Source organism: Citrobacter sp. Cpo221 (assembly GCF_030332345.1).
Taxonomy (GTDB): domain Bacteria; phylum Pseudomonadota; class Gammaproteobacteria; order Enterobacterales; family Enterobacteriaceae; genus Citrobacter; species Citrobacter portucalensis.
In genome coordinates, this window is sequence record NZ_JAOWIA010000057.1 from 1 (window position 1) to 85,011 (window position 85,011).

At 53.1% G+C, this 85,011-nt stretch carries 77 protein-coding genes and 5 tRNA genes; 61 read left to right on the top strand and 21 right to left on the bottom strand.

Features of this window, described 5'->3' with window-relative positions:
• Nucleotides 1-125: 125 nt before the first annotated feature.
• A tRNA-Trp gene (locus OGY72_RS15640) sits at nt 126-201 on the top strand.
• A gap of 100 nt (nt 202-301) precedes the next feature.
• Here the strand turns inward: OGY72_RS15640 and hdfR are convergent.
• Nucleotides 302-1,147 carry an HTH-type transcriptional regulator HdfR gene (gene hdfR, locus OGY72_RS15645; protein ID WP_008787063.1) on the bottom strand — a complete coding sequence of 282 codons (846 nt, stop codon included), beginning with the start codon at nt 1,145-1,147 and terminating at the stop codon, nt 302-304.
• Nucleotides 1,148-1,253: 106 nt separating this feature from the next.
• Between hdfR and maoP the strand changes: the two genes are divergently transcribed.
• The gene (gene maoP / locus OGY72_RS15650; RefSeq protein WP_003018025.1) at nt 1,254-1,592 is read left to right on the top strand and encodes a macrodomain Ori organization protein MaoP; all 339 of its coding nucleotides are present in this window, start codon (nt 1,254-1,256) and stop codon (nt 1,590-1,592) included.
• A gap of 24 nt (nt 1,593-1,616) precedes the next feature.
• Here the strand turns inward: maoP and OGY72_RS15655 are convergent, their stop codons facing one another.
• On the bottom strand, nt 1,617-3,137 hold the full coding sequence (locus OGY72_RS15655; RefSeq protein WP_191226610.1) for a YifB family Mg chelatase-like AAA ATPase: 1,521 nt from the start codon (nt 3,135-3,137) through the stop codon (nt 1,617-1,619).
• A 352-nt stretch (nt 3,138-3,489) separates the two neighbouring features.
• On the opposite strand from OGY72_RS15655, the gene ilvL reads away from it, so the two are divergent.
• The 6 genes from ilvL to ilvA all read left to right on the top strand — a co-directional run bounded on the left by ilvL (nt 3,490) and on the right by ilvA (nt 10,140).
• A complete protein-coding gene (gene ilvL / locus OGY72_RS15660) occupies nt 3,490-3,588 on the top strand; it encodes an ilv operon leader peptide (RefSeq protein ID WP_001311244.1) in 99 nt (32 codons plus the stop codon).
• 139 nt (nt 3,589-3,727) lie between these two features.
• Complete coding sequence (gene ilvG / locus OGY72_RS15665; RefSeq protein WP_200920956.1) at nt 3,728-5,374, top strand: acetolactate synthase 2 catalytic subunit; 1,647 nt, start codon at nt 3,728-3,730, stop codon at nt 5,372-5,374.
• A complete protein-coding gene (gene ilvM, locus OGY72_RS15670; RefSeq protein ID WP_003018017.1) occupies nt 5,371-5,634 on the top strand; it encodes an acetolactate synthase 2 small subunit in 264 nt (87 codons plus the stop codon). The genes ilvG and ilvM overlap by 4 nt, the downstream gene beginning before the upstream one ends.
• A gap of 17 nt (nt 5,635-5,651) precedes the next feature.
• A complete protein-coding gene (locus tag OGY72_RS15675; RefSeq protein ID WP_003829030.1) occupies nt 5,652-6,581 on the top strand; it encodes a branched-chain amino acid transaminase in 930 nt (309 codons plus the stop codon).
• 158 nt (nt 6,582-6,739) lie between these two features.
• Nucleotides 6,740-8,590: a dihydroxy-acid dehydratase gene (ilvD, locus tag OGY72_RS15680; RefSeq protein ID WP_103284534.1), complete on the top strand. Its 1,851-nt coding sequence runs from the start codon at nt 6,740-6,742 to the stop codon at nt 8,588-8,590.
• Between the two features lie 5 nt (nt 8,591-8,595).
• Nucleotides 8,596-10,140, top strand: a complete 1,545-nt coding sequence (gene ilvA / locus OGY72_RS15685; RefSeq protein WP_003018007.1) for a threonine ammonia-lyase, biosynthetic — start codon at nt 8,596-8,598, stop codon at nt 10,138-10,140.
• A 63-nt stretch (nt 10,141-10,203) separates the two neighbouring features.
• On the opposite strand, the gene fabV is transcribed toward ilvA, so the two are convergent.
• Complete coding sequence (gene fabV / locus OGY72_RS15690; protein WP_126319714.1) at nt 10,204-11,397, bottom strand: enoyl-ACP reductase FabV; 1,194 nt, start codon at nt 11,395-11,397, stop codon at nt 10,204-10,206.
• Nucleotides 11,398-11,569: 172 nt separating this feature from the next.
• Nucleotides 11,570-12,472, bottom strand: coding sequence for an HTH-type transcriptional activator IlvY (ilvY, locus tag OGY72_RS15695; protein WP_003829023.1), 903 nt, complete (start codon nt 12,470-12,472; stop codon nt 11,570-11,572).
• A 164-nt stretch (nt 12,473-12,636) separates the two neighbouring features.
• Here ilvY and ilvC point away from each other — a divergent pair, with 164 nt between their 5' ends.
• On the top strand, nt 12,637-14,112 hold the full coding sequence (gene ilvC, locus OGY72_RS15700) for a ketol-acid reductoisomerase (protein ID WP_003829020.1): 1,476 nt from the start codon (nt 12,637-12,639) through the stop codon (nt 14,110-14,112).
• A 100-nt stretch (nt 14,113-14,212) separates the two neighbouring features.
• Here the strand turns inward: ilvC and ppiC are convergent, their stop codons facing one another.
• Entirely contained in the window at nt 14,213-14,494 is a 282-nt protein-coding gene (gene ppiC, locus OGY72_RS15705) for a peptidylprolyl isomerase PpiC (protein WP_003017999.1), read from the bottom strand.
• An 84-nt stretch (nt 14,495-14,578) separates the two neighbouring features.
• Between ppiC and rep the strand changes: the two genes are divergently transcribed.
• Nucleotides 14,579-16,600, top strand: a complete 2,022-nt coding sequence (rep, locus tag OGY72_RS15710) for a DNA helicase Rep (protein WP_003829018.1) — start codon at nt 14,579-14,581, stop codon at nt 16,598-16,600.
• Between the two features lie 49 nt (nt 16,601-16,649).
• On the opposite strand, the gene gppA is transcribed toward rep, so the two are convergent.
• Both gppA and rhlB read right to left on the bottom strand, forming a co-directional pair.
• Nucleotides 16,650-18,131, bottom strand: a complete 1,482-nt coding sequence (gene gppA, locus OGY72_RS15715; protein WP_003829016.1) for a guanosine-5'-triphosphate,3'-diphosphate diphosphatase — start codon at nt 18,129-18,131, stop codon at nt 16,650-16,652.
• A gap of 136 nt (nt 18,132-18,267) precedes the next feature.
• Nucleotides 18,268-19,536, bottom strand: a complete 1,269-nt coding sequence (gene rhlB / locus OGY72_RS15720; RefSeq protein WP_003829013.1) for an ATP-dependent RNA helicase RhlB — start codon at nt 19,534-19,536, stop codon at nt 18,268-18,270.
• 143 nt (nt 19,537-19,679) lie between these two features.
• Here rhlB and trxA point away from each other — a divergent pair, with 143 nt between their 5' ends.
• From trxA to OGY72_RS15810, 18 genes are all read left to right on the top strand, one after another.
• Nucleotides 19,680-20,009, top strand: coding sequence for a thioredoxin TrxA (trxA, locus tag OGY72_RS15725; protein ID WP_001280776.1), 330 nt, complete (start codon nt 19,680-19,682; stop codon nt 20,007-20,009).
• 130 nt (nt 20,010-20,139) lie between these two features.
• Entirely contained in the window at nt 20,140-20,259 is a 120-nt protein-coding gene (locus OGY72_RS15730; protein WP_049259789.1) for a rho operon leader peptide, read from the top strand.
• A gap of 87 nt (nt 20,260-20,346) precedes the next feature.
• Nucleotides 20,347-21,606 (top strand): transcription termination factor Rho, encoded by a 1,260-nt coding sequence (gene rho / locus OGY72_RS15735; protein ID WP_002437993.1) that lies wholly within the window; start codon nt 20,347-20,349, stop codon nt 21,604-21,606.
• A 238-nt stretch (nt 21,607-21,844) separates the two neighbouring features.
• Nucleotides 21,845-22,948 (top strand): UDP-N-acetylglucosamine--undecaprenyl-phosphate N-acetylglucosaminephosphotransferase, encoded by a 1,104-nt coding sequence (wecA, locus tag OGY72_RS15740; protein WP_003829006.1) that lies wholly within the window; start codon nt 21,845-21,847, stop codon nt 22,946-22,948.
• Nucleotides 22,949-22,960: 12 nt separating this feature from the next.
• Nucleotides 22,961-24,007 carry an ECA polysaccharide chain length modulation protein gene (gene wzzE / locus OGY72_RS15745; protein WP_003829003.1) on the top strand — a complete coding sequence of 349 codons (1,047 nt, stop codon included), beginning with the start codon at nt 22,961-22,963 and terminating at the stop codon, nt 24,005-24,007.
• A 55-nt stretch (nt 24,008-24,062) separates the two neighbouring features.
• Nucleotides 24,063-25,193 carry a non-hydrolyzing UDP-N-acetylglucosamine 2-epimerase gene (gene wecB, locus OGY72_RS15750; protein WP_149282140.1) on the top strand — a complete coding sequence of 377 codons (1,131 nt, stop codon included), beginning with the start codon at nt 24,063-24,065 and terminating at the stop codon, nt 25,191-25,193.
• Nucleotides 25,190-26,452, top strand: a complete 1,263-nt coding sequence (gene wecC, locus OGY72_RS15755) for a UDP-N-acetyl-D-mannosamine dehydrogenase (protein WP_286548250.1) — start codon at nt 25,190-25,192, stop codon at nt 26,450-26,452. The genes wecB and wecC overlap by 4 nt, the downstream gene beginning before the upstream one ends.
• Nucleotides 26,449-27,126, top strand: coding sequence for a dTDP-4-amino-4,6-dideoxy-D-galactose acyltransferase (gene rffC, locus OGY72_RS15760; RefSeq protein ID WP_148362633.1), 678 nt, complete (start codon nt 26,449-26,451; stop codon nt 27,124-27,126). Before wecC ends, rffC begins: the two co-directional genes overlap by 4 nt.
• A gap of 4 nt (nt 27,127-27,130) precedes the next feature.
• Nucleotides 27,131-28,261, top strand: a complete 1,131-nt coding sequence (gene rffA, locus OGY72_RS15765) for a dTDP-4-amino-4,6-dideoxygalactose transaminase (RefSeq protein ID WP_126319698.1) — start codon at nt 27,131-27,133, stop codon at nt 28,259-28,261.
• Between the two features lies 1 nt (nt 28,262).
• A complete protein-coding gene (gene wzxE, locus OGY72_RS15770) occupies nt 28,263-29,513 on the top strand; it encodes a lipid III flippase WzxE (RefSeq protein WP_286548256.1) in 1,251 nt (416 codons plus the stop codon).
• A complete protein-coding gene (locus OGY72_RS15775) occupies nt 29,510-30,589 on the top strand; it encodes a TDP-N-acetylfucosamine:lipid II N-acetylfucosaminyltransferase (protein WP_286548258.1) in 1,080 nt (359 codons plus the stop codon). Before wzxE ends, OGY72_RS15775 begins: the two co-directional genes overlap by 4 nt.
• Nucleotides 30,586-31,941: an ECA oligosaccharide polymerase gene (gene wzyE, locus OGY72_RS15780; RefSeq protein ID WP_286548260.1), complete on the top strand. Its 1,356-nt coding sequence runs from the start codon at nt 30,586-30,588 to the stop codon at nt 31,939-31,941. Before OGY72_RS15775 ends, wzyE begins: the two co-directional genes overlap by 4 nt.
• Nucleotides 31,941-32,681, top strand: coding sequence for a lipopolysaccharide N-acetylmannosaminouronosyltransferase (wecG, locus tag OGY72_RS15785; RefSeq protein WP_003828982.1), 741 nt, complete (start codon nt 31,941-31,943; stop codon nt 32,679-32,681). The genes wzyE and wecG overlap by 1 nt, the downstream gene beginning before the upstream one ends.
• Before the next feature lie 278 nt (nt 32,682-32,959).
• Nucleotides 32,960-34,345, top strand: coding sequence for a bifunctional threonine/serine APC transporter ThrP (gene thrP / locus OGY72_RS15790; protein ID WP_003828980.1), 1,386 nt, complete (start codon nt 32,960-32,962; stop codon nt 34,343-34,345).
• A gap of 102 nt (nt 34,346-34,447) precedes the next feature.
• Nucleotides 34,448-34,524, top strand: a tRNA-Arg gene (locus OGY72_RS15795).
• Nucleotides 34,525-34,580: 56 nt separating this feature from the next.
• Nucleotides 34,581-34,656, top strand: a tRNA-His gene (locus tag OGY72_RS15800).
• Between the two features lie 20 nt (nt 34,657-34,676).
• A tRNA-Leu gene (locus OGY72_RS15805) sits at nt 34,677-34,762 on the top strand.
• Between the two features lie 41 nt (nt 34,763-34,803).
• Nucleotides 34,804-34,880, top strand: a tRNA-Pro gene (locus OGY72_RS15810).
• A gap of 454 nt (nt 34,881-35,334) precedes the next feature.
• On the opposite strand, the gene hemY is transcribed toward OGY72_RS15810, so the two are convergent.
• The 4 genes from hemY to hemC are packed head-to-tail and all read right to left on the bottom strand — an operon-like array spanning nt 35,335 to nt 39,412.
• Complete coding sequence (hemY, locus tag OGY72_RS15815) at nt 35,335-36,534, bottom strand: protoheme IX biogenesis protein HemY (protein ID WP_191236361.1); 1,200 nt, start codon at nt 36,532-36,534, stop codon at nt 35,335-35,337.
• 2 nt (nt 36,535-36,536) lie between these two features.
• The gene (hemX, locus tag OGY72_RS15820; RefSeq protein WP_286548263.1) at nt 36,537-37,712 is read right to left on the bottom strand and encodes a uroporphyrinogen-III C-methyltransferase; all 1,176 of its coding nucleotides are present in this window, start codon (nt 37,710-37,712) and stop codon (nt 36,537-36,539) included.
• Nucleotides 37,713-37,733: 21 nt separating this feature from the next.
• Nucleotides 37,734-38,474: a uroporphyrinogen-III synthase gene (hemD, locus tag OGY72_RS15825; protein ID WP_003828974.1), complete on the bottom strand. Its 741-nt coding sequence runs from the start codon at nt 38,472-38,474 to the stop codon at nt 37,734-37,736.
• Complete coding sequence (gene hemC, locus OGY72_RS15830; protein WP_063941785.1) at nt 38,471-39,412, bottom strand: hydroxymethylbilane synthase; 942 nt, start codon at nt 39,410-39,412, stop codon at nt 38,471-38,473. The genes hemD and hemC overlap by 4 nt, the downstream gene beginning before the upstream one ends.
• Before the next feature lie 394 nt (nt 39,413-39,806).
• Between hemC and cyaA the strand changes: the two genes are divergently transcribed.
• Nucleotides 39,807-42,353, top strand: coding sequence for a class I adenylate cyclase (gene cyaA / locus OGY72_RS15835; RefSeq protein WP_032934207.1), 2,547 nt, complete (start codon nt 39,807-39,809; stop codon nt 42,351-42,353).
• A gap of 75 nt (nt 42,354-42,428) precedes the next feature.
• Here cyaA and cyaY read toward each other — a convergent pair whose 3' ends face one another.
• Nucleotides 42,429-42,749 (bottom strand): iron donor protein CyaY, encoded by a 321-nt coding sequence (cyaY, locus tag OGY72_RS15840; RefSeq protein WP_003828967.1) that lies wholly within the window; start codon nt 42,747-42,749, stop codon nt 42,429-42,431.
• A 138-nt stretch (nt 42,750-42,887) separates the two neighbouring features.
• Between cyaY and lptM the strand changes: the two genes are divergently transcribed.
• The 8 genes from lptM to corA all read left to right on the top strand — a co-directional run bounded on the left by lptM (nt 42,888) and on the right by corA (nt 49,943).
• Complete coding sequence (gene lptM / locus OGY72_RS15845; protein ID WP_003017937.1) at nt 42,888-43,091, top strand: LPS translocon maturation chaperone LptM; 204 nt, start codon at nt 42,888-42,890, stop codon at nt 43,089-43,091.
• A 49-nt stretch (nt 43,092-43,140) separates the two neighbouring features.
• Complete coding sequence (dapF, locus tag OGY72_RS15850; RefSeq protein WP_003017933.1) at nt 43,141-43,965, top strand: diaminopimelate epimerase; 825 nt, start codon at nt 43,141-43,143, stop codon at nt 43,963-43,965.
• Nucleotides 43,962-44,669, top strand: coding sequence for a DUF484 domain-containing protein (locus tag OGY72_RS15855; protein WP_063941786.1), 708 nt, complete (start codon nt 43,962-43,964; stop codon nt 44,667-44,669). The genes dapF and OGY72_RS15855 overlap by 4 nt, the downstream gene beginning before the upstream one ends.
• Complete coding sequence (xerC, locus tag OGY72_RS15860; protein WP_103015294.1) at nt 44,666-45,568, top strand: tyrosine recombinase XerC; 903 nt, start codon at nt 44,666-44,668, stop codon at nt 45,566-45,568. The genes OGY72_RS15855 and xerC overlap by 4 nt, the downstream gene beginning before the upstream one ends.
• Nucleotides 45,568-46,284, top strand: a complete 717-nt coding sequence (gene yigB / locus OGY72_RS15865) for a 5-amino-6-(5-phospho-D-ribitylamino)uracil phosphatase YigB (RefSeq protein WP_286548269.1) — start codon at nt 45,568-45,570, stop codon at nt 46,282-46,284. The genes xerC and yigB overlap by 1 nt, the downstream gene beginning before the upstream one ends.
• An 87-nt stretch (nt 46,285-46,371) precedes the next feature.
• Entirely contained in the window at nt 46,372-48,534 is a 2,163-nt protein-coding gene (uvrD, locus tag OGY72_RS15870) for a DNA helicase II (RefSeq protein ID WP_003828957.1), read from the top strand.
• A 247-nt stretch (nt 48,535-48,781) separates the two neighbouring features.
• Nucleotides 48,782-48,838 (top strand): YsgD/CorL family protein, encoded by a 57-nt coding sequence (gene ysgD, locus OGY72_RS15875; RefSeq protein WP_212723238.1) that lies wholly within the window; start codon nt 48,782-48,784, stop codon nt 48,836-48,838.
• A gap of 154 nt (nt 48,839-48,992) precedes the next feature.
• Nucleotides 48,993-49,943 carry a magnesium/cobalt transporter CorA gene (corA, locus tag OGY72_RS15880; protein WP_003017920.1) on the top strand — a complete coding sequence of 317 codons (951 nt, stop codon included), beginning with the start codon at nt 48,993-48,995 and terminating at the stop codon, nt 49,941-49,943.
• A gap of 73 nt (nt 49,944-50,016) precedes the next feature.
• Here corA and rarD read toward each other — a convergent pair whose 3' ends face one another.
• Complete coding sequence (gene rarD, locus OGY72_RS15885) at nt 50,017-50,910, bottom strand: EamA family transporter RarD (RefSeq protein WP_003828953.1); 894 nt, start codon at nt 50,908-50,910, stop codon at nt 50,017-50,019.
• Between the two features lie 51 nt (nt 50,911-50,961).
• Nucleotides 50,962-51,429, bottom strand: a complete 468-nt coding sequence (gene yigI / locus OGY72_RS15890; RefSeq protein WP_003828949.1) for an acyl-CoA thioesterase YigI — start codon at nt 51,427-51,429, stop codon at nt 50,962-50,964.
• A gap of 165 nt (nt 51,430-51,594) precedes the next feature.
• Here yigI and pldA point away from each other — a divergent pair, with 165 nt between their 5' ends.
• The 3 genes from pldA to rhtC all read left to right on the top strand — a co-directional run bounded on the left by pldA (nt 51,595) and on the right by rhtC (nt 55,066).
• Nucleotides 51,595-52,464, top strand: coding sequence for a phospholipase A (gene pldA / locus OGY72_RS15895; protein WP_003828947.1), 870 nt, complete (start codon nt 51,595-51,597; stop codon nt 52,462-52,464).
• An 88-nt stretch (nt 52,465-52,552) separates the two neighbouring features.
• The gene (recQ, locus tag OGY72_RS15900) at nt 52,553-54,382 is read left to right on the top strand and encodes an ATP-dependent DNA helicase RecQ (RefSeq protein WP_148362629.1); all 1,830 of its coding nucleotides are present in this window, start codon (nt 52,553-52,555) and stop codon (nt 54,380-54,382) included.
• 63 nt (nt 54,383-54,445) lie between these two features.
• Nucleotides 54,446-55,066, top strand: coding sequence for a threonine export protein RhtC (rhtC, locus tag OGY72_RS15905; protein WP_003828942.1), 621 nt, complete (start codon nt 54,446-54,448; stop codon nt 55,064-55,066).
• 38 nt (nt 55,067-55,104) lie between these two features.
• Here rhtC and OGY72_RS15910 read toward each other — a convergent pair whose 3' ends face one another.
• Together OGY72_RS15910 and rhtB are read right to left on the bottom strand one after the other, a co-directional pair.
• On the bottom strand, nt 55,105-55,989 hold the full coding sequence (locus OGY72_RS15910) for an Rpn family recombination-promoting nuclease/putative transposase (protein ID WP_148362628.1): 885 nt from the start codon (nt 55,987-55,989) through the stop codon (nt 55,105-55,107).
• A 162-nt stretch (nt 55,990-56,151) separates the two neighbouring features.
• Nucleotides 56,152-56,772, bottom strand: a complete 621-nt coding sequence (rhtB, locus tag OGY72_RS15915) for a homoserine/homoserine lactone efflux protein (RefSeq protein WP_003828938.1) — start codon at nt 56,770-56,772, stop codon at nt 56,152-56,154.
• A gap of 110 nt (nt 56,773-56,882) precedes the next feature.
• Here rhtB and pldB point away from each other — a divergent pair, with 110 nt between their 5' ends.
• From pldB to OGY72_RS15930, 3 genes are all read left to right on the top strand, one after another.
• Nucleotides 56,883-57,899: a lysophospholipase L2 gene (gene pldB, locus OGY72_RS15920; RefSeq protein ID WP_003017911.1), complete on the top strand. Its 1,017-nt coding sequence runs from the start codon at nt 56,883-56,885 to the stop codon at nt 57,897-57,899.
• A gap of 15 nt (nt 57,900-57,914) precedes the next feature.
• Nucleotides 57,915-58,715 (top strand): sugar/pyridoxal phosphate phosphatase YigL, encoded by an 801-nt coding sequence (gene yigL, locus OGY72_RS15925; RefSeq protein WP_008787091.1) that lies wholly within the window; start codon nt 57,915-57,917, stop codon nt 58,713-58,715.
• 79 nt (nt 58,716-58,794) lie between these two features.
• Complete coding sequence (locus tag OGY72_RS15930; RefSeq protein ID WP_003828930.1) at nt 58,795-59,694, top strand: carboxylate/amino acid/amine transporter; 900 nt, start codon at nt 58,795-58,797, stop codon at nt 59,692-59,694.
• Here the strand turns inward: OGY72_RS15930 and metR are convergent.
• Complete coding sequence (gene metR, locus OGY72_RS15935; RefSeq protein ID WP_003017908.1) at nt 59,582-60,535, bottom strand: HTH-type transcriptional regulator MetR; 954 nt, start codon at nt 60,533-60,535, stop codon at nt 59,582-59,584. The two genes, OGY72_RS15930 and metR, sit on opposite strands and share 113 nt — an antisense overlap.
• A gap of 248 nt (nt 60,536-60,783) precedes the next feature.
• Between metR and metE the strand changes: the two genes are divergently transcribed.
• Nucleotides 60,784-63,045 carry a 5-methyltetrahydropteroyltriglutamate--homocysteine S-methyltransferase gene (metE, locus tag OGY72_RS15940; protein ID WP_286548274.1) on the top strand — a complete coding sequence of 754 codons (2,262 nt, stop codon included), beginning with the start codon at nt 60,784-60,786 and terminating at the stop codon, nt 63,043-63,045.
• 96 nt (nt 63,046-63,141) lie between these two features.
• On the opposite strand, the gene OGY72_RS15945 is transcribed toward metE, so the two are convergent.
• Complete coding sequence (locus OGY72_RS15945; RefSeq protein WP_003828924.1) at nt 63,142-63,948, bottom strand: dienelactone hydrolase family protein; 807 nt, start codon at nt 63,946-63,948, stop codon at nt 63,142-63,144.
• 265 nt (nt 63,949-64,213) lie between these two features.
• On the opposite strand from OGY72_RS15945, the gene udp reads away from it, so the two are divergent.
• From udp to tatD, 9 genes are all read left to right on the top strand, one after another.
• Nucleotides 64,214-64,975: a uridine phosphorylase gene (gene udp / locus OGY72_RS15950; protein ID WP_003828923.1), complete on the top strand. Its 762-nt coding sequence runs from the start codon at nt 64,214-64,216 to the stop codon at nt 64,973-64,975.
• Between the two features lie 140 nt (nt 64,976-65,115).
• Entirely contained in the window at nt 65,116-66,546 is a 1,431-nt protein-coding gene (rmuC, locus tag OGY72_RS15955; protein WP_122973913.1) for a DNA recombination protein RmuC, read from the top strand.
• 94 nt (nt 66,547-66,640) lie between these two features.
• Complete coding sequence (gene ubiE / locus OGY72_RS15960) at nt 66,641-67,396, top strand: bifunctional demethylmenaquinone methyltransferase/2-methoxy-6-polyprenyl-1,4-benzoquinol methylase UbiE (RefSeq protein ID WP_003017897.1); 756 nt, start codon at nt 66,641-66,643, stop codon at nt 67,394-67,396.
• 13 nt (nt 67,397-67,409) lie between these two features.
• Nucleotides 67,410-68,015 (top strand): ubiquinone biosynthesis protein UbiJ, encoded by a 606-nt coding sequence (gene ubiJ, locus OGY72_RS15965; protein WP_003828918.1) that lies wholly within the window; start codon nt 67,410-67,412, stop codon nt 68,013-68,015.
• The gene (gene ubiB, locus OGY72_RS15970) at nt 68,012-69,652 is read left to right on the top strand and encodes a ubiquinone biosynthesis regulatory protein kinase UbiB (protein WP_003828916.1); all 1,641 of its coding nucleotides are present in this window, start codon (nt 68,012-68,014) and stop codon (nt 69,650-69,652) included. The genes ubiJ and ubiB overlap by 4 nt, the downstream gene beginning before the upstream one ends.
• Before the next feature lie 78 nt (nt 69,653-69,730).
• On the top strand, nt 69,731-69,985 hold the full coding sequence (tatA, locus tag OGY72_RS15975; RefSeq protein WP_003017888.1) for a Sec-independent protein translocase subunit TatA: 255 nt from the start codon (nt 69,731-69,733) through the stop codon (nt 69,983-69,985).
• A 3-nt stretch (nt 69,986-69,988) separates the two neighbouring features.
• On the top strand, nt 69,989-70,537 hold the full coding sequence (tatB, locus tag OGY72_RS15980) for a Sec-independent protein translocase protein TatB (protein ID WP_126319677.1): 549 nt from the start codon (nt 69,989-69,991) through the stop codon (nt 70,535-70,537).
• A 2-nt stretch (nt 70,538-70,539) separates the two neighbouring features.
• The gene (gene tatC, locus OGY72_RS15985; protein ID WP_003828911.1) at nt 70,540-71,331 is read left to right on the top strand and encodes a Sec-independent protein translocase subunit TatC; all 792 of its coding nucleotides are present in this window, start codon (nt 70,540-70,542) and stop codon (nt 71,329-71,331) included.
• A gap of 41 nt (nt 71,332-71,372) precedes the next feature.
• A complete protein-coding gene (gene tatD, locus OGY72_RS15990) occupies nt 71,373-72,155 on the top strand; it encodes a 3'-5' ssDNA/RNA exonuclease TatD (RefSeq protein WP_003841237.1) in 783 nt (260 codons plus the stop codon).
• Between the two features lie 5 nt (nt 72,156-72,160).
• Here the strand turns inward: tatD and rfaH are convergent, their stop codons facing one another.
• On the bottom strand, nt 72,161-72,649 hold the full coding sequence (gene rfaH, locus OGY72_RS15995) for a transcription/translation regulatory transformer protein RfaH (RefSeq protein WP_003017881.1): 489 nt from the start codon (nt 72,647-72,649) through the stop codon (nt 72,161-72,163).
• 204 nt (nt 72,650-72,853) lie between these two features.
• On the opposite strand from rfaH, the gene ubiD reads away from it, so the two are divergent.
• The 4 genes from ubiD (at nt 72,854) to OGY72_RS16015 (ending at nt 77,221) form a co-directional block, all read left to right on the top strand.
• Nucleotides 72,854-74,347 carry a 4-hydroxy-3-polyprenylbenzoate decarboxylase gene (ubiD, locus tag OGY72_RS16000; protein WP_003828905.1) on the top strand — a complete coding sequence of 498 codons (1,494 nt, stop codon included), beginning with the start codon at nt 72,854-72,856 and terminating at the stop codon, nt 74,345-74,347.
• Between the two features lie 40 nt (nt 74,348-74,387).
• On the top strand, nt 74,388-75,089 hold the full coding sequence (fre, locus tag OGY72_RS16005; protein WP_003828903.1) for an NAD(P)H-flavin reductase: 702 nt from the start codon (nt 74,388-74,390) through the stop codon (nt 75,087-75,089).
• Nucleotides 75,090-75,317: 228 nt separating this feature from the next.
• A complete protein-coding gene (locus OGY72_RS16010; RefSeq protein WP_149282090.1) occupies nt 75,318-76,244 on the top strand; it encodes an ROK family protein in 927 nt (308 codons plus the stop codon).
• A complete protein-coding gene (locus OGY72_RS16015) occupies nt 76,241-77,221 on the top strand; it encodes a LacI family DNA-binding transcriptional regulator (protein WP_191221983.1) in 981 nt (326 codons plus the stop codon). Before OGY72_RS16010 ends, OGY72_RS16015 begins: the two co-directional genes overlap by 4 nt.
• Before the next feature lie 155 nt (nt 77,222-77,376).
• On the opposite strand, the gene fadA is transcribed toward OGY72_RS16015, so the two are convergent.
• Complete coding sequence (fadA, locus tag OGY72_RS16020) at nt 77,377-78,540, bottom strand: acetyl-CoA C-acyltransferase FadA (RefSeq protein ID WP_286548281.1); 1,164 nt, start codon at nt 78,538-78,540, stop codon at nt 77,377-77,379.
• 9 nt (nt 78,541-78,549) lie between these two features.
• Nucleotides 78,550-80,739: a fatty acid oxidation complex subunit alpha FadB gene (gene fadB, locus OGY72_RS16025; RefSeq protein WP_126319667.1), complete on the bottom strand. Its 2,190-nt coding sequence runs from the start codon at nt 80,737-80,739 to the stop codon at nt 78,550-78,552.
• A 188-nt stretch (nt 80,740-80,927) separates the two neighbouring features.
• Here fadB and pepQ point away from each other — a divergent pair, with 188 nt between their 5' ends.
• Genes pepQ through hemG form a run of 4 tightly spaced genes read left to right on the top strand, consistent with a single transcriptional unit; the run spans nt 80,928 to nt 84,920 of the window.
• Entirely contained in the window at nt 80,928-82,259 is a 1,332-nt protein-coding gene (pepQ, locus tag OGY72_RS16030) for a Xaa-Pro dipeptidase (protein ID WP_032950648.1), read from the top strand.
• Entirely contained in the window at nt 82,259-82,873 is a 615-nt protein-coding gene (locus OGY72_RS16035) for an IMPACT family protein (RefSeq protein ID WP_003828888.1), read from the top strand. Before pepQ ends, OGY72_RS16035 begins: the two co-directional genes overlap by 1 nt.
• A gap of 38 nt (nt 82,874-82,911) precedes the next feature.
• Nucleotides 82,912-84,363: a Trk system potassium transporter TrkH gene (gene trkH, locus OGY72_RS16040; protein ID WP_003017848.1), complete on the top strand. Its 1,452-nt coding sequence runs from the start codon at nt 82,912-82,914 to the stop codon at nt 84,361-84,363.
• 11 nt (nt 84,364-84,374) lie between these two features.
• Nucleotides 84,375-84,920, top strand: a complete 546-nt coding sequence (gene hemG, locus OGY72_RS16045) for a menaquinone-dependent protoporphyrinogen IX dehydrogenase (protein WP_003828882.1) — start codon at nt 84,375-84,377, stop codon at nt 84,918-84,920.
• Nucleotides 84,921-85,011: the final 91 nt, after the last annotated feature.

The following is an 85,011-nucleotide window of genomic DNA, read 5'->3' on the forward strand; positions in this document are numbered from 1 at the left end:
CGGTAGTTCAGTTGGTTAGAATACCTGCCTGTCACGCAGGGGGTCGCGGGTTCGAGTCCCGTCCGTTCCGCCACTTATTAGAAAATTAAGCCTGCTACTAAGCAGGCTTAATGATAAGAAGATTTAGGGGCGTAGCTCAGTTGGTAGAGCACCGGTCTCCAAAACCGGGTGTCGCGAGTTCGAGTCTCTCCGCCCCTGCCAGAAACAATCCTTAGCATTATTGCTAAGGATTTTTTTTTACCTGTAATTTGAGTTTTTCCTTCTTTCTATTTTACTCCCGGCATCCTTGCCAGCGTTTTCCTTAATCTTCCAGAATATTCGTTCTCAGCAGATCGCAAATCAGTGCATGTTTATCGCTATTTTGCAGCCAAACTGCATATAACGGGCGTGAAAGCGTTGTACTGTCGGTAACCGTATGGAGATCGCTTTTACCTTTAGCCCAGCTGACCGGTAGCCAGCTAAAACCTTTGAGGACTGAAAGTTGCTGCCTGGCTAATTCTGCCGAACTGGTGGTAAGTACCGGCACTTCATCTCCCGCAATCAATCCAGCCTCGTGTTGCTGAAAGTCAGGTCCCCATTCCAGACGCAGATAATTCAGTTCATCTTTGGTTTGTGAAGGAGAACTGCAATAGAGCGCCAGCGTGAAATATCCCAACAGTTGGCTGCTAAATTCGTCCATTTTGGGCGTTTCGGTAGTAATCAATAGATCAAGCTGTCGTTCATGAAGCTGTTTTACTAACGACTGTCGCTGCGCGATCCTCGCTTCAAATTGCAGGCTGGATTGTGGCTCCTGGGATTGGTACAAACGCCCCAGCCAGCCATTAAGCATGCATTCCCAGAGGGATGCGCTGGCACCAATAGAAAACTCGTTATGCCGCGAGGTATTCGCAACCTCCTTACGTGCTGCTTGCCACGTATTCATCAGCGTTTCAGCGTAAGGTAATAATTTTTCACCTGCAGCGGTTAAACGGATATTGTTTCTGTGTCGGGTGAACAGGTTTACACCCAATTGATTTTCCAGTTGTCTGATCCGAAAACTAACCGCTGATTGGGTCAGATAGAGCGCTTCAGCAGCCCTGCCAAAGTGGCGTGTCCGGCTAACTTCCAGGAAAGTTTTTAACAATTCCGTATCCACAACTCGCTCCATAAAATTATTTGTCGTTATGATTTAAATCTTTTGTTTGACGCTCTGTCAAGCGTAACTAATACTCCGCGCCATAAATAGCTCGGCCAAAGAATTAGGAGCGTGCAGGATGGCGGAAAGCTTTACGACGACTAATCGATATTTCGATAATAAATATTATCCCCGCGGATTCTCCCGTCATGGTGATTTCACCATTAAAGAAGCACAACTGCTTGAGCGTCACGGTTATGCTTTCAACGAGCTGGATCTGGGCAAGCGTGAGCCGGTAACGGAAGAAGAAAAACTGTTTGTTGCGGTATGCCGTGGTGAGCGCGAACCGGTTACCGAAGCTGAACGTGTGTGGTCCAAATACATGACGCGCATTAAGCGTCCAAAACGCTTCCACACGCTGTCTGGCGGGAAACCTCAGGTGGAAGGTGCGGAAGACTACACCGAATCTGATGATTAATAAAAAAGGGCGAAAGCCCTTTTTTTATGCCAGTAGTTTCTGCAAATGAATGAGTAATCTGTCTATCGCCCGATACCCAACAGCCTCCTGTAAGTGCTGGCGAGAGATATGGTCAGATTGTTCTATATCCGCGATCGTTCGAGCGACCTTTATCAGGCGTAACCAGGCGCGGATGGATAATCCGAGATGCGCGAGCGTTTCTTCAAGCCACTGCGCATCGTCGCTACGCAATGGACAGTATTTATGGATATCCTGACTGTCCAGGTGCGCATTTAACTTATTCTGCCGCCGATACTGACGCTCTCGTGCTGCCATAATGCGTTGCTTCACCGTTGCGCTATCTTCCCCTTTTACCTGGCTCTGGCTGAGTATGCCGGGCGGCGGTAAGGGGATTTCGAGGGAGAGATCGAAGCGGTCAAGAAATGGACCTGATAATCGATTGAGGTAGCGTAGCGTCTGCTCTGGGGTACAGCGGTTATGGTTCCCCTGATAATGTCCTGTTGGGCTGGGATTCATGGCAGCAATAAGCTGAAAACGCGCGGGGTAAGTTATTTTTGCCCGAGTACGGGATAAATGAATCTGCCCGGACTCAATGGGCTCTCGCAGTGCATCCAGCGTGCGCCGCTCAAACTCGGGAAGCTCATCCAGAAACAGTATGCCGTTATGCGCCAGAGATATCTCGCCTGGCGCAGGAATAGAGCCGCCACCGACCATGGCAGTTAATGAAGCACTGTGATGCGGCGAACGAAAAGGGCGTTGTTTCCACTGTTTTTGTAGCGTGTCGGAATTGACCAGACTTAGAATCGCGGCGCTTTCCAGTGCTTCATCATTGCTCAGTGGCGGAAGCAATCCTCTCAGGCGACTGGCCAGCATGGTCTTACCCGTTCCCGGCGGCCCGATGAGTAAGAGGTTATGACCGCCAGCTGCGGTAAGTTCCAGTCCGCGTTTACCTTGTTCCTGGCCGATAACATCGCTCAGATCATCTGCTAATGCGCAGGGGGTAAAATCTGCCGATGATGGTCTGTCTAAATCATGCTTACCTTCGAGAAATGCGCATACAGCCTGTAGATGATCGGCAATAAGGCACCCTTCACCGTGTATCAGTCCCACTTCAGCTGCATTCTCTTTTGCGACAATAATTCTCCTGCCTGCGCGAATAGCTTCAGTTGCACTTGATATCGCACCGGGAACGCCGCGTAACGCGCCTGTAAGCGCTAATTCGCCTACCAGCTCATATGTATCGAGGTTATGGGTTGTAAGCTGCTCAGACGCAGCCAGAAGCGCAACTGCGATAGGTAAATCATATCGTCCCCCTTCTTTCGGGAGATCGGCCGGAGCGAGGTTTATGGTTATCTTCTTCGCCGGGAATTCATAACCGCTATTAATAATCGCACTGCGAACTCGATCGCGAGCCTCTTTTACCGTTGTTTCGGGTAATCCCACCATGGTTAAACCAGGCAAACCATTACTGATATGTACTTCGATGGTAATGGCTGGCGCATTCACGCCCAGCGCAGCGCGTGTGTGAACAATCGATAGTGACATAAGCCCTCCTGATGAAAGCATTATGTCGCAATACATCGCGGCAAGATTTCACATAATTACGGTTTTTAGAGGCTTATTCCCGTGTTTTTATGTAGCTCAATACTGCTTGCATAAAGCCTGGAATAGCGCTCGCAAACGCTTTTGAATAACGTTTTTAGTAGGGAACGGGTTGCCGAGAATCACCTGAAAAGTGAAATATTTTCACTTTTGATTTTTTGTATAAAAAACAATGATATTTATCTAAACCGTTAACGGCGTCAGAAAAACGAATAAAAAAATATCTTGTGTCATTTGCAAATTCTATGGTAACTCTTTAGGTATTCCTTCGAACAAGATGCAAGAAAATACAAAAATGACAGCCCTTCTACGAGTGATTAGCCTGGTCGTGATTAGCGTGGTGGTGATTATTATCCCACCGTGCGGGGCTGCACTTGGACGAGGAAAGGCTTAGAAAACAAGCCTTAACGAACTAAGACCCCCGCACCGAAAGGTCCGGGGGTTTTTTTTGACCTTAAAAACATACATGAGGAGCAGAAAGTGAACGGTAGCATAAAATTCTGTTTCTCAAGATTTACGGCGGGGATGTAACTATGAATGGGGCACAGTGGGTGGTACATGCGTTGCGTGCACAAGGGGTTCAAACCGTCTTTGGTTATCCTGGTGGCGCAATTATGCCGGTTTACGATGCGTTGTATGACGGCGGCGTAGAACACCTGTTGTGCCGACACGAGCAGGGTGCGGCAATGGCGGCAATTGGCTATGCCCGTGCGACCGGTAAAACCGGTGTGTGTATCGCCACTTCAGGTCCTGGCGCTACCAACCTGATCACCGGACTCGCCGATGCGCTGTTAGATTCTGTTCCTGTGGTGGCGATCACCGGTCAGGTGGCCTCACCTTTCATCGGAACGGATGCGTTCCAGGAAGTGGACGTTCTCGGTATGTCTTTGTCCTGCACCAAACACAGTTTCCTGGTGCAGTCACTGGAAGAGCTGCCGCGCATTATGGCAGAGGCTTTCGCTGTGGCGAACTCCGGTCGTCCGGGTCCGGTTCTGGTTGATATCCCGAAAGACATCCAGCTGGCCAGCGGTACGCTGGAGCCGTATTTTACGACCGTCGAAAACGTAGAGGTTTTCCCGCACGCGGATGTTGAGCAGGCACGTAAAATGCTGGCGCAGGCGCAAAAACCGATCCTGTACGTCGGTGGCGGCGTTGGTATGGCGCAGGCGGTCCCGGCCCTGCGTGAATTTATCGCGGTAACCCAAATGCCGGTCGCCTGCACGTTGAAGGGGCTGGGCGCAGTAGAAGCTGACTACCCATATTATTTGGGTATGTTGGGAATGCATGGCACTAAAGCGGCAAATTTTGCGGTGCAAGAATGTGATTTACTGATTGCAGTGGGCGCGCGTTTTGATGATCGGGTGACCGGCAAGCTGAATACCTTCGCACCGAATGCCAGCGTGATCCACATAGATATCGACCCGGCGGAAATGAACAAGCTGCGCCAGGCGCACGTCGCCCTGCAGGGTGATTTAAATTCTCTGCTGCCGGCATTGCAGCAATCTCTGAAGATTGACGCATGGCGTCAGCATAGCGCTGAACTGCGCACAGAGCATACCTGGCGCTATGATCATCCCGGTGAGGCTATCTACGCGCCACTGTTGTTGAAGCAGTTGTCCGATCGCAAACCCGCGGACAGCGTAGTGACAACGGATGTTGGTCAGCATCAGATGTGGTCGGCGCAGCATATGACCTACACCCGCCCGGAAAATTTCATCACCTCGAGCGGCCTGGGTACGATGGGCTTTGGCCTGCCAGCAGCGGTTGGCGCGCAGGTTGCTCGCCCGAACGATACGGTAATCTGTATCTCCGGTGACGGTTCCTTCATGATGAATGTACAGGAACTGGGCACCGTAAAACGCAAGCAGTTGCCGCTGAAAATAGTCTTACTCGACAACCAGCGGTTAGGCATGGTGCGACAATGGCAGCAGCTGTTTTTCCAGGAACGTTATAGCGAAACCACCCTTACCGATAACCCCGATTTCCTCATGTTGGCCAGCGCCTTCGGCATACCAGGTCAACACATCACCCGTAAAGACCAGGTTGAAGCGGCACTCGACACCATGCTGAACAGCGAGGGGCCATACCTGCTTCATGTCTCAATCGACGAACTTGAGAATGTCTGGCCTCTGGTACCGCCAGGTGCCAGTAACTCAGAAATGCTGGAGAAATTATCATGATGCAACATCAGGTCGCCGTTGAGGCTCGTTTCAATCCGGAAACGTTAGAACGTGTTTTACGCGTGGTACGCCATCGTGGTTTTCAGGTGTGCTCCATGAATATGGAAGCCGCCAGCGATGCGCAAAATATAAATATCGAATTGACCGTTGCCAGCCCCCGGTCGGTCGACTTACTGTTTAGTCAGTTAAGTAAACTGGTAGACGTTGCACATGTTGCTATCTGCCAGAGCACAACCACATCACAACAAATCCGCGCCTGAGCGCAAAAGGAAGAAAAATGACGACGAAAAAAGCTGATTACATTTGGTCTAATGGCGAGATGATTCGTTGGGAAGACGCGAAGGTTCACGTGATGTCCCACGCGCTGCACTACGGTACTTCAGTATTCGAAGGCATCCGTTGCTACGATTCTCACAAAGGGCCGGTGGTGTTCCGTCATCGCGAACATATGCAGCGTTTGCGTGATTCAGCCAAGATCTATCGTTTTCCGGTTTCTCAGAGCGTTGATGAGCTGATGGAAGCTTGCCGCGAGGTGATTCGTAAAAACAATCTGACCAGCGCCTATATTCGTCCGCTGGTGTTTGTTGGCGACGTGGGGATGGGCGTTAACCCGCCAGCGGGATACACCACTGACGTGATCATCGCCGCGTTCCCGTGGGGTGCTTACCTTGGTGCAGAAGCGCTGGAGCAGGGGATCGACGCGATGGTTTCTTCCTGGAACCGCGTTGCGCCGAACACCATCCCTACTGCTGCTAAAGCGGGCGGTAACTATCTGTCTTCGCTGCTGGTGGGTAGCGAAGCGCGTCGTCATGGCTATCAGGAAGGCATTGCGCTGGATGTGAATGGTTACATCTCCGAAGGTGCGGGCGAAAACCTGTTTGAAGTAAAAGACGGCATTCTGTTTACCCCGCCGTTTACCTCTTCTGCACTGCCGGGTATTACCCGTGACGCGATCATTAAGCTGGCGAAAGATCTCGATATCGAAGTGCGTGAGCAGGTGTTGTCCCGTGAATCACTGTACCTGGCCGACGAAGTGTTCATGTCCGGTACCGCGGCCGAAATCACCCCAGTACGCAGTGTCGATGGTATCCAGGTTGGCGAAGGCCGCTGCGGTCCGGTCACCAAACGCATCCAGCAGGCCTTCTTTGGCCTCTTCACCGGTGAAACGGAAGATAAATACGGCTGGTTGGATTCAGTAAACCAATAACAAAATTAATATTTCCCCAAAATAATTCACGTTGCAGGAAGACGGCAACGCAGCAAGTCCCAGGAGCTTACTGTAGTAAGTGACTGGGGTGAGCGAGGCGGTCAACGCACCTGCGGCGTGAAGTATGAAGGGGAAAGACAGACGGGAGTTAATCAAGCATGCCTAAGTATCGTTCTGCTACCACCACCCACGGCCGCAATATGGCGGGTGCCCGCGCATTGTGGCGCGCTACCGGGATGACCGATGATGACTTCGGCAAACCGATTATCGCTGTGGTGAACTCCTTTACCCAGTTTGTGCCGGGTCACGTCCACCTGCGCGATCTCGGTAAGCTGGTTGCCGAACAAATCGAAGCCTCAGGCGGCGTGGCGAAAGAGTTCAACACCATTGCTGTGGATGATGGTATCGCCATGGGGCACGGTGGCATGCTGTATTCACTGCCGTCGCGTGAGCTGATCGCTGACTCCGTTGAGTACATGGTTAACGCCCACTGCGCCGATGCGATGGTCTGCATCTCCAACTGCGACAAAATCACCCCCGGGATGTTAATGGCCTCTTTGCGCCTGAATATTCCGGTGATCTTTGTTTCCGGTGGTCCGATGGAAGCCGGGAAAACCAAGCTCTCTGACCAAATCATCAAATTGGATCTGGTTGATGCGATGATTCAGGGCGCGGACCCGAAAGTTTCCGACTCACAAAGCGAGCAGGTTGAACGTTCCGCTTGCCCAACCTGCGGCTCCTGTTCCGGGATGTTCACCGCTAACTCCATGAACTGCCTGACCGAAGCGCTGGGATTGTCACAGCCGGGTAACGGTTCACTGCTGGCAACTCACGCCGACCGTAAAGAACTGTTCCTCAACGCAGGTAAACGCATCGTCGAGCTGACCAAACGCTATTACGAGCAGGATGATGCCTCCGCCCTGCCGCGCAACATTGCCAGCAAAGCGGCGTTTGAGAACGCCATGACGCTGGATATCGCCATGGGCGGCTCCACCAATACCGTTCTGCACCTGTTGGCGGCCGCGCAGGAAGCGGAAATCGACTTCACCATGAGTGATATCGACAAGCTGTCCCGCAAAGTCCCGCAGCTGTGTAAAGTGGCGCCGAGCACGCAGAAATACCATATGGAAGACGTGCACCGCGCAGGCGGTGTGTTGGGTATTTTAGGCGAACTGGATCGTGCCGAACTGCTGAACCGCGACGTGAAAAACGTGCTGGGTCTGACTCTGCCGCAAACGCTCGATCGTTATGACGTGATGTTGACCAAAGACGACGCGGTGAAAAAAATGTTCCGTGCTGGCCCGGCCGGCATTCGTACTACCCAGGCATTCTCACAGGATTGTCGTTGGGATACGCTGGATGACGACCGCGCTGAAGGCTGCATCCGCTCGCTGGAACATGCTTACAGCAAAGACGGCGGTCTGGCAGTCCTGTACGGTAACTTCGCGGAAAACGGCTGTATCGTAAAAACCGCAGGCGTGGATGACAGTATCCTGAAATTCACCGGCCCGGCAAAAGTGTACGAAAGCCAGGACGATGCGGTTGAAGCAATCCTCGGCGGTAAAGTGGTGGCTGGTGATGTGGTTGTCATTCGCTACGAAGGGCCGAAAGGCGGGCCAGGCATGCAGGAAATGCTCTACCCAACCACTTTCCTGAAATCGATGGGCCTCGGCAAGGCTTGCGCGCTGATTACCGATGGTCGTTTCTCCGGCGGTACTTCGGGGCTTTCCATTGGTCACGTTTCTCCGGAAGCGGCCAGCGGCGGTAATATCGCGATTATCGAAGATGGTGACATGATTGCCATCGATATCCCGAATCGTGGCATTCAACTGCAATTGAGTGATGCGGAAATCGCTGCACGCCGTGAAGCGCAGGAAGCTCGCGGTGACAAAGCCTGGACGCCAAAAGATCGTCAGCGTCAGGTCTCCTTCGCACTGCGCGCCTACGCCAGCCTGGCAACCAGCGCCGACAAAGGTGCGGTGCGCGATAAGTCGAAGCTCGGGGGATAATGACCATGGCGGATTCACAACCTCTATCCGGCGCTCCTGAGGGTGCCGAGTATCTCAGAGCGGTACTGCGTGCGCCGGTATACGAAGCGGCACAGGTAACGCCGCTACAGAAAATGGAAAAACTCTCTTCGCGCCTCGACAACGTCATTCTGGTGAAGCGCGAAGACCGTCAACCCGTTCACAGCTTCAAGCTGCGCGGAGCCTATGCCATGATGGCGGGCCTGACCGAAGAGCAAAAAGCGCATGGCGTCATTACCGCATCGGCTGGTAATCATGCTCAGGGTGTCGCGTTCTCTTCTGCGCGATTAGGCGTGAAGGCGCTGATTGTCATGCCAACGGCTACCGCCGATATCAAAGTCGATGCCGTTCGCGGCTTCGGCGGAGAAGTGCTGCTGCACGGCGCGAATTTTGATGAAGCTAAAGCTAAAGCGATTGAATTGTCGCAGCAGCAAGGTTTTACCTGGGTTCCACCGTTCGATCATCCGATGGTGATTGCCGGGCAGGGCACGCTGGCGCTGGAGCTGCTCCAGCAGGACGCGCATCTCGATCGCGTATTCGTGCCAGTTGGTGGTGGCGGATTAGCGGCAGGTGTTGCGGTGCTGATTAAACAGCTGATGCCGCAAATCAAAGTAATTGCCGTGGAAGCGGAAGATTCGGCCTGCCTGAAAGCGGCGCTGGATGCCGGTCATCCGGTGGATCTGCCGCGTGTGGGTCTCTTTGCCGAAGGCGTGGCGGTGAAACGTATCGGCGATGAAACCTTCCGTCTGTGCCAGGAATATCTCGACGATATTATTACTGTTGATAGCGATGCTATTTGCGCGGCAATGAAAGACCTGTTCGAAGATGTGCGCGCGGTGGCGGAGCCTTCCGGGGCGCTGGCGCTGGCGGGGATGAAAAAATACATCGCCCAGCATAATATTCGCGGCGAGCGTCTGGCGCATGTTCTTTCCGGCGCTAACGTTAACTTCCACGGCCTGCGCTACGTTTCCGAACGTTGCGAGCTTGGGGAACAGCGCGAAGCCTTGCTGGCAGTAACTATTCCGGAAGAAAAGGGCAGCTTCCTGAAGTTCTGTCAGCTGCTGGGCGGGCGCTCGGTGACCGAATTTAACTACCGTTTTGCTGATGCGAAAGACGCCTGCATTTTTGTCGGCGTACGTCTGAGCCGTGGGCTGGAGGAACGTAAGGAAATCCTGCAACTGCTCAATGAGGGCGGCTACAGCGTGGTGGATCTGTCTGATGACGAGATGGCGAAGCTACACGTACGTTATATGGTCGGTGGACGCCCGTCGAAACCCTTACAGGAACGTCTCTACAGCTTTGAATTTCCTGAATCGCCGGGGGCGTTGCTCAAATTCCTGCATACCCTGGGGACACACTGGAATATTTCATTGTTCCACTATCGCAGTCACGGCACTGACTATGGTCGTGTACTGGCGGCGTTTGAGTTGGGTGAACACGAGCCTGATTTCGAAACGCGGCTAAACGAGCTGGGTTATGACTGTCACGATGAAACACATAACCCGGCGTTCAGGTTCTTCCTGGCGGGTTAACAACAGCCATTAAAAAAGGGTTCATGTAAAAACATGAACCCTTTTTGCTACTGAATCAGCAGATTACAGCGTGATAACGTCGAATTCGACTTCGGTATTCACGTCAGCGTCGTAATCCACACCGTCGAGGGCAAAACCGAACAGGTTCAGGAATTCCTGCTTGTATCCTGCATAGTCGGTTTCTTGCGCCAGGTTTTCGGTGGTGATCAGCGGCCACAGATCGCGGCATGCCTGCTGAATGTCGTCACGCAGTTCCCAGTCATCCATACGGATACGCTGGTTGTCATCAAGCGCCACTTTATCGCCGTACAGGCTGGTGGTCATCAGACGGTTGATCTGCTCGATACAACCTTCGTGAATCCCCTGCGCTTTCATCAGCTTGAAGACCATGGAGATGTACAGTGGCATTACCGGAATCGCAGAAGATGCCTGGGTGATGACGGACTTCAGTACGGCAACGTTAGCGGAACCGTTCAGCGGGGCCAGCTGGTTACGTAGTTCACCCGCCGCGCGATCGAGGTCTTCTTTCGCTTTGCCCAGCGCGCCGTGCCAGTAGATTGGCCAGGTCAGGTCGGTACCGATGTAGGAGTAGGCTACGGTTTTCACGCCTTCAGCCAGCACGCCTGCTTCACTCAGCGCGCCCATCCACAATTCCCAGTCTTCGCCGCCCATCACGGTGACGGTGTTCTGTACTTCTTCTTCGGTAGCCGGCTCAATGCTGGCGGTGATGATCTGATCTTTGTTGGTATCGATCGCTTTAGAGGTGTAAACCTCACCGATTGGCTTCAGCGCAGAGCGGACAACTTCACCGGTTTTCGGCATTTTACGCACTGGGGAAGCCAGTGAGTAAACCACCAGGTCAATCTGACCCAGGTCTTCTTTAATCAGTTTAATCACTTCATCACGGCATTCGTCAGAGAACGCATCGCCGTTGATGCTTTTGGAGTACAGACCTTCACGCTTGGCCGCTTCGTCGAAAGCTGCAGAGTTATACCAGCCTGCGGAACCTGGTTTGGTATCCGTGCCCGGTTTTTCGAAAAATACGCCGATAGTGGCGGCACCGCTGCCAAAGGCGGCGGAAATTCTGGAAGCCAGACCGTAACCGGTGGAAGCACCGATCACCAGCACGCGAGACGGGCCGTTCTCGATTTTCCCGTTCTGCTTAACATACTCGATCTGCTTTTCCACGTTGACTTTGCAGCCAGTCGGATGGGTCGTTGTACAGATGAATCCACGAATTTTTGGTTTGATTATCATAATGATGGCTAATTAAGTTTGTATTTTCGCTGTCAAGTGCGCAATGACACCGTCTGTTCTGGCCTGCTTAACGCGATGGTTAACAAGCCCCCCACTACAATGGATCACGACATTATACAGAAAAGGAGCGCCAATACTGAATCTACCACTGATTTTAGACCTGACGCTGGCGCTACTCTGCGGATTTACGTTCCAGAACAATCTTCCAAAACGCGTCGATCAGCGGTTCATGCAGCCGCTTTTTCGGCGCGCAGACGCCAAGCTCGAACGGTGTTTTTTCGTCACTGCGCTCTAAAATCATCACGCGATTACGCACCGGCTCCGGGCTGTTTTCTAGCACCACTTCCGGCAGCAGCGCCACGCCGCAGCCCAGCGCCACCATTGAGACCATCGCTTCGTGGCCACCCACCGTGGCGTAAATCGATGGGTTGCTGATTTTGTGACGGCGAAACCACAGCTCGATGCGGCGGCGTACCGGACCCTGGTCGGCCATGATAAACGGCACCGTTGACCAGTCGGGCTTATCGACCGATACCTGATTACGCACCGGGCAGGGCAGCGCCGGGGCGATTAGCACGACCGTCAGATTCTCCAGCATCGAGAATGCCACCGCGCCGGGCAGCGTTTCGGGCTTACCGGCAATCGCCAGATCGGCTTCGCCAGTGACCACTTTGTCCATCGCATCGGCGGCGTCGCCGGTGGTGAGCTTAATTTCCACCGATGGATGCTCGGCGCGGAAACGATCGAGAATGGGTGGCAGATGGCTGTATGCGGCAGTTACCGAACAGAAGATATGCAGTTCGCCCGACAGCGACGGTCCCTGCTGATCGAGGGTGTGGCGCAACTGTTGATACTGCAACAGCGTCTGTTGGGCAAACACGCGCAGCTCTTCACCTGCTTCGGTCAGCGTGACCGTGCGATTATCGCGCACAAACAGCGGCTGCCCGAGATCTTCTTCCAGCCTCTGAATCTGCCGCGAGAGCGTGGATGGGCTGACGTGCATTGCCCGCGCGCTGCGGCCAAAGTGACGACTTTCAGCCAAATGCAGGAACATTTTCAGATCGCGTAAATCCACAGACGAGCCTCCGATTTTCTACGTTGCATAAATTGCAATGTGACGTTGTGAATATATCAATTTCCGCAATAAATTTCCTGTTGTAATGTGGATTCAATCTCGCAAATACAAATCTGCGAACCGAATAATAAGCACCACAACACAACATCACGGAGTACACCATCATGGCTAACTACTTTAATACACTGAACCTGCGCCAGCAGCTGGCACAGCTGGGTAAATGTCGCTTTATGGGCCGCGACGAATTCGCCGATGGTGCGAGCTACCTTCAGGGTAAAAAAGTGGTCATCGTCGGCTGTGGTGCTCAGGGTCTGAACCAGGGCCTGAACATGCGTGACTCCGGTCTGGATATCTCCTACGCACTGCGTAAAGAAGCCATTGCTGAGAAGCGTGCTTCCTGGCGTAAAGCGACCGAAAACGGCTTCAAAGTGGGTACCTACGAAGAGCTGATCCCGCAGGCTGATCTGGTGGTTAACCTGACGCCGGACAAGCAGCACTCCGACGTTGTGCGTTCTGTACAGCCGCTGATGAAAGACGGCGCAGCGCTGGGTTACTCCCACGGCTTCAACATCGTGGAAGTGGGCGAGCAGATCCGTAAAGACATCACCGTCGTGATGGTGGCACCGAAATGTCCGGGTACAGAAGTGCGTGAAGAGTACAAACGTGGTTTCGGCGTACCTACGCTGATCGCCGTTCACCCGGAAAACGATCCGAAAGGCGAAGGCATGGCGATTGCTAAAGCCTGGGCTGCGGCTACTGGCGGTCACCGTGCGGGTGTGCTGGAGTCCTCCTTCGTTGCGGAAGTGAAATCTGATCTGATGGGTGAGCAGACTATCCTGTGCGGTATGCTGCAGGCCGGTTCTCTGCTGTGCTTCGATAAGCTGGTGGAAGAGGGTACTGACCCGGCATATGCTGAAAAACTGATTCAGTTCGGCTGGGAAACCATCACCGAAGCGCTGAAGCAGGGCGGCATCACCCTGATGATGGACCGTCTGTCTAACCCAGCTAAGCTGCGTGCTTACGCACTGTCCGAACAGCTGAAAGAGATCATGGCACCGCTGTTCCAGAAACACATGGATGACATCATCTCCGGTGAATTCTCTTCCGGCATGATGGCTGACTGGGCCAACGACGATAAGAAACTGCTGACCTGGCGTGAAGAGACCGGAAAAACCGCGTTCGAAACCGCTGCCCAGTTCGACGGTAAAATCGGCGAGCAGGAGTACTTTGATAAAGGCGTTCTGATGATTGCGATGGTGAAAGCGGGCGTTGAGCTGGCGTTCGAAACCATGGTGGATTCCGGCATCATTGAAGAATCTGCTTACTACGAATCACTGCACGAACTGCCGCTGATCGCCAACACCATTGCCCGTAAGCGTCTGTACGAAATGAACGTGGTTATCTCTGATACCGCAGAATACGGCAACTACCTGTTCTCTTACGCTTGCGTACCGCTGCTGAAAGAGTTCATGACCACCCTGCAGACCGGCGACCTGGGCAAAGCGATTGCTGAAGGCGCGGTAGACAACGCGCAGCTGCGTGACGTGAACGATGCGATTCGCGGCCATGCTATCGAGAAAGTGGGCCAGAAACTGCGTGGCTACATGACCGATATGAAGCGCATTGCGGTCGCAGGATAATTCCTCATAGAGGAATGGCATATCAACAGCGCTTCGTAGGCCGGATAAGCGAAGCGCTATCCGGCAAAAAAAGCCCGGTGTTTAAACACCGGGCTTTCTATTAGTTACGGTACAGTACTTTAATGATGTGGTAACCGAACTGAGTGTGCAGCGGACCGGTTGGCTCCAGCACAGGGCAGGAAAAGACCACTTTGTCGAATGCCGGAACCATCTGGCCCTGACGGAATTCGCCCAAATCACCGCCGCGTTTGCCTGATGGGCAGATGGAGTGTTTTTTCGCCAGTTTGCCGAAGTCGGCGCCGTTTTTAATCTGCTCCAGAAGATCCAGTGCCAGTTTCTCTTCTTTAACAAGGATATGCACTGCTGCTGCTGTTTTTGCCATGATCGTGCCTTGAGTGGGGTGGTTAAGGCTGGCTATACTACCACGCTGTTATTCTCCCCTCCCGACTTTCATGAGTGACCCTTTATGCGTTTGAACCCCGGACAACAACAAGCCGTCGAATTCGTCACCGGACCTTGCCTGGTGCTGGCGGGAGCGGGTTCCGGCAAGACGCGTGTTATCACCAACAAAATTGCCCATCTGATCCGTGAATGTGGCTATCAGGCACGACATATTGCGGCAGTGACCTTTACCAATAAGGCTGCGCGCGAGATGAAAGAGCGCGTGGCACAAACGCTGGGTCGTAAAGAGGCGCGTGGGTTGATGATCTCCACCTTCCACACCCTGGGACTGGATATCATTAAGCGTGAATATGCTGCGTTGGGGATGAAGTCTAACTTCTCGTTGTTTGACGATACTGACCAGGTGGCCTTGCTTAAGGAACTGACCGAAGGGCTAATCGAAGACGATAAGCTTATTCTCCAGCAGCTGATCTCGACGATCTCCAACTGGAAAAACGATCTGATGACGCCAGCGCAGGCGGCAGCCAGCGCAAAAGGCGAGCGCGATCGTATTTTTGCCCACTGCTATGGTCTGTATGACGCGCATATGAAGGCGTGCAACGTCCTCGATTTTGACGATCTGATCCTGCTTCCCACGCTGCTGCTACAGCGCAATGAAGAAGTACGTGAGCGCTGGCAAAACAGAATCCGCTACCTGCTGGTGGATGAATATCAGGATACTAACACCAGCCAGTACGAGCTGGTGAAGTTGCTGGTAGGGAAACGTGCGCGCTTTACCGTCGTAGGCGATGACGATCAGTCGATCTACTCCTGGCGCGGCGCCCGTCCGCAGAACCTGGTACTGTTGAGCAAAGATTTTCCGGCTTTGCAGGTGGTGAAGCTGGAGCAAAACTACCGTTCATCAGGTCGCATCCTTAAGGCAGCGAACATCCTCATTGCGAACAATCCACACGTCTTTGAAAAGCGGCTCTTTTCCGAGCTGGGTTACGGTGCTGAGCTGAAGGTACTAAGTGCCAATAATGAAGAGCACGAAGCGGAACGCGTGACCGGGGAATTAATTGCCCATCACTTTGTGAACAAGACTCAATATAAAGACTACGCCATCCTGTATCGCGGCAACCATCAGTCACGCGTGTTCGAAAAGTTTCTAATGCAGAACCGTATCCCGTACAAAATTTCCGGCGGAACATCGTTCTTCTCGCGTCCGGAAATTAAAGATCTGCTGGCCTACCTGCGTGTGCTGAGCAACCCGGATGACGACAGCGCATTTTTGCGCATCGTAAACACGCCAAAGCGTGAAATCGGTCCGGCTACGCTGCAAAAGTTGGGTGAATGGGCGATGACGCGTAATAAAAGCCTGTTTACCGCCAGCTTTGATATGGGGCTTAGCCAGACACTGACCGGGCGCGGGTATGACTCTCTGACCCGCTTTACGCACTGGCTGGGTGAAATTCAGCGCCTGGCGGAGCGCGAACCGGTTGCCGCTGTGCGCGATCTTATTCACGGTATTGATTACGAATCCTGGCTGTATGAAACCTCGCCGAGCCCGAAAGCGGCTGAAATGCGTATGAAAAACGTCAATACGCTGTTCAGCTGGATGACGGAGATGCTGGAAGGCAGTGAGCTGGAAGAGCCAATGACCCTGACCCAGGTCGTTACCCGCTTTACTCTGCGCGACATGATGGAACGTGGAGAGAGTGAAGAAGAGCTGGATCAGGTGCAATTGATGACGCTGCATGCCTCCAAAGGGCTGGAGTTCCCGTACGTGTTTATGGTGGGAATGGAAGAAGGATTTTTGCCGCACCAGAGCAGTATCGATGAAGACAATATCGACGAAGAACGTCGTCTGGCTTACGTAGGGATTACGCGTGCACAGAAAGAACTCATCTTCACGCTGTGTAAAGAGCGTCGTCAGTACGGTGAGCTGGTGCGTCCGGAACCGAGTCGTTTCCTGCTGGAGCTGCCACAGGATGACGTTATCTGGGAGCAAGAGCGTAAAGTGGTGAGCGCTGAGGAGCGGATGCAAAAAGGGCAGGCCAGCATCGCTAATATTCGGGCAATGATGGCGAAAGCCAAAGCGAAGTAGGTATTTTGTAGGCCGGATACGTGTAAGCGCGCTATCCGGCAACCAACATCTAATGAACGTCCAGTGGCCAGTGGACATAGCTTTGCCACTGACTTTCCTGATCGATTAACTCTTTACCCAGCGGATGATGTTCCAGCCAGCCTTCTGGTAGCGTGACCGTCAGGTGCTCGTTTCTTGCATCCATTTGAATTTCCGGCACAAGATCGTCACGGCGACGGCTGGCGAAGATGATCGCCAAACGGAGCAAACGGCAAAGATGCTCTGCGATGCGCGGTGGCACTGCGTTTTGCTGGTGGAGCGAAGAGAGATCGACGGGATTGGTCTGGTTGAGTAACAGCGTTGCTAGCAGTTTCTTTTGCGCAGGGGTAAAACCCGGGAGATCGAGATTGCGCACCAGATAAGCGGCATGCTGTGGTGCCTGTTTAAAATCAACGCTTAGGCCAATTTCATGCAGCTGACAGGCACTAATCAGTAGTTCGCGGCTAATCGGTTCAAGATGCCACTTTTTTTCTACCTGATCGAGAAATTTAGTCGCTAAATTGGCAACGCGATGTGCTTGCTCTGTATCGACCATAAAGCGACGCTGGATATTGCGTAATGTGCGGCTACGAATATCCTGATCCACCGCCAGATGCAGCATGCCGTAGACCAGACCTTCACGTAATGCGCCGCCGGCCAGGGTCATGCATTGAATGTTCAGTTCGGTGAAAATAGCAATCAGAATGGCCAGCCCGCTGGGGAAAACCAGCGCACGTTCCAGCGTTAACCCTTCGATTTCCAGCTCTTCCAGACGACCGCAGTGAATGGCGCGCTGCTTAAGCTGCTGCAGTTTGGCCAACGTAATACGCTCATCCATACCCTGCGCCATCATGATTTCCTGCAACGCCTGGACGGTACCAGAGGCACCAACGCAAACTTTCCAGCCATGAAAACGCAGTTTGTCGGCGACCGGGCGCAGAACTTCACGTGCGGCCTTCTCTGCCTCGTCAAAGTTTTCCTGTGCCAGATTACGATCGGTAAAATAGCGTTCGAGCCAGGTGACGCAGCCCATTGACAGGCTGAACAGAGAGGTGGTTTGTGCGCCGGAACCGGTGACTAATTCAGTGCTGGCGCCACCAATATCCACAACCAGACGCTGATCGGCACCGCCGGTTGTGTGGGCTACACCTTGATAAATCAGTCGCGCTTCTTCTTCACCGCTAATTACCTGGACAGGGCAGCCAAGGATCTCTTGCGCTTTGGCAATAAACACATCGGCATTTACGGCGATGCGTAATGTTGCCGTGGCGACCACGCGGATTTGTGGATGCGGAATATCCTGCAGACGTTCTGCAAACAAGCGCAAGCATTGCCAGCCGCGCTCCATCGCTTCAACAGAGAGCTCGTTGTCACCGTTGAGTCCAGCGGCCAGACGCACTTTGCGTTTGATACGCGTGAGCGTCTGGATGCTTCCTGCCACCTCGCGTACAACCAGCATATGAAAACTATTCGAGCCGAGATCGATTGCCGCATACAGCGAAGTAGAATTCATACACTTCATCCTTCAACCTGTATCTGTGTTGGCTGCGTTCTCTCACCCGAATCACTTACTAAAGTAAGCTCATCGGGATTCGTTTTCTTGCCGCCTTGATACAGGCTGAATGATTTTGTGTATGGCATAACTTTTCTTAACCTGAACGACGACGATTACGCGGAGCACCACCGGTACGGCGTGGGCCATTGCCTGTACGCGGGCGCGTTAAGCGCAACGGCTTCGGCAGATCGGTCATCAGCGCATCCGGGTTATATTTGCTTACCGGAATCGAGTGGCCGATATAGGTCTCGATTGCGGGTAAATTCAGCGCGTACTCTTCACAGGCCAGGCTGATAGAGTGACCGCTTGCGCCAGCACGTCCGGTACGACCGATTCGGTGAACGTAATCTTCACAGTCATCCGGTAGGTCATAGTTAAATACGTGCGTTACTGCTGGGATATGCAGGCCACGCGCAGCGACATCCGTCGCAACGAGAATGTCGAGATCGCCACGGGTGAACTCATCAAGAATACGCAGACGTTTTTTCTGTGCTACGTCACCGGTCAGCAGACCGACGCGATGACCGTCCGCAGCAAGGCTGCCCCAGATATCTTCACAACGATGCTTGGTGTTAGCAAAAACAATGGCGCGATCTGGCCACTCTTCTTCAATCAGCGTTTGCAGCAAACGCATTTTCTCTTCGTTGGAAGGGTAGAAGAGCTCTTCTTTAATGCGGTGGCCTGTTTTCTGTTCCGGTTCGACTTCAACGTACTCAGCGTTATTCATCTGTTCGAACGCCAGTTCGCGAACGCGGTATGAGAGGGTTGCAGAAAACAGCATGTTCAGACGTTGGGTGGTTGGCGGCATACGACGGAACAGCCAACGGATATCTTTAATAAAGCCCAGATCGTACATACGATCGGCTTCATCCAGCACCACGACCTGAATCGCGCCCAGATTAATGTGGTTCTGTTTTGCATAGTCGATGAGACGACCGGTCGTGCCGATAAGAATATCGACGCCGCTTTCCAGCACTTTCAGTTGTTTATCATAACCGTCGCCGCCATACGCCAGGCCTAATTTCAGACCCGTGGTCTGTGCCAGCGGCTCGGCATCGGCGTGGATCTGCACGGCTAACTCACGCGTTGGCGCCATAATTAACGCACGCGGTTGGTTCACCTTGCGATCGGCAATCGCGGGATGAGAGAGAAGATAATGAAACGTTGACGTCAGGAACGCCATCGTTTTTCCGGTACCGGTTTGCGCCTGCCCGGCAACATCACGACCAGCCAGCGTTAGCGGCAGCGCGAGGGCCTGAATGGGCGTGCAGTTATGAAAGCCTTTGTTTTCAAGGGCTTCTATCACCTTTGGGTGCAGGGCGAAGTCGGAAAACTTCTGTTCTGTTAAATGTGTTTTGCTCATAGTGTGGTAGAATATCAGCTTACTATTGCTTTACGAAAGCGTATCCGGTGAAATAAAGTCAACCTTTAGTTGGTTAATGCTACATCAACACGTCGTTGATTAATGCTACACCAATGCACCAGGCTTATTCCTGTGGAGTTATTATGAGCGATAAAATTATTCACCTGACTGACGACAGTTTTGACACGGATGTACTCAAAGCGGACGGAGCAATCCTCGTTGATTTCTGGGCAGAGTGGTGCGGTCCGTGCAAAATGATCGCTCCGATTCTGGATGAAATCGCTGACGAATATCAGGGCAAACTGACGGTTGCTAAACTGAACATTGACCAAAACCCAGGCACCGCGCCGAAGTATGGTATCCGTGGCATCCCGACCCTGCTGCTGTTTAAAAACGGTGAAGTTGCGGCGACGAAAGTCGGCGCGCTGTCCAAAGGTCAGTTGAAAGAATTCCTCGACGCTAATTTAGCGTAAGGAAGTCTCATGATCGGGCGACCCTACTTCGAAATGATTCGGATGACTGGACGCCCGACTTGAGTCGTGCTAAGTTAGTGTTGACTTCGTATTAAACATACCTTATTAAGTTTGAATCTAGTTATATCCAATACTTCCCGTTGTTTCTCGCGCGAGGAGTGGACAGATTCCTGGCTTGTCACTCAATCCGTCTTGTCGTTTCAGTTCTGCGTACTTTCCTGTGACCAGACAGCGAACAGACATGAGTTGATGGCCGTAAACAGGCATGGATGACCCTGCCATACCATTCACAACATTAAGTTCGAGATTTACCCCAAGTTTAAGAACTCACACCATTATGAATCTTACCGAATTAAAGAATACGCCGGTTTCTGAGCTGATCACTCTCGGCGAAAATATGGGCCTTGAAAACCTGGCTCGTATGCGCAAGCAGGACATTATTTTTGCCATCCTGAAGCAGCACGCAAAGAGTGGCGAAGATATCTTTGGTGACGGTGTGCTGGAGATATTGCAGGATGGATTTGGTTTCCTCCGCTCTGCAGACAGCTCCTACCTCGCCGGTCCTGATGACATCTACGTTTCTCCCAGCCAAATCCGCCGTTTCAACCTCCGCACTGGTGATACCATTTCTGGTAAGATTCGCCCGCCGAAAGAAGGTGAACGCTACTTTGCGCTGTTGAAAGTTAACGAAGTTAACTACGACAAACCAGAAAACGCCCGTAACAAAATCCTCTTTGAGAACTTAACGCCGCTGCACGCAAACTCTCGTCTGCGTATGGAACGTGGTAACGGTTCTACTGAAGACTTAACGGCGCGTGTACTGGATCTGGCATCGCCGATCGGTCGTGGCCAACGTGGTCTGATTGTTGCTCCGCCGAAAGCGGGTAAAACCATGCTGCTGCAGAACATCGCGCAGAGCATTGCATACAATCATCCTGACTGCGTGCTGATGGTGCTGCTGATTGACGAACGTCCGGAAGAAGTTACCGAGATGCAGCGTCTGGTGAAAGGTGAAGTGGTTGCCTCTACCTTTGACGAACCAGCCTCCCGTCACGTTCAGGTTGCGGAAATGGTTATCGAGAAGGCGAAACGTCTGGTTGAACACAAGAAAGACGTTATCATTCTGCTTGACTCCATCACCCGCCTGGCGCGTGCATATAACACCGTGGTTCCGGCTTCCGGTAAAGTACTGACCGGTGGTGTGGACGCCAACGCCCTGCATCGTCCTAAGCGTTTCTTTGGTGCTGCACGTAACGTGGAAGAGGGCGGTAGCCTGACCATCATCGCGACTGCGCTGATTGATACCGGCTCTAAAATGGATGAAGTTATCTACGAAGAGTTTAAAGGTACCGGCAACATGGAACTGCATCTCTCTCGTAAGATTGCTGAAAAACGCGTCTTCCCGGCTATCGACTACAACCGTTCCGGTACCCGTAAAGAAGAGCTGCTCACCACCCAGGAAGAGCTGCAGAAAATGTGGATCCTGCGCAAAATCATCCATCCGATGGGTGAAATCGACGCAATGGAATTCCTCATTAACAAACTGGCGATGACCAAGACCAATGACGACTTCTTCGATATGATGAAGCGTTCCTGATTCGGGCATCATCTGAAAACGCCACGTTTTTACGTGGCGTTTTGCTTTTGTGGATGTAATCTTAACGACACAATAATAATAATCCGGTATGACATACCGCCTGGCGACGAAGGGTTGTAGTTCGTATTTTGTGGTTAATAATCATACAGAACCACCTGATATGGAATCGGGTTTCTCTTCTGAATAATCGCCTGGATGGTTATACTTCATATATTGATATTCTTTGAGAGTATGTATAGTGAATTTACTGACAGCAAGTACTGATCTCATCAGTATTTTTTTATTCACAACGCTGTTTCTTTTCTTTGCCCGTAAGGTTGCGAAAAAGATAGGATTGGTGGATAAACCCAACTTCCGCAAACGTCATCAGGGACTGATTCCGTTGGTTGGGGGGATTTCGGTTTACGCAGGCATTTGCTTTACGTTCCTCATCGCCGATTATTATATCCCGCATGCAACTCTCTACCTGGCTTGTGCTGGTGTACTGGTATTTATCGGTGCACTGGACGACCGCTTTGATATCAGTGTAAAAATCCGTGCGACCATCCAGGCTATCATCGGCATCATTATGATGGCGGTAGGTAAGCTCTATCTGTTGAGCCTTGGGTTCATTTTTGGCCCTTGGGAGATGGTGCTCGGTCCTTTTGGCTATTTCCTTACCCTTTTCGCCGTTTGGGCTGCAATTAACGCCTTTAACATGGTGGATGGGATTGATGGTCTGTTAGGCGGGCTATCCAGCGTATCATTCGCCGCAATGGGGCTTATCTTGTGGTTTGACGGCCAGACAAGCCTGGCTATCTGGTGTTTTGCCATGATCGCCGCCATTCTGCCTTACATCATGCTGAACCTGGGTATTCTCGGACGGCGCTATAAGGTCTTTATGGGCGATGCGGGGAGTACGCTGATTGGCTTTACGGTCATCTGGATCCTGCTGGAGACCACTCAAGGTAAAACGCATCCTATTAGTCCGGTCACCGCACTGTGGATTATTGCTATTCCGTTAATGGATATGGTGGCGATCATGTATCGTCGTTTACGTAAAGGCATGAGCCCTTTCTCCCCGGACCGTCAACATATTCACCATTTAATCATGCGTGCCGGGTTTACCTCCCGACAGGCTTTTGTCCTGATTACGCTGGCTGCTGCGATCCTGGCTGCCATTGGTGTACTGGCTGAATATTCCCGGGTCGTTCCGGAATGGGTGATGCTGGTGCTCTTTTTACTGGCATTTGTCTTGTACGACTATTGTATTAAACGTGCCTGGAAGGTAGCGAGATTTATCAAACGCTGGAAGCGCAAGTTGCGTAGAAACCGTGACAGTAAACCAAACTTAACCAAATAAATTGAGGGTACGATGACACAACCATTACCGGGGGAACATGCCATGAGCGCTGAAAATGAACTGGACATCCGTGGGTTGTTTCGTACTTTGTGGACAGGGAAGGTGTGGATCGTCGGTATGGCTCTCGCCTTCGCGTTAGTCGCTCTCGCCTATACGTTTTTTGCTCGTCAGGAGTGGAGCGCGACGGCGATTTCAGACAGGCCAACGGTTAATATGTTGGGCGGCTATTACTCTCAGCAGCAGTTCTTACGTAACCTGGACATCAAGGCCAGTCTTGCATCTGCGGATCAGCCGTCAGTGATGGATGAGGCCTATAAAGAATTTATCATGCAGCTTGCCTCATGGGATACGCGCCGTGAATTCTGGCAGCAGACTGATTATTACAAGCAACGTATGGTGGGTAACAGTAAAGCCGATGCGGCGATGCTGGATGAACTGATTAATAACATTCAGTTTATGCCCGGCGATGCGGTTCGTAATACCAATGACAGCGTGAAGCTGATTGCCGAAACGGCACCTGATGCCAACAATCTGTTGCGTCAGTACGTCGCGTTTGCCAGTCAGCGTGCGGCGCGTCATCTGAACGACGAGTTAAAGGGAGCCTGGGCTGCGCGCACTGTGCAGATGAAGGCGCAGGTTAAACGCCAGGAAGAAGTGGCGAAATCGATTTTCTCTCGCCGAGTTCACAACATTGAGCAGGCTCTCAAAATTGCTGAACAGCATAATATTTCGCGTACTTCCACTGACGTTCCGGCTGAAGAGCTACCCGATTCTGAACTGTTTTTGCTTGGACGTCCTATGCTGCAGGCACGACTCGAAAACCTGCAATCTGTTGGTCCCGATTTCGATCTGGACTACTTCCAAAACCGAGCCATGCTTAACACACTGAACGTTGGGCCAACTCTGGATCCGCGTTTTCAGACCTATCGTTATTTGCGTACGCCGGAGGAACCGGTAAAACGTGACAGCCCTCGTCGTGCCTTCCTGATGATTATGTGGGGCATCGTTGGGGCTCTGATCGGTGCCGGTGTCGCGTTAACCCGTCGCCGCACGATTTAGCAATATCGTTGCAGTGAGGGGCTGGGCCCTCACTGCCAATCCGAAGAGAATCGATGTGAAAGTACTGACTGTATTTGGCACGCGACCGGAGGCCATAAAAATGGCACCTCTGGTTCATGCGCTGGCAAAAGATCCTGATTTTGAGGCAAAAGTTTGCGTCACGGCGCAGCATCGGGAGATGCTCGATCAGGTGTTGAACCTCTTTTCCATTGTACCTGACTACGATCTCAATATTATGCAGCCAGGTCAGGGACTAACAGAAATTACCTGCCGAATACTGGAAGGATTAAAGCCAATTCTGGCTGATTTTAAACCTGACGTTGTGTTAGTTCACGGCGATACCACAACCACCATTGCTACTAGCCTGGCCGCGTTCTATCAGCGCATCCCGGTAGGGCATGTGGAGGCAGGCTTACGTACAGGCGATCTCTACTCTCCCTGGCCGGAAGAGGCGAACCGTACGCTGACCGGGCATTTGGCGATGTATCATTTTGCACCAACAGAAAACTCGCGCCAAAACCTGTTACGAGAAAACATTTCTGATAGCCGTATCTTCGTTACAGGTAATACGGTTATTGATGCGTTGATCTGGGTACGCGATCGCGTACTGGCGAGCGATGCATTGCGAGCTGAACTGGCAGAGCATTACCCATTCCTGAGCTCGGATAAAAAGATGATACTGGTGACCGGTCATCGTCGGGAAAGCTTCGGTCGCGGTTTTGAACACATTTGCCATGCGCTGGCGGAAATTGCTGCGGCCAATCAGAACGTACAGATTGTCTATCCGGTGCACCTGAATCCTAACGTCAGCGAACCGGTTAATCGCATTCTGGGTCACGTTGAAAACGTCATCCTGATTGAACCGCAGGATTACATGCCGTTTGTCTGGCTGATGAATCACGCCTGGCTGATCCTTACCGACTCTGGCGGGATTCAGGAAGAAGCCCCATCTCTGGGGAAACCCGTACTGGTGATGCGCGAAACGACGGAACGTCCGGAAGCGATTACTGCAGGCACAGTACGTCTGGTAGGGACCGACCCGCAGCGTATTGTCGAAGAAGTCACGCGTTTGCTGCATGACGAAAATGAATATCAGACCATGAGCCGCGCCCATAATCCGTATGGTGACGGGCAGGCATGTGGCCGCATTTTACACGCGTTAAAAAATAATCGGATATCGCTATGAGTTTTACGACCATTTCTGTCATTGGGCTGGGTTATATCGGACTGCCGACGGCGGCTGCCTTTGCTTCCCGTCAAAAGCATGTGATTGGCGTAGATGTAAATCAACACGCGGTGGATACCATTAATCGCGGTGAAATTCATATCGTTGAGCCAGATTTGGGCGCAGTGGTGAAAACGGCGGTCGAAAATGGATTTCTGCGTGCGACCACAACCCCTGTAGATGCGGATGCCTATCTGATTGCTGTGCCTACTCCGTTTAAGGGGGAGCACGAACCCGATATGGTTTATGTGGAAGCCGCAGCCAAGTCTCTTGCACCGGTGCTGAAAAAAGGCGCGTTGGTGATCCTTGAATCGACGTCGCCTGTCGGGGCCACTGAACAGATGGCCACATGGCTGGCTGAAATGCGTCCTGACCTGACTTTCCCGCAGCAAGTCGGTGAACACGCGGACGTTAACATTGCTTATTGCCCAGAGCGCGTGCTGCCGGGCCAGGTGATGGTTGAACTGATTAAAAACGACCGCGTGATTGGGGGAATGACCTCCGTCTGTTCCGCGCGTGCTAGCGAACTGTACAACATTTTCCTTGAGGGCGAATGTGTCGTGACCAACGCCCGTACGGCGGAAATGTGCAAACTGACTGAAAATAGCTTCCGTGACGTCAATATCGCCTTCGCCAATGAGCTGTCGCTGATTTGCGCCGATCAGGGGATCAACGTCTGGGAACTGATTCGACTGGCAAATCGCCATCCGCGCGTGAATATTTTGCAACCGGGTCCGGGGGTTGGCGGGCACTGTATCGCGGTTGATCCGTGGTTTATCGTGGCGCAGAACCCGCAGCAGGCGAAATTGATTCGCACCGCGCGTGAGGTAAACGACGGAAAGCCTCATTGGGTGGTTGATCAGGTAAAAGCTGCCGTGGCCGACTGTCTGGCGGATACCAATAAACGGGCCAGCGAAGTGAAAATTGCCTGTTTTGGTCTGGCATTTAAACCGAATATTGATGACTTACGTGAAAGCCCGGCGATGGGAATTGCGCAAAGCATCGCGCATTGGCACAAAGGCGAAACATTGGTGGTGGAACCGAATATCCATCAACTGCCGAAAAAACTGGACGGTCTGTGCCAACTGGCAGCGCTGGACGATGCCCTGGCAAGCGCCGATGTGCTGGTCTTGCTGGTCGACCATAATGAATTTAAAACCATTAAAGGCGATGCGGTTCACCAGCAATATATCGTTGATACCAAAGGGGTCTGGCGGTGAAAATCCGCGCCAGTATTGAGCCGCTTAGCTGGGAAAATACGTTCTTTGGCGTGAATAGCGCCATTGTGCGTTTTGACCAACACGCGCCGGTTCTGACTGCGGATGTGTTGCAGCCCTGGTCGCGGGTACAGGCAAAAATTCCTGCCGCCAATATCCATGAATTAGATGCCCTGCAACAGTTGGGCTTCTCACTGGTTGAAGGTGAAGTGGATTTTGTGCTGCCGGTGACGTGTGCGCATGGCGACCCCGGTGCGCAGGTCGCACAAACTACGGATATCCCTGCATTACGCCAACTGGCAGGACAGGCGTTCGCGCAAAGTCGTTTTCGCGCCCCGTGGTATGCCGCAGATGCCAGCGCGCGTTTTTACGCGCAGTGGATTGAAAACGCGGTGCTGGGGACGTTCGATCATCAATGCCTCGTTTTTCGTACACCGGCTGGTGATATTCGTGGCTATGTCTCGCTGCGTGAACTGAATGCGACCGAGGCGCGAATTGGCCTGCTGGCTGGGCGTGGCGCGGGTGCAGAACTGATGCAGGCCGCGCTTTGCTGGGCGCAGGCTCGCGGTAAAACAACATTGCGCGTGGCGACCCAAATGGGCAATACCGCCGCGCTTAAACGCTATATACACAGTGGTGCGAATGTGGAAAGCACCGCGTATTGGTTATACAGGTGACACGATGATTCCATTTAACGCACCGCCGGTGGTGGGCACTGAACTCGATTACATGCAGTCTGCGATGAACAGCGGCAAGCTGTGCGGTGACGGCGGTTTTACCCGTCGCTGCCAGCAGTGGCTGGAACAGCATTTTGGTAGCGAGAAAGTATTGCTGACGCCTTCCTGCACCGCATCGCTTGAGATGGCGGCATTGCTGCTGGATATCCAGCCTGGCGATGAAGTCATAATGCCGAGCTATACGTTTGTCTCCACGGCCAATGCTTTCGTGCTGCGCGGTGCGAAAATTGTCTTTGTTGATATCCGCCCGGATACCATGAACATTGACGAAACGCTGATTGAAGCGGCGATCACCGACAAGACCCGCGCTATCGTTCCGGTGCATTACGCGGGCGTAGCCTGTGAAATGGATACCATCATGGCGCTGGCGACCAAACATAACCTGTTTGTCGTGGAAGATGCGGCCCAGGGCGTCATGTCGACTTACAAAGGTCGTGCGCTGGGGACGATTGGTCACATCGGTTGCTTTAGCTTCCATGAGACCAAAAACTATACCGCAGGCGGTGAAGGTGGTGCGACGCTGATTAATGATAAAAAATTAGTCGAACGTGCAGAGATCATCCGTGAAAAAGGAACTAACCGCAGCCAGTTTTTCCGCGGTCAGGTGGATAAGTATACCTGGCGTGATATTGGCTCCAGCTATCTGATGTCCGATCTGCAGGCTGCCTATCTGTGGGCGCAACTGGAAGCGGCTGACCGTATTAACCAGCAGCGTCTGGCGCTGTGGCAGAACTACTATGATGCTCTCGAACCGCTGGCGCGTGCCGGACGTATCGAGCTACCTTCTGTCCCGGACGGCTGCGTGCAAAACGCCCATATGTTTTATATCAAGCTGCGCGATATCGACGATCGCACGGCGTTGATTAACTTCTTGAAAGAAGCTGAAATTATGGCGGTGTTCCACTATATCCCGCTACATGATTGTCCGGCTGGCGATAAATTCGGCGTATTTGCCGGTGTTGATCGTTTCACCACTAAAGAGAGCGAGCGTCTGCTGCGCTTGCCGCTGTTTTACAACCTGTCGCCAGTAAACCAGCGAACGGTCATTTCGACCTTACTCAACTACTTCGCCTGATATGTCGCTTGCTAAAGCGTCCTTATGGACGGCAGCCAGTACGCTGGTAAAAATTGGTGCAGGATTGCTGGTCGTGAAGCTGCTGGCGGTGTCGTTTGGCCCGGCAGGCGTGGGGCAGGCGGGTAACTTCCGCCAGATGGTCACCGTGCTTGGTGTCCTGGCGGGGGCCGGCATTTTCAACGGCGTCACGAAATATGTTGCGCAGCACCATGACGATCCGACCCAGCTCCGTAAGGTAGTCGGTACATCTTCCGCGATGGTGCTCGGATTCTCTACGCTGATGGCGGTGATTTTTCTGCTGGCGGCCGCGCCAATCAGTCAGGGATTGTTTGGCCATACTCATTATCAGGGGCTGGTAAGACTGGTTGCGCTGGTGCAGATGGGTATTGCCTGGGCGAACCTGCTGCTGGCGTTGATGAAGGGCTTTCGCGATGCGGCGGGTAACGCGCTGTCGCTGATTGTGGGTAGCCTGGTGGGCGTAGTGGCTTATTATGGCTGTTATCGCCTGGGAGGGTATGAAGGCGCTTTGCTGGGTCTGGCGTTAGTGCCCGCGTTGGTCGTTATCCCCGCCGCTATTATGCTGATTAAGCGTGGGGCAATTCCCCTGCATTACCTTAATCCCTCGTGGGATAACGGTCTGGCTGGACAGCTAAGCAAGTTTACCCTGATGGCGATGATTACCTCCGTAACGCTGCCTGTGGCATACGTGATGATGCGAAACCTGCTGGCGGCGCAGTACAGTTGGGATGATGTGGGGATTTGGCAGGGAGTAAGCAGTATCTCTGATGCTTATCTGCAATTCATTACCGCCTCATTCAGCGTTTACTTGCTTCCGACATTGTCTCGACTGACCGAAAAGCGCGACATTACGCGCGAGGTGGTTAAGTCGCTGAAGTTCGTGTTACCGGCGGTTGCCGCTGCGAGCTTTACTGTTTGGTTGCTGCGTGATTTTGCGATCTGGCTGCTTTTCTCCGCAAAATTCACCGCCATGCGCGATCTGTTTGCCTGGCAACTGGTCGGAGATGTACTGAAAGTTGGGGCGTATGTCTTTGGGTATCTGGTGATCGCGAAAGCATCGCTGCGGTTTTATATTTTGGCTGAAATTAGCCAGTTCATGTTATTGACGGTGTTTGCTCACTGGCTGATCCCTGCACACGGTGCGCTGGGAGCGGCACAGGCTTATATGGCAACGTACATCGTCTATTTTTCTCTTTGTTGTGGCGTGTTTTTACTCTGGCGTAGGCGGGCATGACTGTACTGATTCACGTTCTGGGATCGGATATCCCTCACCATAACCAAACCGTGCTGCGGTTTTTCAACGACTCGCTGGCTGCGACGAGCGAGCATGCGCGCACGTTTATGGTTGCCGGTCAGGATGCGGGACTCAGTGAGGGCTGCCCGGCGTTATCGCTAAGCTTCTACAGCGGGAAAAAGGCGCTTGCTGACGCTGTGATCGCGAAAGCAAAAGCGGATCGCCAGCAGCGTTTCTTCTTCCACGGTCAGTTCAACACCAGCCTGTGGCTGGCGCTGCTGAGTGGCGGGATTAAACCGGCGCAGTTTTACTGGCATATCTGGGGCGCTGATTTATACGAAGTCTCCAGTGGGCTGAAATTCCGCCTGTTTTACCCGATTCGCCGCATGGCACAGAATCGTGTGGGCTGCGTGTTTGCCACACGGGGCGATTTACGTTATTTCGCCGAGCAACATCCCCGTGTGCGGGGTGAGTTGCTCTATTTCCCAACGCGAATGGACCCTTCACTCAATAACATGAGCAATGATTGCCAGCGCAGCGGCAAGATGACGGTGCTGGTTGGCAACTCTGGCGATCGCAGCAATGAGCATGTTGCCGCGCTTCGCGCCGTCCATCAGCAGTTTGGCGACACGGTGAATGTGATTGTGCCGATGGGTTATCCCGCCAATAATGCGGCCTATATCGACGAGGTTCGCCAGGCCGGCCTGGCATTATTTAGCGCAGATAATCTGCAAATTTTAAGTGAAAAGCTGGAATTTGACGCTTATCTCGCGTTATTGCGTCAATGCGATTTGGGTTACTTTATTTTTGCCCGTCAACAGGGAATCGGTACCCTGTGTTTGCTGATCCAGGCGGGTATCCCATGCGTGCTCAACCGTGAAAATCCCTTCTGGCAGGATATGGTGGAACAAAATCTTCCGGTGTTATTCACCACTGATGATCTCAATGAAGGCGTCGTACGTGAAGCGCAGCGCCAGTTGGCATCAGTAGATAAAAATACTATTACCTTCTTTAGCCCGAATTATCTGCAGCCGTGGCATAACGCGCTGCGCATTGCTTCAGGAGAAACCGCATGAGCCTGATGCAATTCAGCGGTCTGCTGGTGGTCTGGTTACTCTCCACCTTGTTTATCGCCACGCTGACCTGGTTTGAGTTCCGCCGCGTACGTTTTAACTTCAATGTTTTCTTCTCATTGTTGTTCTTGCTGACGTTCTTCTTTGGGTTCCCGCTGACCAGCATCCTGGTGTTCCGCTTTGATGTGGCAGTGGCTCCGCCGGAGATCCTTCTACAGGCCTTGCTGTCAGCCGCCTGTTTCTATGCCGTCTACTACGTGACGTATAAAACGCGCTTGCGTAAGCGAGTAGAGGATAAGCCGCGCAGGCCGCTGTTTACCATCAATCGCGTTGAAGCCCATTTGACCTGGGTTATCCTGATGGCGATTGCGCTGGTGAGCGTGGGCATCTTCTTTATGCACAACGGATTCCTGCTGTTCAGACTGCAATCCTATAGCCAGATTTTTTCCAGTGAAGTCTCTGGCGTCGCTCTGAAGCGTTTCTTCTACTTCTTCATTCCGGCAATGCTGGTGGTTTATTTCTTACGTCAGGACAGCAAAGCGTGGGTGTTCTTCCTGGTGAGTACCGTCGCGTTTGGTTTGCTGACCTATATGATTGTGGGTGGGACGCGGGCCAATATCATTATCGCGTTTGCCATCTTCTTGTTTATCGGCATTATTCGCGGCTGGATTTCGCTGTGGATGTTGACCGCTGCAGGCGTGTTGGGCATTGTCGGGATGTTCTGGCTGGCGCTGAAGCGCTACGGAATGAGCGTTAGCGGCGATGAGGCGTTCTATACGTTCCTGTACCTTACGCGCGACACCTTCTCGCCGTGGGAGAACCTGGCGCTGTTGTTGCAGAATTACCACAATATTGAGTTCCAGGGGCTGGCGCCGATCGTCCGTGACTTCTACGTCTTTATCCCCTCCTGGCTGTGGCCTGGGCGGCCGAGTATTGTACTCAACTCAGCGAACTACTTTACCTGGGAAGTGTTGAACAACCACTCAGGACTGGCGATTTCGCCGACGTTAATTGGTTCACTGGTGGTGATGGGCGGGGCGCTGTTTATACCATTAGGCGCGATTGTTGTTGGGCTCATCATCAAGTGGTTCGACTGGCTGTATGAGCTAGGTAACCGAGAAACCAATCGATATAAGGCGGCGATTTTGCACAGTTTCTGTTTTGGCGCCATTTTCAATATGATTGTGTTGGCACGTGAAGGGCTGGATTCGTTTGTCTCACGAGTGGTCTTTTTCCTCGTGATTTTCGGCGTTTGCCTACTGGTGGCAAAACTGCTGTTCTGGCTATTCGATAGCGCGGGACTCATCCATAAACGAATCAAATCGCTGCCCCGTACACAGATTGAAGGATCGTAATGACAGATAACACAACTGCGCCGCTGTATTCGTTGCGCGGATTACAACTGATTGGTTGGCGCGATATGCAACATGCGCTGAATTACCTGTTTGCCGAAGGACACCTCAGGTCTGGGACGCTGGTGGCTATCAACGCTGAGAAGATGCTGACAGCAGAAGATAACCCTGAAGTGAGGGAGCTGATCAACGCCGCGGAGTTCAAATATGCGGATGGGATTAGCGTGGTGCGTTCGGTGCGCAAAAAATTCCCGCAGGCACAGGTTTCACGCGTGGCCGGAGCTGACCTTTGGGAAGCGCTGATGGCGCGAGCCGGGCAAAACGGAACGCCTGTTTTCCTGGTGGGTGGCAAGCCTGAAGTTCTGGCGCAAACAGAAGCAAAACTACGTGCGCAGTGGCGCGTGAACATTGTGGGTAGTCAGGACGGTTATTTTGCCCCAGAGCAGCGTCAGGCGTTGTTTGAGCGTATTCACGCCAGCGGTGCGCAAATTGTGACGGTGGCGATGGGTTCGCCAAAACAAGAGATCTTTATGCGTGATTGCCGCAAGACTCACCCTGACGCGCTGTATATGGGCGTGGGAGGTACCTACGACGTCTTTACCGGTCACGTTAAGCGCGCACCTAAAATCTGGCAAAATCTGGGGCTGGAGTGGCTGTATCGCTTATTGTCGCAGCCGAGCCGTATTACTCGACAACTTCGCTTATTACGCTATCTCCGCTGGCACTATACCGGCAACCTCTGACGCCCTCTCTCCTCTGGTAAGTAGCGTGATCTGCTAATTACGCTACTTATTCACAACATTATCGCTGCTTTCTCGCACAATCTATTTATTTTTTGAATGCTTTAATTGCCATTTAAGCGATTTTAGGAAACCATTCGCAACAATCATTGCAGTGCCATGGTGTGTTTGGCGCCAACCGTTAAGCGGTCGGTGCCGTATGGCCTGTTATGGCATAACAAGATGTACCCATAACGAGAACCGGTAATACCGGACAGCATGCAAACACAACAAGAGGATTTATGGCCGAGAACAAACCTGAGCTACAGCGTGGGCTGGAGGCTCGTCACATCGAATTAATTGCCCTTGGGGGCACTATTGGCGTTGGGCTATTTATGGGGGCCGCCAGTACCCTTAAATGGGCGGGACCTTCGGTTCTGCTGGCGTATATCGTCGCCGGGCTGTTCGTCTTTTTCATCATGCGTTCTATGGGGGAGATGTTATTCCTCGAGCCGGTTGCCGGTTCATTCGCTGTTTACGCCCACCGTTATATGAGCCCCTTCTTTGGCTATCTTACCGCCTGGTCATACTGGTTTATGTGGATGGCGGTGGGGATCTCAGAGATTACCGCCATCGGGGTGTACGTACAGTTCTGGTTCCCGGAAATGGCACAATGGATACCCGCACTGATCGCAGTCGGACTGGTTGCGCTGGCAAACCTCGCAGCGGTTCGCCTGTATGGTGAAATTGAGTTCTGGTTTGCCATGATCAAAGTGACCACCATCATTGTGATGATCGTCATTGGGGTTGGGGTGATTTTCTTCGGCTTCGGCAATGGCGGCCAGGCGATTGGTTTTGGCAACCTGACCGAGCACGGTGGCTTCTTTGCTGGGGGCTGGAAGGGCTTCCTGACGGCATTGTGTATTGTTGTGGCGTCTTACCAGGGCGTGGAGCTGATCGGCATCACTGCAGGGGAAGCGAAGAATCCACAGGTCACGCTGCGTAGCGCGGTGGGTAAAGTGTTGTGGCGCATTCTGATTTTCTACGTTGGTGCGATTTTTGTCATCGTCACTATTTTCCCGTGGAATGAGATTGGCAGCAACGGTAGCCCGTTTGTGCTCACCTTTGCCAAGATTGGTATTACTGCTGCGGCAGGGATTATTAACTTTGTGGTGCTGACGGCGGCGCTGTCTGGATGTAACAGCGGCATGTATAGCTGTGGGCGTATGCTCTACGCGCTGGCAAAGAATCGCCAGCTTCCTGCCGTTGTTGGAAAAGTATCACGCCATGGCGTGCCGGTTGCCGGAGTGGCTATTTCTATCGCGATCCTGCTGATTGGCTCATGCCTGAACTACATCATTCCTAACCCGCAGCGCGTGTTTGTTTATGTCTATAGTGCCAGCGTGCTGCCGGGGATGGTGCCGTGGTTTGTGATCCTGATAAGCCAGTTGCGTTTCCGTCAGGCGCATAAAGCGGCGATTGCCAGTCATCCATTCCGCTCCATTCTGTTCCCGTGGGCGAATTATTTGACGATGGCGTTCCTGATTTGCGTATTAATTGGCATGTACTTTAATGAAGATACCCGAATGTCGCTTTTTGTTGGCATGGGTTTCTTACTGGCCGTGACGCTCATTTATAAGGTTTTTGGTCTGAATCGTCATGGCACAGCCCATAAATTGCGGGAATAAGCGACAAAACGCACAAACCATGACCAAACGATAATTTATTTTAAAAAAGCACTAGACAGAAGACCGAGACCTCCGTAATATCCAGCCCCGCAACGGCGCTAAGCGCCCGTAGCTCAGCTGGATAGAGCGCTGCCCTCCGGAGGCAGAGGTCTCAGGTTCGAATCCTGTCGGGCGCACCATTTAGTAGGGTGCCAGAGCTGCGGTGGTTTTAATACCGCGTAAAAGATTTGCAGTGGTGGCTATAGCTCAGTTGGTAGAGCCCTGGATTGTGATTCCAGTTGTCGTGGGTTCGAATCCCATTAGCCACCCCATTAATTTAAAGTTGTGAAATGCGAAGGTGGCGGAATTGGTAGACGCGCTAGCTTCAGGTGTTAGTGTCCTTAGGATGTGGGGGTTCGAGTCCCCCCCCTCGCACCACGACTTAAAGAATTGAACTAAAAATTCAAAAAGCAGTAAAACGGCGAGTAGCGCAGCTTGGTAGCGCAACTGGTTTGGGACCAGTGGGTCGGAGGTTCGAATCCTCTCTCGCCGACCAATTTTGAACCCCGCTTCGGCGGGGTTTTTTGTTTTCAGATTTTCCCTTCTTAGCCTTCGCACCTGCGAATTTCCTGAAGTCTTAAAAAGTCCGAATACCTGGTTTTTGCAGTGCAATCGTGGCATGCGTTGTGCAATAATATGCGGGTAGATGCTCATTCCATCTCTTATGTTCGCCATCTGGCCTCATAAACTCAGGAATGATGCAGAGCCGTTTACGGTGCTTATCGTCCACAGACAGATGTCGCTCAAGCCTCATCAAACACCATGGACATAACGTTGAGTGAAGCACCCATTTATGTTGTCATACAGACCTGTTTAACGCCTGCTCCTTACCGAGCGGGCGTTTTTTTATGCATAAACAAAATCCTTCGGGCGACTTCTCGAAGGATTTTGTTTATACGATTGAAAATATGTAGGCCCGGTAAGCGAAAGCGCCACCGGGCATTCAGGAGTTACTGCGGGGGATTGTTGTTCTGCAGCGTCAACATCAGGCCATCACGGCGCATGGTGGCGGCTTCTTCCGGCTGGTGCAGTCTGTCCAGCGCGTCAGCAAGCCAGGCGTAGTCATAGGCATCCGGGCGCTGTTTGAGAGCGGCACGGAAGGCGAGCGTAGCTTCCTGCCATTCCCCATGCTTCATTAACGACTGACCCAGCGTACTCCACAGCAACGGGCGATCGCCCACGGCTTTAATCTGCTGGCGCAGCACTTTTTCTATCTGTTCCGGATTATTGGTTTTCAGACGCGGGATCGGCAGCACCAGGCGGTCATCGTACTGACGTTTCAAACCATCAATGATGACCTGCTGCGCCGTATCGTGATCGTCACACTCAATCAGATGTTCAGCCATCGCTACCTGCAAAGCAACCTGATGACGGGTTTTACGGCTCTGGTTTTTCCACCATGCACGCAGCCCCTCGCTGCCCTGATCGGCGCGGACCTGATCCATCAAGCCAACCCATGCCTGTTGTTCCAGCATGGCGCGGTGCTCGTCATCACCCACATGTGCTTTTACCATGGATGGGATGATATCCAGCAAGGAGCTCCATGCGCCGGTGCGAATGTAAGCCTGCTCAGCCAGACGCAGTACTTCCGGATGACGTGGCGTCACTTCCAGCAGTTTGTCTATGCTGTGGCGTGCGGCGTGATTTTCATTACGCGCCAGTTGCAGGCGAACGCGAGCGATTTCTACCGGGATCGTATCATTTCCGGCCAGTTCGGCAGCACGCTCAAGGTGTTGGTTGGCGCGCGCTTCGTCACCGCGCTGCTGAGCCGCTTCTGCCGCCAGCAGGTAATTCACTACCGGCTGTTCTGCATGATCGGCATTTTTCGACATCAGCTTCTCAACCTGCTGATAGTCACCTTCTGCCAGTTTGAGCAGCGCCTGTTCGGTCTGCTTACGGGCGCGACGACGCTTACGACCCACAAACCACCCACGGGTATGTGCGCCGGTTCGGAAAATTCGGCGCAACAGCCATTCAATCGCAAACAGGACGACCATGGCGACGATCAGGATGATCACCAGGCCCGTCACGCTGGTTTCGATATTGTAGTTATCCGTCTGGATCAGCACGTAACCCTGATGACCGGCTATCATAGGACCGACGACGATCCCGGCGATCAACAGCACAAAGAGCAACAATACTTTTAGCATCATTATTCTCCTTGCGGCGCGGTTGCCGGAGCGTCTGTCGAAGGCGCTGGCGCTGCTGCTACCGGTGCTGTGGCAGGCTGCGCCAGTAAATTACGTACGCGGGTCTGCATTAACTTGTCGAGAATAGCCTGGCTCTGCAGCGATTCTGGAACATCCATACTGATGCTTTGTTGGCTCAGCTGATCTACTTCGTCAAGGAACGCTTTGGTCGTTGCGTCGTCGGTGTCGTAGTAGGCGCGCACCCATGTAGAAACGTTTTCCAGCGCCTGGCGGTATGTCTCTTCCTGATGACGCGGCACGGCCTGGGCAGCCACTAACAGGCGGGAGCGGATGTTCTCTCGTAAGTAAACGTCCTGGTTCGGCGCCAGCAGCGGGACGGCGGTTTCATCACGACGGCGAATAGTGATAAAGCTGTCCATAAAGTTCTGCCAGCTTTTTTGCAGATTGACGCGCCATTCGCTAATTGAGCTGGAAAGCTCGCTGCTGTCTGAGTCCATTGGAGAATCGTCGGTGTCGTTGTCGGCCAGACGCAGGTTATCAATCTGATTAGAGAGCTGATTCACTTTCAGGATAATGCCGTCATAGTCGACCTGAGTCACCGCGGAGAGGCTCGCAATGTCGTCAGTAATCGCGCGACGGGCGGTAATTAAGCTCGGGTCGTTCATATCTGCCAGACTGGCGTCGGCGCTTTTCAACAGCGCCGCGGCGGTAGTGACGTCCTGATCGCTCCATAATTTGCGACCGGCCAGTTTCACCAGAAAATCAGCCTGCGCCAGCAGCCATGTGCCAGCATCGCTGCCGGAGATGGTGGCGACTTTTTGCTGGACTTCATCAAGCTGTTTGACCAGCGCGGCCTGCTGGCGAGTGGCTTCATCCAACTGCGTTGCCTGCTGTTTAATAATACCTTCCAGCTCAGCTTTTTGGCTTTCCTGCGCTTTTTGCAGTGCCGTCAGCTGGTTCGCCAGCGCATCGCTGGTTGCCGTTTGTGTTGTTGCCTGTTGTTTCCCCCAGCCGTATAACCCAACGCCTGCAGCCAGCGCAATAGCAATCGCCACAGCGCTCAGAATCAGCGCCGTGCTGTTCTTACTCTTTTTTTCAGTATTAACTGGCTGTGACGTGGTTTCCACGGCCTCCCTGGTCTCTTCAACCACGGCGGAGGATTTTTCTTGTTCCGTCATTATGGCATCCCATTATGAGAGTTATTGTAATGCGCGTAGTAGCGCATCGTTGTCGGCGTTATCAGCGACCTTAATATCTTGCCAGCCCAGTTCCCGGGCGAGGTGCGCCAGACGCTCACTGACGACCAACAGCCGACAGCGTAGTAACCAGTGCTCACGATACCACTGCGGAATGAGCGACCAGAGCTGTTGTAGCATCTCTCCGCTGGTGACAACCACCGTGGTTACGCCACGGGATTGCCAGCGCATCGCTTCTTCCGCACCATCGTAATGTTTTGCACTGCGTTGATAACATTCACAAAAATCGACATCGGCTCCGCGTGCCGTTAGGGTTTCACCTATCAGCTCCCGGCCACCGTTGCCGCGTAATATAAGCGCGCGTTTTCCCGCAATATTTTGTAATTCAGGTAATTGTAGCAAGACTTCGCTAATTTCCCGATCCAGAGGGTAGTGAATATTGAAGCCGCTAACAGTATGCAGCGCCAGCGCCGTTGTACGGCCAATGGCAAAATAACGTGGAAGGGATGGCCAGCTTTTCTCTTGCTGGCGAAGTTCGGCATCTGCAAAGGTAACGGCGTGCTGCGAGAGGGCGAAGACCAGATCGTTCTCCGTCAGCGCCGACAGTCGGGAAGCAACCGTTGCCAGTTCCCGACCAGGTGAAAACTCGATGAGCGGAAAACTCCAGGCCACCTGCCCCAGTGTGCGCAGTCGGCTCACTAACTCTTCCCCTGCGGGAGACGGGCGGGTGACCAGAATACTCATGCGGGGGCTTCTCCGTTATAAACTTCCGCCAGAATGGCGCGCGCACCGTTCTCCAGCAGTTCTTCTGCCAGAGAGATACCCATCTGTTCGGCATCCTGTGTGGCGCCGCGACGTTCTCCGCATACCATCTGTGAACCGTCAGGCGCGCCGACCAGCGCACGTAGCCAAATCTCACCGTCGATGATTTCGGCATAGCTACCAATAGGTACCTGACATCCCCCTTCCAGGCGGGTGTTCATGGCGCGTTCTGCTTTGACGCGTAGCGCGGTCTCTTCATGGTTGAGCGGCGCTAACAGTGCCTGAGTGCGCATATCATCCAGTCGACATTCTATGCCTACTGCGCCTTGCCCGACAGCGGGCAGGGAGATTTCCGGCGGCAGAGCGGTGCGGACTCGCGACTCAAGACCTAAACGTTTTAATCCGGCGACAGCCAGAATAATGGCGTCATAATCGCCGTTATCCAGTTTGCTGAGGCGCGTGCCTACGTTGCCGCGCAGCGAACGGATGACGAGATCCGGGCGACGCTTCGCCAACTGGCACTGGCGGCGCAAACTGGATGTCCCGACGATGCTGCCTGCGGGGAGTTCATCCAGCGAGTTGTACTTATTTGATACGAAAGCATCACGCGGATCCTCTCGCTCACAAATGGTGACCAGCCCAAGACCATCAGGGAATTCAACCGGCACATCCTTCATGGAATGCACAGCGATATCGGCGCGTTTTTCCAGCAGCGCGACTTCCAACTCTTTAACAAACAACCCTTTCCCCCCGACCTTCGCCAGCGGGGTATCAAGGATCACATCGCCACGGGTTACCATAGGAACCAGTTCCACGATCAGACCGGGGTGGTTTGCCATTAAGGCGTCTTTGACATAATGTGCCTGCCAGAGCGCAAGGGGGCTTTGGCGTGTGGCAATTCTCAAAACATTGTCTAACATGCTTGTTACCGTCATTATCAATCATTGACCATCCTAACATCCTTATCAAAGGGATGTCAGCGTTACGCTCAAACGTAAGTGAGAGGAAAAGGCGCTGCATCATCACTGGCAGTGAATAATGACGAGAAACCTCCCGACCGTATGAAGGAATTTACACGTAACGAACGGTGCTACACTTGTATGTAGCGCATCTTTCTTTACGGTCAATGAGCAAGGTGTTAAATTGATCACGTTTTAGACCATTTTTTCGGCTGAACAGCATAAAAAAATATGGGCGGAAAACAGGTAACGGTTATTTTTGACATACGGTTTATCCGAATTGATGGCGATTATTGTGAGCGCTTGCGCCGCGGCAATCGACAACATGACGGATAGCAACATCAGGCGATACGTCTTGTACCTCTATATTGAGACTCTGAAACAGAGACTGGATGCCATAAATCAACTGCGTGTGGATCGCGCGCTTGCTGCCATGGGACCTGCCTTCCAGCAGGTATACAGTCTGCTGCCGACATTATTGCACTACCACCATCCGCTGATGCCGGGTTACCTCGATGGTAACGTTCCCAAAGGCATATGCTTTTACACGCCTGATGAAACCCAACGCCACTACCTGAACGAACTGGAACTGTACCGCGGTATGTCGCCGCAGGATCCTCCCAAGGGCGAACTGCCGATCACCGGCGTTTACTCAATGGGCAGCACCTCTTCGGTAGGGCAAAGCTGTTCCTCTGACCTTGATATCTGGGTCTGCCATCAATCCTGGCTGGATAGCGAAGAGCGCCAGCTGCTGCAGCGAAAATGTAGCCTGCTGGAAAGCTGGGCCGCCTCGCTGGGCGTAGAAGTCAGTTTCTTCCTGATTGATGAAAACCGTTTCCGTCACAATGAAAGCGGCAGTCTGGGTGGTGAAGACTGTGGCTCGACGCAGCATATCCTGTTGCTTGATGAATTCTATCGCACCGCTGTGCGCCTCGCGGGTAAACGTATTCTGTGGAATATGGTGCCTGGCGACGAAGAAGAGCATTACGACGATTACGTCATGACGCTCTACGCACAGGGGGTGTTAACGCCAAACGAATGGCTGGATCTCGGCGGGCTCAGTTCGCTTTCCGCCGAAGAGTACTTTGGCGCCAGCCTCTGGCAGTTGTACAAGAGTATCGACTCCCCGTACAAAGCGGTGCTGAAAACGCTGCTGCTGGAAGCCTATTCCTGGGAATACCCCAATCCACGCCTGTTGGCGAAAGATATTAAACAGCGCCTGCATGATGGCGAGATCGTCTCTTTTGGTCTCGATCCTTACTGCATGATGCTGGAGCGCGTTACCGAGTACCTCACGGCGATCGAAGATCCGACGCGCCTGGATTTAGTGCGTCGATGTTTCTACTTAAAAGTGTGTGAGAAACTGAGCCGTGAGCGCGCCTGCGTGGGCTGGCGTCGTGAAGTATTAAGTCAGTTAGTGAAAGAGTGGGGCTGGGATGACGCCCGTCTGACCATGCTGGATAACCGCGCTAACTGGAAGATTGACCAGGTACGCGAAGCGCATAACGAACTGCTCGATGCGATGATGCAGAGCTATCGTAACCTGATCCGCTTTGCGCGGCGCAATAACCTCAGCGTCAGCGCCAGCCCGCAGGATATCGGCGTGCTGACCCGTAAGCTGTATGCCGCGTTTGAAGCGTTGCCGGGTAAAGTCACGCTGGTGAACCCACAGATATCTCCGGATCTCTCGGAACCGAATCTGACCTTTATCCATGTACCGCCGGGTCGTGCTAACCGTTCAGGTTGGTATCTCTACAACCGCGCGCCTAACATGGACTCGATCATCAGCCATCAGCCGCTGGAATATAACCGCTATCTCAACAAGCTGGTGGCGTGGGCCTGGTTCAACGGCCTGCTGACCTCGCGTACGCATTTGTTTATTAAGGGCAACGGCATTGTTGATTTGCCGAAGCTACAGGAAATGGTCGCCGACGTGTCGCACCACTTCCCGCTGCGACTGCCTGCACCAACGCCGAAAGCGCTCTATAGCCCATGCGAAATTCGCCATCTGGCGATTATCGTTAACCTCGAATATGACCCAACGGCCGCATTCCGTAATCAGGTGGTACATTTTGATTTCCGTAAGCTGGATGTCTTCAGCTTTGGCGAAGAGCAAAATTGCCTGGTAGGAAGCGTCGACCTGCTGTACCGCAACTCGTGGAATGAAGTGCGTACGCTGCACTTCAACGGCGAGCAGGCGATGATTGAAGCGTTAAAAACGATTCTGGGCAAAATGCACCAGGATGCCGCGCCGCCGGATAGCGTCGAGGTCTTCTGCTATAGCCAGCATCTGCGCGGTTTAATTCGCACCCGCGTGCAGCAACTGGTGTCTGAGTGCATCGAGCTACGCCTCTCCAGTACCCGTCAGGAAACCGGACGTTTCAAAGCGCTGCGTGTTTCCGGCCAGACGTGGGGATTGTTCTTCGAGCGCCTGAACGTTTCGGTACAGAAGCTGGAAAACGCAATTGAATTCTATGGTGCGATTTCACATAACAAACTGCACGGCCTTTCCGTCCAGGTTGAGACCAACCATGTGAAACTGCCGTCGGTGGTCGACGGTTTTGCCAGCGAAGGGATTATTCAGTTCTTTTTTGAAGAAACGGGTGATGAGCAGGGCTTTAATATCTACATTCTGGACGAAAGCAATCGGGCTGAGGTGTATCACCACTGCGAAGGTAGCAAAGAGGAGTTGGTACGCGACGTCAGCCGTTTCTACTCATCGTCGCACGATCGTTTTACCTACGGCTCCAGCTTCATCAACTTTAACCTGCCGCAGTTCTATCAGATTGTGAAAACCGACGGGCGCGCGCAGGTGATTCCGTTCCGTACCCAACCGATTAGCGCTGTTCCGCCAGCCAGTCAGGACAACGACACGCCGCTGTTACAGCAGTATTTCTCGTGAGTTAACTTGCCCGGTGGCGCTATGTTTACCGGGCCTACAGTAGGCCGGATAAGCAAAGCGCATCCGGCAAATAAATCAACGGAAGCTCACCTCTTCACCCGCCTGCTGTGTTGCCGCCTGTTCCAACAGATCCCAGAACGTTTCGCCGCTTCGGTCGCAGATCCACTCGTCGCCTTTCAGGTCAAAGTGGTAGCCGCCCTGTTTGGTCGCCAGCCACACCTGATGCAGCGGCTCCTGACGGTTAATGATAATTTTGCTGCCGTTTTCGAAGCTGATGGTCAGCACGCCGCCGTTGATCTCACAATCGATATCGCTGTCGCCATCCCAGTCATCCAGACGTTCTTCAATGGTCATCCACAGGGTGTCAGCAAGGCGATGAAATTCACTGTCGTTCATTTTCTTATCCTATTTTTCGTGATGCCCGCAGTATAACGTGGAATAAATCACGATGCAGTTTTTAGCCAAACTCTTGCTTTTACGCCTTCTCCTGCGATGATAGAAAACAGAAAGCATGAACTTTACAGGCAATCGATAATGAAAAACGTGTTAAAGCCACTCGCTGTCATTTTTACTCTGTTCAGCCTGACGGGCTGTGGGCTAAAAGGCCCGCTCTATTTCCCGCCAGCTGATAAAACCGCGCCGCCTCCGACCAAGAGCGTTCAGCCGCAATCGCAATCCACCACGCCAGAGAAAAACGATCGTGGGATTAGTGATGGGCCTTCTCAGGTGAATTACTAACGGCAGAAATAGATTTTACATTTCTGTACCCGCGTGAACGGAGTGAATGATGCAATTCTCTAAAATGCATGGCCTTGGCAACGATTTTATGGTCGTCGACGCGGTAACGCAGAATGTCTTTTTCTCACCAGAGCTGATCCGCCGCTTGGCCGACAGACATCTCGGCGTTGGATTTGATCAACTGCTGGTGGTTGAGCCTCCGTATGATCCGGAGCTGGATTTCCACTACCGTATTTTTAATGCCGACGGCAGTGAAGTGTCACAGTGTGGCAATGGCGCCCGCTGTTTTGCCCGTTTTGTTCGCCTGAAAGGGCTGACTAATAAACGTGATATTCGCGTCAGTACCGCGAATGGTCGTATGGTATTAACCGTAACCGACGACGAGCTGGTGCGGGTGAATATGGGCGAACCCAATTTTGAACCCTCGCAGGTTCCTTTTCGCGCTAACAAAGCAGAGAAGACCTATATTATGCGCGCGGCCGAACAGACAGTATTGTGCGGCGTGGTTTCAATGGGGAACCCGCACTGCGTGATTCAGGTTGATGATGTTGATACGGCCACGGTAGAAACACTGGGACCGGTTCTGGAAAGCCACGAACGCTTTCCTGAACGCGCCAATATCGGATTTATGCAGGTGGTAAAACGCGAGCATATCCGACTGCGCGTCTATGAGCGCGGCGCGGGTGAAACGCAGGCCTGCGGCAGCGGTGCGTGCGCTGCCGTTGCGGTCGGTATCCAGCAGGGTCTGCTGGCGGAAGAAGTGAGGGTGGAATTACCGGGCGGTCGACTTGATATCGCCTGGAAAGGTCCGGGTCATCCGCTGTATATGACTGGCCCGGCGGCACATGTCTACGACGGATTTATTCACTTATGAAGCAACCAGGAGAAGAACTACAGGAAACGCTCATGGAGCTGGACGACCGGACGGTCGTCGATTACCTGCAACGTAATCCTGAGTTTTTTATCCGTAATGCCCAGGCCGTTGAAGCGATGCGAGTTCCGCACCCAGTGCGGGGCACGGTATCTTTAGTGGAATGGCATATGGCGCGGGCACGTAATCATATTAACGTGCTGGAAGAGAACATGGCGTTGTTGATGGAACAAGCCAACGCCAATGAAAGCCTGTTCTATCGTCTGTTAAATCTGCAAGGACGGCTGGTGTCGGCCAGCAGTCTTGACGACATGCTGATGCGATTTCATCGCTGGGCGCGTGAGTTAGGGCTGGCCGGAGCGACGGTTCGTCTGTTCCCGGATCGCTGGCGACTTGGCGCGCCATCAAAATTCACCCATCTGGCATTAAGCCGTCAGGCTTTTGAACCGCTGCGTATCCAGCGTCTGGGTCAGTCACAGCACTATCTTGGGCCGCTTAATGGTCCGGAATTGCTGGTCATGATGCCGGAGGCGAAAGCCATAGGCTCGGTGGCGATGTCGATGCTCGGGCAAGATGGCTCTCTGGGCGTGATGCTGTTTAGCAGCCGTGACGTTAATCATTACCAGCAGGGGCAAGGCACGCAATTGCTGCAGGAAATCTCGCTGATGTTGCCGGAGCTGCTGGAGCGCTGGATTGAACGCGTATGACCGATTCACCCCTTTCTCAGGATGTGGCGCGCTTTTTGCGCTATCTGGGCGTTGAGCGTCAGCTTAGCCCGGTCACATTGCTTAATTATCAGCGTCAGCTTGATGCCATCATTGCGTTAGCCGGAGAGACCGGTCTGCAAAGCTGGCAACAATGTGATGCTGCGATGGTACGCAGTTTTGCTGTTCGCAGCCGTCGTAAGGGACTGGGGCCGGCGAGTCTGGCGCTGCGTCTCTCTGCGTTACGCAGTTTCTTCGACTGGCTGGTTAATCAGGGCGAGCTGAAAGCCAATCCGGCAAAAAGCGTTTCCGCGCCGAAAGCACCGCGTCATCTCCCTAAAAATATCGATGTCGACGATGTTAATCGTCTGCTGGATATCGATCTCAACGATCCCCTTGCCGTGCGCGATAGAGCAATGCTGGAAGTGATGTACGGCGCGGGGCTGCGTTTATCTGAGTTGGTTGGGCTGGATATTAAACATCTCGACCTCGACACCGGCGAAGTGTGGGTGATGGGTAAGGGCAGTAAAGAGCGTCGCCTGCCGATTGGCCGCAACGCGGTGGCGTGGATTGAGCACTGGCTGGATCTACGCGGGCTATTTGGCAGCGATGACGATGCGCTATTTCTGTCCAAACTGGGCAAACGTATCTCGGCGCGTAACGTGCAGAAACGCTTTGCTGAATGGGGTATCAAGCAGGGGCTGAACAGCCACGTACATCCCCACAAATTGCGTCACTCCTTTGCGACGCATATGCTGGAGTCGAGCGGCGATCTGCGCGGAGTGCAAGAGTTATTGGGTCATGCCAATCTCTCCACGACTCAAATCTATACCCATCTTGATTTTCAACACCTGGCTTCAGTGTACGATGCGGCGCATCCGCGCGCCAAACGGGGGAAATAATGCGTTTTTACCGGCCTTTGGGGCGCATTTCTGCGCTCACCTTTGACCTTGATGACACCCTTTACGATAACCGTCCCGTTATCACTCGCACCGAGCAGGAAGCGCTCGCGTTTGTACAGAATTACAATCCGGCGTTGAATTCGCTGCAAAATAGCGACCTACAGCGCTTACGTCAGGCCGTTCGCGACGCCGAGCCGGAAATCTACCACGATGTTACCCAATGGCGTCACCGTGCCGTAGAGCGCGCTATGCTGGAGGCGGGGTTGTCAGCGGCAGAAGCCAGAATGGGGGCGAATGCGGCAATGATGAATTTTGCCAAATGGCGTAGCCGCATTGAAGTCCCGCAGACGACGCATGACACGCTGAAGGCGCTGGCCCGCAAATGGCCGCTGGTGGCGATCACCAACGGTAACGCGCAGCCGGAACTGTTTGGCCTGGGTGATTACTTTGAGTTTGTGCTGCGCGCCGGTCCCGACGGGCGATCAAAGCCCTTTAGCGACATGTACACGTTGGCGGCGGAAAAACTGAAAATGCCTGTGGGTGAGATTCTGCACGTGGGTGATGACCTGACGACGGACGTCGCGGGCGCCATCCGTTGTGGTATGCAGGCCTGCTGGATCAAACCGGAAAATGCCGACCTGATGCAAACCGCAGACAGTCGTTTGCTTCCGCATATCGAAATTTCACAGTTGGCATCTCTGACCTCGCTGATATAATCACCAGCAGAACTCTGTATATATACCCAGCTTTTTGGCGGATGGCGCTACGCTTATCCGCCTTACCTACTTTACGCGGCGGTGCCAATGGACGTTTCTTACCTGCTCGACAGCCTTAATGATAAACAGCGTGAAGCGGTGGCCGCGCCACGCAGCAACATGCTGGTTCTGGCAGGCGCGGGGAGTGGTAAAACGCGCGTGCTGGTGCACCGTATCGCCTGGTTACTGACGGTTGAGAACAACTCGCCGTACTCCATTATGGCGGTGACCTTTACCAACAAAGCGGCGGCGGAAATGCGCCACCGTATCGGCCAGATCATGGGAACCAGCCAGGGCGGTATGTGGGTCGGTACATTCCACGGTCTGGCCCACCGTCTGCTGCGCGCGCATCATATGGATGCAAACCTGCCGCAGGATTTTCAGATCCTCGACAGCGAAGACCAACTGCGTTTGCTCAAGCGTCTGATCAAGGCGATGAACCTTGATGAGAAGCAGTGGCCGCCGCGTCAGGCGATGTGGTTCATCAACAGCCAGAAAGACGAAGGGCTGCGTCCGCACCACCTGCAAAGCTACGGCAACCCGGTTGAGCAAACCTGGCAGAAAGTGTATCAGGCTTACCAGGAAGCATGTGACCGCGCGGGGCTGGTGGATTTCGCCGAGTTGCTGCTGCGCGCTCACGAGCTGTGGCTCAACAAGCCGCATATCCTGCAGCACTACCGCGAACGCTTTACCAATATCCTGGTGGACGAATTTCAGGATACCAACAACATTCAGTACGCGTGGATCCGCCTGCTGGCGGGCGATACCGGCAAGGTAATGATCGTCGGCGATGACGATCAGTCGATCTATGGCTGGCGCGGAGCGCAGGTGGAGAACATCCAGCGCTTCCTCACTGACTTCCCCGGCGCAGAAACTATTCGCCTGGAGCAAAACTACCGCTCGACTAACAATATCCTCAGCGCGGCCAACGCCCTGATTGAAAACAACAACGGGCGTCTGGGTAAAAAACTGTGGACCGACGGCGTCGACGGCGAACCGATCTCGCTGTACTGCGCGTTCAACGAGCTTGATGAAGCGCGCTTTGTGGTCAATCGCATCAAGACCTGGCAGGACAACGGCGGAGCGCTGGAACAGTGCGCCATTCTTTATCGCAGTAACGCCCAGTCGCGCGTACTGGAAGAGGCGTTGTTACAGGCTAGCATGCCGTATCGGATCTATGGCGGGATGCGCTTCTTCGAACGCCAGGAAATCAAAGATGCGCTCTCTTACCTGCGCCTGATCGCCAACCGCAATGACGACGCCGCGTTTGAGCGCGTGGTGAATACGCCAACCCGCGGGATTGGCGATCGTACTTTAGATGTGGTGCGTCAGACCTCCCGTGACCGCCAGCTAACACTGTGGCAGGCCTGTCGTGAGCTGTTGCAGGAAAAAGCCCTCGCGGGTCGCGCCGCCAGCGCCTTACAGCGCTTTATGGAGCTGATTGACGCACTGGCGCAGGAGACCGCCGATATGCCGCTGCACGTGCAGACTGACCGGGTGATTAAAGACTCCGGCCTGCGCATGATGTACGAGCAGGAAAAAGGTGAGAAAGGCCAGACGCGTATCGAAAACTTAGACGAACTGGTGACGGCAACGCGCCAGTTCAGCTACAACGAAGAAGACGAAGACTTAATGCCGCTGCAGGCGTTCCTGTCTCACGCCGCGCTGGAAGCGGGCGAAGGGCAGGCGGATACCTGGCAGGACGCGGTACAGCTGATGACGCTGCACTCGGCGAAAGGTCTGGAGTTCCCGCAGGTGTTTATCGTGGGGATGGAAGAAGGCATGTTCCCCAGCCAGATGTCGCTGGACGAAGGTGGTCGCCTCGAAGAAGAGCGCCGCCTGGCTTACGTCGGTGTAACCCGCGCGATGCAGAAGCTGACGCTGACCTATGCCGAGACGCGTCGTCTGTACGGCAAAGAGGTTTACCATCGTCCGTCGCGCTTTATCGGCGAACTGCCGGAAGCGTGCGTTGAAGAGGTTCGCCTGCGTGCCACGGTTAGCCGCCCGGTGAGTCATCAGCGGATGGGCACGCCAATGGCGGAAAATGATACCGGCTACAAGCTCGGCCAGCGCGTGCGCCACGCTAAGTTTGGCGAGGGCACCATCGTTAATCTAGAAGGAAGCGGCGAACACAGTCGTTTGCAGGTCGCATTCCAGGGGCAGGGGATCAAATGGCTGGTTGCCGCCTACGCCAGACTGGAAACGGTATGATCGCCTGATGTCGCTGCGCTTATCAGGCCTACGCAGAACGTAATATTTTGATTTGTAGGCCGGATAAGGCGAAGCCGCCATCCGGCTATCTGTCGGTTAATATTCTGAAATCATAGATAAATAATTCCCCTCTGCTAACCTTTCTGTATAAGGGGAAATTATTACTTTTTCGCCATCCGTTGCGTGTTGACGTCAAAATTTTGCTGGCGTAACATGCGCGCACGATTACGCTAAGAGGACATTCGCCTTGGACACACCCAGTAGATACTGGCTCATTATCCTGTCATCCAGGATCAACTCCTAAGGCTATCCCTTTTTGCTGATAGCCTTCGCGGTTGTCAGCGACCTTCTGTTTTTTCCCGTCGCGCTGAGTCAGGCTGTTTAATGGTCTGAAACCCAATTTGTTTCTGTGTGCCCTCCGAACTGTCCGATAATTTTTTGCATTGGGAGTCCCGGTCATGCTGAGCGCATTTCAACTGGAAAACAATCGTTTAACTCGCCTTGAGGCAGACGAGATCGAGCATCTGGCCAGTTCGGTCTGGGTCGATTTAGTCGAGCCGGATGACGAAGAACGAAACCGTGTGCAAAAGGACTTGGGCCAGAATCTGGCTACGCGCCCTGAACTGGAAGACATCGAAGCATCCGCACGTTTTTTTGAAGACGAAGACGGTCTGCACATCCACTCCTTCTTCTTTTACGAAGACGCCGACGATCACGCAGGTAACTCAACCGTCGCATTTACCATTCGCGAAGGCCGCCTGTTTACTCTGCGCGAGCGCGAACTGCCGGCCTTCCGCCTGTACCGCATGCGTGCGCGTAACCAGGCGATGGTGGATGGCAACGCCTACGAGCTGTTGCTCGACCTGTTCGAAACCAAAATTGAACAGCTGGCGGATGAGATCGAAAACATCTACAGCGACCTGGAAAAACTCAGCCGTGTGATCATGGAAGGGCGTCAGGGCGATGAGTATGACGAAGCGCTGTCGACATTGGCGGAACTGGAAGATATCGGCTGGAAGGTACGTCTGTGTCTGATGGATACCCAGCGCGCGTTGAACTTCCTGGTACGTAAAGCGCGTTTGCCGGGCAGTCAGCTGGAGCAGGCGCGTGAGATCCTGCGCGATATCGAGTCCCTGCTGCCGCATAATGAATCGCTGTTCCAGAAGGTTAACTTCCTGATGCAGGCGGCGATGGGCTTTATCAACATCGAGCAGAACCGCATCATCAAGATCTTCTCGGTGGTTTCTGTGGTATTCCTGCCGCCGACGCTGGTGGCTTCCAGCTACGGGATGAACTTTGAGTTTATGCCGGAATTGCACTGGAGCTTCGGTTACCCGGGCGCGATTGTCTTTATGATGCTCGCGGGTCTGGCGCCGTATCTGTACTTTAAGCGCAAGAACTGGCTGTAATCACTGTACTTTATCCGGCCTACGGCGATGTGCTTTTGTAGGCCGGATAAGCGAAGCGCCATCCGGCACTCCCCTAGCTCCGACGAACCCGTCGTTGCGTATAAATCGCATCCATCACGAAAATCGCCAGCGCCACCCAGATAAACGCAAACGTGACCATTTTATCCGTTCCCGGAACTTCACCATAGAAGGTGACGGCCAGCAGGAACATCAGCGTAGGCCCGATATACTGGAAGAATCCCAGCGTTGACAGACGCAGGCGGGTTGCCGCGCCGGTAAAGCACAACAGCGGAATGGTGGTCACGACACCCGCGGCAATCAACAGCAGGTTGAGCGACATGGGGTTTTGCCCCATATGGCTGGTTGAGCTGTCCGCAATGCCAAACAGATAGATGGCGGCGACAGGTAAAAGCCACAGGGTTTCGATCAGCATGCCGGTTTGTGCTTCGACGGCAATCTTCTTGCGCACCAGCCCATAGAACGCAAAGCTGAACGCCAGTCCCAGCGCGATTATTGGCAGCGATCCGAAGGTCCACAGCTGTACCAGCACGCCGCAGGCGGCTAACAGTACCGCCAGCCACTGCATGCGACGAAAGCGCTCACCGAGGAATAGCATTCCCAGCACAATATTCACCAGTGGGTTAATAAAATAGCCGAGGCTGGCTTCCAGCATATGGTGATTATTGACCGCCCAAATGAACAGCAGCCAGTTTCCGCCGATGAGCACGGCAGAGAGCGCCAGCAGGAAAATCTTCTTTGGCGTTTGTAGTAGCGTTTTGACGCCCGACCACTGGCGACTGATGCTCATCAGTACCACCATAAAGAAAAACGACCAGATGACGCGGTGCGTCAGGATCTCATCTGCCGGGACATAGTAAATCAGCTTGAAGTAGGCGGGAGCGATACCCCAAATAAAATAAGCAGCAAGAGCGAGTAGCACGCCCTGCCGCGTTTGTTTAGCATCCATCGGGAAAACTCATTGCAGAAATGTAACAGCAGTTTACCTTTTTTTAGGCACTTACCCCACCATATAAGTGGCGGTTGCGCTGGCAATATAAAGCTGTTCTTCGTTATGCAGTTCCACGCGCGCCACAGCGACTTTATTGCCCGCCCGCAGCAGGCTACTGGTGGCGGTAAAGCGGCTCCCTCTTCCGGGGCGCAGATAATCAACACGCAAATCGATTGTGCCCATGCGTGACATTCGCTGACGCAGTTCGTCCTCGCTGATCGTTTCATGGCGGGTCAGCGTACTCCCAACGCATACCAGCCCCGCGGCGACGTCCAGCGCCGAGGCGATCACGCCGCCATGCAGAATGCTTTGCGCCCAGTTGCCGACCATCATCGGTTGGTTATTAAAGGCTAATTGAGCAAATTCTTTCTCATAGCGTTCGAGCTCCAGTCCCAGCGCCCGGTTAAACGGCATATGATAGACAAACATTTCACCCACTAACTTCAGCGCTTCCTCAGCAGTAAGTACGGCAGACATACGATCCCTACATCTCAATGGTTAATGAAATGTTGATATTATGCTTATTATTTGTTGTTTTCTACTTTAGGACGGGATAACTAACGAGGAACTAGCTAAGTATGTAGAATACTTGCCAGATAATTATACAATTCATCAATATTTTGGTTCAGGAGAACATTACCGATGCGGGCGATTCTGGGATGGTTACTACCAGCAATTATGCTGCCGTTGACCGCGTATGCGCAGGAAGCGACAGTGAAAGAGATTCATGATGCACCGGCGGTTCGTGGCAGTATTATCGCCAATATGCTGCAGGAACATGACAACCCTTTCACGCTTTATCCGTATGACACCAACTATCTTATTTACACCAATACCAGCGACATGAACAAAGAGGCGATCAGCAGTTATAGCTGGTCCGAAAATGCGCGCAAAGATGAGGTTAAGTTTCAGCTAAGCCTGGCGTTTCCGCTCTGGCGCGGGATATTAGGCCCAAACTCGGTACTTGGCGGTTCCTATACCCAGAAGTCCTGGTGGCAGCTTTCGAACAGTGAAGAGTCTTCACCGTTTCGCGAAACCAACTACGAACCGCAATTGTTCCTCGGTTTCGCCACAGACTATCGCTTTGCCGGTTGGACGCTTCGTGATGTCGAAATGGGTTATAACCATGACTCCAACGGCCGATCCGATCCCACTTCACGTAGCTGGAACCGTCTTTATACCCGTCTGATGGCTGAAAATGGTAACTGGCTGGTGGAAGTTAAGCCGTGGTACGTTATTGGTAGCACCGACGATAACCCTGATATCACTAAATACATGGGCTACTATCAGCTGAAAATGGGGTATCACCTGGGTGACGCGGTTATCAGCGTGAAAGGCCAGTACAACTGGAATACCGGCTACGGCGGCGCAGAGCTGGGGGCCAGTTACCCCATCACGAAGCATGTGCGTCTATACACTCAGGTCTACAGTGGTTACGGCGAATCGCTGATTGACTACAACTTCAATCAGACGCGTGTTGGTGTTGGTGTGATGCTCAACGATATCTTCTGATAAGTATTGAGAGTATTTTAATCATTGCAGTTTCTCTCTCAGGCGCTGAAAATAGCGCCTGTTTTTATTTCGGGCGAATGGGGTTAATGTGGCGCAGGCGGAAGTGTTGAATCTGGAAATGGGCGCTAAACAGGTTTTGCAGGAAACCTTTGGCTACCAACAGTTTCGCCCCGGTCAGGAAGAAATCATTGATACCGTGCTCTCTGGTCGCGACTGCCTGGTCGTTATGCCGACCGGCGGCGGTAAATCCCTGTGCTATCAAATTCCCGCGTTATTGCTAAACGGACTCACCGTTGTCGTTTCCCCGCTGATTTCCCTGATGAAAGATCAGGTCGATCAACTGCTGGCCAACGGCGTGGCGGCGGCGTGCCTGAATTCTACTCAAAGTCGTGAACAGCAGCTTGAGGTGATGGCGGGCTGTCGCAGCGGGCAGATTCGCTTACTGTATATTGCGCCCGAACGCCTGATGCTGGATAACTTCCTTGAGCATCTGGCGCACTGGAATCCGGTGCTGCTGGCGGTTGATGAAGCGCACTGTATTTCGCAGTGGGGGCATGATTTCCGCCCCGAGTACGCTGCGCTGGGCCAGTTACGTCAGCGTTTCCCAACCCTGCCGTTTGTGGCGCTGACCGCGACCGCGGATGAGACAACCCGGCTGGACATTGTGCGTCTGCTGGGACTGAACGATCCGTTAATTCAGATCAGCAGCTTTGACCGCCCGAACATTCGCTACATGCTGATGGAGAAGTTTAAGCCGCTCGATCAGCTGATGCGCTACGTGCAAGAGCAGCGCGGTAAGTCTGGCATTATCTATTGTAACAGTCGCGCCAAAGTCGAAGACACCGCCGCGCGTCTGCAAAGCCGTGGCATCAGCGCCGGGGCTTATCATGCCGGGCTAGAAAACGCTATACGCGCCGAGGTGCAGGAGAAATTCCAGCGCGACGACCTGCAAATCGTAGTGGCGACCGTGGCGTTCGGTATGGGGATCAACAAACCTAACGTACGCTTCGTGGTGCATTTCGATATTCCGCGCAACATCGAATCCTATTACCAGGAAACCGGCCGCGCCGGGCGTGATGGCCTGCCTGCGGAAGCGATGCTGTTTTACGATCCGGCTGATATGGCATGGCTACGCCGCTGCCTCGAAGAGAAACCCGCAGGGCAACTACTGGATATCGAACGGCATAAGCTCAATGCGATGGGGGCGTTTGCCGAGGCGCAGACCTGTCGTCGTCTGGTGCTGCTGAACTATTTTGGCGAAGGGCGTCAGGAACCGTGTGGTAACTGCGACATCTGCCTCGACCCGCCAAAACAGTATGACGGACTCATGGATGCGCGCAAAGCGCTGTCGACGATTTATCGTGTTAACCAACGCTTCGGCATGGGGTACGTCGTGGAAGTGCTGCGCGGAGCGAATAACCAGCGTATTCGCGAACTGGCTCATGACAAACTGCCGGTCTATGGCATTGGTCGCGAGCAAAGCCACGAACACTGGGTGAGCGTTATTCGCCAGCTTATTCACCTGGGCCTGGTGACGCAGAATATTGCTCATCACTCCGCGTTACAGCTAACCGAAGCCGCGCGTCCGGTGTTGCGCGGTGACGTTGCGCTACAGCTTGCGGTACCGCGTATTGTGGCGCTGAAACCGCGTGCGATGCAGAAATCCTTCGGTGGCAACTATGACCGCAAACTGTTCGCCAAATTGCGTAAGCTGCGTAAAGCCATTGCCGATGAAGAGAACATTCCGCCGTACGTGGTGTTCAACGACGCCACGCTGATTGAAATGGCCGAGCAGATGCCGGTTTCACCGAGTGAAATGCTAAGCGTTAACGGCGTGGGGATGCGTAAACTTGAGCGTTTCGGTAAAGAGTTTATGGCGCTTATTCGCGCACACGTTGATGGTGACGACGAAGAGTAGTCAGCCGGGCAAAAAAGTGCCAGGATGGTGACTCACTGAACTATTCCCCCGCGAGTCATTTTTATGTTAACGCTATTTTTCACCGTTGCGTTGGTGCATATCGTTGCGCTGATGAGCCCCGGTCCCGATTTCTTTTTTGTTTCTCAAACTGCGGTTAGCCGTTCGCGTAAAGAGGCCATGATGGGCGTGCTGGGTATTACCTGCGGCGTCATGGTCTGGGCTGGCGTGGCGCTGCTCGGCCTGCATCTGATTATCGAAAAAATGGCCTGGCTGCACACCATTATTATGGTGGGCGGGGGGCTGTATCTGTGCTGGATGGGTTATCAGATGCTGCGCGGCGCATTTAAAAAACAGGATGTTGCAGCTCCCACTCCGCAGGTGGAGCTGGCGCAGAGCGGACGCAGTTTTTTGAAAGGTCTGCTGACCAACCTGGCGAACCCTAAAGCCATTATCTATTTCGGCTCCGTCTTCTCATTGTTCGTTGGCGATAACGTGGGAACGGGCGCGCGTTGGGGGATTTTTGCCCTGATCATCGTGGAAACGCTGGCGTGGTTTACCGTGGTCGCCAGCCTGTTTGCGTTGCCGAAAATGCGTCGTGGCTATCAGCGTCTGGCGAAGTGGATTGATGGTTTTGCTGGCGCGCTGTTTGCGGGTTTCGGCATCCACCTGATTATTTCGCGCTAAGTTTGTTACCCGCCTGGGAGTCCCAGGCGGTATGCGGTTTATTGCGCAAGCTTCTGTAATTCGTCCTTCGAAAGGCCGGTCATTTCCATAATTGCGTCGGTATCAAGACCCCGCTTTAGCATCGCTTTTGCCACATCAGTAAGGGCAATACGTTTACCCTCTTCGCGGCCTATCTGCTTTAGTTGATCCGCCATTGTCATCAGTTTGTCTCCATGCTGCGGCACACGCTGTGCCAGCTTATACAATAATGTCTGAACATCTTGTGTATTCCCTGCTTGCACCATGTAGTTTACCAGCACGGTTATTTGTTGTCCGCTCATCTTCTCCAGCATAAACAGACGGGTAAGTTTATCCAGCAGCTGCGCCATGTCGCGCTGGCGAATGTGTTTTTGTACTAATGTCAGTGCCGCCATGCTGCGATGCTGCATGATTTCATCATCTGGAATAACCGTCACATCCACCAACGGAAACGGTGTGCTGTAAAGTTGAAGGGCGGTCGCTGAATCCTCAAAGTGATCCAGCCAGTTCATCGAACCTTGCCATGGGCTTTGCTTGCCATGGTAAAAGAGCACTGGAATAACCAGCGGCAGAGTGTCGTTTCCCGCCTCAAGATGACGTTGCATCGCTGCGATAGCGTAGCGCATCAGGCGAAATGACATATGCTTGTCCGGTGAGCTTTGATGCTCAATGAGCACGTGTACATAGCCATGCCCGCTGGTGGTTTCCAGTGAGTAGAGAATATCGCTGAAATAGGGACGCAGATCGTCCTCCACAAAACTGCCTGATTCCAGACGGAGCGTTTCCAGTTTGCAGATTTTGATCAACGAGGGCGGAAGATGAAGTTCGATAAAGTCCCGCGCAGTTTCCACGCGGGAGAGGAAGGTCTTAAATACTGCATCATGTGGTGTTGTTACTTCCGCCATCGTTAATCATCCGTGAAAGGTGAATGTGGCGGAATTCTGGCATTAGCAATCAACGTCTAACAGTACAGAATAAAAGGCTTTTCTCCCTTTGCGGCAAAGTACGAAAAGTCATGTTCAGACGCTCATACTGTTAGCATTTCATTGCGAGCGTTGTTCCATTTGCTAGGCATGCCTTGCCGATGCCAGCAGGGCGCCTATCAGCATAAATAGCGAGCCAAACACTTTGTTGAGCGCCTTCATTTGCTTTGGCCCTTTAATCCAGCCTGCAATGCGCGTGGCCAACGTCGCGTAACCGATCATCACAATGATATCGACCACGATGGTTGTGACGCCAAGCACCACGTACTGCATCAACTGCGGTTCCTGCGGCAGGATGAACTGCGGGAACAGAGCGGCAAGAAAAACTATGCTCTTGGGGTTGGTCAGATTAACAAAGACCGCGCGTTTGAACAGGCGGCTGCGCGATTGCGTATTCGCCATGGTATTCAGATCGATAGCACCCGCCGCGCGCCACTGCTGGATACCCAGCCAAATCAGATAGGCCGCTCCCGCCCACTTCAGCACCTCAAATGCGATTACCGAACGTGAAAATAGCGTTCCCAGTCCTACGCCAACCAGAACGATATGAATACCCAACCCGGTCTGCAAACCCGCAATCGACGCGCTGGCACCGCGATATCCGTGGCTGATGGCGGTGGTCATGGTATTGATTGCGCCAGAGCCTGGGGACAAGCTCAAAATAATAGAGGTCAGCAGGTAGGCGAACCACCATTCAAAGGTCATGAGAAACTCCCGGATTGTCTATTTTTATGCCACAATACGCTACTGCCGTTAGGTTGTGTCAGTGACGGCGAAAAAAACGATTTTACTTGGTCAGCGAGGCTGGATACCCGATGTTTCAGCAGCAAAAAGACTGGGAAACAAGAGAAAACGCGTTTGCTGCTTTTTCCATGGGGCCACTGACAGATTTCTGGCGTCAGCGGGAAGAAGCGGAATTTACGGGCGTGGATGATATTCCCGTACATTTTGTTCGTTTTCATGCAGAAAAAAACGATCGCGTCATCGTCGTCTGTCCTGGACGCATTGAAAGTTACGTGAAATACGCTGAACTGGCGTATGACCTGTTTCATTCTGGTTTTGACGTTCTCATTATCGATCACCGTGGCCAGGGGCGTTCCGGGCGTATGCTTTCGGATCCGCATCGCGGTCATGTCGATAACTTTAATGATTATGTCGACGATCTAACCGCCTTCTGGCAGCAGGAAGTGCTACCCGGCCCGTGGAGAAAACGCTATATCCTGGCGCATTCAATGGGTGGGGCGATTGCCACGTTATTCCTGCAGCGCCACCCGAATCAGTGTGATGCCATCGCGCTTTGCGCACCGATGTTTGGTATTGTGATGCGCTTTCCCGACTGGATGGTACGCCATATTCTGGACTGGGCTGAAGGGCATCCGCGGATCCGCGAAGGCTATGCGATGGGAACCGGGCGCTGGCGGGCGCTGCCGTTCGGTATGAATGCGTTAACCCATAGTCGACAGCGCTATCGGCGCAATCTGCGCTTCTATGCTGATGAGCCGCGGTTGCGCGTTGGCGGTCCCACCTATCACTGGGTACGCGAAGGGATTCTGGCCGGTGAACAGGTTTTGGCTGGCGCCGGGGATGATGCGACGCCGACGCTGCTGATTCAGGCTGAAGAAGAGCGGGTGGTAGATAACCGCATGCACGATCGTTTTTGTGAACTCCGCGCCGCAGCAGGCCATCCTGTAGAAGGGGGTCAGCCGCTTGTCATCAAAGGCGCGTACCATGAGATCCTTTTTGAAAAGGACGCAATGCGCTCAGTCGCGCTTAACGCTATTGTCGAATTTTTCGACAAGCATAACTCATCCAGCGGAACCCGCTTTGCCTAGAGGTTGAATTTTCTTATGTATCAGGTTGTTGCGTCTGATTTAGACGGTACGCTGCTTTCTCCCGACCATACTTTGTCCCCTTATGCCAAAGAGACGCTGAAGTTATTGACCGCTCGTGGCGTTAACTTCGTGTTTGCGACAGGCCGTCATCATGTTGATGTGGGGCAAATTCGCGATAACCTCGGCATTAAAACCTACATGATCACGTCTAACGGCGCGCGCGTGCATGATTCTGACGGGAATCTGGTGTTTTCGCATAATCTGGATCGTGACATTGCCAGCGACCTGTTTGGCGTAGTGAATGCAAACCCGGACATCGTGACCAACGTTTATCGCGATGATGAGTGGTTTATGAATCGCCATCGTCCGGACGAAATGCGTTTCTTCAAAGAAGCGGTGTTTAACTATTCACTGTTTGAACCTGCATTACTGGAGCCTGAAGGCGTCAGCAAAGTATTCTTCACCACCGACTCTCACGAAAGGCTACTGCCGCTGGAGCAGGCGATTAACGCCCGCTGGGGCGATCGCGTTAACGTCAGCTTCTCTACGCTTACCTGTCTGGAAGTCATGGCTGGCGGCGTATCGAAAGGTCATGCGCTGGAAGCGGTAGCAAAAGCGATGGGCTACAGCCTGAAAGACTGCATCGCCTTTGGCGACGGGATGAACGATGCGGAAATGCTCTCCATGGCAGGTAAAGGCTGCATCATGGGCAACGCCCACCAGCGCCTGAAGGATCTGCACCCGGAACTGGAAGTCATTGGTCTTAATGCCGACGATGCCGTGCCACACTATCTGCGTGAACTGTTTTTGCAGTAACCTTCTGTTCGTTAGTTGACCAGTTGTCAACTAAAAACTTCGCTACAATGGGTGTACCTTTTGTTAAGAGACATCCATTGTGGCGTTACTCATCATTACCACAATTCTGTGGGCCTTTTCCTTTAGCCTGTTTGGCGAGTACCTTGCCGGTCATGTCGATAGCTATTTTGCGGTGCTGGTGCGCGTTGGGCTGGCTGCGCTGGTGTTCCTGCCGTTTCTACGTACTCGTGGGCACAGCGTAAAAACGATCGGGCTGTATATGCTGGTGGGTGCCATGCAGCTTGGCATTATGTACATGCTGAGTTTTCACGCCTATCTGTACCTGACGGTTTCAGAACTGCTGCTCTTTACCGTGCTGACGCCGCTCTACATTACGCTGATTTATGATCTGATGAGCGGACGTCGTCTGCGCTGGAGTTACGCCTTTAGTGCGTTACTGGCGGTGATTGGTGCGGGGATCATTCGTTACGATCAGGTGACCAGCCACTTCTGGACCGGTCTGCTGCTGGTGCAGTTGTCCAATATCAGCTTTGCCATTGGTATGGTGGGCTATAAACGTCTGATGGAGACGCGGCCAATGCCGCAGCACAACGCCTTTGCCTGGTTTTATATGGGCGCCTTTATGGTGGCTGTCGTGGCCTGGTTCATGCTGGGCAATGCGCAGAAAATGCCTGCAACCACGCTACAGTGGGGAATTCTGGTCTTTCTTGGCGTGGCGGCGTCCGGCATTGGTTACTTTATGTGGAACTACGGTGCGACCCAGGTGGATGCGGGCACGCTGGGCATCATGAACAATATGCATGTCCCTGCCGGACTGTTGGTTAACCTGGCTATCTGGCATCAACAACCTCACTGGCCAAGCTTCATCATTGGTGCGGCTGTGATAGTGGCTTCACTGTGGGTACATCGAAAGTGGGTCGTTCCGCACTCCGTACAAACGGCAGGTGATCGCAGGCGTGATTCCGCGCTGAGCGAATAAACGCTTCTGTGACCGGCTGTCGCTGCTCGCCATCACGCACGGCGGCGTACAGTCGGCTCCACAATCCATCACCCAGGGTTTTGGTCACTACCAGGCCCTGGCGTTCAAAACTCTCCACCACCCAGTGCGGTAACGCCGCGATACCCATTCTGGCTGCAACCATCTGAATCAGCAGCAAGGTGTTATCCACGCTTTTCAGCGACGGACTAACGCCTGCAGGTTGCAGGAAATGCCGCCATACATCCAGTCGACTCCGTTGCACCGGGTAAATGAGCAGCGTCTCGCTGGCCAAATCTTCTGGCGTGATTTGCGTTTTGCTAGCCAACGGATGGTCAGGCGCCAGTACCAGGCGGACTTCAAAATCGAACATCGGCGAGTAGTGCAATCCGCTGCGCGGCAGGATGTCGGAGGTTAACACCAGATCCAGCTCATCCTGCTGTAGCGCTGGTTGCGGATCGAACGTCACGCCGGATTTAAAGTCCATCTCCACCTGCGGCCAGTTAGCACGAAAATTCTCCAGCGCGGGCGTCAGCCATTGAATACAACTGTGACATTCAATCGCGATTCGCAACCTGGTTTGCTGCGGTTCGTTGCAGGCCTGCAGCGCACGACCAATTTGCGGCAACACCTGATTGGCTAACTGCAGCAGGATTTCTCCCTGCGGCGTAAAGCGCAGAGGCTGGCTTTTACGGATAAAAAGTCGAAAGCCAAGGCGCTGCTCCAGATCGCTGAACTGGTGAGAAAGGGCGGATTGGGTCTGATGCAACGTCGCCGCTGCGGCTGCAAGAGAACCACTATTCCGCAACGCCTGGAGCGTTTTCAGGTGTTTAATCTCGATCATGAAAGTCCTTCACTTCGGCATGAATAAATTGCGCTTGAGGAATATACAGTAACCGCCAATTATGGATGTGTAAACATCTGGACGTCCAAAACTCGTCATATTTCGGCTTGCAGATGCGTTGGCTTCCTCGCTTACCCCAGTCACTTACTTCAGTAAGCTCCTGGGGATGCGCTGTGTCGCCGCCTTCCTGCAAACCGAACTATTTAGAGTTTTTGCTTCAGATTCAATAAAATAAGAGAGGAAGAAAAATGACAATATTGAATCACACCCTCGGTTTCCCTCGCGTTGGCCTGCGTCGCGAGTTGAAGAAAGCGCAAGAAAGCTACTGGGCGGGAAATTCTTCCCGTGAAGATTTGCTGACCGTTGGCCGCGAGCTGCGTGCCCGCCACTGGGATCAGCAGAAGCAGGCGGGCGTTGACCTGCTGCCGGTGGGTGATTTTGCCTGGTACGATCACGTGCTGACTACTAGCCTGCTGCTCGGCAACGTTCCGGCTCGCCATCAAAATAAAGACGGCTCGGTCGATATCGATACCTTATTCCGCATTGGCCGTGGCCGCGCACCAACGGGTGAACCCGCCGCGGCGGCAGAAATGACCAAATGGTTTAACACCAACTATCACTACATGGTGCCAGAGTTCACCAAAGGTCAGCAGTTCAAACTGACCTGGACCCAACTGCTGGATGAAGTGGACGAAGCGCTGGCGCTCGGCCACAAGGTGAAACCTGTGCTGTTAGGGCCGGTAACCTACCTGTGGTTGGGTAAAGTGAAAGGCGAGCAGTTTGACCGTCTGAGCCTGTTGAACGACATTCTGCCGGTTTACCAGCAGGTGCTGGCCGAGCTGGCGAAACGCGGTATTGAGTGGGTGCAGATTGACGAACCCGCTCTGGTGCTGGAATTGCCGCAAGCGTGGCTGGAGGCCTTCAAACCGGCTTATGACGCGCTGACGGGTCAGATGAAGCTGCTGCTGACCACTTACTTCGAAGGCGTAACGCCAAACCTGGATACCATTACCGCCCTGCCGGTGCAGGGACTGCACGTTGACTTCGTGCACGGCAAAGATGATGCAGCCGAGTTGCATAAACGTCTGCCTGCCGACTGGCTGCTGTCAGCGGGGCTGGTGAACGGCCGCAACGTCTGGCGTGCCGATCTCAGCGAAAAATACGCACAAATCAAAGATATCGTCGGGAAACGTAACCTGTGGGTGGCTTCTTCCTGCTCCCTGCTGCACAGCCCAATCGATCTCAGTGTTGAAACCCGCCTTGATGCAGAAGTGAAGAGCTGGTTTGCCTTCGCCCTGCAAAAATGCGGCGAGCTGGCGCTTCTGCGCGATGCGTTGAATAGCGGTGATACGGCGGCAATTGCCGAGTGGAGCGCACCGATTCAGGCTCGTCGTCACTCTACCCGCGTACACAACGCTGCAGTGGAAAAACGTCTGGCGGCAATCACCGCCCAGGACAGCCAGCGCGCTAACGCTTACCCGGTTCGCGCCGAGGCGCAACGTGCCCGCTTTAATCTGCCGGCATGGCCGACTACGACTATCGGTTCATTCCCGCAAACCACAGAAATTCGCGGCCTGCGCCTGGACTTCAAAAAGGGCAACCTGGATGCTGGTAACTATCGCACCGGAATTGCGGAACATATCAAACAGGCGATTGTTGAACAGGAACGTCTGGGTCTCGACGTGCTGGTACACGGTGAAGCCGAGCGTAATGACATGGTCGAATACTTTGGTGAGCACCTGGACGGTTTCGTCTTTACCCAAAACGGTTGGGTGCAGAGCTACGGTTCTCGCTGCGTGAAGCCGCCGGTGGTCATTGGCGACGTCAGTCGCCCGGAAGCGATCACCGTTGAGTGGGCGAAGTATGCCCAGTCGCTGACCGACAAACCTGTAAAAGGCATGCTGACCGGTCCGGTGACCATTCTCTGCTGGTCATTCCCGCGTGAAGACGTGACGCGTGAAACCATCGCGAAGCAGATTGCGCTGGCGCTGCGTGATGAAGTGGCGGATCTGGAAGCGGCGGGTATCGGCATCATCCAGATTGATGAACCGGCACTGCGCGAAGGTCTGCCGCTGCGCCGCAGCGACTGGGCGGCGTATCTGGAGTGGGGCGTGGAAGCCTTCCGTATTAACGCGGCGGTAGCGAAGGATGAAACCCAGATCCACACCCACATGTGTTATTGCGAGTTCAACGACATCATGGACTCCATTGCGGCGCTGGATGCGGACGTGATCACTATCGAAACCTCGCGCTCTGATATGGAGTTGCTGGAATCGTTTGAAGAGTTCGACTATCCGAACGAAATCGGGCCGGGCGTATACGATATTCACTCGCCGAACGTTCCGAGCGTGGAGTGGATTGAATCCCTGTTGAAGAAAGCCGAGCAGCGTATTCCAGCAGAACGTCTGTGGGTGAACCCGGACTGCGGCCTGAAAACCCGCGGCTGGCCGGAAACGCGTGCCGCGCTGGCAAACATGGTCAAGGCCGCGCAGAATCTGCGTCAGGCGTAATTCGGTGCCCGGGAAGCGCTGGCGCTTACCCGGGTTACAGGAAATCGCAATAGTTGTAGGCCCGGTCAGGCGTCGCCGCCACCGGGCAATTAACGTTTATTTCTTCCCACCGTATTGCACGAACCACTCCAGCATTCTCTGCCAGCCGTCTTTCGCGGACTCTTCGTGATAGCTCGGGCGATAATCGGCGTTGAACGCATGTCCGGCATCGGGATAGACCACGATTTCCGCTTTAGCATTGGCGGCGCGCAGTGCCTGGCGCATTGTTTCAACGGTATCTTGCGGAATGCTGGTGTCCTGGCCGCCATAAAGCCCCAAAACGGGGGCGTTAAGATCGGTTGCGATATCAACGGGATGTTTTGGCGAGTTGAGGGTTTTATCACCCACCAGTTTGCCATACCACGCCACGGCCGCTTTTAACTGCGGATTATGTGCGGCATACAGCCAGGTGATGCGCCCACCCCAGCAAAATCCGGTGATCATCAACTGGTGCGCATCTCCTCCGTTGCGGGAGGCCCAACTGGCGACGTGGTCCAGATCGGCCAGTACCTGAGAGTCGGGCACTTTGGCGACAAGGCCACTAAGCAGCGTAGGGATATCGGCAAAGTCATTGGGATCGCCTTCGCGAAAATAGAGTTCTGGTGCGATAGCCAGATACCCTTCCAGAGCCAGACGACGGCAAACGTCACGAATGTGCTCATGAATACCAAAAATCTCCTGCACGACAATGACTACGGGCAGCAGGCCATCAGTCTGTTTTGGTCGTGCGTGATACGCTGGCATATCATCGCCTTGTGAAGGTATGGACGTTACACCGGCGATAATTGCATTATCCGGGGTGTGAACCGTGGTAGACGTCGGTGGAGATACAGCAGGTGCAAAGCCAGATTGTCGTGTTGTCATGGTATTCTCCGTACCCTTAAATATTCAGCAAAAAAGCGCATTGTTAACTATAGACACATGCAACGAACCACATTGCCTTAAACGGGCTATCTTTTGTGCAGGGCTTCCTTACATCACATCATTTATGTGACATTAATCACTTTTTGATGGTAATTGAATGCAATTGATTTACATCATAGTGATGACTGTCACGAAAATATGTTTATGCCTTCGGTAAAGTGTGTTTTTGCTTCTTCTGACAAAACCGATTCACAGAGGAGTTTTTATGTCTAAGTCTGATGTTTTTCATCTCGGCCTCACTAAGAACGATTTACAAGGGGCTACGCTTGCTATCGTCCCTGGCGACCCGGAGCGTGTGGAAAAGATCGCCGCGCTGATGGATAAGCCGGTTAAGCTGGCATCTCATCGCGAGTTCACTACCTGGCGTGCTGAGCTGGATGGTAAAGCCGTGATCGTTTGTTCTACCGGTATCGGCGGCCCGTCCACCTCTATTGCCGTAGAAGAACTGGCACAGCTGGGCATTCGTACCTTCCTGCGTATCGGTACGACTGGCGCTATCCAGCCGCATATCAACGTAGGTGATGTACTGGTTACCACTGCATCTGTTCGTCTGGACGGTGCAAGCCTGCACTTCGCACCAATGGAATTCCCGGCCGTTGCGGACTTCGAGTGCACCACCGCGCTGGTGGAAGCGGCGAAATCTATCGGCGCCACCACTCACGTGGGGGTCACCGCGTCTTCTGACACCTTCTACCCGGGCCAGGAGCGTTATGACACCTTCTCTGGTCGCGTCGTGAGCCGTTTCAAAGGCTCAATGGAAGAGTGGCAGTCTATGGGCGTTATGAACTACGAAATGGAATCTGCTACGCTGCTGACCATGTGCGCAAGCCAGGGTCTGCGTGCCGGTATGGTCGCGGGTGTTATCGTGAACCGTACTCAGCAAGAGATCCCTAATGCGGAAACGATGAAACAAACGGAAAGTCACGCGGTGAAAATCGTGGTTGAAGCCGCGCGTCGTTTACTGTAATTCTCCCTTCTATTCAAAAAGGCCGACGCGTTCGGCCTTTTTATTTTGCGTAGTGCCTCGCAGGAAATTCCTTTTAAACTGGACGTTTATACAGCACAATTCTATTTTGTGCGGGTAAGTCGTTGCTGTAAGGGGGCGTTGTGGATATTTCAATTATGATGAGTGCCGTGTTGGCGTTAGCCGCAGGGCTACTGGTAGGGTGGCTGGCGACAAAAGCACGCGCCGATCAAATCCGTGCCGACCTCATCGAAGAGCGACGTGAACTGGATATTGCGCTAAGCGCCGCTCGCCAGCAGCTCTCGCAGGAAGCTCACTGGCGCGATGAGTGCGAACTACTCAATAACGAATTACGCAGTCTGCACAGCATCAACACCTCTCTGGAAGCCGATCTCCGTGAAGTCACTACCCGGCTGGAAGCAACCCAACAGCATGCGGAAGATAAAATCCGCCAGATGATCAACAGCGAACAGCGTCTGAGCGAACAGTTTGAAAATCTGGCGAATCGTATTTTTGAGCACAGCAACCGCCGTGTTGATGAGCAAAATCGCCAAAGTCTGAACAGCCTGCTTGCGCCGCTTCGTGAACAACTGGACGGTTTTCGTCGCCAGGTTCAGGATAGCTTTGGTAAAGAGGCGCAAGAACGCCATACCCTGGCACACGAAATTCGTAATCTCCAGCAACTGAATGCGCAGATGGCGCAGGAAGCGGTAAACCTGACGCGGGCATTAAAAGGCGATAACAAAACGCAGGGTAACTGGGGAGAGGTAGTACTCACGCGGGTACTCGAAGCCTCTGGTCTGCGTGAAGGTTATGAATATGAAACCCAGGTTAGCATCGAAAACGACGCCCGTTCGCGAATGCAGCCTGATGTCATCGTTCGGCTACCGCAGGGTAAAGATGTGGTGATCGATGCGAAAATGACGCTGGTCGCCTATGAGCGCTATTTTAACGCAGAAGATGAATACACCCGCGAAAGTGCATTGCAGGAGCACATCGCCTCGGTGCGCAACCATATTCGACTACTGGGTCGCAAAGATTATCAGCAGCTTCCTGGGCTGCGTACGCTTGACTATGTGTTGATGTTTATCCCCGTTGAGCCCGCTTTTTTGCTGGCGCTCGACAGACAGCCCGAACTGATTACCGAAGCGCTTAGAAATAACATTATGCTGGTGAGCCCTACCACGCTGTTGGTGGCATTGCGCACGATCGCCAACCTGTGGCGCTACGAGCATCAGAGTCGTAATGCGCAACAAATTGCCGATCGGGCCAGCAAACTTTATGACAAGATGCGGTTGTTTGTGGATGATATGTCGGCAATAGGCCAAAGCCTGGACAAAGCCCAGGACAACTACCGACAGGCGATGAAAAAACTCTCTTCCGGTCGTGGAAACGTCCTGTCGCAGGCAGAAGCGTTTCGTAGTTTAGGCGTGGAAATTAAGCGCGAGATTAATCCTGAGCTGGCTGAACAAGCTACTACACAGGATGAAGAATACCGCTTGCGCTCGGTCCCTGAGACGCAACAAGATGCGTCTTACCCCGAGGATGAAGCGATAAATCAGCAATCAAACTAGTCCATTTGGGGTAGTTGAACCCGGTAGAAGGGTAGGGCAAATTGGCCCAATCTGTTACACTTCTCGAACATTTTTTGGATGAGCAGGCACTGAGATGGTGGATAATTCACAAGAAACGACGCACTTTGGCTTTCAGACCGTCGCTAAAGAGCAGAAAGCTGACATGGTGGCCCACGTTTTTCATTCTGTGGCGTCTAAATATGACGTTATGAATGACTTAATGTCATTTGGCATTCATCGTTTGTGGAAGCGCTTCACCATTGATTGCAGTGGCGTGCGTCGCGGGCAAACCGTTCTCGATTTAGCAGGCGGTACCGGCGATCTGACGGCGAAATTCTCTCGCATGGTTGGTGAAACCGGCAAAGTTGTGCTGGCGGATATCAATGACTCAATGCTCAAAATGGGTCGCGAAAAGCTGCGTAATATTGGCGTGGTAGGTAACGTTGAGTACGTTCAGGCGAATGCGGAAGCATTACCTTTCCCTGACAACACGTTTGACTGCATCACCATCTCTTTCGGTCTGCGCAACGTAACGGATAAAGACAAAGCATTGCGCTCCATGTACCGCGTATTGAAGCCGGGCGGACGTCTACTGGTGCTGGAATTCTCCAAACCCATCATCGAACCGTTGAGCAAAGCCTACGACGCATACTCTTTCCATGTTCTGCCGCGCATAGGTTCAATGGTAGCAAGCGATGCGGACAGCTACCGTTATTTGGCGGAGTCCATCCGTATGCATCCCGATCAGGACACCTTAAAAGCAATGATGCAAGATGCCGGGTTCGAAAGCGTTGATTACTACAACCTGACAGCAGGTGTCGTTGCGCTGCATCGTGGTTACAAGTTCTGACAGGAGAGTGGGGATGCCTTTAAAACCCTTAGTAACCGCAGGCGTTGAAAATCTGCTCAACACCTTTCTGTACCGTTCTCCTGCGCTGAAGTCAGCCAGAACGCGTTTACAAGGGAAGGTGCTGCGTGTTGATCTCAAAGGATTTTCAACACCGTTAGTCCTGGTGTTTAGCGAGCGCCAGGTCGATGTGCTGGGGGCATGGGAAGGCGAAGCCGATTGCACCGTAATCACATATGCCAGTGTGTTACCGAAATTGCGTGACCGACAGCAACTCACCACGCTTATCCGCAGCGGTGAGCTGGAAGTCCAGGGCGATATCCAGGTAGTACAGAACTTTGTTGCGCTGGCCGATCTGGCGGAGTTGGATCCTGCAGAACTGTTAGCACCCTATACCGGCGATATCGTCGCAGAAGGGGTCAGCAAAGTCTTGCGTGGTGGAGCGAAGTTCCTGTGCCATAACTTTCAGCGCCAGCAGCGCTATGTCGCCGAAGCGATCACCGAAGAGTGGCGCATGGCTCCTGGTCCACTAGAGGTTGCATGGTTTGCTGAAGAAACGGCAGCCGTTGAGCGCGCGGTTGAATCTCTGGCCAAACGGCTGGAAAAACTGGAGGCCAAATGACGCCAGGTGAAGTACGGCGCCTTTATTTCATCATTCGCACTTTTTTAAGCTACGGTCTTGATGAACTCATCCCCAAAATGCGAATCACGCTGCCGCTTCGGTTGTGGCGTTACTCGTTGTTCTGGATGCCCAACCGACATAAAGATAAACCGCTGGGAGAAAGGCTGAGACTGGCTTTACAGGAACTCGGCCCGGTGTGGATCAAGTTTGGGCAAATGCTCTCTACCCGTCGTGACCTTTTCCCTCCGCACATCGCCGATCAGCTTGCGCTATTGCAGGATCGGGTTGCCCCGTTCGATGGGCTTAGAGCGAAAAAACAAATCGAAGAGGCTATGGGCGGGCTGCCCGTCGAGGAATGGTTTGATGATTTTGAGATCACGCCGCTGGCATCTGCGTCTGTTGCTCAGGTCCACACTGCGCGGTTGAAATCGAATGGCAAAGAGGTGGTGATCAAAGTTATTCGCCCGGACATACTTCCGGTCATCAAAGCGGATTTAAAACTGATCTACCGCCTGGCTCGTTGGGTTCCTCGTCTGCTGCCAGATGGGCGTCGCCTGCGACCAACAGAAGTCGTCCGTGAATATGAAAAAACGTTGATCGATGAACTGAATCTGCTGCGCGAATCGGCGAACGCCATTCAGCTACGACGTAATTTTGAAGATAGTCCGATGCTGTACATCCCGGAAGTGTATTCCGACTATTGCAGTCAGAACATGATGGTGATGGAGCGCATTTACGGCATCCCGGTTTCAGATGTCACCACGCTTGAGAAGAACGGCACCAATATGAAATTGTTGGCCGAGCGTGGTGTTCAGGTCTTCTTTACTCAGGTATTCCGCGACAGCTTTTTCCATGCGGATATGCACCCCGGGAACATTTTTGTCAGTTATGAGCACCCTGAAAACCCGAAATACATTGGTATTGATTGTGGGATTGTGGGCTCTTTAAACAAAGAAGATAAGCGTTACCTGGCTGAAAACTTCATTGCGTTCTTTAACCGCGATTACCGCAAAGTTGCTGAACTGCACGTGGATTCTGGTTGGGTTCCGCCGGATACCAACGTAGAAGAGTTTGAATTTGCCATTCGTACCGTGTGCGAGCCGATTTTTGAAAAACCGCTGGCGGAGATTTCCTTTGGTCACGTGCTGCTGAATCTGTTCAACACTGCGCGCCGCTTCAATATGGAAGTTCAGCCTCAACTGGTATTGCTCCAGAAGACGCTGCTGTACGTAGAAGGTGTCGGACGACAACTCTACCCGCAGTTAGATTTGTGGAAAACGGCTAAGCCATTCCTCGAATCCTGGATTAAAGATCAGGTCGGTATTCCGGCGCTCGTTAGGGCATTTAAAGAAAAAGCACCGTTCTGGGTCGAAAAAATGCCAGAAATACCTGAACTGGTGTATGACAGTTTGCGCCAGGGCAAATATTTACAGCACAGTGTTGATAAGATTGCCCGCGAGCTTCACGCGAATCATGTACGCCAGGGACAATCCCGTTATTTATTGGGCATTGGCGCAACATTGTTGCTAAGTGGAACATTCCTGCTGGTAAGCCGCCCTGAGTGGGGGCTTATGCCGGGCTGGTTAATGGCGGGAGGCGTCATAGCCTGGTTGATCGGCTGGCGCAAAATGCGCTGAATTTTTCATCGCCCAAGGCAGGTCGTGTAACGTATACTACGGCCTTATTAATTCATCATCTATGACAGAGGAACATGTATGGGTGGTATCAGTATTTGGCAGTTGTTGATCATTGCCGTCATCGTTGTACTGCTATTTGGCACCAAGAAACTCGGCTCCATCGGTTCCGATCTTGGCGCGTCGATCAAAGGCTTCAAAAAAGCGATGGGTGATGATGAGCCTAAGCAAGATAAAACCAGCCAGGACGCTGATTTTACTGCTAAATCCATCACCGATAAGCAGGGTGAAGTGAAAAAGGAAGACGCCAAAAGCCAAGATAAAGAGCAGGTATAATCCGTGTTTGATATCGGTTTTAGCGAACTGTTATTGGTGTTCGTGATCGGCCTCATTGTTCTGGGGCCGCAACGATTACCTGTAGCGGTAAAAACGGTTGCTGGCTGGGTTCGCGCTTTGCGTTCCCTTGCAACTACTGTTCAGAATGAACTGACCCAGGAGCTTAAGCTTCAGGAGTTTCAGGACAGCCTGAAGAAAGTAGAGAAAGCGAGCCTGACAAATCTGACCCCGGAGCTGAAAGCGTCAATGGATGAGCTGCGTGAAGCGGCGGAATCGATGAAGCGTTCTTACAGCGTGCACGATCCTGAGAAAGCGAGCGATGAAGCGCACACTATTCATAATCCGGTGGTGAAAGACGGTGAAGCGCAGCGAGAAGGGGTCACCCCTGCCGCCGCTGAAAACCAGGCCAGTTCGCCGGAGCAAAAACCGGAATCCGCGGGTGCTAAAACGCCAGAGCCAAAGGAAAACACTTCCGCAACGTTAATGGATGCAGATAAGAAAGCTGCCGCACCTGTTGTCGAATCCTCCCCCTCGTCGAGTGATAAACCGTAAACATGGCTGTAGAAGATACCCAACCGCTCATTACGCATCTTATCGAGCTGCGTAAGCGACTCCTGAACTGCATTATTGCGGTTATCGTGATCTTTCTGGCGTTGGTTTACTTTGCCAACGACATTTACCATATGGTTGCGGCGCCGCTGATTAAACAGATGCCGCAGGGTGCAACGATGATCGCCACCGATGTGGCCTCGCCGTTCTTTACCCCAATAAAGTTGACCTTCATGGTGTCGCTGATCCTGTCAGCGCCAGTGATCCTCTACCAGGTGTGGGCATTTATTGCGCCTGCTTTGTATAAACATGAACGTCGACTGGTTGTGCCGCTGCTGGTTTCCAGTTCGTTGTTGTTCTACATCGGCATGGCATTCGCCTATTTTGTCGTCTTTCCGTTGGCGTTTGGTTTTCTGGCCAACACGGCTCCGCAAGGCGTGCAGGTATCGACGGACATTGCCAGCTATCTCAGTTTCGTAATGGCGCTGTTTATGGCTTTCGGTGTCTCTTTTGAGGTCCCTGTCGCCATTGTGCTGCTATGCTGGATGGGCATTACAACACCTGAAGATTTACGTAAGAAACGACCTTACGTTGTGGTGGGAGCATTCGTCGTCGGGATGTTACTGACTCCGCCAGATGTCTTCTCGCAAACGTTGTTGGCGATACCGATGTACTGCCTGTTTGAAGTGGGCGTTTTCTTCTCTCGTTTCTATGTCGGTAAGCGACGTACGCGAGATGAGGACAACGAGGCTGAAGAAGCAAAAGAAGCCGAAGCCACCGAGAAAACAGAAGAGTAAATTCAACCGCCCGTCAGGGCGGTTGTCATATGGGAGGTAGCATGTTTGATATTGGCGTTAATTTAACCAGTTCACAATTTGCGAAAGACAGGGATGATGTTGTGGCGCGCGCCTTTGCTGCGGGCGTAAACGGTATGCTTCTGACCGGAACAAACCTGCACGAAAGCCAGCAGGCGCTGAAGTTGGCGCAACATTATCCACATTGCTGGTCCACGGCTGGCGTGCACCCGCATGACAGTAGCCAATGGCAATCCTCAACGGAAGACGAGATTATCGCGCTGGCAAACCAGTCTGAGGTGGTCGCTATTGGCGAGTGCGGTCTGGATTTCAATCGCAATTTCTCCACGCCGCAGGAGCAGGAACGTGCTTTTGAGGCACAACTGCGCATTGCCGCTGAACTGCAGATGCCGATTTTCATGCATTGTCGGGACGCCCATGAGCGTTTTCTGACGTTGCTGGAGCCGTGGCTGGATAGCCTCCCGGGCGCGGTGCTGCACTGTTTTACCGGAACGCGGCAGGAGATGCAGGACTGTGTGGACCGAGGGCTTTATATTGGTATTACCGGCTGGGTCTGTGATGAGCGTCGGGGGATGGAACTGCGGGAACTGCTGCCGTTTATTCCGGTAGAAAGACTACTGATCGAAACTGATGCGCCTTACCTACTTCCTCGCGACTTAACGCCTAAACCGACGTCACGGCGCAATGAACCGGCGCACCTGCCACATATTCTTGAGCGTATTGCCCACTGGCGCGGAGAAGATCCTCAATGGCTGTCAGCAACCATTGATGCTAACGTCAGAACGCTGTTCGAAGTGACCTTCTAAACGGCTTAAATTTTTCGAAAGCCGGTATTTTTCACGCTCTGCTTAACCTCTTTATTCAACAGGTTAAGCAGTAGCATGGAACGCGCTTCGCCATCCGGTTCGGTGAAGATCGCTTTTAGCCCCTCAAACGCCCCTTCAGTAATAATCACGCTGTCCCCTGGCTGAGGAGTTTGCGGGTCAACAATTCCTTCAGGCTTGTAGATAGAAAGCTGGTGAATAACGGGAGAAGGGACGGTCGCAGGCGTCGCTCCAAAACGGACGAAATGGCTGACACCACGCGTGGCATTGATAGTGGTGGTGTGGATCACTTCCGGGTCGAACTCGACAAACATGTAATTAGGGAATAGTGGTTCACTGACTGTGGTACGTTTACCGCGCACTATTTTTTCCAGGGTGATCATAGGCGTCAGACAGTTCACCGCCTGTCTTTCCAGGTGTTCCTGGGCTCGCTGAAGTTGCCCACGTTTGCAGTACAGTAAATACCAGGATTGCATAATAACTCTTATCCGCTTGTTCTGAGCGCCAGCATAGCAAAAGCCATGCGTTAAGTTAATTATACCCGCCTCAACGCAGGCTGAAACCCAATGGGTATATACGCCCGGGGCTTATATGTATCGCCAGAGTTCACGCTAATTTAACAAAAATACAGCATCACAATGATGAACGCCGTATAATGAAGCGCTTACGAAGAGGCCACAATGGACGCCATGAAATATCACGATTTACGCGACTTCCTGACGCTGCTTGAACAGCAGGGCGAGCTCAAACGCATTTCGCTTGAGGTGGATCCCCACCTGGAAATTACTGAAATTGCCGATCGCACCCTGCGTGCCGGTGGGCCTGCGTTGCTGTTTGAGAATCCGAAAGGCTATTCAATGCCGGTGCTGTGTAACCTGTTTGGCACACCAAAACGTGTTGCGATGGGGATGGGACAAGAAGATGTCTCGGCGCTACGAGAAGTCGGTAAACTGTTGGCGTTTTTGAAAGAGCCAGAGCCACCGAAAGGATTCCGCGATCTGTTTGATAAGCTGCCGCAGTTTAAGCAGGTGTTGAACATGCCGACTAAGCGGTTGCGCGGTGCACCTTGTCAGCAAAAAATCTACTCAGGCGATGACGTCGATTTAAACCGCATTCCGATTATGACCTGCTGGCCGGAAGATGCCGCGCCGCTGATTACCTGGGGGCTCACCGTAACGCGTGGTCCGCATAAAGAGCGGCAGAATCTGGGCATCTATCGTCAGCAGCTGATTGGCAAAAACAAGCTCATTATGCGCTGGCTGTCCCATCGCGGCGGCGCGCTTGATTACCAGGAATGGTGCGCAGCGCATCCGGGCGAACGCTTCCCGGTTTCTGTGGCGTTAGGAGCCGATCCTGCGACCATTCTGGGGGCCGTGACGCCGGTTCCTGATACATTATCCGAGTACGCATTTGCCGGGCTGTTGCGCGGAACCAAGACCGAAGTAGTTAAATGTATTTCCAACGACCTGGAAGTGCCTGCCAGTGCAGAAATCGTGCTGGAAGGGTACATTGAACCGGGCGAGCTGGCTCCGGAAGGGCCGTATGGCGATCATACCGGCTACTACAACGAAGTAGATAGCTTCCCGGTCTTTACCGTCACGCACATTACCCAGCGTGAAGATGCAATTTATCACTCTACCTATACCGGACGCCCGCCAGATGAACCCGCGGTGCTCGGCGTGGCGCTGAACGAAGTCTTCGTGCCGATTCTGCAAAAGCAGTTCCCGGAAATCGTCGATTTTTATCTACCTCCGGAAGGCTGTTCATATCGCCTGGCCGTCGTGACGATGAAAAAACAGTACGCTGGCCATGCCAAACGCGTCATGATGGGTGTTTGGTCGTTTTTGCGTCAGTTTATGTACACCAAATTTGTTATTGTTTGCGATGATGACGTCAACGCACGTGACTGGAATGATGTGATTTGGGCAATTACTACCCGTATGGACCCGGCCCGGGATACGGTACTGGTAGAGAATACGCCAATTGATTACCTGGACTTTGCCTCGCCGGTTTCCGGCCTTGGTTCAAAAATGGGGCTGGATGCCACAAATAAATGGCCGGGCGAAACCCAACGTGAATGGGGACGTCCGATTAAAAAAGATCCTGAAGTGACTGCGCGCATTGACGCAATTTGGGATGAACTGGCCATCTTTAATGACGGCAAAAGCGCCTGAGGCGCGATCGTTTTGCCTATTGATCCGACAGAGAGAGCGCATGACAACCTTAAGCTGTAAAGTGACCTCGGTAGAAGCTATCACTGACACCGTATATCGCGTTCGTTTAGTGCCAGACGCGGCGTTTTCCTTTCGTGCTGGCCAGTATTTAATGGTCGTGATGGACGAAAGGGATAAGCGTCCGTTCTCCATGGCATCAACGCCGGACGAGCAAGGATTCATTGAGCTGCACGTTGGCGCCTCTGAGCTAAATCTTTATGCCATGGCCGTGATGGACCGTATTCTGAAAGACCGGGAGATCAAGGTCGACATTCCGCATGGCGAAGCCTGGCTGCGTGATGAAGACGAGCGCCCGCTGATCCTGATTGCCGGTGGTACAGGGTTCTCTTACGTGCGTTCCATTCTGCTTACCGCGCTGGCGCGCAATCCAAATCGCGATATCACCATTTACTGGGGCGGGCGCGAAGAGAAGCATCTCTACGATCTCTCCGAGCTGGAAGCGCTGTCAGTGAATCACCCGAATTTGCGCGTTGAGCCAGTGGTGGAACAGCCTGAAGACGGCTGGCGTGGTCGTACGGGAACCGTGTTAACGGCAGTATTACAGGATTACGGTACCCTGGCGGAGCATGATATCTACATCGCTGGTCGTTTCGAAATGGCCAAAATCGCGCGCGATCTGTTCTGTAATGAACGTAGTGCGCGTGAAGATCGCCTGTTTGGCGACGCTTTCGCGTTCATTTAAGCGCTGTGCGCCGGAGTCCTTCCGGCGCATTCATCACCAACCTTACTTCTTCTAACAGGGTGCAAGCCCGATCTCGTTGTTTCTCTTTTTTACCACGTTTTTTAGTAAACATATTTTTCCTATCTATTAATCACAAAACTTAGCTTTTGTGACAGGTCTCTTTTTGTTTAGTAAACAAAATTGGCAAACTAGACACAATCAAATTGCGAGGCGCAAACGAGGAAAACCATGAGGCTCGGACTGGATATTGGCGGGACTAAAATCGAAGCGGTGGTGATTGATAACGCGGGTGTAATTGTTTACCGCGAGCGATGCGCGACACCAAAGCAGAGTTACGGTGATTTTTTCCAGGCCGTGACGGAGATGATTGCTAAGGCCAGACTGGCCGTTAATCAGCCTTTATCGGTTGGCATTGGGGTGCCTGGCGCGGTGGATAGCGAGGGGTTAATTAAGAACTCCAACATCCTGGTGCTCAATCAACAGGCCTTTGCGCAAGACCTTGAGCGAGCGTTAGGAATGCCCGTGCCTGTTACTAATGATGCCAACTGCTTTACCTTGTCGGAAGCGATGGACGGTAGCGGACACGGGCATAGCGTGGTATTTGGCGTGATCCTCGGTACCGGTTGCGGCGGTGGACTATGCATCGATAACCGCTTGATCTCTGGACCTAACGCCTGCGCAGGAGAGTGGGGGCATAATGCATTGCCGCGCTACCACGAATCTCAGGACGGGGCTGGAGTGACATGCTATTGCGGACAGTTGAACTGTATTGAGAGCTTTATTTCCGGCAGCGGTCTGGAACGCCAGTACCTGAATCACACCGCGCAGCATGTGGGTGTGCCACAAATTATGCAACAGGTAGAATCGGGTGATGCGGATGCCTGCTTTGTATGGAAACGCTATTGCGATCAACTGGCGCGTGCGTTGGCGGGCGTGGTGAATACGCTCGATCCCGATGTTATCGTGCTAGGGGGTGGGGTATCCAATATCGATTTACTGTATTCGGGTTTGCAGGCGCGAGTGGCGCAGTACGTATTTGGTAAGCAGTGCCGCACACCGATCGTTCGGGCCCGTCACGGCGACAGCAGCGGTGTACGCGGTGCGGCCTGGCTGGGGGCGCAACAAGCCATAGTAGAATCAATGAGAGTGAAATGACGAAACCTGTACGTATCAGAGATATTGCCGAAGCTTGTGGTGTTTCAGTTGGCGCAGTTTCCCGCGCCCTAAAAGGGCAGCCGGGGCTACGTGAAGACACCCGGCTGCGCATTATTTCTGTGGCGCAGCAGCAGGGTTATGATTTTTCCCGTCTGCGTACTGACAAGATCAAACGCGTCCTTTTTTTGCTTCACCGCCAGCACAATATCAGCCGGGCATTGCCGTTTTATTCTCAACTACTGCTGGGGATAGAAGATAACTGTCGTGACCATGGTATTGCGCTGAGCTTTCTCTCCATTGGTCCAGGCGATGCAGTGAGTGAGCAGGTGCTGCTGCACCAGCCTGATGCACTGATCTGTGCCGGATTTTTTGAGCCTGAATTACTTGGCTTGCTGCAACAGATGAAGCTGCCGTTGGTGCTGGTGGATCTCTGGGCGCCGGGCCTGCCTTGCGTGAACCCGGATAACACTCAGGGTGGGTATCTGGCCACGCAACATTTGATTGCACAAGGTCGCAGCCGTATTGCTTTTCTTGCCAGCACGCTTGCGCACTACAGCATCCGTCAGCGCGAGAAGGGCTACCGTCAGGCATTGTATGAGGCCCGTTTGCTGATGCCGCCAGAGTATGAAGCCGTTGCGCCGCCGCTGTTGGATACCGATCAATCTCTGGTTGAGGCGGTAAATGAGCTACTCAGATTGCCGGAGCCGCCCGATGCTATTTTTGCCTATAACGATGCGGCAGCGCTGGTTGTTCAACGGGTGTGCGCACAGCAGGGGATACGCATCCCGGAAGATCTCGCGCTGGTGGGGTTTGATGATATCGATGCTGCGGCCTGGTCACATCCACCACTCACTACTATTGCGGTTGATAAACAACAATTGGGGCGTGAAGCGCTGCGTTTATTGCTGGAAGAAAATCAGGAAGAGAATCTGCTGTTGCCGGTGCAGTTAGTGGTGCGAGGTAGTTCAGGGAAATAAAAAAACCCGCCCCTGACAGGCGGGAAGAACGGCAACTAAATTGTTATACAATGGCATTTGTGTTGTAGGCCGGATAAGACGCATCAGCGTCGCCATCCGGCATAGTCGCCGGGGGCGCTTCGCTTGCCCGGCCTACAATAAGTCACATGCTTTGATTAAACTCGCTCAAATACCGTCGCGATGCCCTGGCCTAACCCGATACACATCGTCGCCAGGCCAAACTGTACGTCTTTGCGTTCCATCAGATTGAGCAAGGTGGTGCTGATACGCGCCCCGGAGCAACCCAGCGGATGACCCAAAGCGATCGCCCCGCCGTTGAGGTTGATCTTTTCATCGATCTGCTCCATCAGCCCCAGATCTTTAATGCACGGCAGGATCTGAGCGGCAAAGGCTTCGTTCATCTCAAACAAACCGATATCGTTGGTGGAGAGTCCCGCTTTTTTCAGCGCCAGTTTTGAGGCCGGAACCGGACCATAACCCATAATTGACGGGTCACAGCCAACAACAGCCATCGAACGGATTCGGGCACGCGGCGTCAGACCCAGCTCACGGGCGCGGCTTTCGCTCATGACCAGCATCGCTGCTGCGCCGTCGGAGAGCGCGGAGGAGGTACCGGCAGTGACCGTTCCGCTAACCGGATCGAACGCCGGGCGCAGGGTGGAGAGCGCTTCAACGGTTGTCTCTGGGCGGATAACCTCATCGTAGTTAAACTGCTTCAGCACGCCGTCGGCATCATGGCCACCGGTCGGGATGATTTCGTTTTTAAATGCGCCAGACTGTGTTGCAGCCCAGGCACGAGCATGTGAACGTGCGGCGAAAGCGTCCTGCATTTCACGGCTGATGCCGTGCATGCGAGAGAGCATTTCCGCAGTCAGACCCATCATTCCCGCGGCTTTTGCCACGTTGCGGCTCATGCCCGGATGGAAATCAACGCCGTGACTCATTGGCACATGGCCCATATGTTCCACGCCGCCAATCAGGCACGCCTGAGCATCGCCGGTCATGATCATACGTGCCGCGTCGTGCAGCGCCTGCATTGATGAACCGCACAAGCGGTTGACCGTGACGGCCGGAACGGAGTGCGGAACTTCCGCCAGCAGCGCGGCGTTACGGGCGATGTTGAAACCCTGCTCCAGCGTTTGCTGCACGCAGCCCCAGTAAATATCATCAAGCGCGGATGGCTCCAGCGCAGGATTTCGCGCCAGCAGGCTACGCATTAAGTGTGCGGAGAGATCTTCTGCCCGCACATTACGAAACGCGCCCCCTTTCGAACGGCCCATCGGGGTACGGATCGCATCAACAATTACAACCTGTTCCATTGTGACTCCTTAAGCCGTTTTCAGGCTGCCAACCGGGCGGGCAGGCTCAACCTGGGGATAATACGGTTCGTTATGGCGCGCCTTATCACGCAGACCAGCCGGAACTTCATACAGTGCTCCGAGGTGCTGATACTGCTGGGCCATATCGAGATACTTCGCGCTGCCGAGCGTATCCAACCAGCGGAACGCGCCACCATGGAACGGAGGGAAGCCCAGGCCATAAACCAGCGCCATATCGGCTTCTGCCGGGCTGGCGATAATGCCTTCTTCCAGACAACGCACCACTTCGTTGACCATTGGGATCATCATGCGGGCGATAATCTCTTCATCGCTGAAGTCGCGTTTCGGCTGGCTGACTTCTGCCAGCAGATCGTCAACGGTGGCATCCTCTTCTTTCTTCGGCTTGCCCTTGTTGTCTTCTTTATAACGCCAGAATCCAAGACCGTTTTTCTGTCCGAAACGGTTCGCATCAAACAGGGCGTCTATCGCGTCGCGATAATCTTTCTGCATACGCTGAGGGAAGCCTGCGGACATCACTGCCTGCGCGTGATGCGCGGTATCAATTCCCACCACGTCCAGCAGATAAGCCGGGCCCATCGGCCAGCCAAACTGTTTTTCCATGACTTTGTCGATTTTGCGGAAATCCGCCCCATCGCGCAGCAGCTGGCTGAAACCGGCAAAATACGGGAACAGCACGCGGTTCACGAAGAAACCAGGGCAGTCGTTGACCACAATTGGTGTTTTGCCCATCTGGCTTGCCCACGCGACAACTTTGGCGATGGTTTCATCCGAGCTTTTCTCGCCGCGAATGATCTCAACCAGTGGCATGCGGTGTACTGGGTTAAAGAAGTGCATTCCACAGAAGTTTTCCGGGCGCTTGAGCGCGCTGGCCAGCTCGTTGATTGGGATGGTAGAGGTATTCGACGCCAGTACGGTGCCCGGGCGTACCTGATCTTCGGTTTCCGCCAGTACCGCTTTTTTCACTTTCGGGTTTTCCACGACCGCTTCAACCACCACGTCCACACGCTCAAAACCGCTATAGTCGAGGGTTGGATGAATAGTGGAAATCACGCCCGCCATTTTCAGACCGTCAATTTTGCCGCGCTCAAGCTGTTTGTTCAGCAGCTTGGCCGCTTCGGTCATGCCCAGCGTTAATGATTTGTCGTTGATATCTTTCATGACAACCGGCACGCCTTTCCAGGCTGACTGGTAAGCGATGCCGCCGCCCATAATGCCCGCGCCCAGCACCGCGGCTTGCTTCGGTGCTTCAATATTTTTGGTGAGCTTTTTGGCTTTGGCTTTCACGAACTGATCGTTAAGGAAGATCCCTACCAGCGCGCGGGCTTCACTGGTGTGCGCCAGTGGAACAAAGCTTTTATTTTCCAGATTCAGCGCTTCTTCACGACCAAAACGGGCTGCTGCTTCAATGGTTTTTACCGCGGTAATCGGTGCGGGGTAATGTTTACCAGCCGTCTGCGCTACCATGCCTTTAGCGATGGTAAAGCTCATCGCCGCTTCAATTTTGCTGAGTTTCAACGGCTCCAGTTTCGGCTGACGTTTGGCTTTCCAGTCGAGGTCTCCGTTAATCGCCTGACGTAATACCGCGATCGCGCCATCAAGCAGTTTGTCTTGCTTCACTACGCCATCGACCAGGCCGATTTTTAGCGCCTGCTCAGCACCAACATCCTTACCTGCCGCAATAATTTCCAGCGCGCTGTCCGCACCCAGCATACGTGGCATACGCACGGAGCCGCCAAAGCCCGGCATAATGCCCAGCTTGGTTTCCGGCAGGCCAATGCGCAGGTCCGGCGTTGCCAGACGATAATCTGTTGCCAGAACACACTCGCAGCCGCCACCCAGCGCGTAGCCGTTTACCGCTGACAGGGTCGGAACAGGCAGATCTTCGAGGCGATTAAAGACGCTGTTGGCAAAATGCAGCCACTGGCTCAGTTGTTCTTCAGGCACGAGGAACAGTGAAAGGAATTCGGTGATATCGGCACCAACAATAAAGGCTGCTTTGTTAGAACGCAGCAGCAGCCCTTTTAAATTCGGTTGTTTTTCCAGCACATCAAGCGCATGGCCCAGGCTGGCAACGGTGGCCGTGTCGAGTTTATTGACCGAACCAGGGGCATCGAACACCAGTTCGGCGATGCCATCTTCCAGCCAGTCGAGGTACAGGGTGTCGCCTTTGTAAAGCATGTCAGTCTCCTGAATCCGCAAGGTGATCTGGTCATACCAGATGAATCGAAGTGTGTGTTTTATGTTAATAAAATGCAAATGAATGATTAAAGAAATGACGATTCGATCACGCTCGGCAGAAATCACGCACTCACAAAGCGATGTGCTAAGATGCGGAGACTTGAGGTCAAAAAACAGAAGGATAGAAAATGGAATCGCTGGCCGCACTCTATAAAAATCATATCGTTACCTTACAGGAACGGACGCGCGACGCGCTGGAGCGCTTCAAGCTGGATGCGTTACTTATTCACTCAGGCGAACTTGTTAACGTCTTTCTCGACGATCATCCGTACCCGTTTAAGGTCAATCCGCAATTCAAAGCCTGGGTGCCTGTCACGCAGGTTCCTAACTGCTGGCTGCTGGTGGATGGCGTAAACAAGCCGAAACTGTGGTTCTACCTGCCGGTCGATTACTGGCACAACGTTGAGCCGCTGCCTACTTCCTTCTGGACGGAAGAAATTGAGATCATCGCGCTGCCGAAAGCAGATGGTATCGGTAGCCAACTGCCTGCTGCTCGCGGCAATATCGGTTACATCGGCCCGGTTCCGGAACGAGCCCTGCAGCTGGACATCGCGGCCAGCAACATCAACCCGAAAGGGGTGATCGACTACCTGCATTATTACCGCGCCTATAAAACGGACTACGAACTGGCCTGTATGCGCGAAGCGCAGAAAATGGCGGTAAATGGACACCGTGCAGCGGAAGAAGCGTTCCGTTCCGGAATGAGCGAGTTTGACATCAACCTCGCTTACCTGACTGCGACCGGTCACCGCGACACCGACGTGCCATATAGCAACATCGTGGCGCTTAACGAGCATGCTTCGGTGCTTCATTACACCAAGCTGGATCATCAGGCACCGTCTGAAATCCGCAGCTTCCTGCTCGACGCTGGTGCGGAATACAACGGTTATGCGGCAGATCTGACGCGTACCTGGTCGGCGAAAAGCGACAATGACTATGCGCATCTGGTGAAAGACGTTAACGACGAAGAGCTGGCGCTGATTGCCACCATGAAAGCAGGCACCAGCTACGTGGATTATCACATTCAGTTCCATCAGCGCATCGCGAAGCTGCTGCGTAAGCATCAAATCATCACTGATATGAGTGAAGAGGCGATGGTGGAAAACGATCTTACCGGGCCGTTTATGCCGCACGGTATTGGCCACCCGCTGGGTCTGCAGGTGCATGATGTCGCAGGCTTTATGCAGGATGACAGCGGTACTCATCTGGCCGCGCCGTCGAAGTATCCTTACCTGCGTTGCACCCGCGTACTGCAACCAGGCATGGTTCTGACCATCGAACCGGGCATCTACTTCATTGAATCTCTGCTGGCGCCGTGGCGTGAAGGACAGTTCAGCAAGCACTTCAACTGGCAGAAAATTGAAGCCCTGAAACCGTTCGGCGGTATTCGTATTGAAGACAACGTGGTGGTCCACGAGAACAATATCGAAAACATGACGCGGGATTTGAAACTGGCGTAATGGACAGTTGGTTAATCCCTGCGGCGCCGGTCAGCGTCGTTGAAGAGATCAAAAAAAGCCGCTTCATTACGCTGCTCGCCCATACGGACGGCGTAGAAGCGGCAAAGGCGTTTGTTGAGTCAGTCAAAGCGGAACACCCTGACGCCCGCCACCATTGTGTGGCGTGGGTGGCGGGTGCGCCCAATGACTCGCAGCAGCTAGGATTTTCAGACGATGGCGAACCGGCGGGTACGGCAGGTAAACCGATGCTCGCGCAGCTGATGGGGAGCGGTGTCGGCGAGATTACCGCTGTAGTCGTGCGCTACTACGGCGGTATCCTTCTCGGTACTGGAGGGTTGGTAAAAGCCTACGGTGGCGGTGTGAATCAGGCGTTGCGCCAGTTAACGACACAGCGCAAGACGCCATTAACCGAATATACTTTGCAGTGTGAGTACGGTCAGCTGGCAGGCATTGAAGCCTTGCTGGGGCAGTTTGACGGTAAAGTCGTTGCCAGTGATTACCAGGCTTTTGTTCGGCTCAGGGTGGCGCTTCCTTTTGCCAGAGTGGATGAGTTTTCGGCAAAACTGGCGGATTTTAGTCGTGGTTCATTGCAATTGTTAGCGATTGAAGAATAATCCCCACCTCATTTTAAAGAACTAAGGAAGCGGCAGAGATGCATTTTCGCGCCATCACCCGAATCGTTGGACTACTGGTCATCTTATTCTCGGGGACAATGATTATCCCCGGACTGGTAGCGCTCATCTACCGCGATGGGGCAGGGCGTGCATTCACCCAAACTTTCTTCGTTGCTCTGGCGATCGGCTCCATGCTGTGGTGGCCAAACCGTAAAGAGAAGGGTGAACTGAAATCGCGCGAAGGATTTCTGATTGTCGTTTTGTTCTGGACCGTTCTGGGCAGTGTGGGTGCGTTACCGTTCATTTTTGCGGAAAGCCCTAACCTGACGATAACCGACGCTTTTTTTGAATCCTTTTCCGGATTAACCACTACAGGTGCGACGACGCTGGTGGGGCTGGATTCATTGCCACACGCGATTCTCTTTTATCGCCAGATGCTGCAATGGTTCGGCGGGATGGGGATCATCGTGCTGGCGGTGGCTATCCTGCCTATTCTTGGCGTTGGTGGGATGCAGCTCTATCGTGCAGAAATGCCGGGGCCGCTGAAAGATAATAAAATGCGCCCGCGTATTGCCGAAACGGCGAAAACGCTGTGGCTAATCTATGTATTGCTGACGGTAGCGTGCGCGCTGGCGCTATGGTTTGCCGGGATGCCCGCGTTTGACGCCATTGGGCACAGTTTTGCCACAATCGCCATCGGTGGTTTTTCCACACACGATGCCAGCGTGGGGTATTTCGACAGTCCCACGATTAACACCATCATTGCTATCTTCTTGCTGATCTCCGGTTGTAACTATGGTCTGCACTTCTCTTTATTAAGTGGGCGTAGTCTGAAGGTCTACTGGCGGGATCCGGAATTCCGCATGTTTATCGGCGTGCAGCTGACGCTGGTGGCAGTCTGTACGTTGGTGCTATGGATACACAATACCTATGGCTCGGCGCTCACGACGATCAACCAGGCCTTTTTCCAGGTGGTATCGATGGCGACGACCGCCGGATTTACCACGGACAGTATTGCCCGCTGGCCCTTGTTTCTGCCAGTGCTGTTGCTGTGTTCTGCTTTTATCGGCGGCTGTGCCGGGTCGACGGGCGGTGGCTTGAAGGTGATTCGTATCCTGCTGCTGTTTAAGCAGGGTAACCGCGAATTGAAACGACTGGTCCATCCGAATGCGGTTTACAGTATCAAACTGGGTAACCGTGCGTTGCCGGAGCGAATTCTTGAAGCCGTATGGGGATTCTTCTCTGCCTATGCGCTGGTCTTTATTATCAGTATGCTGGCGATTATTGCGACCGGTGTTGATGACTTCTCCGCGTTTGCCTCCGTAGTGGCAACGTTGAATAACCTGGGGCCTGGACTGGGGGTTGTCGCTGACAACTTTGCCAGTATGAACCCTGTGGCGAAGTGGATCCTGATTGCCAATATGCTGTTTGGTCGTCTGGAGGTCTTTACTCTGCTGGTGCTCTTTACCCCTACCTTCTGGCGTGAATAATGGAGTAACACGTGAAAACACTGATTCTTTTTTCTTCCCGGGACGGACAAACGCGTGAAATCGCTGAATATCTGGCTTCTGAACTCAAAGAGCTGGGCGTTTGGGCAGATGTTGTTAATTTGCATCGTACTGCGGAGCCGGACTGGCAAAATTATGACAGCGTGGTAATTGGCGCCTCGATTCGCTACGGTCATTACCATGCTGCTTTTCAGGAGTTTGTGAAAAAGCATGCCACACGGCTGAATTCGATGCCGAGCGCGTTCTACTCCGTAAACCTGGTTGCCCGTAAACCGGAGAAACGTACGCCGCAAACCAACAGCTATGCGCGTAAGTTCCTGATGAGTTCGCCGTGGCGACCAGACCACAGTGCAGTTATTGCGGGTGCTTTGCTGTATCCACGCTATCGCTGGTATGACCGCGTTATGATCCAACTGATAATGAAGATGTCAGGTGGTGAAACGGATACGAATAAAGAAGTGGTGTATACCGATTGGGAACAGGTTGCGAGATTCGCGCGGGAAATAGCCCAATTAACCAACAAAGCGTCGTTAAAATAAGCGTAAAGAATAAAAAATACGCACTCGGAAGATTATTTTAAATTTCCCCTTGTCAGCCTGAAATAACTCCCTATAATGCGCCTCCACTGAC

Bases quoted from the DNA above. Each gene is read 5' to 3' on its own strand.
- hdfR (WP_008787063.1), bottom strand. From the start codon at position 1,147: ATGGAGCGAGTTGTGGATACGGAATTGTTAAAAACTTTCCTGGAAGTT.
- maoP (WP_003018025.1), top strand. From the start codon at position 1,254: ATGGCGGAAAGCTTTACGACGACTAATCGATATTTCGATAATAAATAT.
- OGY72_RS15655 (WP_191226610.1), bottom strand. From the start codon at position 3,137: ATGTCACTATCGATTGTTCACACACGCGCTGCGCTGGGCGTGAATGCG.
- ilvL (WP_001311244.1), top strand. From the start codon at position 3,490: ATGACAGCCCTTCTACGAGTGATTAGCCTGGTCGTGATTAGCGTGGTG.
- ilvG (WP_200920956.1), top strand. From the start codon at position 3,728: ATGAATGGGGCACAGTGGGTGGTACATGCGTTGCGTGCACAAGGGGTT.
- ilvM (WP_003018017.1), top strand. From the start codon at position 5,371: ATGATGCAACATCAGGTCGCCGTTGAGGCTCGTTTCAATCCGGAAACG.
- OGY72_RS15675 (WP_003829030.1), top strand. From the start codon at position 5,652: ATGACGACGAAAAAAGCTGATTACATTTGGTCTAATGGCGAGATGATT.
- ilvD (WP_103284534.1), top strand. From the start codon at position 6,740: ATGCCTAAGTATCGTTCTGCTACCACCACCCACGGCCGCAATATGGCG.
- ilvA (WP_003018007.1), top strand. From the start codon at position 8,596: ATGGCGGATTCACAACCTCTATCCGGCGCTCCTGAGGGTGCCGAGTAT.
- fabV (WP_126319714.1), bottom strand. From the start codon at position 11,397: ATGATAATCAAACCAAAAATTCGTGGATTCATCTGTACAACGACCCAT.
- ilvC (WP_003829020.1), top strand. From the start codon at position 12,637: ATGGCTAACTACTTTAATACACTGAACCTGCGCCAGCAGCTGGCACAG.
- ppiC (WP_003017999.1), bottom strand. From the start codon at position 14,494: ATGGCAAAAACAGCAGCAGCAGTGCATATCCTTGTTAAAGAAGAGAAA.
- rep (WP_003829018.1), top strand. From the start codon at position 14,579: ATGCGTTTGAACCCCGGACAACAACAAGCCGTCGAATTCGTCACCGGA.
- gppA (WP_003829016.1), bottom strand. From the start codon at position 18,131: ATGAATTCTACTTCGCTGTATGCGGCAATCGATCTCGGCTCGAATAGT.
- rhlB (WP_003829013.1), bottom strand. From the start codon at position 19,536: ATGAGCAAAACACATTTAACAGAACAGAAGTTTTCCGACTTCGCCCTG.
- trxA (WP_001280776.1), top strand. From the start codon at position 19,680: ATGAGCGATAAAATTATTCACCTGACTGACGACAGTTTTGACACGGAT.
- rho (WP_002437993.1), top strand. From the start codon at position 20,347: ATGAATCTTACCGAATTAAAGAATACGCCGGTTTCTGAGCTGATCACT.
- wzzE (WP_003829003.1), top strand. From the start codon at position 22,961: ATGACACAACCATTACCGGGGGAACATGCCATGAGCGCTGAAAATGAA.
- wecC (WP_286548250.1), top strand. From the start codon at position 25,190: ATGAGTTTTACGACCATTTCTGTCATTGGGCTGGGTTATATCGGACTG.
- rffA (WP_126319698.1), top strand. From the start codon at position 27,131: ATGATTCCATTTAACGCACCGCCGGTGGTGGGCACTGAACTCGATTAC.
- wzxE (WP_286548256.1), top strand. From the start codon at position 28,263: ATGTCGCTTGCTAAAGCGTCCTTATGGACGGCAGCCAGTACGCTGGTA.
- OGY72_RS15775 (WP_286548258.1), top strand. From the start codon at position 29,510: ATGACTGTACTGATTCACGTTCTGGGATCGGATATCCCTCACCATAAC.
- wzyE (WP_286548260.1), top strand. From the start codon at position 30,586: ATGAGCCTGATGCAATTCAGCGGTCTGCTGGTGGTCTGGTTACTCTCC.
- wecG (WP_003828982.1), top strand. From the start codon at position 31,941: ATGACAGATAACACAACTGCGCCGCTGTATTCGTTGCGCGGATTACAA.
- thrP (WP_003828980.1), top strand. From the start codon at position 32,960: ATGGCCGAGAACAAACCTGAGCTACAGCGTGGGCTGGAGGCTCGTCAC.
- hemY (WP_191236361.1), bottom strand. From the start codon at position 36,534: ATGCTAAAAGTATTGTTGCTCTTTGTGCTGTTGATCGCCGGGATCGTC.
- hemX (WP_286548263.1), bottom strand. From the start codon at position 37,712: ATGACGGAACAAGAAAAATCCTCCGCCGTGGTTGAAGAGACCAGGGAG.
- hemD (WP_003828974.1), bottom strand. From the start codon at position 38,474: ATGAGTATTCTGGTCACCCGCCCGTCTCCCGCAGGGGAAGAGTTAGTG.
- hemC (WP_063941785.1), bottom strand. From the start codon at position 39,412: ATGTTAGACAATGTTTTGAGAATTGCCACACGCCAAAGCCCCCTTGCG.
- cyaY (WP_003828967.1), bottom strand. From the start codon at position 42,749: ATGAACGACAGTGAATTTCATCGCCTTGCTGACACCCTGTGGATGACC.
- lptM (WP_003017937.1), top strand. From the start codon at position 42,888: ATGAAAAACGTGTTAAAGCCACTCGCTGTCATTTTTACTCTGTTCAGC.
- dapF (WP_003017933.1), top strand. From the start codon at position 43,141: ATGCAATTCTCTAAAATGCATGGCCTTGGCAACGATTTTATGGTCGTC.
- OGY72_RS15855 (WP_063941786.1), top strand. From the start codon at position 43,962: ATGAAGCAACCAGGAGAAGAACTACAGGAAACGCTCATGGAGCTGGAC.
- xerC (WP_103015294.1), top strand. From the start codon at position 44,666: ATGACCGATTCACCCCTTTCTCAGGATGTGGCGCGCTTTTTGCGCTAT.
- yigB (WP_286548269.1), top strand. From the start codon at position 45,568: ATGCGTTTTTACCGGCCTTTGGGGCGCATTTCTGCGCTCACCTTTGAC.
- uvrD (WP_003828957.1), top strand. From the start codon at position 46,372: ATGGACGTTTCTTACCTGCTCGACAGCCTTAATGATAAACAGCGTGAA.
- corA (WP_003017920.1), top strand. From the start codon at position 48,993: ATGCTGAGCGCATTTCAACTGGAAAACAATCGTTTAACTCGCCTTGAG.
- rarD (WP_003828953.1), bottom strand. From the start codon at position 50,910: ATGGATGCTAAACAAACGCGGCAGGGCGTGCTACTCGCTCTTGCTGCT.
- yigI (WP_003828949.1), bottom strand. From the start codon at position 51,429: ATGTCTGCCGTACTTACTGCTGAGGAAGCGCTGAAGTTAGTGGGTGAA.
- pldA (WP_003828947.1), top strand. From the start codon at position 51,595: ATGCGGGCGATTCTGGGATGGTTACTACCAGCAATTATGCTGCCGTTG.
- rhtC (WP_003828942.1), top strand. From the start codon at position 54,446: ATGTTAACGCTATTTTTCACCGTTGCGTTGGTGCATATCGTTGCGCTG.
- OGY72_RS15910 (WP_148362628.1), bottom strand. From the start codon at position 55,989: ATGGCGGAAGTAACAACACCACATGATGCAGTATTTAAGACCTTCCTC.
- rhtB (WP_003828938.1), bottom strand. From the start codon at position 56,772: ATGACCTTTGAATGGTGGTTCGCCTACCTGCTGACCTCTATTATTTTG.
- pldB (WP_003017911.1), top strand. From the start codon at position 56,883: ATGTTTCAGCAGCAAAAAGACTGGGAAACAAGAGAAAACGCGTTTGCT.
- yigL (WP_008787091.1), top strand. From the start codon at position 57,915: ATGTATCAGGTTGTTGCGTCTGATTTAGACGGTACGCTGCTTTCTCCC.
- metR (WP_003017908.1), bottom strand. From the start codon at position 60,535: ATGATCGAGATTAAACACCTGAAAACGCTCCAGGCGTTGCGGAATAGT.
- metE (WP_286548274.1), top strand. From the start codon at position 60,784: ATGACAATATTGAATCACACCCTCGGTTTCCCTCGCGTTGGCCTGCGT.
- OGY72_RS15945 (WP_003828924.1), bottom strand. From the start codon at position 63,948: ATGACAACACGACAATCTGGCTTTGCACCTGCTGTATCTCCACCGACG.
- udp (WP_003828923.1), top strand. From the start codon at position 64,214: ATGTCTAAGTCTGATGTTTTTCATCTCGGCCTCACTAAGAACGATTTA.
- ubiE (WP_003017897.1), top strand. From the start codon at position 66,641: ATGGTGGATAATTCACAAGAAACGACGCACTTTGGCTTTCAGACCGTC.
- ubiJ (WP_003828918.1), top strand. From the start codon at position 67,410: ATGCCTTTAAAACCCTTAGTAACCGCAGGCGTTGAAAATCTGCTCAAC.
- ubiB (WP_003828916.1), top strand. From the start codon at position 68,012: ATGACGCCAGGTGAAGTACGGCGCCTTTATTTCATCATTCGCACTTTT.
- tatA (WP_003017888.1), top strand. From the start codon at position 69,731: ATGGGTGGTATCAGTATTTGGCAGTTGTTGATCATTGCCGTCATCGTT.
- tatC (WP_003828911.1), top strand. From the start codon at position 70,540: ATGGCTGTAGAAGATACCCAACCGCTCATTACGCATCTTATCGAGCTG.
- tatD (WP_003841237.1), top strand. From the start codon at position 71,373: ATGTTTGATATTGGCGTTAATTTAACCAGTTCACAATTTGCGAAAGAC.
- rfaH (WP_003017881.1), bottom strand. From the start codon at position 72,649: ATGCAATCCTGGTATTTACTGTACTGCAAACGTGGGCAACTTCAGCGA.
- ubiD (WP_003828905.1), top strand. From the start codon at position 72,854: ATGGACGCCATGAAATATCACGATTTACGCGACTTCCTGACGCTGCTT.
- fre (WP_003828903.1), top strand. From the start codon at position 74,388: ATGACAACCTTAAGCTGTAAAGTGACCTCGGTAGAAGCTATCACTGAC.
- OGY72_RS16010 (WP_149282090.1), top strand. From the start codon at position 75,318: ATGAGGCTCGGACTGGATATTGGCGGGACTAAAATCGAAGCGGTGGTG.
- OGY72_RS16015 (WP_191221983.1), top strand. From the start codon at position 76,241: ATGACGAAACCTGTACGTATCAGAGATATTGCCGAAGCTTGTGGTGTT.
- fadA (WP_286548281.1), bottom strand. From the start codon at position 78,540: ATGGAACAGGTTGTAATTGTTGATGCGATCCGTACCCCGATGGGCCGT.
- fadB (WP_126319667.1), bottom strand. From the start codon at position 80,739: ATGCTTTACAAAGGCGACACCCTGTACCTCGACTGGCTGGAAGATGGC.
- pepQ (WP_032950648.1), top strand. From the start codon at position 80,928: ATGGAATCGCTGGCCGCACTCTATAAAAATCATATCGTTACCTTACAG.
- OGY72_RS16035 (WP_003828888.1), top strand. From the start codon at position 82,259: ATGGACAGTTGGTTAATCCCTGCGGCGCCGGTCAGCGTCGTTGAAGAG.
- trkH (WP_003017848.1), top strand. From the start codon at position 82,912: ATGCATTTTCGCGCCATCACCCGAATCGTTGGACTACTGGTCATCTTA.